This window comes from Paenibacillus sp. AK121 (assembly GCF_019042715.1).
In the GTDB taxonomy this organism is placed as follows: Bacteria; Bacillota; Bacilli; order Paenibacillales; family Paenibacillaceae; genus Paenibacillus; species Paenibacillus polymyxa_C.
The window spans coordinates 230,686-346,028 of the sequence record NZ_JAHPJM010000003.1 but is presented as its reverse complement, the minus strand read 5'-3'; the positions used below and the strand labels follow the sequence as shown (position 1 = coordinate 346,028).

The 115,343-nt window shown below is 42.9% G+C and carries 126 protein-coding genes, 2 pseudogenes, 1 riboswitch and 1 other annotated feature (2 of these 130 only partly in view); of the genes and pseudogenes, 116 read left to right on the top strand and 12 right to left on the bottom strand.

Features of this window, described 5'->3' with window-relative positions:
* From accC to KSP24_RS07880, 19 genes are all read left to right on the top strand, one after another.
* Positions 1-529: the final stretch of an acetyl-CoA carboxylase biotin carboxylase subunit gene (gene accC / locus KSP24_RS07970; RefSeq protein WP_013371779.1), read on the top strand. The gene continues 815 nt to the left of window position 1, outside the view; only the last 529 of its 1,344 coding nucleotides appear in the window; its start codon lies beyond the left edge, outside the window; its stop codon occupies positions 527-529.
* Between the two features lie 125 nt (positions 530-654).
* Complete coding sequence (locus KSP24_RS07965; protein ID WP_013310820.1) at positions 655-1,068, top strand: Asp23/Gls24 family envelope stress response protein; 414 nt, start codon at positions 655-657, stop codon at positions 1,066-1,068.
* A 73-nt stretch (positions 1,069-1,141) separates the two neighbouring features.
* Positions 1,142-1,681 carry an alkaline shock response membrane anchor protein AmaP gene (gene amaP, locus KSP24_RS07960; RefSeq protein WP_040103448.1) on the top strand — a complete coding sequence of 180 codons (540 nt, stop codon included), beginning with the start codon at positions 1,142-1,144 and terminating at the stop codon, positions 1,679-1,681.
* A gap of 15 nt (positions 1,682-1,696) precedes the next feature.
* Positions 1,697-1,930, top strand: coding sequence for a DUF2273 domain-containing protein (locus KSP24_RS07955; protein WP_013371777.1), 234 nt, complete (start codon positions 1,697-1,699; stop codon positions 1,928-1,930).
* A 136-nt stretch (positions 1,931-2,066) separates the two neighbouring features.
* Positions 2,067-2,516, top strand: coding sequence for a transcription antitermination factor NusB (nusB, locus tag KSP24_RS07950; protein ID WP_013371776.1), 450 nt, complete (start codon positions 2,067-2,069; stop codon positions 2,514-2,516).
* Positions 2,517-2,553: 37 nt separating this feature from the next.
* Positions 2,554-3,411, top strand: coding sequence for a bifunctional methylenetetrahydrofolate dehydrogenase/methenyltetrahydrofolate cyclohydrolase FolD (gene folD, locus KSP24_RS07945; RefSeq protein WP_013371775.1), 858 nt, complete (start codon positions 2,554-2,556; stop codon positions 3,409-3,411).
* A gap of 66 nt (positions 3,412-3,477) precedes the next feature.
* The gene (gene xseA, locus KSP24_RS07940; RefSeq protein ID WP_043886124.1) at positions 3,478-4,791 is read left to right on the top strand and encodes an exodeoxyribonuclease VII large subunit; all 1,314 of its coding nucleotides are present in this window, start codon (positions 3,478-3,480) and stop codon (positions 4,789-4,791) included.
* On the top strand, positions 4,781-5,041 hold the full coding sequence (gene xseB, locus KSP24_RS07935) for an exodeoxyribonuclease VII small subunit (RefSeq protein ID WP_013371773.1): 261 nt from the start codon (positions 4,781-4,783) through the stop codon (positions 5,039-5,041). The genes xseA and xseB overlap by 11 nt, the downstream gene beginning before the upstream one ends.
* Positions 5,013-5,936 carry a polyprenyl synthetase family protein gene (locus KSP24_RS07930; protein ID WP_014599993.1) on the top strand — a complete coding sequence of 308 codons (924 nt, stop codon included), beginning with the start codon at positions 5,013-5,015 and terminating at the stop codon, positions 5,934-5,936. The genes xseB and KSP24_RS07930 overlap by 29 nt, the downstream gene beginning before the upstream one ends.
* Before the next feature lie 107 nt (positions 5,937-6,043).
* Positions 6,044-7,942, top strand: coding sequence for a 1-deoxy-D-xylulose-5-phosphate synthase (gene dxs / locus KSP24_RS07925; RefSeq protein ID WP_013371771.1), 1,899 nt, complete (start codon positions 6,044-6,046; stop codon positions 7,940-7,942).
* Between the two features lie 75 nt (positions 7,943-8,017).
* Positions 8,018-8,869 (top strand): TlyA family RNA methyltransferase, encoded by an 852-nt coding sequence (locus tag KSP24_RS07920; RefSeq protein WP_025675614.1) that lies wholly within the window; start codon positions 8,018-8,020, stop codon positions 8,867-8,869.
* Positions 8,870-9,103: 234 nt separating this feature from the next.
* Positions 9,104-9,580, top strand: coding sequence for a hypothetical protein (locus KSP24_RS07915; protein WP_058711534.1), 477 nt, complete (start codon positions 9,104-9,106; stop codon positions 9,578-9,580).
* Between the two features lie 16 nt (positions 9,581-9,596).
* Positions 9,597-10,046 carry a transcriptional regulator AhrC/ArgR gene (gene ahrC, locus KSP24_RS07910; RefSeq protein ID WP_013371768.1) on the top strand — a complete coding sequence of 150 codons (450 nt, stop codon included), beginning with the start codon at positions 9,597-9,599 and terminating at the stop codon, positions 10,044-10,046.
* Between the two features lie 56 nt (positions 10,047-10,102).
* Entirely contained in the window at positions 10,103-11,821 is a 1,719-nt protein-coding gene (recN, locus tag KSP24_RS07905; RefSeq protein WP_058711533.1) for a DNA repair protein RecN, read from the top strand.
* Positions 11,822-11,944: 123 nt separating this feature from the next.
* Positions 11,945-13,105 (top strand): SpoIVB peptidase, encoded by a 1,161-nt coding sequence (spoIVB, locus tag KSP24_RS07900; RefSeq protein ID WP_216974864.1) that lies wholly within the window; start codon positions 11,945-11,947, stop codon positions 13,103-13,105.
* Between the two features lie 216 nt (positions 13,106-13,321).
* Complete coding sequence (gene spo0A / locus KSP24_RS07895) at positions 13,322-14,125, top strand: sporulation transcription factor Spo0A (protein WP_013371763.1); 804 nt, start codon at positions 13,322-13,324, stop codon at positions 14,123-14,125.
* A 170-nt stretch (positions 14,126-14,295) separates the two neighbouring features.
* A complete protein-coding gene (locus KSP24_RS07890; protein WP_216974863.1) occupies positions 14,296-15,273 on the top strand; it encodes a tyrosine-type recombinase/integrase in 978 nt (325 codons plus the stop codon).
* A gap of 141 nt (positions 15,274-15,414) precedes the next feature.
* Complete coding sequence (locus tag KSP24_RS07885; RefSeq protein ID WP_064962917.1) at positions 15,415-15,618, top strand: hypothetical protein; 204 nt, start codon at positions 15,415-15,417, stop codon at positions 15,616-15,618.
* Between the two features lie 435 nt (positions 15,619-16,053).
* Positions 16,054-16,446 carry a hypothetical protein gene (locus KSP24_RS07880; protein ID WP_064962918.1) on the top strand — a complete coding sequence of 131 codons (393 nt, stop codon included), beginning with the start codon at positions 16,054-16,056 and terminating at the stop codon, positions 16,444-16,446.
* A 548-nt stretch (positions 16,447-16,994) separates the two neighbouring features.
* Here KSP24_RS07880 and KSP24_RS07875 read toward each other — a convergent pair.
* Together KSP24_RS07875 and KSP24_RS07870 are read right to left on the bottom strand one after the other, a co-directional pair.
* Positions 16,995-17,477 carry a hypothetical protein gene (locus KSP24_RS07875; protein ID WP_216974862.1) on the bottom strand — a complete coding sequence of 161 codons (483 nt, stop codon included), beginning with the start codon at positions 17,475-17,477 and terminating at the stop codon, positions 16,995-16,997.
* Positions 17,478-17,643: 166 nt separating this feature from the next.
* Positions 17,644-17,862 carry a helix-turn-helix domain-containing protein gene (locus KSP24_RS07870; protein WP_216974861.1) on the bottom strand — a complete coding sequence of 73 codons (219 nt, stop codon included), beginning with the start codon at positions 17,860-17,862 and terminating at the stop codon, positions 17,644-17,646.
* Positions 17,863-18,010: 148 nt separating this feature from the next.
* On the opposite strand from KSP24_RS07870, the gene KSP24_RS07865 reads away from it, so the two are divergent.
* The 17 genes and pseudogenes from KSP24_RS07865 (at position 18,011) to KSP24_RS07785 (ending at position 27,678) form a co-directional block, all read left to right on the top strand.
* A complete protein-coding gene (locus KSP24_RS07865; protein ID WP_216974860.1) occupies positions 18,011-18,661 on the top strand; it encodes a hypothetical protein in 651 nt (216 codons plus the stop codon).
* 45 nt (positions 18,662-18,706) lie between these two features.
* Positions 18,707-19,171, top strand: a complete 465-nt coding sequence (locus tag KSP24_RS07860; RefSeq protein ID WP_216974859.1) for a hypothetical protein — start codon at positions 18,707-18,709, stop codon at positions 19,169-19,171.
* A 104-nt stretch (positions 19,172-19,275) separates the two neighbouring features.
* Complete coding sequence (locus KSP24_RS07855; protein ID WP_216974858.1) at positions 19,276-19,560, top strand: hypothetical protein; 285 nt, start codon at positions 19,276-19,278, stop codon at positions 19,558-19,560.
* Between the two features lie 427 nt (positions 19,561-19,987).
* Positions 19,988-20,242 carry a hypothetical protein gene (locus KSP24_RS07850; RefSeq protein ID WP_216974857.1) on the top strand — a complete coding sequence of 85 codons (255 nt, stop codon included), beginning with the start codon at positions 19,988-19,990 and terminating at the stop codon, positions 20,240-20,242.
* 268 nt (positions 20,243-20,510) lie between these two features.
* Complete coding sequence (locus tag KSP24_RS07845; RefSeq protein WP_216974856.1) at positions 20,511-20,735, top strand: hypothetical protein; 225 nt, start codon at positions 20,511-20,513, stop codon at positions 20,733-20,735.
* Positions 20,736-20,821: 86 nt separating this feature from the next.
* The gene (locus KSP24_RS07840) at positions 20,822-21,190 is read left to right on the top strand and encodes a hypothetical protein (RefSeq protein ID WP_216974855.1); all 369 of its coding nucleotides are present in this window, start codon (positions 20,822-20,824) and stop codon (positions 21,188-21,190) included.
* A 128-nt stretch (positions 21,191-21,318) separates the two neighbouring features.
* The gene (locus tag KSP24_RS07835) at positions 21,319-21,792 is read left to right on the top strand and encodes a hypothetical protein (RefSeq protein ID WP_216974854.1); all 474 of its coding nucleotides are present in this window, start codon (positions 21,319-21,321) and stop codon (positions 21,790-21,792) included.
* Positions 21,793-21,943: 151 nt separating this feature from the next.
* Complete coding sequence (locus tag KSP24_RS07830; RefSeq protein WP_216974853.1) at positions 21,944-22,906, top strand: DUF4062 domain-containing protein; 963 nt, start codon at positions 21,944-21,946, stop codon at positions 22,904-22,906.
* 309 nt (positions 22,907-23,215) lie between these two features.
* Positions 23,216-23,440 (top strand): hypothetical protein, encoded by a 225-nt coding sequence (locus KSP24_RS07825; RefSeq protein WP_216974852.1) that lies wholly within the window; start codon positions 23,216-23,218, stop codon positions 23,438-23,440.
* A gap of 120 nt (positions 23,441-23,560) precedes the next feature.
* A complete protein-coding gene (locus KSP24_RS07820) occupies positions 23,561-24,175 on the top strand; it encodes a copper amine oxidase N-terminal domain-containing protein (protein WP_216974851.1) in 615 nt (204 codons plus the stop codon).
* Between the two features lie 625 nt (positions 24,176-24,800).
* Positions 24,801-24,968: a hypothetical protein gene (locus KSP24_RS07815; RefSeq protein WP_155613662.1), complete on the top strand. Its 168-nt coding sequence runs from the start codon at positions 24,801-24,803 to the stop codon at positions 24,966-24,968.
* A 38-nt stretch (positions 24,969-25,006) separates the two neighbouring features.
* A complete protein-coding gene (locus tag KSP24_RS07810) occupies positions 25,007-25,198 on the top strand; it encodes a hypothetical protein (protein WP_040101748.1) in 192 nt (63 codons plus the stop codon).
* 197 nt (positions 25,199-25,395) lie between these two features.
* Complete coding sequence (locus tag KSP24_RS07805; protein WP_254207669.1) at positions 25,396-25,860, top strand: hypothetical protein; 465 nt, start codon at positions 25,396-25,398, stop codon at positions 25,858-25,860.
* A 359-nt stretch (positions 25,861-26,219) separates the two neighbouring features.
* Positions 26,220-26,752, top strand: a pseudogene (locus KSP24_RS07800) (3'-5' exonuclease).
* 38 nt (positions 26,753-26,790) lie between these two features.
* Positions 26,791-27,060, top strand: coding sequence for a hypothetical protein (locus KSP24_RS07795; protein WP_216974850.1), 270 nt, complete (start codon positions 26,791-26,793; stop codon positions 27,058-27,060).
* A gap of 39 nt (positions 27,061-27,099) precedes the next feature.
* Positions 27,100-27,282: a hypothetical protein gene (locus KSP24_RS07790; protein WP_216974849.1), complete on the top strand. Its 183-nt coding sequence runs from the start codon at positions 27,100-27,102 to the stop codon at positions 27,280-27,282.
* A 144-nt stretch (positions 27,283-27,426) separates the two neighbouring features.
* On the top strand, positions 27,427-27,678 hold the full coding sequence (locus tag KSP24_RS07785) for a helix-turn-helix domain-containing protein (RefSeq protein ID WP_216974848.1): 252 nt from the start codon (positions 27,427-27,429) through the stop codon (positions 27,676-27,678).
* Positions 27,679-28,148: 470 nt separating this feature from the next.
* On the opposite strand, the gene KSP24_RS07780 is transcribed toward KSP24_RS07785, so the two are convergent.
* Complete coding sequence (locus KSP24_RS07780) at positions 28,149-29,804, bottom strand: recombinase family protein (protein WP_216974847.1); 1,656 nt, start codon at positions 29,802-29,804, stop codon at positions 28,149-28,151.
* Positions 29,805-29,821: 17 nt separating this feature from the next.
* Positions 29,822-29,977: a hypothetical protein gene (locus tag KSP24_RS07775; protein WP_216974846.1), complete on the bottom strand. Its 156-nt coding sequence runs from the start codon at positions 29,975-29,977 to the stop codon at positions 29,822-29,824.
* Positions 29,978-30,255: 278 nt separating this feature from the next.
* Here KSP24_RS07775 and KSP24_RS07770 point away from each other — a divergent pair, with 278 nt between their 5' ends.
* The 21 genes and pseudogenes from KSP24_RS07770 to KSP24_RS07675 all read left to right on the top strand — a co-directional run bounded on the left by KSP24_RS07770 (position 30,256) and on the right by KSP24_RS07675 (position 51,802).
* Positions 30,256-30,873, top strand: coding sequence for a recombinase family protein (locus tag KSP24_RS07770; RefSeq protein WP_216974845.1), 618 nt, complete (start codon positions 30,256-30,258; stop codon positions 30,871-30,873).
* 553 nt (positions 30,874-31,426) lie between these two features.
* On the top strand, positions 31,427-32,845 hold the full coding sequence (locus KSP24_RS07765) for a transcriptional regulator (protein WP_216974844.1): 1,419 nt from the start codon (positions 31,427-31,429) through the stop codon (positions 32,843-32,845).
* A gap of 393 nt (positions 32,846-33,238) precedes the next feature.
* Positions 33,239-34,375 carry a hypothetical protein gene (locus tag KSP24_RS07760; RefSeq protein WP_102163305.1) on the top strand — a complete coding sequence of 379 codons (1,137 nt, stop codon included), beginning with the start codon at positions 33,239-33,241 and terminating at the stop codon, positions 34,373-34,375.
* A 52-nt stretch (positions 34,376-34,427) separates the two neighbouring features.
* Positions 34,428-34,982 (top strand): hypothetical protein, encoded by a 555-nt coding sequence (locus KSP24_RS07755; protein ID WP_216974843.1) that lies wholly within the window; start codon positions 34,428-34,430, stop codon positions 34,980-34,982.
* Positions 34,983-35,474: 492 nt separating this feature from the next.
* Positions 35,475-36,818, top strand: coding sequence for a WXG100 family type VII secretion target (locus KSP24_RS07750; protein ID WP_216974842.1), 1,344 nt, complete (start codon positions 35,475-35,477; stop codon positions 36,816-36,818).
* Positions 36,818-37,306, top strand: a complete 489-nt coding sequence (locus KSP24_RS07745) for a hypothetical protein (RefSeq protein ID WP_216974841.1) — start codon at positions 36,818-36,820, stop codon at positions 37,304-37,306. Before KSP24_RS07750 ends, KSP24_RS07745 begins: the two co-directional genes overlap by 1 nt.
* A 596-nt stretch (positions 37,307-37,902) precedes the next feature.
* Complete coding sequence (locus tag KSP24_RS25605; protein WP_367949301.1) at positions 37,903-38,124, top strand: DUF5659 domain-containing protein; 222 nt, start codon at positions 37,903-37,905, stop codon at positions 38,122-38,124.
* A gap of 76 nt (positions 38,125-38,200) precedes the next feature.
* Entirely contained in the window at positions 38,201-40,057 is a 1,857-nt protein-coding gene (locus KSP24_RS07740) for a hypothetical protein (RefSeq protein ID WP_216974840.1), read from the top strand.
* 589 nt (positions 40,058-40,646) lie between these two features.
* The gene (locus tag KSP24_RS07735; protein ID WP_216974839.1) at positions 40,647-40,853 is read left to right on the top strand and encodes a hypothetical protein; all 207 of its coding nucleotides are present in this window, start codon (positions 40,647-40,649) and stop codon (positions 40,851-40,853) included.
* 14 nt (positions 40,854-40,867) lie between these two features.
* Positions 40,868-41,746, top strand: coding sequence for a Gabija anti-defense Gad2 family protein (locus KSP24_RS07730; protein WP_216974838.1), 879 nt, complete (start codon positions 40,868-40,870; stop codon positions 41,744-41,746).
* 174 nt (positions 41,747-41,920) lie between these two features.
* Positions 41,921-42,157: a hypothetical protein gene (locus tag KSP24_RS07725; protein WP_216974837.1), complete on the top strand. Its 237-nt coding sequence runs from the start codon at positions 41,921-41,923 to the stop codon at positions 42,155-42,157.
* Positions 42,158-42,159: 2 nt separating this feature from the next.
* On the top strand, positions 42,160-42,603 hold the full coding sequence (locus KSP24_RS07720) for a DUF1617 family protein (protein ID WP_216974836.1): 444 nt from the start codon (positions 42,160-42,162) through the stop codon (positions 42,601-42,603).
* 46 nt (positions 42,604-42,649) lie between these two features.
* Positions 42,650-43,657: a hypothetical protein gene (locus KSP24_RS07715; RefSeq protein ID WP_064962942.1), complete on the top strand. Its 1,008-nt coding sequence runs from the start codon at positions 42,650-42,652 to the stop codon at positions 43,655-43,657.
* Positions 43,658-43,741: 84 nt separating this feature from the next.
* The gene (locus KSP24_RS07710) at positions 43,742-44,482 is read left to right on the top strand and encodes a stalk domain-containing protein (protein ID WP_216974835.1); all 741 of its coding nucleotides are present in this window, start codon (positions 43,742-43,744) and stop codon (positions 44,480-44,482) included.
* Positions 44,483-44,982: 500 nt separating this feature from the next.
* Entirely contained in the window at positions 44,983-45,171 is a 189-nt protein-coding gene (locus tag KSP24_RS07705; protein WP_064962945.1) for a hypothetical protein, read from the top strand.
* Between the two features lie 356 nt (positions 45,172-45,527).
* Positions 45,528-45,674: pseudogene (locus KSP24_RS07700) on the top strand (sporulation initiation factor Spo0A C-terminal domain-containing protein); the annotation flags it as partial.
* Positions 45,675-46,282: 608 nt separating this feature from the next.
* Positions 46,283-47,362 (top strand): hypothetical protein, encoded by a 1,080-nt coding sequence (locus KSP24_RS07695; protein WP_216974834.1) that lies wholly within the window; start codon positions 46,283-46,285, stop codon positions 47,360-47,362.
* 303 nt (positions 47,363-47,665) lie between these two features.
* Positions 47,666-48,415: a class I SAM-dependent methyltransferase gene (locus tag KSP24_RS07690; protein ID WP_025675619.1), complete on the top strand. Its 750-nt coding sequence runs from the start codon at positions 47,666-47,668 to the stop codon at positions 48,413-48,415.
* Positions 48,416-48,662: 247 nt separating this feature from the next.
* Complete coding sequence (locus KSP24_RS07685; protein WP_014599991.1) at positions 48,663-50,363, top strand: methyl-accepting chemotaxis protein; 1,701 nt, start codon at positions 48,663-48,665, stop codon at positions 50,361-50,363.
* A 169-nt stretch (positions 50,364-50,532) separates the two neighbouring features.
* The gene (locus KSP24_RS07680) at positions 50,533-51,036 is read left to right on the top strand and encodes a hypothetical protein (RefSeq protein ID WP_216974833.1); all 504 of its coding nucleotides are present in this window, start codon (positions 50,533-50,535) and stop codon (positions 51,034-51,036) included.
* A gap of 358 nt (positions 51,037-51,394) precedes the next feature.
* On the top strand, positions 51,395-51,802 hold the full coding sequence (locus KSP24_RS07675) for a hypothetical protein (protein WP_216974832.1): 408 nt from the start codon (positions 51,395-51,397) through the stop codon (positions 51,800-51,802).
* Between the two features lie 113 nt (positions 51,803-51,915).
* On the opposite strand, the gene KSP24_RS07670 is transcribed toward KSP24_RS07675, so the two are convergent.
* Positions 51,916-52,692, bottom strand: a complete 777-nt coding sequence (locus KSP24_RS07670) for a sporulation protein (RefSeq protein WP_017427508.1) — start codon at positions 52,690-52,692, stop codon at positions 51,916-51,918.
* 165 nt (positions 52,693-52,857) lie between these two features.
* The gene (locus KSP24_RS07665) at positions 52,858-53,454 is read right to left on the bottom strand and encodes a thymidine kinase (RefSeq protein WP_170973174.1); all 597 of its coding nucleotides are present in this window, start codon (positions 53,452-53,454) and stop codon (positions 52,858-52,860) included.
* A 207-nt stretch (positions 53,455-53,661) separates the two neighbouring features.
* Here KSP24_RS07665 and KSP24_RS07660 point away from each other — a divergent pair, with 207 nt between their 5' ends.
* The 6 genes from KSP24_RS07660 to lipB all read left to right on the top strand — a co-directional run bounded on the left by KSP24_RS07660 (position 53,662) and on the right by lipB (position 59,824).
* The gene (locus tag KSP24_RS07660) at positions 53,662-53,895 is read left to right on the top strand and encodes a hypothetical protein (RefSeq protein WP_014599988.1); all 234 of its coding nucleotides are present in this window, start codon (positions 53,662-53,664) and stop codon (positions 53,893-53,895) included.
* A gap of 124 nt (positions 53,896-54,019) precedes the next feature.
* Positions 54,020-55,441 carry a dihydrolipoyl dehydrogenase gene (lpdA, locus tag KSP24_RS07655; RefSeq protein WP_013371752.1) on the top strand — a complete coding sequence of 474 codons (1,422 nt, stop codon included), beginning with the start codon at positions 54,020-54,022 and terminating at the stop codon, positions 55,439-55,441.
* A gap of 140 nt (positions 55,442-55,581) precedes the next feature.
* Positions 55,582-56,610 (top strand): thiamine pyrophosphate-dependent dehydrogenase E1 component subunit alpha, encoded by a 1,029-nt coding sequence (locus tag KSP24_RS07650; RefSeq protein WP_216974831.1) that lies wholly within the window; start codon positions 55,582-55,584, stop codon positions 56,608-56,610.
* Between the two features lie 2 nt (positions 56,611-56,612).
* A complete protein-coding gene (locus KSP24_RS07645) occupies positions 56,613-57,599 on the top strand; it encodes an alpha-ketoacid dehydrogenase subunit beta (protein WP_013310796.1) in 987 nt (328 codons plus the stop codon).
* 89 nt (positions 57,600-57,688) lie between these two features.
* Positions 57,689-59,080 (top strand): dihydrolipoamide acetyltransferase family protein, encoded by a 1,392-nt coding sequence (locus KSP24_RS07640; RefSeq protein ID WP_013371749.1) that lies wholly within the window; start codon positions 57,689-57,691, stop codon positions 59,078-59,080.
* A 45-nt stretch (positions 59,081-59,125) separates the two neighbouring features.
* Positions 59,126-59,824 carry a lipoyl(octanoyl) transferase LipB gene (gene lipB / locus KSP24_RS07635; protein ID WP_013371748.1) on the top strand — a complete coding sequence of 233 codons (699 nt, stop codon included), beginning with the start codon at positions 59,126-59,128 and terminating at the stop codon, positions 59,822-59,824.
* 118 nt (positions 59,825-59,942) lie between these two features.
* Here lipB and prli42 read toward each other — a convergent pair whose 3' ends face one another.
* A complete protein-coding gene (gene prli42, locus KSP24_RS07630) occupies positions 59,943-60,047 on the bottom strand; it encodes a stressosome-associated protein Prli42 (RefSeq protein ID WP_016822268.1) in 105 nt (34 codons plus the stop codon).
* A gap of 85 nt (positions 60,048-60,132) precedes the next feature.
* Here prli42 and KSP24_RS07625 point away from each other — a divergent pair, with 85 nt between their 5' ends.
* Positions 60,133-61,266: a tripeptidase T gene (locus KSP24_RS07625; RefSeq protein WP_058829754.1), complete on the top strand. Its 1,134-nt coding sequence runs from the start codon at positions 60,133-60,135 to the stop codon at positions 61,264-61,266.
* A 69-nt stretch (positions 61,267-61,335) separates the two neighbouring features.
* On the opposite strand, the gene mciZ is transcribed toward KSP24_RS07625, so the two are convergent.
* On the bottom strand, positions 61,336-61,479 hold the full coding sequence (gene mciZ, locus KSP24_RS07620; protein WP_216974830.1) for a Z-ring formation inhibitor MciZ: 144 nt from the start codon (positions 61,477-61,479) through the stop codon (positions 61,336-61,338).
* Between the two features lie 133 nt (positions 61,480-61,612).
* On the opposite strand from mciZ, the gene KSP24_RS07615 reads away from it, so the two are divergent.
* The 7 genes from KSP24_RS07615 (at position 61,613) to KSP24_RS07585 (ending at position 67,234) form a co-directional block, all read left to right on the top strand.
* The gene (locus KSP24_RS07615; RefSeq protein WP_254207668.1) at positions 61,613-62,224 is read left to right on the top strand and encodes an NUDIX domain-containing protein; all 612 of its coding nucleotides are present in this window, start codon (positions 61,613-61,615) and stop codon (positions 62,222-62,224) included.
* Positions 62,225-62,228: 4 nt separating this feature from the next.
* Complete coding sequence (locus tag KSP24_RS07610) at positions 62,229-63,425, top strand: endonuclease Q family protein (RefSeq protein WP_013371744.1); 1,197 nt, start codon at positions 62,229-62,231, stop codon at positions 63,423-63,425.
* Positions 63,426-63,627: 202 nt separating this feature from the next.
* Positions 63,628-64,281: a stage II sporulation protein M gene (gene spoIIM, locus KSP24_RS07605; RefSeq protein ID WP_216974829.1), complete on the top strand. Its 654-nt coding sequence runs from the start codon at positions 63,628-63,630 to the stop codon at positions 64,279-64,281.
* A gap of 101 nt (positions 64,282-64,382) precedes the next feature.
* Complete coding sequence (gene fur / locus KSP24_RS07600; protein WP_013371742.1) at positions 64,383-64,880, top strand: ferric iron uptake transcriptional regulator; 498 nt, start codon at positions 64,383-64,385, stop codon at positions 64,878-64,880.
* Between the two features lie 164 nt (positions 64,881-65,044).
* The gene (locus tag KSP24_RS07595) at positions 65,045-65,287 is read left to right on the top strand and encodes a YqzK family protein (protein ID WP_013371741.1); all 243 of its coding nucleotides are present in this window, start codon (positions 65,045-65,047) and stop codon (positions 65,285-65,287) included.
* Positions 65,288-65,392: 105 nt separating this feature from the next.
* Positions 65,393-66,337: a site-specific tyrosine recombinase XerD gene (xerD, locus tag KSP24_RS07590; RefSeq protein WP_216974828.1), complete on the top strand. Its 945-nt coding sequence runs from the start codon at positions 65,393-65,395 to the stop codon at positions 66,335-66,337.
* A 72-nt stretch (positions 66,338-66,409) separates the two neighbouring features.
* A complete protein-coding gene (locus KSP24_RS07585) occupies positions 66,410-67,234 on the top strand; it encodes a purine-nucleoside phosphorylase (RefSeq protein ID WP_025675629.1) in 825 nt (274 codons plus the stop codon).
* Between the two features lie 122 nt (positions 67,235-67,356).
* Here the strand turns inward: KSP24_RS07585 and KSP24_RS07580 are convergent, their stop codons facing one another.
* Complete coding sequence (locus KSP24_RS07580) at positions 67,357-68,568, bottom strand: O-antigen ligase family protein (protein ID WP_216974827.1); 1,212 nt, start codon at positions 68,566-68,568, stop codon at positions 67,357-67,359.
* 201 nt (positions 68,569-68,769) lie between these two features.
* On the opposite strand from KSP24_RS07580, the gene KSP24_RS07575 reads away from it, so the two are divergent.
* From KSP24_RS07575 to ytfJ, 20 genes are all read left to right on the top strand, one after another.
* The gene (locus KSP24_RS07575; RefSeq protein ID WP_058711117.1) at positions 68,770-70,410 is read left to right on the top strand and encodes a glycosyl hydrolase family 28-related protein; all 1,641 of its coding nucleotides are present in this window, start codon (positions 68,770-68,772) and stop codon (positions 70,408-70,410) included.
* A gap of 221 nt (positions 70,411-70,631) precedes the next feature.
* The gene (locus KSP24_RS07570) at positions 70,632-71,825 is read left to right on the top strand and encodes a D-alanyl-D-alanine carboxypeptidase family protein (RefSeq protein WP_013371735.1); all 1,194 of its coding nucleotides are present in this window, start codon (positions 70,632-70,634) and stop codon (positions 71,823-71,825) included.
* 96 nt (positions 71,826-71,921) lie between these two features.
* A complete protein-coding gene (gene spoIIAA, locus KSP24_RS07565; protein WP_013310782.1) occupies positions 71,922-72,275 on the top strand; it encodes an anti-sigma F factor antagonist in 354 nt (117 codons plus the stop codon).
* A complete protein-coding gene (gene spoIIAB / locus KSP24_RS07560) occupies positions 72,272-72,727 on the top strand; it encodes an anti-sigma F factor (RefSeq protein ID WP_013310781.1) in 456 nt (151 codons plus the stop codon). Before spoIIAA ends, spoIIAB begins: the two co-directional genes overlap by 4 nt.
* A gap of 11 nt (positions 72,728-72,738) precedes the next feature.
* Complete coding sequence (sigF, locus tag KSP24_RS07555; RefSeq protein ID WP_064962957.1) at positions 72,739-73,494, top strand: RNA polymerase sporulation sigma factor SigF; 756 nt, start codon at positions 72,739-72,741, stop codon at positions 73,492-73,494.
* 174 nt (positions 73,495-73,668) lie between these two features.
* The gene (locus KSP24_RS07550) at positions 73,669-74,310 is read left to right on the top strand and encodes a stage V sporulation protein AA (protein ID WP_013371733.1); all 642 of its coding nucleotides are present in this window, start codon (positions 73,669-73,671) and stop codon (positions 74,308-74,310) included.
* Positions 74,307-74,729 carry a stage V sporulation protein AB gene (locus tag KSP24_RS07545; RefSeq protein WP_013371732.1) on the top strand — a complete coding sequence of 141 codons (423 nt, stop codon included), beginning with the start codon at positions 74,307-74,309 and terminating at the stop codon, positions 74,727-74,729. The genes KSP24_RS07550 and KSP24_RS07545 overlap by 4 nt, the downstream gene beginning before the upstream one ends.
* A 26-nt stretch (positions 74,730-74,755) precedes the next feature.
* Positions 74,756-76,450, top strand: a complete 1,695-nt coding sequence (locus tag KSP24_RS07540) for a spore germination protein (RefSeq protein WP_216974826.1) — start codon at positions 74,756-74,758, stop codon at positions 76,448-76,450.
* 110 nt (positions 76,451-76,560) lie between these two features.
* Complete coding sequence (gene lysA / locus KSP24_RS07535) at positions 76,561-77,928, top strand: diaminopimelate decarboxylase (RefSeq protein ID WP_013371730.1); 1,368 nt, start codon at positions 76,561-76,563, stop codon at positions 77,926-77,928.
* A gap of 162 nt (positions 77,929-78,090) precedes the next feature.
* Positions 78,091-78,525 (top strand): peptidylprolyl isomerase, encoded by a 435-nt coding sequence (locus KSP24_RS07530; RefSeq protein WP_013310775.1) that lies wholly within the window; start codon positions 78,091-78,093, stop codon positions 78,523-78,525.
* A gap of 255 nt (positions 78,526-78,780) precedes the next feature.
* A complete protein-coding gene (locus tag KSP24_RS07525) occupies positions 78,781-79,794 on the top strand; it encodes a 2-oxoacid:acceptor oxidoreductase family protein (RefSeq protein ID WP_013371729.1) in 1,014 nt (337 codons plus the stop codon).
* On the top strand, positions 79,794-82,082 hold the full coding sequence (locus KSP24_RS07520) for a thiamine pyrophosphate-dependent enzyme (protein WP_216974825.1): 2,289 nt from the start codon (positions 79,794-79,796) through the stop codon (positions 82,080-82,082). Before KSP24_RS07525 ends, KSP24_RS07520 begins: the two co-directional genes overlap by 1 nt.
* A gap of 220 nt (positions 82,083-82,302) precedes the next feature.
* Positions 82,303-82,770 (top strand): IDEAL domain-containing protein, encoded by a 468-nt coding sequence (locus tag KSP24_RS07515; protein ID WP_058829742.1) that lies wholly within the window; start codon positions 82,303-82,305, stop codon positions 82,768-82,770.
* A 68-nt stretch (positions 82,771-82,838) separates the two neighbouring features.
* Positions 82,839-83,011: riboswitch (FMN riboswitch) on the top strand.
* A 330-nt stretch (positions 83,012-83,341) separates the two neighbouring features.
* Entirely contained in the window at positions 83,342-84,007 is a 666-nt protein-coding gene (ribE, locus tag KSP24_RS07510) for a riboflavin synthase (protein ID WP_013371726.1), read from the top strand.
* Between the two features lie 74 nt (positions 84,008-84,081).
* Positions 84,082-84,765: a 3,4-dihydroxy-2-butanone-4-phosphate synthase gene (gene ribB / locus KSP24_RS07505; RefSeq protein WP_302054342.1), complete on the top strand. Its 684-nt coding sequence runs from the start codon at positions 84,082-84,084 to the stop codon at positions 84,763-84,765.
* A gap of 30 nt (positions 84,766-84,795) precedes the next feature.
* Positions 84,796-85,260, top strand: coding sequence for a 6,7-dimethyl-8-ribityllumazine synthase (gene ribH / locus KSP24_RS07500; protein ID WP_013371724.1), 465 nt, complete (start codon positions 84,796-84,798; stop codon positions 85,258-85,260).
* Between the two features lie 173 nt (positions 85,261-85,433).
* Entirely contained in the window at positions 85,434-86,228 is a 795-nt protein-coding gene (locus tag KSP24_RS07495; protein WP_040103467.1) for a segregation and condensation protein A, read from the top strand.
* Complete coding sequence (gene scpB / locus KSP24_RS07490; RefSeq protein ID WP_216974824.1) at positions 86,197-86,805, top strand: SMC-Scp complex subunit ScpB; 609 nt, start codon at positions 86,197-86,199, stop codon at positions 86,803-86,805. Before KSP24_RS07495 ends, scpB begins: the two co-directional genes overlap by 32 nt.
* A gap of 142 nt (positions 86,806-86,947) precedes the next feature.
* Positions 86,948-87,661: a DUF2953 domain-containing protein gene (locus tag KSP24_RS07485; protein ID WP_216974823.1), complete on the top strand. Its 714-nt coding sequence runs from the start codon at positions 86,948-86,950 to the stop codon at positions 87,659-87,661.
* A 99-nt stretch (positions 87,662-87,760) separates the two neighbouring features.
* Complete coding sequence (gene ytfJ / locus KSP24_RS07480) at positions 87,761-88,252, top strand: GerW family sporulation protein (RefSeq protein WP_216974822.1); 492 nt, start codon at positions 87,761-87,763, stop codon at positions 88,250-88,252.
* 91 nt (positions 88,253-88,343) lie between these two features.
* On the opposite strand, the gene KSP24_RS07475 is transcribed toward ytfJ, so the two are convergent.
* Complete coding sequence (locus KSP24_RS07475; RefSeq protein WP_216974821.1) at positions 88,344-89,066, bottom strand: protein-glutamine gamma-glutamyltransferase; 723 nt, start codon at positions 89,064-89,066, stop codon at positions 88,344-88,346.
* A 210-nt stretch (positions 89,067-89,276) separates the two neighbouring features.
* Here KSP24_RS07475 and KSP24_RS07470 point away from each other — a divergent pair, with 210 nt between their 5' ends.
* The 6 genes from KSP24_RS07470 (at position 89,277) to KSP24_RS07445 (ending at position 95,003) form a co-directional block, all read left to right on the top strand.
* Positions 89,277-90,539, top strand: a complete 1,263-nt coding sequence (locus KSP24_RS07470) for a D-alanyl-D-alanine carboxypeptidase family protein (protein ID WP_064962964.1) — start codon at positions 89,277-89,279, stop codon at positions 90,537-90,539.
* A 63-nt stretch (positions 90,540-90,602) separates the two neighbouring features.
* The gene (locus tag KSP24_RS07465; RefSeq protein ID WP_025675641.1) at positions 90,603-91,346 is read left to right on the top strand and encodes a nucleoside recognition domain-containing protein; all 744 of its coding nucleotides are present in this window, start codon (positions 90,603-90,605) and stop codon (positions 91,344-91,346) included.
* Between the two features lie 7 nt (positions 91,347-91,353).
* Positions 91,354-91,884, top strand: coding sequence for a spore maturation protein (locus KSP24_RS07460; RefSeq protein WP_302054341.1), 531 nt, complete (start codon positions 91,354-91,356; stop codon positions 91,882-91,884).
* Positions 91,885-91,962: 78 nt separating this feature from the next.
* Positions 91,963-92,721, top strand: coding sequence for a pseudouridine synthase (locus KSP24_RS07455; protein WP_013371714.1), 759 nt, complete (start codon positions 91,963-91,965; stop codon positions 92,719-92,721).
* A gap of 109 nt (positions 92,722-92,830) precedes the next feature.
* Positions 92,831-93,547: a response regulator transcription factor gene (locus tag KSP24_RS07450; protein ID WP_013371713.1), complete on the top strand. Its 717-nt coding sequence runs from the start codon at positions 92,831-92,833 to the stop codon at positions 93,545-93,547.
* Between the two features lies 1 nt (position 93,548).
* Positions 93,549-95,003, top strand: coding sequence for a HAMP domain-containing sensor histidine kinase (locus KSP24_RS07445; RefSeq protein ID WP_058711107.1), 1,455 nt, complete (start codon positions 93,549-93,551; stop codon positions 95,001-95,003).
* 204 nt (positions 95,004-95,207) lie between these two features.
* Here the strand turns inward: KSP24_RS07445 and serA are convergent, their stop codons facing one another.
* Entirely contained in the window at positions 95,208-96,800 is a 1,593-nt protein-coding gene (gene serA / locus KSP24_RS07440) for a phosphoglycerate dehydrogenase (RefSeq protein WP_216974820.1), read from the bottom strand.
* A 261-nt stretch (positions 96,801-97,061) separates the two neighbouring features.
* Positions 97,062-97,312, bottom strand: a binding site (T-box leader).
* Between the two features lie 186 nt (positions 97,313-97,498).
* Between serA and KSP24_RS07435 the strand changes: the two genes are divergently transcribed.
* Positions 97,499-98,086: a type II CAAX endopeptidase family protein gene (locus KSP24_RS07435; protein ID WP_013371710.1), complete on the top strand. Its 588-nt coding sequence runs from the start codon at positions 97,499-97,501 to the stop codon at positions 98,084-98,086.
* Positions 98,083-98,424: a hypothetical protein gene (locus KSP24_RS07430; protein ID WP_058711104.1), complete on the top strand. Its 342-nt coding sequence runs from the start codon at positions 98,083-98,085 to the stop codon at positions 98,422-98,424. The genes KSP24_RS07435 and KSP24_RS07430 overlap by 4 nt, the downstream gene beginning before the upstream one ends.
* Positions 98,425-98,582: 158 nt before the next feature.
* Here the strand turns inward: KSP24_RS07430 and KSP24_RS07425 are convergent, their stop codons facing one another.
* Positions 98,583-99,509 (bottom strand): polysaccharide deacetylase family protein, encoded by a 927-nt coding sequence (locus KSP24_RS07425; protein WP_216974819.1) that lies wholly within the window; start codon positions 99,507-99,509, stop codon positions 98,583-98,585.
* A 93-nt stretch (positions 99,510-99,602) separates the two neighbouring features.
* Between KSP24_RS07425 and KSP24_RS07420 the strand changes: the two genes are divergently transcribed.
* The 17 genes from KSP24_RS07420 to KSP24_RS07340 all read left to right on the top strand — a co-directional run.
* The gene (locus tag KSP24_RS07420; protein ID WP_064962968.1) at positions 99,603-99,980 is read left to right on the top strand and encodes a hypothetical protein; all 378 of its coding nucleotides are present in this window, start codon (positions 99,603-99,605) and stop codon (positions 99,978-99,980) included.
* 196 nt (positions 99,981-100,176) lie between these two features.
* Positions 100,177-100,791: a genetic competence negative regulator gene (locus KSP24_RS07415; RefSeq protein WP_013371706.1), complete on the top strand. Its 615-nt coding sequence runs from the start codon at positions 100,177-100,179 to the stop codon at positions 100,789-100,791.
* 84 nt (positions 100,792-100,875) lie between these two features.
* A complete protein-coding gene (gene prsW, locus KSP24_RS07410) occupies positions 100,876-101,571 on the top strand; it encodes a glutamic-type intramembrane protease PrsW (RefSeq protein WP_013371705.1) in 696 nt (231 codons plus the stop codon).
* 263 nt (positions 101,572-101,834) lie between these two features.
* On the top strand, positions 101,835-103,220 hold the full coding sequence (gene ypeB / locus KSP24_RS07405; RefSeq protein WP_013371703.1) for a germination protein YpeB: 1,386 nt from the start codon (positions 101,835-101,837) through the stop codon (positions 103,218-103,220).
* Between the two features lie 165 nt (positions 103,221-103,385).
* Positions 103,386-104,045, top strand: coding sequence for a flagellar brake protein (locus KSP24_RS07400; RefSeq protein WP_216974818.1), 660 nt, complete (start codon positions 103,386-103,388; stop codon positions 104,043-104,045).
* Positions 104,046-104,175: 130 nt separating this feature from the next.
* Positions 104,176-104,883, top strand: coding sequence for a (d)CMP kinase (cmk, locus tag KSP24_RS07395; protein WP_025675646.1), 708 nt, complete (start codon positions 104,176-104,178; stop codon positions 104,881-104,883).
* Positions 104,880-105,473, top strand: coding sequence for a lysophospholipid acyltransferase family protein (locus KSP24_RS07390; RefSeq protein WP_165082337.1), 594 nt, complete (start codon positions 104,880-104,882; stop codon positions 105,471-105,473). The genes cmk and KSP24_RS07390 overlap by 4 nt, the downstream gene beginning before the upstream one ends.
* Before the next feature lie 118 nt (positions 105,474-105,591).
* On the top strand, positions 105,592-106,818 hold the full coding sequence (gene rpsA / locus KSP24_RS07385) for a 30S ribosomal protein S1 (RefSeq protein ID WP_013371699.1): 1,227 nt from the start codon (positions 105,592-105,594) through the stop codon (positions 106,816-106,818).
* A gap of 147 nt (positions 106,819-106,965) precedes the next feature.
* Positions 106,966-108,288 (top strand): ribosome biogenesis GTPase Der, encoded by a 1,323-nt coding sequence (gene der / locus KSP24_RS07380; protein ID WP_013371698.1) that lies wholly within the window; start codon positions 106,966-106,968, stop codon positions 108,286-108,288.
* A gap of 11 nt (positions 108,289-108,299) precedes the next feature.
* Complete coding sequence (plsY, locus tag KSP24_RS07375; RefSeq protein ID WP_013371697.1) at positions 108,300-108,908, top strand: glycerol-3-phosphate 1-O-acyltransferase PlsY; 609 nt, start codon at positions 108,300-108,302, stop codon at positions 108,906-108,908.
* A complete protein-coding gene (locus KSP24_RS07370; RefSeq protein WP_013371696.1) occupies positions 108,901-109,941 on the top strand; it encodes an NAD(P)H-dependent glycerol-3-phosphate dehydrogenase in 1,041 nt (346 codons plus the stop codon). Before plsY ends, KSP24_RS07370 begins: the two co-directional genes overlap by 8 nt.
* A gap of 166 nt (positions 109,942-110,107) precedes the next feature.
* Positions 110,108-110,383, top strand: coding sequence for a stage VI sporulation protein F (locus tag KSP24_RS07365; protein WP_064962974.1), 276 nt, complete (start codon positions 110,108-110,110; stop codon positions 110,381-110,383).
* A gap of 177 nt (positions 110,384-110,560) precedes the next feature.
* Positions 110,561-111,211 (top strand): hypothetical protein, encoded by a 651-nt coding sequence (locus tag KSP24_RS07360; protein ID WP_216974817.1) that lies wholly within the window; start codon positions 110,561-110,563, stop codon positions 111,209-111,211.
* A gap of 42 nt (positions 111,212-111,253) precedes the next feature.
* Positions 111,254-111,604 carry a 2Fe-2S iron-sulfur cluster-binding protein gene (locus KSP24_RS07355; RefSeq protein ID WP_013371691.1) on the top strand — a complete coding sequence of 117 codons (351 nt, stop codon included), beginning with the start codon at positions 111,254-111,256 and terminating at the stop codon, positions 111,602-111,604.
* A gap of 423 nt (positions 111,605-112,027) precedes the next feature.
* Positions 112,028-113,506, top strand: a complete 1,479-nt coding sequence (gene spoIVA / locus KSP24_RS07350; RefSeq protein ID WP_013371689.1) for a stage IV sporulation protein A — start codon at positions 112,028-112,030, stop codon at positions 113,504-113,506.
* 215 nt (positions 113,507-113,721) lie between these two features.
* Entirely contained in the window at positions 113,722-114,837 is a 1,116-nt protein-coding gene (locus KSP24_RS07345; protein ID WP_025675650.1) for a sugar ABC transporter substrate-binding protein, read from the top strand.
* Between the two features lie 71 nt (positions 114,838-114,908).
* A protein-coding gene (locus tag KSP24_RS07340) for a sugar ABC transporter ATP-binding protein (protein WP_216974816.1) crosses the window boundary here: on the top strand, positions 114,909-115,343 show its start. It continues 1,083 nt past the right edge of the window; the window shows 435 of its 1,518 coding nt (coding positions 1-435); it begins with the start codon at positions 114,909-114,911; its stop codon lies beyond the right edge, outside the window.

Here is a 115,343-nt window from a genome sequence, read left to right as displayed (position 1 = left end):
AGGTACGCTTGAATTTTTGCTTGGCCCGGACAATAAATTCTATTTCATGGAAATGAACACACGTATTCAGGTAGAACATCCAGTAACAGAAATGATTACCGGTGTAGACCTGATTAAAGAAATGATTTCGGTCGCTGAAGGGCATCCGCTTTCCTTTACTCAGGAAGAAGTCACGATTAATGGCTGGGCAATAGAATGCCGCATTAACGCTGAGGACCCGGATCGTAATTTTATGCCTGCACCGGGTAAAATCGGATTTTATCTGCCTCCAGGCGGTCCTGGAGTACGGGTAGACAGCGCTGCTTATCCAGGTTATAGCATTCCTCCTTATTATGACTCTATGATTGCCAAGCTGATTGTATGGGCGCCTACACGGCAGGAGGCGATTGCCAAAATGAAGCGGGCTTTAGCTGAGTTTGCTATTGAGGGCATACCCACAACGATTTCTTTTCACCAGCGCTTGCTAGAGCATCCGACCTTTATTGAAGGCGATTTTGATATTAAATTTTTGGAGGAAAACGAAGTTTAATCGGTATATTTCCTCAGTTTGTCATAATGAACGCCAAATGATATAGTATGGATAATAAGTGAGCATGTCTGCTTTGATATCCAAAGCTGGAATGAAACTTATTTTGACCGAAAGGTGTTGAAGGTATGAGCACAGTGCCAACCGAATTCGAACGTACAGAAATTGGGGAAATTCAAATTGCCCCGGAAGTTATTGAAGTCATTGCCGGACTGGCTACCGTTGAAGTACCAGGTGTAGCGGGAATGAGTGGCGGATTTGCTGGCGGATTTGCCGAACTGCTAGGCCGCAAAAATTTATCTAAAGGTGTAAAAGTGGAAGTCGGACAGCGTGAAGCTGCTGTAGACGTCTCCGTCATTATTGAGTATGGTAACCGTCTGCCTGAGGTGGCTGCTGCTATTCAGCATAATGTTAAGCGTTCCATTGAAAACATGACAGGTCTTAACGTGGTAGAAGTGAACGTGCAAATTCATGATGTTCAATTCAAAAATGCTGAAAAAGTAGAAGAGCCGGAAGTGCTGGGCGCCGGACGGGTTAAATAGAGCGATACTTTGTACAAACCCCCGACCCTTATGGGTCGAGGGTTTACTCTAATTTAAGGAGGCTGTGCGTTTCGTGGCTAAAGTTATGGACAGACTTCTGCTGTTTTTGTACAGCTTAAGTATCGGAATTATTTCCATTCTCGCCATCCTCCTCCTGAGCGGGGCCATTCCGTATGTTTTAAGCATTGAGGATGAGCGAGTGGTGTGGTTTACCAGCTTGATTATTGCAGGAGTTCTGTTGTTATTGAGTCTTCGGTTTTTTTATATCTCTATTCGACGGAACCAAACCGTACAGCATTCTATTGATCAGCGAACCGAATATGGAGACATTCAGATTTCGGTGGATACCATCGAAAACCTGTGCCTCAAAGCGGCTTCCCGATTTCGCGGGATGCAGGATCTGAAAGCACGCGTTCGTGTGTTGGAATCGGGACTTGATATTACGATTCGGGCGATTGTTGACGGGGAAAGCTCCATTCCGGTGTTAACCTCCGAGGTACAAAAGGGGGTACACGACCATGTGGAAGAAATTACAGGAATTCCAGTATCCAATGTGTCGGTGTACATCGCTAATGTTTCTCAGTCACCAAGCTTTAAGAGTCGTGTGGAATAGAGGTGATTTTCCCTGATGCCCTGGAAAGAAATATGGGGAAGTTACAAGGGCCGGATCATGGGGATCACGGCCGGTATTTTTTTCGGTTTTATTTATTTGTGGGCAGGCTTTTGGAATATGTTGTTCTTTGCATTGATGGTGTTCATCGGATATACGCTAGGAAGACGTAGCGATTCAGCGCTTGGTTCATTCCTCCCTTGGAAAGAATGGAGCGAATGGTTGTCGCAACGTTGGCGTCCTTTTAAATGAACCCTGTGATACGTGTTCTCCAAAATACAGCTGTAGCTTATTTGCGCCCAACGGTTTTGGAGGATGCGTTCACAGGTTTTTTTGTGGAAATTGGTTAGAATGAAAAATAGATATAGGCAAGCGTAGGAGGCAGGGCATGAAAAGACGTCTGGCGAGGGAATTAGCGGTACAGAGTATGTACCATATGGAAATGAATGAAGTGGATGCGGCGGCAGCTGTAGACATGCTGCTTCAGGAAGCGGCTGAGGAAAACGAAGCCGAAGTTGTGATTAAAAACGCGGAAGTGTTAAGAGCATATGTTTTGGAGCATGTGCGTGGCACATGGGAGCACAAGGAAGCTATTGACGGGCTGTTGGCGGATTACCTGAAAGGCTGGCAGATCAGCCGACTTTCACGTGTGGATCGTCAAATTTTGAGGCTTGCGGTATATGAAATGATTTTCCGCGAGGATGTTCCAGCCAAGGTAGCAGTCAATGAAGCCATTGAATTGTCGAAGCACTTTGGAACCGAGGAATCGGGTAAATTTGTTAATGGTGTGCTGGGACGAGTTATACAAGAGCTGGAGCAATTGAAAGCACGTTTTTAATTAGAGACTACTGAATCAGGTTGGGGAGTGGTTAAACATGTCAGCACCGATCATTGATGGTAAACAAATCTCTCAGGATATCCGGGCAAGCATTCAGCAAGAGGTCATTCGTTTGAAAGAACACAGCTTTCAACCCGGACTGGCTGTTGTACTGGTAGGCGAAGATCCTGCTTCTCAGGTGTATGTTAAAAATAAGGAAAAGGCGTGTCATGATCTCGGCTATTACTCTGAGGTTCATCGACTGGCGGCAGATACTTCGCAAGAAGCATTACTGAAACTGGTGGATAAGCTGAATCATCAAAGTAATATCCATGGGATATTGGTGCAACTGCCATTGCCAAAGCATATTCAGGAAAAAGCTGTCATTGACGCGATTGCAGTGGAGAAAGATGTTGACGGATTTCATCCGGTAAACGTAGGAAACCTGGTCATCGGCGATGATAGCCTACTGCCTTGTACTCCCGCTGGAGTCATTGAGTTAATCAAGCGTGCTGGAGTAGAGATAGCTGGTAAACATGCAGTTGTTATTGGTCGCAGTAATATCGTGGGCAAGCCAGTCTCTTTATTGCTGCAGCGTGAAAATGCTACGGTTACGATGTGTCACTCTCGTACAGCGAATATGGCCGAGCTCAGCAGACAAGCGGATATTTTGGTCGTTGCCATCGGTAAAGCCAATTTTATTGATGCTTCGTTCGTAAAACCAGGTGCAGTAGTTATCGATGTGGGAATGAATCGTCTGGAGAACGGAAAGCTGGCGGGTGACGTTGATTTTGAGAGCGTAAAGCAAGTGTCCGGTCCGATTACGCCTGTTCCCGGCGGAGTAGGCCCAATGACGATTACAATGCTGATGCAAAATACGCTCGTAGCGGCCAAGCGGTCGTACGGTTTGGCATAAAGGCAGCTACCTGTGGCTGAACAACAACGTATTTATTCTATAAAGGACCTGAATCGTTATATCCGGATGAAACTGGAATCCGATCAGGTGCTGTCTGATGTATGGATACGCGGGGAGATTTCTAACTTTACGCATCATTCGAGTGGTCACATGTACTTTACGCTCAAGGATGAGGGGAGCCGGATACGTTCGATTATGTTTGCGACCCATAATAGACGGCTCCCTTTCGTACCAAAAGAAGGTACGCGTGTTATCGCCCGGGGAAACGTATCCGTGTATGAACGGGATGGACAATATCAATTTTATGCGACGCAAATGCAGCCTGACGGTATAGGCAGCCTTTATTTGGCTTATGAACAACTCAAACAAAAGCTTGATGCAGAAGGGCTGTTTGATACCGCTCGCAAACGGAATCTGCCCGCTCACCCGGCAACCATCGGTGTAATTACGTCACCGACCGGAGCGGCTGTGCGTGATATTATCACCACACTTCAACGCCGATACCCGCAGGCTGGAATCGTGTTGTATCCTGTTCTTGTGCAAGGAAAGGGTGCTGCCCCCTCGATCGTTAAGGCAATTGAAGCCATGAATCGTATGCAGGAGGTTCAGGTGATGATCGTCGGACGGGGCGGTGGCTCCTTAGAAGAACTGTGGGCATTTAATGAGGAAGCGGTTGCGCGTGCCATTTACGCATCGGTCATTCCTGTCATTTCGGCTGTTGGACACGAAACGGATTTTACCATTGCCGATTTTGTGGCTGACTTACGCGCAGCGACGCCGACCGCAGCAGCTGAGCTGGCTGTGCCTCACCAGGGAGAGCTTCGGGATCAGCTGCTCCAGCGGGAGCAACGGTTGCGCAACGCCCTTAGGCAGCGGCTGGAAGCCAGTCGTGAACGCTTGCTGAGGCTTCGGCGTTCGCCAGTGCTGCTGCATCCACGCCGCTACATGCTCCAGCATGCAGAGCGGATGGATATGCTGCATCAGCGTCTGATCCGCGCAGCAGCTAACCGTTCACGCTTAAACGCAGAGAAAAATGCTCGTATGCGTCAGGTACTAGAGCGGTTTAATCCGCGCGAACAAATTCGTTCGGCGCGCAAGCAGACGGATATGGCACAACGTCAGCTGGAGTCTGCGATGCGTGCGATCACAAAAACGGGACGGCAGCAGCTGCATACCGGAATTCGTCAGCTGGATGCGCTGAGTCCGCTCAAAGTCATGGCCCGAGGCTACAGCTTGGTATACGATGAGCAGGAGAAACGGCTGATCAAGTCGCTCAAAGATGTACAACCGGGAGATTCCATCAAGATAAAAGTGAGTGACGGGCAGTTAGACTGTCAAGTATGGGGAATGAAGGAGGACGCGAAGCACGGTGGCGAATGAAGCGGAATTGAATTTTGAAGCGGCCATGGCCGCTCTAGAAGAAATTGTCGGACAACTGGAGCATGGGGACGTTCCTCTGGAGCAAGCCATTGATTTGTTCCAGCGGGGGATGAAGCTGTCTCAGCTTTGCAGCCAGAAGCTGGAACAGGTCGAACGTAAAATTGAAATGATTGTGGAAGAGGATGGAGATTTGCGCAAGAAGCCTTTCGGTGGCGGATTGGATGAAAACGGCGGTGAAGGGCTTGAATAGACTGTCGTTCAAGGAATATTTGGCTGTGACGGCAGATGCAGTTTCGTCTGCATTGACCGAGCAGTTTCCGGCGCATTGGGACATTCCAGATGTCCTTCGAGAATCTATGAACTATTCACTGACCGCAGGCGGAAAACGGCTGCGGCCTCTGCTTGTGATCGCCGCTGCGGAAGCATTTGGTGGAAGCAGGGAAGCGGCGTTGCCAGTAGCATGTGCGGTAGAAATGGTACATACGTATTCCCTCATTCACGACGATTTGCCGGCGATGGATGATGATGATTATCGGCGAGGAAAGCTGACGAATCATAAGGTATACGGCGAGGCGGTTGCTGTTCTTGCGGGCGATGCTTTGCTGACCCATGCGTTTTATTGCATCGTGCAGGCAGGTCGTCTTCACGGTGTTTCTTCCGATGCGCTATTGTCCATAGTTGAGGATTTATCCGAAATGAGCGGCGCCAGAGGTATGGTAGGTGGACAGGTCGCAGATATGTCAGGCGAGCAGGGAATGACGGGGATCAAGGAACTGGAATATATCCACCTTCATAAAACGGCTGATTTGATCATTTTCTCACTCTTGGCAGGTGGACGGATTGCTGGGGCAGACAAGAGTCAACTAGAGGCGCTTCGCTGTTTTGGACGAGATCTGGGCCTGGCCTTTCAAATTCAGGACGATATATTGGATCTCGTAGGCGATGAAAGCAAAATGGGAAAAAAAACGCAGAGTGATGTTGAACAAGAGAAGGTTACCTATCCGTATTTCATCGGTGTGGACGCATCTCTGCGACAAGTGGAGGAACTCACAGTGTCTGCCAAAAAAGTGATTGCAGAAGGTGGCATTCCCGATTCTTCGCGTTTGCTGGAGATAGCGGATTACCTGATGAAGCGTGATCATTAGTAGCATTAGAACTGGTTTGACTTGTCTGCGTTTAAGCACAGTCCAAAAGTGTGATATAATACTTGTTAACTTTACACACAAACTTGAAGGAAAGCGGGGAGATATGCGTGCTGCTTCCACACATAAAGCAACCAGGCGATCTGAAATCACTGTCGGTTGAGGAGTTGGCTTCTCTAGCCGAGGAAATCAGGAGCTTTTTGATTGAGAAGCTGTCCGTGACTGGGGGGCATCTGGCATCGAATCTGGGAGTGGTTGAGCTCACGATCGCCCTGCATTATTGCTATAACAGTCCAAAGGACAAGATGATTTATGACGTTGGGCACCAAGCCTACGTGCACAAAATATTGACAGGGCGAATGGATCGTTTTGATACACTTCGTCAGCGTGATGGACTTTGTGGTTTTGTAAAAAGAAGCGAGAGCGAGCATGATGTTTGGGAAGCTGGACACAGCAGCACTTCCCTTTCGGCTGCAATGGGGATGGCCTTGGCACGAGATTTAAAGGGCGAGGACAATAAAGTTATTGCAATGATCGGGGACGGAGCATTGACTGGGGGCATGGCCTTCGAAGCATTAAACCATATTGGTCATGAACGTAAAAATTTAATGGTCATTCTGAATGATAATGAAATGTCCATCGCCCCGAATGTAGGGGCCATGCATAATTATTTGAGCAAAATTCGCTCGGACCGTCACTATTTGCGGGCAAAGGATGAGCTGGAAGTTTTGCTGAAAAAAATACCCGCTATAGGCGGTAAACTTGCCAAATCGGCTGGCCGTGTCAAGGACAGTCTTAAATATATGATGGTGCCAGGTGTGCTGTTTGAGGAGCTGGGATTTACGTATCTTGGTCCGGTCGATGGACATGATTTGTCCAAGCTAATTGAGACTTTTCAGCAGGCTGATAACGTTACTGGCCCCGTATTAGTGCATGTCGTAACCACCAAGGGTAAAGGCTATAAACCTGCGGAGGCCGATTCGCACAAGTGGCACGGCATCAGTCCATACAAAATTGAATCAGGTCAGGTACTCAAAGCCGTGGGCAATCCGATGTATACAGAAATTTTCGGTAGAACGCTGATTGAGCTGGCTGAACAGGATGAGCGGATCATTGCGGTCACCCCTGCAATGCCTGGTGGATCAGGGCTAGTACCGTTTAGTAAAGAGTTTCCTACACGTATGATTGACGTCGGTATCGCTGAGCAGCATGCTGCAACCATGTGTGCAGCGTTAGCAATGGAAGGGATGAAGCCGGTATTTGCGGTGTATTCCACTTTTATGCAGCGTGCATATGACCAAATTGTGCACGATATTTGTCGTCATAATGCCAACGTGATGTTCGCGATTGATCGTGCTGGTTTTGTTGGTGCTGATGGTGAAACTCACCATGGCGTGTTTGATGTAGCATTCCTGCGTCATATCCCGAATCTGGTGCTTATGATGCCAAAGGATGAAAATGAGCTGCGCCATATGATGAAAACAGCACTTGACTACGAAGACGGTCCAATTGCTTATCGTTACCCACGTGTTAACGTGGTTGGTGTGCCATTGGATAATGAATTGCGGGCTATTCCCATCGGCAGTTGGGAGTTTCTGCGTAAAGGTGAGGGCTTCGCTGTAATCGCTTCAGGACCAATGCTCCAAGTGGCGACAGAGGCTGCGGAGGCGATGAAACGTGAGGGTATGCAAGTGGGCGTTGTGAATGCACGCTTCCTCAAGCCTTTGGATGAGGAGATGTTGCGTGAACTGGCCCGCCAGCATACGAAGCTGATCGTATTGGAAGAAGCTTCTGAAGCGGGAAGTTTGGGTAGCGCTGTACTGGAATTTTACGCTAAAGAAGAAATACAAGATGCACAGGTGCGCTTAATGGGGATTCCCGATCTGTTTGTGGAGCACGGCTCCATCAAAGAGCAGCGCGCTGAAGTGGGACTTACCGTTGAAGCTGTGTGCTTAAAGCTGCGTAAGTGGTCTGCTGAGCCAGCATATGGCATGGGGCAATCTGTATAGGGTAACTTAAAGTAAACAACATGATATTATAAAAAGTATGACAAGAGCAGCCTGGCTGCCTAAAGGGAGATTAACATGTCTGTTCCGAAGGAACGCATTGATGTATTGCTTGTAGAACAAGGTTTTTTTGAAAGCCGTGAAAAAGCTAAAGCCGCAATCATGGCAGGTCTAGTGTTGGCGGACAGCGAACGGATCGAGAAAGCGGGAATGAAAGTACCACGTTCCAGCGAGCTTAAAGTTAAAGGGTCGGTGCATCCGTATGTAAGCCGTGGAGGGTTGAAGCTCGAAAAGGCCATCCGTCAATTCGAGCTGGACATGAAGGGCAGGACGATGCTGGATATCGGTTCGTCAACCGGAGGCTTTACGGATTGTGCGCTTCAGCATGGAGTTGAGTACGTGTATGCCATTGATGTGGGGTATAATCAGCTGGATTGGTCACTTCGTAATGATGAACGTGTATGCGTTATGGAGAAAACAAATTTCAGATATATGACACCTGCAGATTTGGGCGGTCCTGTGCCTAATTTCGCAAGTATTGATGTTTCTTTTATTTCGTTACGAATTATTTTGCCACCGTTGCTTGCACTGCTGCATCAACCTGCTGATATTGTAGCTCTAATTAAGCCTCAATTCGAAGCTGGACGCGAAAAGGTTGGGAAATCTGGCGTGGTTCGAGATCCTGCTACGCATAAAGAAGTGCTGCAGACCATCTTGATGTTTGCACATGAGCTTGGACTTTCATTGCAAGGCTTGGCCTATTCCCCCATAACAGGTGGCGAAGGAAATATTGAATTTTTAGCGCATTGGCGTTTGAATGGGCTTCCGGCGGCAGAATCGCAGCTGGAGAAAATGGATTTCAGTCCACTGATTGAACAAACTGTTCAGGAAGCAGGTCAGACTTTTAATAATGGCCCATCGCGTAAGTGACATTCAGGGGTTCTCCATGAGTTCTGTGAACTTAAGAGAACCTCTTTTTGGTGTGAGGGATTGATTGTAGAACTCACGTTCGCCTATAATGAGATGTATAATTGCAGATATGTATTTTCATTCACACAGATGTGATGAACCCAATTGAATATCCGGTCGCAGGTACAGCGTACCTGTATGAGGAAAAGGGATTTTATATCTTGTCCTAGAATATGTCCATGAGGTGATCGGTTCATGGACACGCGATACGATACGGTTATCATCACTGTGATCGGGGTGATATTAGGGATATGGGCTTTATATAGCCTGCGTGCCTGGTTAAAAGAGCCGGGACCGCTTGTGCTAAAAACGATACCAATTAACGAGGAATTGAACGAAGGACCTGCTGTGGACCAACTAGAAGAAGCAGGGTATGAAGTGGTGGGCGGGAAAATGAAAATACCGCTTGCTTTTAAAGTGAATGGACATACCGTGTATAGCCGTTTGTTTATTGATTACGTAGCTGTACGTAACGGTTCGACATATATGGTCAAAACGTCACGCCGCAAGAAACCGATGGAGTGGAACGGTCCTGATTTACGGGACAGGCTTATGCCTTATTTGCTGCTCTATCCGGGCTGTGCGGGGGTATTGTACGTTGATACGGACGAGAAAAGTATTCGCCTTATTACATTAGTGGAAGACCTCGAAGAAGAGGAATATGAAGGTTAATCCATAGGAGGATTATATGAAGGGTCAACGACATATTAAAATCAGGGAAATTATTTCACAACATGAGATTGAAACGCAGGATGATTTAGTTGAAGCATTACGTGAGGCTGGTTTCCAGGTCACGCAGGCAACTGTATCCCGGGATATCAAAGAACTGCTGCTCATAAAGGTTCCAATGGACGACGGCAGATATAAATATTCGATGCCTTCAGACCAGCGCTACAATCCGACGCAGAAACTGAAACGTACATTGGTTGACAACTTTTTGCATATTGACTACACAACCAATCTGATTGTGATGAAGTGCCTGCCAGGAACAGCTAACTCGATTGCTGCTTTATTAGATAATATTGAATGGTCTGAGGTCATGGGTACGATCAGCGGGGATGACACCATTTTGATTATCTGCCGATCGGAAGAAAATAGCGAAACTATCGTGAATCGTCTTATGGGCTACATTTCCTAATTATAAAGTACGCATATTAGGCGTTTTAATTTGTACATCATAGAGGTGAAAGAACGATGCTGGTCACTTTGTCTATACGGAATTTGGCAGTCGTAGAAGCTGTCGATGTTCATTTTTATAAAGGATTTCATGTATTGAGCGGAGAAACTGGTGCTGGTAAATCCATTATTATCGACGCACTTGGGCTGATTGCGGGCGGCAGGGGATCTGCTGACCTAGTGCGTTACGGTTGTGATAAAGCTGAAATGGAAGCCTTGTTTGAATTGCCGGTCAAACATCCCGTTTGGAATACGTTGGAGGAACAAGGGATTAAGGCTAATCCAGAAGAGCATTTGCTGATTCGTCGAGAACTTACAGTTCAGGGGAAAAGCTCATCTCGAATTAACGGTCAGATGGTTAATTTAACGATGCTGCGTGAGGTAGGTGAGCAACTCGTTAATATCCACGGGCAGCATGAGCATCAAAGCTTGCTGCGTGCGGATCGCCATCTTGCGCTGCTGGATACGTTCGGTGACTCGGTCATTGGTCCAGTCAAAGCGCTTTACCGGGAGCGCTACAATGCTTTTGTCAAAGCGGAAAAAGAAGTAAGAGAATTGCAAAGCTCCAGTCAAAAGGCTTATCAGCTATTGGACATGTATCGCTTCCAATTGGAAGAGATCGCTGCGGCGGAGTTAAAATTGGGTGAAGATGAATTATTGGCAGAGGAACGGGTCAAGCTATCCCATAGTGAGAAAATGATGGATGGAGTATCAGGAGCATACGAGCTGTTAAGTGGCAGAGGTGGTCTGGATACGGTCAATAACGTGTTGTCCAGATTAAATGATGTTCAGAGCTACGACAGTAAAAGCCTTCAGCCCATTGCGGAGCAGATTCAATCTGCTTTCTATCAGTTGGAGGATGCAGCGTTTCAATTACGCTCTTATCGTGAGGATATTGAATTTAATCCGGGCAAGCTGCATGAGGTGGAGCAACGTTTGAATCAAATTACCGGATTACAGCGAAAATATGGTGATAGTATAGAGCAGATTTTGGAATACTATAGCCGTATTGAGCAGGAAACCGATCTGTTGGAAAATAAAGATGAGCGGCTGGAGCAACTCATTGCAAAGCGGGATGAGTTGCTTTCGGATTTGCTGGAGATTGCTGAAGAGCTTACAGAAGCACGTGAAATTTGTGCTGAAGAGCTTGCAGAGCAAGTAGAACAGGAATTAAAAGATCTTCAAATGGAAAGAACGTCACTCAAGGTGCGTATTGATCCAATTGAGGATCCACGTGGATATGAATATAAAGGTCTAAAGGTACGACCTACCAAGCAAGGGATAGATAATGCGGAATTTCTGATTTCGCCCAATCCAGGTGAGCCACTTCGCCCACTCGGTAAAATTGCTTCTGGTGGTGAGTTATCACGTATCATGTTGGCAATGAAAAGTATTTTTGCGCGTCATGATCAAATTCCGGTGCTCATTTTTGACGAGGTGGATACCGGGGTAAGTGGTCGTGCAGCTCAGTCCATAGCCGAGAAGCTTTATCGTTTGTCTTCCGTATGTCAGGTGTTTTCCATTACTCATTTGCCGCAGGTGGCGTGTATGGCAGATCATCAGTACCTGATTGAGAAAAATGTTCATGACGGACGGACCATGACTCAAATTGAGGGACTAACGGAGGAAGGTCGTGTTAAGGAATTGGCGCGGATGCTGGGCGGGGTAGAAATTACCGAAAAAACATTGCATCACGCACAGGAAATGCTGAATTTGGCGGAAGGAAAGAAAGCCTGAAAAGAGCGGCTGGCGTAATGATTAACAGTTATAAAAGCCTGGGGGCAAGGTTACCTTATAGGTACGCAATTGGCGACCACCTTTACTCGTCAAGCGAAAGAAGCAAAGGGAGCGTGACAGCCATTGAATTTTTACTCCAGGATCAAATTGCTCGGTCTTTTGCTTGTTTTTCTTATGTGTTCTCTCGGTAACGCTCATCATGTGCAAGCAGCGCTGCCTCTACAAGCTTCTTTGGATTTGTTCGGCACTAAAAGCATGCAAACAACCCAAGAAAGCGTGGTCCCCGATTTGAAAGTATACCCAGGGGGGCAGACGATCGGGGTCAAAGTAAAATCTTCAGGAGTGCTTGTCGTAGGTCACCATATCATTCAGGAAAGCAATGATCGTAAGGTGTCACCTGGTGAGAATGCTGGTATTCGCCTAGGGGACCGGATTACACACATGAACGGCAAACCCCTCAATAGTCTCGCCAGGGTAGCTGAAGCCGTGGACGAGGCAGGTAAAAACAAAAAGCCGCTGAACATCACGCTTTGTCGAGGTGAGCAGACGATTTCCACCAAGTTAACCCCAGCATATGATCAAGATGATAAAGCGTGGCGGCTTGGGTTGTATATTAGAGACTCGGCTGCAGGCGTAGGTACATTAACGTTTTATGCACCGGACCAGGGGGTTTACGGGGCTTTGGGTCATGTAATTACCGATATGAATACTCAAACTCCCATTGTTGTGGGTAGTGGAGAGATTGTGCAATCCAATGTGACGTCAATTGCGAAGAGCCAGAGTGGGGAACCCGGAGAAAAACGTGCTCATTTTCTCAAAGATCATCGGATCTTAGGAAATATTGAACGAAATACGAGCTTCGGAATATTTGGGAAAATGTCAGATGAGCCGCAGAATGGATTGTATTCGGCGCCCATTCCGGTGGGACTTGCGAATGAAGTAAAAGAAGGACCGGCAGAAATATTGACTGTATTGGAAGGTCAACAAATTCAGCGTTTTCAGGCAGAAATTGTACACATTTCTCAGCAGGATAAACCGGCAACCAAAGGGCTTGTGATTCGGGTTGTAGATCCTAAGCTATTAGATAAGACCGGCGGAATCGTGCAAGGAATGAGTGGGAGTCCGATTATCCAAAATGGTAAGCTGATCGGAGCTGTAACACATGTATTCGTTAATGATCCTAAATCAGGTTACGGATGTTTTATCGAATGGATGTTGCGTGATGCAGGAATCATGCATAATAAATTGAGCTTGAAGTCATCCTCTAATCTTAAGGCGAGCTAGTGGCCTTAAGATTTTTTTGTCGAAAAGCAGGGGAATAACTCAGAATTGCAAGATAAAAATTCAATTATAATTGAATTAATAAAAAAAATAAATAAAAATAATTTTCGACAGAAGGAATTCATAATTCGATGTCGAAATCATATACTCCGACAAGAAATATTTATTTAATGCAAACAGATGTCCCAATGGAATAACACTCAATAAGGAGGAAGTACATTGCAAAAAATTGAGGTATTGTTGGCTGATGACAACCGGGAATTTACGAATTTGCTTGCTGAATATATTTCCGATCAGGAGGATATGGAAGTTACAGGAATCGCCTTCAACGGTGAAGAAGTACTCCAACGCATCGCAGAATCCCGCAACATACCTGATGTACTTATTTTAGATATTATTATGCCTCATCTGGATGGTCTCGGTGTATTGGAGCGTTTAAGAGAAATGAACCTGACTCCACAACCGAAAATCATTATGCTGACTGCATTCGGTCAAGAAAATATTACACAGAGGGCCGTTCAACTCGGGGCATCTTATTATATTTTGAAGCCGTTTGACATGGAAGTGCTTGCTAACCGTATACGCCAATTGGTAGGACCGCAATTAGTCAGCAATAGCCCGGTAACCGTTTCATCCATGCGGTCCAACGTTGTGCCTATGGGTAAGACGAAAAACCTGGATGCCAGCATCACGGCTATCATCCATGAGATTGGCGTACCAGCTCACATCAAGGGCTATCAATATCTACGCGAAGCCATTACGATGGTGTACAATAATATCGAAATATTGGGAGCCATCACCAAAACCCTATATCCCGCAATTGCCGAAAAGTTCAAAACGACGGCATCTCGCGTAGAACGCGCCATTCGCCATGCCATCGAGGTAGCATGGACCCGTGGAAATATCGACAGCATCTCCCACCTGTTCGGTTACACTATCAATATCAGCAAGTCCAAACCAACCAACTCAGAATTTATAGCGATGGTCGCAGACAAGCTGCGGATTGAGAATAAGGTGTCCTGAAACTCTGATGAGCAGGCGTGGTAAGGCTTGAGCCTGAAGGTGAAACCAACCAATTCTTCATTTTGCTCTGAAGGTTTGGCAGTGAAAACCAATAATATATTTACGAGTATATGTATGAATCCATCAATTGATTGGTCAAGTAATTTGGCAAATCAGGAGGTGGATTTTTTATGTTTTCGGAGATTACATTCCAAATTGAGAATTTTATGCTGTATTGTACAAGCCGTAATCTTGCAAAAAGAACATTAGCCAGCTACGAGCAAACACTAAAATTATTTGCAGTGTATCTGGAACGAGAACATCAGACTACAGATTTTAAAGAGGTGGGAAGCGGACATATCCGAATGTACGTAAAGTATGTGCAAGATAGGGGGAAATACTCGGTTGTTTCGAGAGAGGAATCAAGAAACTCAAATCATCCTGAGTTAAGAGGTGATTATAATAAGCCTGTATCAGCAACGACAATTGCGAATTATGTTCGGAATATCAAAGTGTTTTTTAATTGGTTGCATACTATTGAGAGGGAGATACAAAAAAATCCAGTTGGACAAATAGCACTTCCAAAAGTTGAGAGAAAGCAAAAGCACACATTAAGTGAATCGGAGATTGTTTTGATTTTACGACAATTCGATACTACAAAATTCCATGGTTATCGCAATTGGATGATCTTCCGTCTGCTACTCGATACTGGAATGCGAATTAATGAATGTGTAAATTTGGAACCGAAACACATTGACTTTAATAAACGAGCAATCCTTATAGTCAAACCCAAAAATAAGCAGCAAAGATTCGTTTACTTTTCATCAAAATTGAGTATAGAGCTGAAAAATTGGCTGAAACATCGTGATCGCTATAAAGAGTCGCATTGGTTATTTCCCACAACCAAGGGTACGCAGTTGGATGTACGAAACTATGAATATGCGCTAAGACAAGCTGGTAAGACTATCGGGTTAAATGTACATCCTCATCAGTTAAGGAATAATTATGCGAAGTACTATATTTTGGCAGGTGGTGATTGGTTTACTTTGAGTCGTATCTTAGGTCATGCTTCTGTGGAGACTACGCAAAAAGCATACCTCGACTTCACTGATGATGAGGTGAGGGGAAAAGCTCAACTCCATAGTCCACTGAATACACTTAAAATTTAACAAGAGTGGAGAAGTAGGAAGAGAATTTTAACAATATCGCCGCCAAATATGAGGAACTCGTCTTAATAGAGGAATAACTACTCAAACAAGCAAAAGTATGTGAGGACATGATAGGACACTGCATACGGGATGCTGTAACCAGTGGACAGGTCGCAATGGTATAGTATTCTTCTTAACAATGGATTTGGAAAGTTTATTCTAGAGAAAAAAACTGCAACTATGAATTATGAAATGAGTTTAAAAGATTACGAATATCAGCAGGAGAGGATAGTAAACAAGATAAGCTCAAAAGAGAGCGTTAAGCCAACACAGATTAAAGTTACGGGGATTTTGAGACTTCCCTGATTATAACGTGAATAACAGCCTTAAAACAAATGCGAGAGCTTATAACAGATATATATGTTCAATGTACAACGTATTGATACCAGTTCATCAGCTATACATTAACAATAGTTGAAATTGAAAGGTAATAAGATATCCTTCTAAAGGAGTACGATAGGGTAAATTTGCTGTCACCGAGCACTCGTTAAGTAAAAAAAATACATTTATCATTTTTGTTTACAGTAATTCCCAATTTAACTGAATAATAATAAGAAAGAACCTGTTTCCCCTAAAGAAAATATTATATATTATTCTTGCAAGATACAAACGTTGGAGGAGGAGTAAACGGTTTAATTTATACACAATGCTATCGAGAAGTTTAGAGAATCTATTGTAAAAATTATTAGATTAATTGGTAATTTTGATTCTGAATTTTATTTCTTAAAGGAGATGTTAAATGTGAGAAAATTTCAGAAAATATCATTCTCTACTTTTGCTTCTTTGATGATGATCTTAACACCTATACAGGCCGCTTTTGCTGACGAAGCCGTTACTAATAATCCCCCTCCAGCACAGGAACTTCAGGACATTGGAAATATTGAATTGCAAGGAATAGAATGGGGAACTATCGGAGATTCAACAAAGGATATATATATGACTGGAGATATCAAGATTGTGGTTAATGCTTCTTCTATTCAAAGTTTTCCAGTTTATGCTGTCGACCCAAATGGTGGCGAAAAATTTTTAGGACAAATAAAGGGTAAAGAATATATAAAAACACAACTATATGGTTACTACAAAATTTACGTAGGTGGAAATAAAAACGATGGATCATTCTACGTTTATTATTAAAAATCGTTGATTTTCTTCACCATGAGAATACCGATAATCGTAATTTAAAGAGACTAGTCAGAAGAGAATAAGCTCCTGACTAGTCCTATTTTAATTGCTTAAACAGACCCTCAAAATATGTGTCCTATGATTCGATTTCAAATTTGGCAGAAGTACATACCGCAGCAGACGTTCGTATTCACCCAGGTGTAGGCTCAACGGAGTCGTTAATGTGTTGGCTGGAATTTTATTCCTGAAAAATAGACGAGCCTTTAAATCTAGCATTTTTATGTGAATATTTAAATAAAGCACCAATTTTACTATCCAGTTGCCCCCATATTGACGGTGACTGGATTTTTCGTATCCAAATCGTGCGACAGCGGATGGTTAAAACTTGTCGTCAATTATGAGTTTTTATTAATCTGTATATTATTATTAATTCAAATTTTAAAACTAAAGAAGGTCATTAATTTGGATAGGTGAATAGTTAAAGTTGCAATAATCATCCTAAATGCATTGGATATGAGTGAAAGCTCAGGGAGGAATGAGATCCTCCCTATTCTATCTATCTATGGATTTATTGTACCATCAGGATTAAGTGGATAAACCATTCCACTCGTGTATTCAGGCAACTCATAGTATTCTCTTGATGTTTCAAGCATTTCAGCAAAAGAAGGTTCCCAGACAGTTCTTGCTTTTCTTCTCATTCTCACATAGAGTCTGACAAAACGTTCAGTGGTTATTTTCTCATGTCTTCTTTTAAAGGGATTCCAAACCTTATGATATACACTCCAATAAGCATCTCCAGCAGATACTTCAAATTGACCACTTCCAAATATTTTCCCCTTGTTTTGTAAGGCTTGTGTAAGCAAATCCTTCCCTACTTTAGCAGCTAAATCTTCGAGTTCTTGACCTAAATATGCTGCCGCGCATCCGAAATAGATACAAGCTGCTAATTTAGCTGCTTCGCCCATTCCGTATGATTTTGACCACAAGACTATATCCCAACCAGTTTCTACTTCTCTTTTCATGTCTTGAAATGTACTTGGCATTTTTCAATGCTCCACCTTTCCAAAATATGATCTAGGCATAAGCACTATATGCAAAGTTAAAGTAATGGTGTTTGCCCAAACGGTGTCCACGACAAATAAAGCCTAGTCAGGATCATCTAGGGTCTTTGCTGTGTCTATGTAGTAATAAATTTAGTGTGCTGTAGATTTATTCTTCTGTTTCCTCGAACTGCATCAAAACAGATATGTCTTTAATGTTTAAGGCATTTGCTATTTTCTCAAGGTTATTAATATTTAGTTCCTGAAATTTGTTATTGCACAAATTAGATATCTTTGATTGTGGAACTCCTGAAATATCTTCAAGTTTCTTTTGCGTAATTCCTTGCTCTTTAAGAATTTCTTTTAACTTAATTTTAAACTTTAACATTCAAATATCCTCCATAAATGAATTGACATTATCACGACAACGTGATAATTTAAATATACCGACATCGTGATATTTATACCTGATATCACAGTATTTTTTAAGTGCTTTTATCACCATTTTATCAATTTCACAAGGAGGAAGATACCCAATGTCCAAAAAAGTTAATGAGATAACCATTGTAGACATTGTGCGAATGAAACCAGTCTGGGAACGAGAAGAGGAAGCCAGCAAAAAAGAATTGCACTATTACCACATTACTGATGCACAAAATCGAAAATGGCAGACTATCGGCCTGAATTTCTCAGACGCTATCCAAGTGTTTGAGCATGGTAATGACGACAATTGGACTCGTATTATCGAACCAGCACCGTACAATCCTGACTTGTCCATCAATGACCTAATTAATACGCTTAATATCAGTCCTGAAGCTTGGCGTATTCGTAATGACATGCAAATCATATTGAACACAGTTGAACGCCGTAATGAGTATGTAAATCGTATTGTCAATGTGAATCGTGAAAGTAGATTTCTTTTGCTACACCAAATGAAAAATGAATATTTACAACACGATCAGTTATCAGATGAACAGTTCATACAGATGTATGCTGTAAATCCTGTTGAAGCTCTGTCAGTGTATTTTTTACAGTCTATTGATATCATCGCATATTGGGAATGGGCTACCGCTAACGGTACTGCTGAGAGGGCTATACAGTACAAACGTGAGGAACCTTTGTTACCGTTTATTCAGGCTATCGAACGTGCTGAGGATGAAGCGAGAGGGATTGTTTCAGGTTTCTAATATGTCACGTGTCACAACTGTATCCTAAAAGGAGAAGATACATATATGACAATCGCACTGAACAACCAAGAGGTAGTCAATTTGACTGCTACGGAAATTCCGTACCACTCTGATCTAACAATTGAAAAGCTTTGCTACTTCCTCGAAATCTCACCTAAAGCAACGATCATTATCGACTTGATGAAATTTCATCTCAAAACGATTGATCGATTAAATGAGTTTGTTGAACGGCTAATGTTTGAAACTAGCGGTAGCGTACCTGAATTGTCATTGCTCGCTAAGATGAGAAAAGAAGACATTGATTCCTACAGCTATACCGACAAAGCAACTTTTGTTTACGATTATTATCGCGATAAACAGACTGCACTAGAAAGGTTGTTTCAGGAACCAATGAAGGCGTTCAAGATTAGACGTTTTAAAACGGACAACCCTGAGCTTATCTATGATGCTTATTTTAATTGCGGCAAATATTCTTCATCGCTAACTGTGGCATTCCATCTAATTCAATAATACATAGCAGGGCAGGTCAAACTACATACTTCACTCATCATAGGTAATTATCTGTCCTGTTAAATCACATAACAACTAATTAATAACATTCGTGAGGTGTCGTTATGGATAATAATTTGCATCAATCACTATATGGAAAATTCATAAAAGAACACAATGGAGCGACTATGTTACTTGTCTACATGTTCCAAGTTGCCAGCAGATACGAAGGAAAAAGGTTTAATCCACTCGTTGATGTAATAGACAAGAACAAGCCCATAAACAGTCCTGAACTTAATTTGCTTGAAAGTAGAATTTCCGAGTCATTTAAACTTGTCGTTAAACATGCATTGGTTGACTTAGAGATTGAAAAGAAACAGAAGGAAATTGAAGAACTACAATCAATGTAAAATTACTATTTCATCATAACATCGTACTGTAACAGGCTGCATTCTACTGGAATAAGCACTGTAGCGTGACACTACATTCTATAAAATCAAGGAGCGATGACCTATGTATAAATGTGGACGACTCATAAGGGGTAAACTTTTCTTACAGACTTGGGATGGTCAATTAATCAGTTTGAAAGTGCTGGCTCAAGCCAACAGGTAGGCGTATGAAAAAAGGAAGCTGAAACAAGAAGAAATGTGCATATAGGTTGGGGGATGCTAAATTGTTACCCTTTGAATATGATACTAAGCGCCTAGTAATAGGCGTTTTTTTTATTTATTGATTACTAGTGAAGAAACGTGAAAAATATGAGATTAAGAGTAGATATATACTATATATAGATGTATTATTGAATTGTTGATCAATATATAGTCGTATTTTGAGAGGGTGAATATCATTAGAGAAAAAGGAATCGCTTTAGGGGCATTGTTTATGGTGTACCCAATTATTTGCCTGGTGCTTTATATAGCTTGGATTAATACACCTGAAAAACAAGAGTTTTTAGGATCTGAATTTGATAACTCCATGACTAAAGGTTTAATGGGATGGATTTATGAGCATTTTGTGAGTGCTCCTACAATCGTAATTTGTGTACTAGCTAGCATATTGTTATTTTATTTTGTGAGTAGAAGAAGTTATTAATCATTTTACAATCAAGGGAACGTTGATTAACGAAAGCAGCATGAGGATATTATACCTACATAGAAGATCAACACCTATTGGAGTCATTCATAATTTCTTGTAAGCATCCTCATCGCTCTTATTTCATTTTATTGATCAACTTTTTTTAGGCGTAACACTAATGAATAAGAGTGATGAGAGTATGTTTAAATTAAAATTCAGCTATTTCAATTACCAGCAATGGCCTTAAATAAGGAAGGTACATGAGAAATGAAGGAGAAATTATAAGATGAAATTATATGAGGAAATACTTAACTCAGATAGTGAATTAGTTGAAGCATTAAAATATGCAGCAGAAACAGAGGGAGTAGTGAAAAGTATTGGATATAAGCGACCAGACCAATATAAGAAATTAGAGAGAATGGGTTGCGTAATATTTCAACGGACTGGATCTGGATATGGTATAGTTCATTTAACAACAGAAGGAAGAGAGTATCTTGAGCAATTATCTTAATCATGTCTTTCTGGCAGAGAGTTAGGGATAATAAATCTAATCCATAGTAAACGATGGTTTGAAAAAAATAGGAAGCGGGGATTAAAATGAATAATGACTTTCGTCCTGACCACTATACGGTTAAATTTATAGGGGGAGCAGATAATCAGGATTCAATAGATACAATGATAGAGCCTTCGATATATGGATTGTATAAAAATTCTAAAAATGGTGGGGAATACTCGATAGTCCATGTTGACAAAGACAAAAGACAAGCGTATGCTGTTCGCTGGTCAGAGGAAGATCCTTTTTGGAAATCATTTGAACTTTGGGGAAAGGTAAAAGAAATGTTTGAATTTATTCCGAACACTTTTTCTAAAAAAGAATTTGAAGATGAGATTAGAATCAAAATAAGTGATGCAAGGGTGTTATTTAAACAAATTGAAACCCTATTGGATAATAATGAGGATAATTAAAGCAGAGAAAAGAGACACTTGTATAAGATTGGAGAAGATACGAAATGAGACAGATGACAAAAACTCTTCTCTCTCTTACAAAGTGTCTCTTTATTGTGTATCGCTAATAATTGGAGATGATAGGCCATATGAATCTAAACCAGCATCACACAATGACCTACACGCTAAACAGTGGAATCAAAGGAACTGTCAATCTATCCACCAAACAAATACAGGACTGGATAGAATCTTATCGTGTAGGCAGTAAGTATGTGACTACAGTAGGTAAAGAACATTTTGGATTAAATCCTGAGCTTGTAGCAGACTTCAAGGTACATAATGAATTTTCTGAGCAAAGGGAATATGTAGCAGCTATACAACCTATAGCAGCAAGTAAGGCCAGTGAACAATTAGCAGATGCATACAGCCAGCAGAAGGTATTGATTCAGGTAGAATGTAAATGTGGTGCTTCTTATATAGAAGTGTCAGCGTATAAAAGGAACAAATGGGGCTGTAAAGAGTGTGGGGATATTGTGTTTCTGGATAGCAAGAAGGGTATGGTTGATACAATGAAGGGTAAAGCTTGGTATATGACCAACAGGTACTTTGTTGAGAGAGGCTGAAGATTTAACATAGCGTTAAACTCAGTGGTCAATTATTTTCGCATAATGACAAAAGTCTGATTTTATTTTCAATTAAATAGGAATATTGTACGGGTTTGGCGACTTCTGTAGTATAATAGGTAATATTATACATGAGGGAGTCGTTTTGTTTATGAAGAAGAAACTTCAAGTTTTTATATCCTCAACTTACATAGATATGATTGAAGAACGACAGGCAGCAGTAACAGCGGTTTTAAATGCAGGGCATATTCCTGCTGGGATGGAGTTGTTTAAGTCAGGAGATCAGAGCCAAAAAGAGACAATCAAGCGGTGGATTGATGAATCCGATGTATATATGTTGATTTTAGGTGGGCGTTATGGCAGCATAGATCCCGAAAGCGGAAAAAGTTATACACATTGGGAATATGACTACGCAGGAGAGCAAGGGAAGAGAAGATTTGCTATTGTTATTACAGAGAAAAAATTAATGGACAAGGCCAGAGAAAATCCCAATTTTCTTGAAAGAGAACAATATAGTAAGTATCAAGCGTTTAAAATACTCGCTCTTAGCAACATCTCAAAATTTTATGAAGACTTAAAAGATATTAGGTTAAGTGTAATGGAGACGTTAAAAGATTATGAGGAAGATAAGAATTTAATCGGTTGGGTTAGGGCAGATACGGTGAAAAACCAAACGAAGCTAATAGAAGAGAATAAAAAATTAATAAAAGAAAACAGTAAATTAAAAGAGAACTTAGAAAAATCAAAGTATCGTTTGAAAACAAATGAAATGATAAACGGATATGATTATAAGCAACTTAATGATACTCTTTCTAAAATTACAGTTAGATTACCAGACAATTATTTTAAGGAGGAACAAGAACGACAACTAACACTACTAGATTGTTTTATTATATTTGCGAGTAAACTAAATTTTGGGATAGAGAACAATGTGCATTCAGAGGAATTTGAGATGTTTTTGTTCTATGATGTTATTCCAAAGTTATATACTTTTGGTTTAATGGAAAAGGTAAAAGTTGCTGGGGTCAAATATCAAAGATATCAAACTTCCAAAGAAGGACTTAAATTTCAAGCTCTATATCATATAGAGCGACAAAAAATAAAGGACTTATAAAAGATTAATTTGACCAAGATCGCTTAGGCGGTCTTTTTTGTTTGCTATGTGACAGATAAAAGCTGGTCTAATAGGTAAAGGGAGTAGAGAAACAAATAGGGGATAGGAAACAGATCGTAGCTACTTAACGTACGAGGAAGAAACTCAAACAGCATGTTGTATATTTGGTCAGGTAAATGTGAAAATTCCACCTCAAATGATATACAACTAAGCTCCTAGTAATTAGGTGTTTTTTATTATCTTATAATTATATAATTGATTACAAAATATATTTATTATAAATCAGAATTTATAGAAGGAGCTGAATTAATGAATAGAAGAGCGACTGGAGTCTCATTTTGTTTTATAGCAACTATATTGTATGTTTCTAGATACTTTATTGTAACAAATGGTGTAGTAAACTATGCTGATTCACCATTGGATATAGCATTGAATAGGTTAAAAGGACATGATGTTCTACTTGTGTTAAGTATTATATCTTTAATCATAGGAGTTATTTATATCATTGTAGGAGAAGTAAAAAAGGAGAAGTAAACAGGTATAGCTCTTTATCATTTGTTGGATTTATTTAAGTATGAAACAAAATTCTTCCTTATTATTGGTACATTGTGCTAATATACTAGGTATATAATACCAAAAGGGGATTGTGGAAGAGTGAAAAATAAAGTATTAGCTAGTTCATTTGCCTTAGTGTTGATTCTTTCCAGTGCTACAGCATATGCTCATCCGGGTAGAACTGATTCAAATGGTGGACATTATTGTCGTACTAACTGTGCTAAGTGGGGACTCCAAGACGGGGAATATCATTATCATAATGGTGGAGGATCTTCTTCAAGTAGTTCCTCATCTTCGAGTTTGAGTAAATCGACTCCTAAAAAGAGCACTGCAAAGCCTAAAGCAGCGAAGACAACTTATAAAGAATCTGGATTAAGAGTTTACGTGAACGGAAATAAATTAAGCTTTAGTAGTGAGCCATTGATTTATCAGAATACAAACTTGGTTCCTCTTCGTGAGATTGCTGAAGGCTTGGGTGCTACCCTGAACTATGATGATAATAGTGGTACCATTGGTGTAACTAAAGGAAATAGCAAAATGACACTTACCATTGGAAGCAAAATAGTGTTTTACAATGGATCATCTGAAACAGTGAGCGCAGCACCTAAAGTAATAAAGGGAGTTACCTATGTTCCTGCTCAGGTTTTTGCTAGGGGATTAGGTGCAGGAATTGAATTAGACAGCATTAATAACTCTCTGAAAATAACATATTAGAGCCATGTAAATGAGCTAGAGAATTTTTGACTACCATCAATATACCAATTAAAGTATCACAGGTTTTAGAAAAGTTACATAAAATCTGTGATGCTTTTCTGTTATATATTGGTTACTAGATGAATTTTGTATTGACTGTCATTATGTTACTGGTAATTGTACTATTGAAGGTCACAAATCAAAGACTCACGTATGGTTAGAGTATGAAGGATATAAAATTGACATTACGGCGGATCAATTTAGAGATTTATTTAGAATAACTGAAGAGATTGTGGTCAGTACAAATCATGAATTGTATAAATATTTTGAAGTAAAAGAAACAAGGAAAATATCTGAGCACTTCCCTAATGAATTAAGGGCGGCTTATATTTTGATAAGAGATTTAATCTATAACTAAATTAATCTTACACAGGATAAGGTGAATTCATGAATAAGCAAGCGTTCAAAGGGTTTGCTCTAATTTGTATCGTTGCTTTACTCATACATAAGTGGCTATTTGTAACGTTTTTATTTGGTGGTATAGTTTTCTATGTTATTGGCAAAATCGACTTTTATCAAATGAAGGATGCCTATAAGTCAAAAAAGAAAAGGTAAAACGAATCTTTTAAGGGAAGTGATATTTTTCTTGAAGAGTAATGTTTTTGAAGGAATTGTAGATGTGTTTTTAGTTAATGGAGAACCCGCATACGCAGACGTTGATAATCGAGAGCAAGGTTGCTCTTTGAATGAGTATCTGCTCTTAGTTTTAGCAGGTAAAAGAGTGCGAATCACAGTTGAAAGATTAGAAGACTGAATGAAATGTGAGTTTTATTGAGAAGGGATGAAAATTAGATGAAAACAGAAATTATTATTGGGCATGAGGTAGATTATGAGTTTTTCAATGATGAAGATAGAGAAATGGATGAAGTAGATATTGAACATGTGAGCAAATTGCTTGCGGCAGGATATACGCAAGGTGAACTGAAACAGTATGATTCAGAAGAAGATAAGGAATATAGCGGTTGGTGGGACAAGGCAAACTAAGTAAAATATGACTTTTACAAGAGAGGATGAGTGCAATAAGTGATCTATATTACAGGAGACATTCATGGAACAGTAAGCGTAAACAAGCGTCTCAACACGAGAAACTTCCCACAACAAAAACAATTGACTAAAAAAGATTATGTTATCATCGTGGGAGATTTTGGCCTAATTTGGGACGGTAGTAAGGAAGATCAGTATTGTTAGACAAAACAAAGTCATTCACAACACTATTTATCGACGGGAACCATGAGAACCACGACATGCTAGATGAGTATCCAGTTGAAGTTTGGAATGGCGGGAAAGTACATAAGATTAACAAGAGTATTATTCATTTAATGCGTGGACAGGTGTTCAATATTGAGAGTATGAAGTTCTTTACGTTTGGTGGAGCTGCGTCACACGACAAAGAGTATCGTAAGGAAGGTAAGTCGTGGTGGAAACGTGAAATGCCATCAGAAGAGGAATACAAAGAAGGATTGAAGAATTTGAAAAAGCATGATTGGAAAGTTGATTACATACTGACTCACACGTGTTCAACCCCAGCATTAGAGTACATTACGCAGCGTTGTGGCATTCACATGGATTTAGATAAAATGCATCCTTATTTTTATGATATAGAGAAAAAAGTAGATTATAAACAATGGTATGCATTTTCATCATGACTTTGAGTTACCAAAGGATCAGAGGTTGTTGTATACGGATATAGTAGAAATTACGTTATGAAACTGATTTATATATATGTTCGATTGTATAATAAATTACATATTAGAAAAGAGGGGGATTTATGAATCGGAAATTCTTTTTCATGGCTTTGGTAAGAGGTATTTTCGGGTATTTTCCTTGTGGATTGGGAGTTGCAATATTAGCAATGGCTTTTAGCATAAACAGTCTAAGAGGTTATTTTATTGGAGGAACATCCTTCCTTATTGGGATATTGCTACTTTACTTCACAAGACGCTATAAATCATCAGACTGGTTACTATAGATAAAACAAATACTTTGCGTGAGAAAGGATTAAGAAATGAACTACATAATTTTTGATCTAGAAGCTACTTGTTGGGAAAATGACCGCAAAAGACAAAACGAAATTATTGAGATCGGAGCCGTAAAACTCAATGATAGGCTGAAGACTGTAAGTGAATTCCAATTTTTGTCAAGCCTGTATTAAGCCCACAGCTTTCTGATTTTTGTAAGCGGCTTACCTCCATCTCTCAGGCGGATGTGGATGCTGCAATGTATTATCCGCAGGCAATCCGTCAATTTCGAGAGTGGATAGGCAATGAACCTCATGTCCTCTGCTCCTGGGGGTTCTATGATAAGAACCAGTTGCAGAAGGATTGTGCACTACATCAAATCGCATGTGAATGGACGGATAACCATATCAGTCTCAAGCATCAGCATGGGAGGATGATTGGTAGGGAGCGAGGCGTAGGCATGGAAAGAGCTTTGACTATGCTTAAACTGCCATTGGAGGGAACCCATCACAGAGGGATTGATGACGCTAAGAATATTGCTAAGATTTTTGTGAAGATTTATGATCAATTGAGATTCTGATAAATCGTACATTTTACTTCAAGAAAGAGGTTGGCTAGATGAAATATAAAAAGGCAACAAAAAGTTTTATTCAAACGCGGTATTACTATGAAGTAGTAGTAAGTCTCCATGTCGAAAATAACGATGAAGAAGACATTACTCGTGACCTAATCATTACTTCAGAAGAAAAAATGACAATTGATGATTTACTTCAAGAAGCAGCTAACTCTATTAATGAAATGGTTGATGAAAAAAGGGATTTCTATCAGTATAATCTAGTGCAAGTTACTGGGTTGACTGTAGTAGGTGCATATGACCGAAATTTATAATACGATCAAATTTTCCTTTTACAGAAATGAGGTGTAGTCTTGACCACAACTTTGTCCGTGAAGGTAAAGAAAGATGGAAGCATTGAATTGCTGGATTTATTTGATTCACTTTCACTAGAACTGATAAGCAGAATCCCCGGCCTTTTGAAAGCAAATCCATTATTTGACGACAAGAGAAAGGATGCATTTATTGATCAAGGAAATAAACGAACTAATTTATAACAAGAAACTGGACGAACAATTCTCGCTGGCAAAAGACAGTTCCTTGGAATTTAAGATGATGCTTACTGATATAGTTGAAAAGTTGATTCGTTATGAGAACAGATGAAATCTTTCCTTTATTCAAATATGAAAGTTGGACATTAAATGGCTAATGATTTTAATGCTCAAGGTTTTTATGTAGTCGTAGGTGGAAATATTGAGAAGTATCGTAAACTTCAAAACGATAGCTTACAATCACTGGCTGAAAAGATAGGAGTAACCAAGAAAACTGTTCATCGATATGAGAGAGCGGAAATAAGAATTAGTATTGAGAAATTAATACAGGTAGCCTCGATACTGAATACGACAGTTGAGGAACTAACAAGTGGAATCTTAAAGTATGATGATACAAAATAAAAGTTTACTTTCTTAAAAGCCTTTGGGGCATTTTGTCCTAGAGATGACATACATATATGAATTGAGTTAGACTATTAGAGTGAAAGAACATGAAAATAACATCAATAACACTTCCACTACGTGATTCTTGTTACGATTCACGATTTGATTGAGGTAAGATACAAAACATAGATAAATAAAGGAATTTTAAATTTAAATTTTGAATAAATCAATTGCTAAAAAATTAAAAAATCCCTTGATTCATTAGCTTTTTAGCGAATTTCCTTCCGATTAGTACGATTGAAGCTACGATTCTAACAATTTATACAAAGAATCCTTTATTTATCTATGTTTTCACTACTTCTTCAATACAGCACGATGTAAATATATACAGACACAATTTTGAACCATGAGATTTAAGAAATGCATATGGAATATGGGGATTTTGAATATATGATCAATTTTGACGATTGAGATTCTGAATACGTATTTTAAACGTATAGCCTGAAAATTTTTTCTTTGTTCATATCAATTATTCCATCCGTGATATTCTTAGAAGCTTTCATATGCAGATCTATTTTATTGTCATTTAATACAACTTTATTTAAAAAAACTCTAGCTATTTTGCGTCTGTTTTCCATACTTATTATGTTTTTATTCATAATATATTGATACTTTTTGAGTGTATCTTGAATAAGATTCACATCATTTTTGTTGTGAAGAGTTGCTGATAATTTATGCTCAATCGTATGCAAATCCTTTTTTATATCATGTACCTGCATATCTACGGCTGACACTTTATCTTCTAAGTCCTTCATTGTTTTAATTATTCCAGCCGCATACATCTCAGTGTATCGTTCACGAGATGATTCTTTTTCTTGTAAGGTTTTTTCCAATTTCTTTTTCTGGTTAATCAATTCATCAGAGTTTGAGTTTTCTGATTGCTGTTTAATTATACGTTCAAAAAATTCTGTTGGTTCAGATATAATATTTTTAACGTACTCCCAAACAATTCTATCTACGTAATCAACTCTCCAATTACGTCCTTTGCAAATTGGATTGGATTCACCAGTTCCCACTTCATAAGACTTCTTTGTTTTATGTTGACATACGTAATACTTCAGCAATCTATTTTTAGTTTTCGTAGTCACACCTGATGATACTGCTGCCCCACATCTGCCACAGCGACAAATTCCTTGTAACAGGTAATCTTCTGTGGGTCTTCCGGGTTTGTTCTTATTTAGTTCATCAAGTCTCTTCTGAATTCTATGGTATGTCTCCATATCAATGTAAACAGGTACAGATATTCGTCTCCATTCTTCTCTTGGTTGTGGAACTTGTTTCTTTGTTCCATCAGTATTACGGATTACTTTGGTTTTGCCAAAATAATAATTGCCTGTGTAGGTTTCATTTTTAAATATTCTACTTATCGTAACTTGATACCATCTGTCTTTTTTAGGAGCTGGCACGTTACGCAAAGATAATTCTTCGGCTATCCTAGAACAGCTATAATCTTTATGTAAAAGCATATCAACCATCTTCAAATAAATTTCTTTTTCTACAGGATTCTCAACTAGTGTGTCCAATTCAGTATCATAGGTATACCCATAAATTCTGTTTAAACCCGGTATTTGACCATTTTTAACCTTTGTAATTCTGCCACGCTTAGTATCTGCTAATATCTTTGCTTTGTTATATTCCGCAATAGAACCTTGAATATTGAAGTTTAACATTGATTCTGGACTCGATTTGTCAAAATCAAACTCGACAAACCAGAAATCTTTACCAAGACCCCATATACGATTAGACAGTTGTGTTTGTAAATGAAGAAAGCGACTCATTCTGTTAGGATGTAGAAAAATAACGTGATCACCAATCCCATACTCCAACAAGAATAAAACATAATTAATCATCGGGCGATTAGGATTGTCTCCACTTTCACCATCTTCTATTAGAACAACTACTTCATCTTCGGTAATGCCTTTTTGTTTGGCTAAGTCTAAACATCTTTCAACCTGAGATTCTATTGAATAGTTGTCAACTTGTCCGTCTGTTGATACACGAGCATAAATAAGAGCCTTGATCTTAGCGAGCAGGGCTTCAAGCTCAGCTTTATTAAATTTTTCTGATCCTGCAAGAGTTAACATCTATATATCCTCCGATACTAATTAATTTCTAATGGAATTAAAAGAGAATATTCTTGAAGAATTAATTCAATCCACTGGATAATTTCTTTTTCGATTGTTTCAGCAGGTATTGTACTTTCTTCATCTGCGTAACGGGTATCAACATAAAAATTATTTTTTCTGCTATATTTCATTGTGTAGTGTCACCATCCTTATCGTATGTTAATATTTTTTAATCATATGAGTTCATGTTTCTCCTTTTATATATCTTATATACCTGATAGAAATAGAAAGGTATTTCTATAATTTCATTGGGTTAAAAGCTATTCTACTGTGTCATATAGTATGCTTTTAGACATATTAGAAAGATACCTGTTTAAGTGTGACAAAAAGTGGTATAATGAATTTAGTCGCATGACATGAAATGTGTATACTTTTTGGCACAACATTGGTATAAGGGAGTGTAAATGTATTGAAACTAGCCTATGGTAGAGTATCTGCTAAGGATCAAAATCCAGAGCGACAACTAGTAAAGTTTCGAGAATTGAAAATTGATGAAAGATATATTTTTGTGGACAAGTTAAGTGGTAAGAATTTTAACCGACCTCGCTATCAGGCAATGCGGTTAATGATTCGTGAGGGTGATTTAATTTACATAGATGCACTGGACAGACTAGGCCGAGATTATGATGGTATTATAGACGAATGGAAATACATCACACGGGAAGTTGGAGCAGACATTATATGTTTGGATAATGAAATTTTATTTGATAGTCGCAAGTTCAAAACAATGGGTGACTTAGGTAAACTCCTAGAGGATCAATTCCTAAGTATGCTTGCATACGTTGCTGCACAGGAAAGGTTAAAAAATAAACAAAGACAGAGTGAAGGGATAGAGGTAGCCAAAGCAGCAGGGGTGAAATTTGGTCGTCCTAAGCAGGAGATCACAGATGAATTTGCTCATGTATATGACAAATGGAAATCTGGAGCAATCAAGGCTGTGGAGGCAATGAAAGAACTAGGTATGAAAAACAGAACGTTTTATCGTAGAGTTAAAGAATATGAGCAACAGCAACAACAATTAGGATAAGATATTGTTCATGTGTATGAAACCTAGTTGATTATGTCTAGGTTTCTTTGTCATGTTCATTCTGCTCAATATTTGGAGGTCAAATATTACATAGTGGGGGGTGTTTTACATCATAAACGTCTATTTAATTTCCAGAATTGCCCCTAGCACATCCACTTTTACACTCAAGTTATTTTTTGACTGGATATCATCCTAAATATCATTAAGGTTGCTTCTATGCTATACATCCAATCTAAGCTCAAATCATAGATTAATTACAAGGGAATACGTACATGACTATTCAATAGAGTAACTTTGTATTGGATGAGTTGTATTCTGATTTTCCCAATAAACTATACATCAATATGAGGACGATACTTTTAATTATAAAATCCTCGAAAACTATCCCAAAAGGTATCTAAAATACATATATGAAAGGTATGTGATTTTATGCCAAAAGATGGTACAATTAAAAGCAATAAAACAAATGTATTTTACTACTTGTTTCACAACTACATAATAATTTTAACTATGCATCGTATTTGTTAGTCTACGTTGAAAGGGTGGTTTATCGATGAAAATTACACCCACGATTAGAGCAGAATTGGAACAATTTCTACAACAAGAAAGCTTAACATTATCGCAATTTGGACAAATCGCAGGGATGAATAGGGGAATAATAAGTAGCATTGTAACAGGTAATAAGTCAATGTCTGTTAACCAGCTTGACTTAATCACTGAGGCTATGGGTTTACCAGAAGGTCACTATTATGATTTATTTATAGAAAACTACATCATCGACCATCCTCCGAATATGAGGAGAATCGAGCCCTTTTTGTTTCGCTGTGCGGAGTTGGACAAGTTGGATGCAATCCGTCGAGTGGTGGGAGCCATCATGGACAATCTGCTGTATTCACCCAAGCTATTTGAAATTGCAGAAGAATTATTGTCGCTGGGGCGACATGAGGCTGCATTGCTGCTTTATGAGGGAGTAGCTGAAGCGGAAAGATATCAACATTCTGAACGCTTGGCAGTCTGCCAATATCGCATATTTACGATTCAAGTTGGAGACGATCAAAGTCGTAACATCAGGGCGGCAGCGGTATTTGAAGCTTTTGTCGAACGCCTAGATGAAATAGACCAACTTGACGCATTAAAGGATTTGGCAAACGTGTACAGGTCTTTGCGTAAATGGGACAAGGTAGACGAAATGGCAAGGCAAATGAGAGCTAAAGCGGAAATACAATATGCACTGAAACATCAACAGAACAGCCGAGCACAGAGCGAATCAAGTTATAAGCTAAGTCGTCCCCTGTTTGTATACATTACTTATGCCGATTTGCTGCGCGCGAATGTATGTGAAGAGCTGGGTGATTATGAGGGGGCTTTACATTATACAAATGCTTATTCCAATTTAGATTGGGTTAGAGAGACCGATGAGGATGCTCTGCATTGGATGAAACTGTATTTACACTGGTCAAAAGCTAATATACTTGCAAATAAGCTTTTATCTGGTGATGTGAGTGTGCTTCATGAATATATAAACTTTATTGATGACTCATCAGATACGATTCAAGAAGATAGGGTCACTCAACTACTTAACATTATGACAGCAGCTAACCGTTATAAGCTAGATGTAAATGATATACTAAAACGATTTGAAACTGAGATTGCGTCTTTATCTCAGCGACTATCATCAGATGACATGTATACCCAGCAAGTGTTACCAGATTATTCGGCATTGTGTGGATATGAATTGGCTTATTATTATTTAAATCATGGGATGCATTATGATGGCTTTAATCATTTGTTTTGTGCAATGGTAAAAGCGCATATACTAAATAATGAGACATATTTTATAAATTGTATGGGGTTGTTTGTGCGTTTCAAAGCCCATGCGGTATCTGAAACCAAAACAGAGTTTTACAATCTCATTGAAAAGGTGTGGTTAAACAATGTTGAAAAAAGTGGTAATGCTGATCGTTGCGAGTAGTTTTTTGTTTACCTTAGCTGTACCTATTTATCTGGACAGTCATAATGGGGGATTTCAAATCTTTGCACAACATGGAGGTTCTTAAATACGAATTAGGTTAAAGTTCGTTAAAACTGCACTCCTGAAATAGGTCTAATTATGAACACGGTGAAATTTAATCATTCTTAATATGGATACAATGGTAAACAGGGTAGTACACTAATATAATCAGTTTAGAAAGAGGTTAGATGGAATTGTCCGTCTAGCCTTTTTGTTTTGTAAATGTGACAATGAATTGTTCGCGGTTTTTTAAAATTATTATAAAAATTCCTTTTTCTATAAAAAAATATTGTAAAAGAATGTATAACATTGTATATTATATCCTGTGTTTATCAAACATTGGGAGGTTTTTAGATGAAAAAGCATTTAGCAATTGCGGGGCTAGCCTTAATAATTGGTATGGCTCCTCTCACCTCAGTAAAAGCAGAAGGTAGTGCTGTACCGTTGGATAAGGAAATCGTCAAACAACAAATTGACAAGGATCGTATTGATCAAGTGAAGTTCCATCTTAATGAGCTTGCACACCTGAACAAGACAGATGGGAGTGACTACTTAAGCGAGTTCGGTATTGAAGTGAATAAAAAAAGCATTTCTGCATCTGAGTCTACATACAATAATGAATCAGTAAAAGATGAGTTTGAAAACTTATTGGACAATGCCTATATTTATACAATGGATGACAATGGATTTGTTTATGACAAAAATGGAGAAGTTGTAAATAAAGTAGACATAAACGAACAAGAATTTGATAATTCAGATAGCATTTCTTTACAAGCATATGTTGATCCCACTATCGGTGGTTCTGACACTGGTGCTTTTGCTAGACAAGTTACATCTACTGGTTATAAGGGTATCCGGACTTCGTTCGTTCTCCCGTCATCTCCTGCTATAAACACTCCTAATAGTGTATCTGGGTATTTGTATAATGGTATTGATGTACTTTCTTCTTTGTATCCTGATGGTTACAAAATTGAAGGAGGGGTTCAATATAGTCAGGCGAAAAATGATTATCAGGCTATCATTCGTCCAAAGGGGCTTACTCAGAATCCAATTCCAGATGGCTATTCTAGTGCCGCACCAAGATACAAAGCAGGTACTTCTATAATTAGTAATATTTTATATGATACAACTACCTCGAAATTCAAATATTTTGTGAATGGTACTAATGTAAACGGTGTGAACCAATACATTCTTTTTACTTATGGTAAGTCCTTAAGTAATTCTGAAATTTCTAATCTAGCTGTCAAAAGAGTCACTGCTCTAGCAAAGAATGATTATTCAGGTGGGAATATTGGTAAGGTAACTGTAAACTATAGTAGTACCGAGGTAACGAGACTTGATGGGACAACTACGCAAATGACACAAGGCATGCTTAGCTCTCATAATTTTGGGGGCAAGATTCATGGGACTAGTGATACTCCAAGTGGGGCTGTAAGTAAATCAGGTAGCGTATCTTCACAAACTGTATCCGTAAATACTGTAGGATTCTAAAGCGCAACTTTTTCACACTAGTTACCGTTTGGATTTATAAGGAGGAGTTGAAATGAGGAAAACATTTGTAACCATGCTTTCATTGTGTCTGATCTTAGTGTTATCGACCACTAGTTACGCAGCAAACAGTAAACAATCGCTTGAAAAAAATGCTAGTAAAATTTATAGTTCATCTTTAAAGAAGACTTTTTTAGTCATCTCTCGTGACAAAAAGAAGAAAGAGTACAATTACAATTCTGGATACATTCCTGTTAAAGATTTATTTCGTGATTATGTTGATTCTATTACGTGGGATGGTAAAAAGAAGATTGTAGTAATTAAAAATCAAGGCTCAGAATTAATCTTGAATGCTTCTGGAGGAATGATTAGATCTGCTGATAATCAAGTTGTAGCTCCTTCAGAATGGATTCGATTATCCAATGGTTCTATTCAGATAAAATCTTCTGTTGTTGCCTATATTTTTGACCGTGAGGGAGATGCTTATAAAGACTCAGAAAGAGAGGAATGGAAAGACAAACTATCATTTTTAAATATTAAAGAAACGGTTGGTTTACCTGATGTCAAAAGTGATGGTTTATTTGTGAATGTAGTTTACAACAATAAATAATCTTAATTGGGTGTGGTTGCTTCTTAAAAACTGCACCTCTTTTTTATTTGTGAACCCTATGAAACTTACTAAATGTATTGTTGAGTTGGAAAGAATTTATGGAGTGAGGGATGGGAGCGCCAATCTAGAAGGGAGTAACCAGTATACAAATGGAATTGGTGAGTCAAATAATTTTACTCACAAAAAAACGCAGACTGATATAGCTCAAGAACTTAATATCACGAAGCAGCAGTTACATAACTACAAAAAACTTCTCACTCTTATTCCTGAATTGCAAGATACGGTTCCAGAACGAAGTTTAAGGTTAATAGTGCTACGTTGATAAATGTATCTTATAACAAAGGATTATAATACTTTAGACATAGTAAATCTGTTTAGCTCAGTTCAAAGGTCACATGGATTAAAAGGAAATAACAGGATAGTAGATGGATTTCCCTAAATCACCCCTTCTGATAAGATTATTTCCATCAAAATTAAAGTGGGCGTGGTAGAATGGGGAGAATATTAGTTCCACCTGACAAACTGATGGAAGTTGCTGATCAGTTCTTACACGGAAAGCATGAATTGGAACGTATGCTGAATCATTTGAGTGGACGAATTGATTTTGTGCAACAAGGCTGGTCTGGAGCCACCCAAGAGAGATTTTTTCAGGAATTTCAGGTTTCTCGACAATCCATGAGTGTGACGCTTGAACGACTATCTATGGTTGCACAAGAACTCATCTTTATTTCAAAAAGTTTTACACAGGTAGATGGAGAGAAAGTGGTGCTGGATGTGCCGTGGCTTGGAACCCCTGTTAAAACGGCGTACACAGGTGAAGGTTGGTTACATAAAATCTTTGAACAGATTGGACAAGCTGAGATCACCAAGTCTGAAGCTCAATTGGAAGCCAGCAAACTTCAAGGAGAAATCCTTTGGGATACTGCACAGGGAGCAAAAGGAGCTATTCAGGGGAATTTGACATTGGGGATATGGCCTGATAAAGAACGGAATTATGATCATCCCATGGCAGCTAAAGTAGGTGAAATTCTCGGAAATGTAGCTACAACATTGCAGGGAGCTGGTGAGGTAGTAGCTGGAATAGGTGGAGAAGGACTATCAGTTGCTATTTCATCTACAGGCGTAGGGAGTATAATCGGGGTACCCGGATTAATTGGATCGGCAGCTTTGGCGTCGCATGGAGCTACAACTGCGGTTAAGAGTGCAAAAGGAGTAGGAGAAAGCTCAGCAGAATTGTGGCAGATGGCGAAAGGAGAAGGTGGAGGCTCATCAAAATCTACTCCTTCTTCGGGAGCTAAGGCAGAAAAGGCTCCACATGTCATCGAGGGAACTCACAATAATAATATGGGTAGTCTAATTAAGGAAGGAAATAAGACGAAATATACAAACCCTGCTGGCAATGAATTGACATGGGTTGATCAACATCCCAAAAATATTAATCGGGACATTGAAAACTTTATGAATAGCTCAGATGTAGGAAAGGCAACCGAAGCAAAAGTAGCTAGCTTTTTAAAAGAAGAAAGGGAAGTCACTGGTTTTGGACAAAAAATATTAAAGAAAGATGGTCAATTGGCAGGTGATTTAGATGTAGTTACTAAAAATGAATTAATTGAGGTTAAGGCTTCAATCAAAGCAGTTAAAGAAGGACAACTGGAGAAAATGACTATTACGACTGATAAGTTTTATTTTAATCCAGAACAGAAAAAAGTTATACTTTATATTGATAAGCCTTTGGGTAATCTATCTCCAAGTAATACAGAAAAATTAGATAATATCAAGAAGCTAGGAGTAACTGTTGTGAATTCCTTGGAGGAATTAAGAAAGGTGGTTAAGTGATGGGGAGTTCAGCTTTTATTTTAATGGAACGGGAAAAATATACTCCTGAGAAATTACTAGGAGATGCAATCGTAGCTGCCTTTCATGCAGATGCTGGATTATATTTTGATAATGATAAAAAATATAAAAATGAACAGTTTTTTTCAACAACTCTAAATATATCTTATAACCCACTGGGTGCTGAAAACAACCAGCAGTTTATATTCTATATTGACGGAATTGATAATTACGAAATTAATTATGAACATGATGAGGATATTAGTGGATTAGATTCAAGCTTGTCTTTGTATCAAGTAGGATGTATTGAAGATGTTTATGGTGTTGAAGAACTGATTTTTCGATTTATATATGAATATCTCAAGCTAAATCCTACTGACTATTTTTGGATTCCTGATTACGATTGGGTCTACAGTTGGGAAGATATGCAGAAGTTCAAATCTCTGCCCTATGATCCAAACTGGTGCTATAAAAATCCTACATCAGTATAATTCACAACGATTATTGAATATCTAGAAGCTTGCTCCTTAAACATAGGAAGTAAGCTTCTTTTATTTGTAGTTATCCAATCTGAATAAAGGGGGATGATATTTGCATACACTTTGCTCCCAACCGTGATAAATTGTTGTGCTTGGGTGGGGATCAGAGCGCGATTAAAATGGTGATCAGCATTTTTCCTTCATTATATGTACTATTTTGTAGCAATAAAATTTATAGTCAAAAAGTATATCAATAGAGTATATAAGAAAGGCTTGCATTTAATGGGATATATGCTATACTAAAATAGTAACAGAGAAATGAATCGATAAAATAAATTGAAAGGAGACGTAAATTTGAAACGAAGGTGAAACCACTTCAAAGGAAATGAAGTTAAATAGCTGAAAATACATAAGCTTTACCACGAATACAAACAAAAAAAGTAGATTCAAACACACCAAATAGATAGAATGTATACTAGATTAGATAGATTGAATTAAAGTAGTTTTAGGATTGGCAAACTTAATATTGTTTTATCTGCTCTATCGAAATGGATTGTTAAGTTTATTTGTTGTGCGATCTTTGAAAATTAGATATCAAAAGGACGGGAGTGGTCAATATTTCTAATGGGACAACTGTCATTCATTCGCGCAAACTATCTCTTTATCTTCAATTAAAGGGATTTATGTTAGTTGCGATTGGTGATGATTTGAAGAGTGAGAGGAATGTTTATTTGTTTTGCTCTAGTGAACGCTTACAACAGGCAATGGCAGATTATAAAACCGATCATGAGTTTCATGAGTTTGCCAGCAGAATGCCAGTAAGGGGCTAAACCAATACATTCCAATCATTCTATTCCAACATTTGATGACGTTTACGGCGAGAAGTATACAAATAAAATTTCAAATATGAAACGTAGGGTATTAGAAGGGAAAACTGACCCGAATACGTTTGTAGTTATTGATTTAGAGGCTTCACTCGGTAAGTCGGTGGAAACAAATAGGATTTTAAAGGAATACATAGAGTCTTATCAGTTTACAGGCATCAATTACGGGTATTCATATAGAAAGTTTTTGTTGGTGAAGCGGTTTGCTAAGGACGTTGAAGATTCTGCTGAGTACATAGGTGAAAATGTAGACAAGTTATACCGAGGATTTGGAGACAGAAGCGTACGAATTACAGGCAAAGATCAGCGTGTTATTGGGATTACCTCTGACAATTGGAATTATTATAGGCAGAATCTTGAGGTTGTACGTGACTCGGATGTTCTCATTATTACGCATTCACGCTATAAAATGCTGTGTGAAGACGATGAACTAAGGCTGTGGTTCACGGAGGGCAGACATACACAAATTATTGATGAACGTATCGACTTCGATATTGTCAGTTTCAGTAGATCGGAGTATGATGCAATATTGTCTGTTTTACCGCATACTCTTCATCCCTTGTTGTATGATGCCACGAAAGGCTTGCTTGATCAGATAAAAGAATGTGAGCGAATGAAGACAACTGAAGGGAAAAAGCTCTCAAGCAGAGGAATAATAAGGTGTCATCCCAAAATAGATAGCTTGGAGTCTGTCTATGAGTTGTGTAATGTCATAAACAAAAACAAGGAAGAGATTATCCGTAACAAGGGTTTAGCGGCCTATAATAATCTCAAAGTCATTGTACAAAAACTAGAATTATTTTATAAAAGCACATGCTTCTACAATTACCATTCACTCAGTACATATAACAGAAATCACAGACTGTTTTGCTTAGCCAACAACGTAATACTGGACGCTAACGGACAGATAGACCATTTATATAATGTGAAAAATGGAAATATCAAATTTGTTTTGGATAAGCAGTCCAAGATTATAGACCATTCAGGCTCAACGATAACGCACATTACATTCAATACCAGCAAAACAAGCATTCATAAGAAGCTGAACACTGAAACTAATCAAAATGAATACTTTGAGAAAATATCGAATTTTATCAAACGTAACTATAAGTTTGGAAAGCGCTATCTGATTATTTTACAAAAGGAGTTCGTATTATCTGATAACGATGGTGAAGGTGACTTTATACACCAGCTCAAACAAGCTGGATTCACCGACATTGCCATAGGGGATGAATATAATGGCGAAGCTATATCGGTTAATTGGTACGGGAATCTGATAGGTAAGAACAAATGGCGCGACTTCGATTGCTGTTGCTTGCTTGGTACGCCTAATTCCCGTTTTGAGTCCCACGTCATACATTTATGCCAGTATACAGATAAGCATGATTGGAGAATTGGATTAGGTGTTGTTAAGAACGGGAAAACTAAATCTTTCAAAAATCCTGACCTAGAGAAAATCAGGCAACATACCATCATTGCAGAGATGTACCAGACAGTGAAGCGAGTACAGCGTAATCCTAAGCCCAAAGCAGAAATATACATAGTGACAAACGAAGAAAAGGTTTTTAGCGGAGTAGTCAAACAATTGAAGGGTGTTAAGATAGCTAAACCAATCCAATTAACCGTAGATGATTTTGTCAGCAGACATGAGTCACACGGTGCTTCGGGATCATCAAATGAAGTTACACTGACAGAGAGAATTGTGGATTGGTTACTTAGTCAGCCACCGGGAACATACCTAAAAAGGGACATAGCCAAGCAATTCAATATTAAAACTAAACACTTTACAAGGTACTTTAACAAAGATTTGATTCTCGTCCAAACGTACATAAGAGCAAAACAGATTCGGATTGAATATCGTTCCATCATCAGGCTGTAATCTTTAAACTATTTCAGCAACAGAAGGATTTAAAGAAGAACGTTTCAAACTTTGTCTCTCCTCATACGAGGATATACTAATTAAAGATATTTTTCGATCTCCCTATATATAATATATAGAAAAATGGGGAGATTGATGAAAAACTCAATGTTTATCTATGTTTTTTGCACATTTATTTTTATGAGTTATAGTCAAAAACATGCCCTATTCGGCTATTTTTCAATCAAACTTTTGATTACAATGGGGAGATTGACGAGTTGTGTTAATCGGTTTAATTGGAGCATAGTTTATCTGAACGTTGGATTTGGATAAGGTTTAAAATAAACAAATGAGCAACATAGCGTATGCTGTGGAGCAAATGTTGGAACACGACCCGATAAGGGGAGTTTTCCAATCGTACGTTGCAGAAGTAGCAAATAGATTGATTGAATTATAAGATTAGACATATATCTAATTAAAGTGTAAATGCACAGAAAATAAAAAAGTGTAACGCACCTTAACGATTTGCAGCCTTTGCCATAAACTTAAAGTAGGAGCCGTAAAAATAGCTCAGAATTACACCAATACATATACGAGGAGAAAATATTAAATGGACAGAAAAATTGCACACAATCTTATGACTTCTAGTACACCAATGGGCAGAGCATACAGAGACTATATCATGATGGGCTTGACTGACGAACAGGTTTCTAAAATTTTAGGGATTGATGATACCAGTACCAACTTGGTACGGGAACAAATAGCTAAAAATACACAAGGAGAGAATGAAGAATTGAATAGTAAATATGATTGCTGACTGTCGGAAAAAATATGAAAGAAGAGCGTATTGAACTTGGGATGTCTCAACAAAGTGTTGGTTACAAATTGGGCTGTTCAGATAAAAAAGTGAGACATTTCGAGCAGGGAAAAGAGATTAAAGACAGGGATTTATTCTATAAACAGTATAAGCAGATTCTGAATGACAGTTATGATGTCCATCTGTCAGAGCCAGAAAAAGAGATTGAAGACAATCAATATGAACAAGCAAAGCGAACCCTTAAAGAACTATTGCCAAACCATCTACGAACTCGATTCGATACATACGCTTTTATTGCTGGAGGATGCATTCACAGTATTTACAATGGGGAAGAGCCGAACGATTATGATTTTTTTCTGACCAACAAGAAGTATGCACACACATTGAAGGAGTATTTTAATAGCATTGAGGGCTTGGAAGAGAAGAGTAGTGCTAAAAAGGGGACATATAAAGGACTACCATTAATCATAACAGACAACGCTATTACAATCGGGAAATATCAAATCATTACCCAGTGGGTCGGGAACATTCATGATGTGGTTTCAGAATTCGATTTCAAACACAATATGTTCTACTACTATAACGGAGAGATTGGAACATTGAGTGATTTCAAATATCTAGATGAGAAGAAGTTAGTTTATAACAATGAACGTGGACGCAATATTGGACATACTTTTATTCGCACAATCAAATTTGTAGAACGTGGATGGACGATTTCACATAAAGAGCTTTCAAAACTGTTGATTAAACTAAATGATGTTGGTCTAAGTGACAAAGAGATTCTGAGCTTTAATAACAGCATTACAAAGAATGAAGAATCAGATACATATAGCGATATTAGTAGCAATACCGACGTAAGTATTGAATGTGAAGACGACGAGAATTACGAATAATAGATACATAGAATTTGAACGTGATTGAATAAAAGGCAGGCTATGAAGGGAGGTGGTTGTATTGCTGTTCTAGCGTGAGCTGTGAGTAGGATCGGTGGACAAGGTACGCAAAATTTTGCGGAGCTTAATACAGGAATAAAATAAACTCTTAAATAAGAGAGGAAAGATAGGATTATGAAATTAGGGGTGCTTTTCAATTTTAAAAGTGGAGAGAAATACAAGGCTAATGGCACTTTGAATTATAACAATACTCAAGCAGAGCAGGACAAGTTGTTGGAGTGGCTGAACGGCTTTGCAATTGGAATGAGAAGTAACTCGGAAATTGATGTCATGTTGGATGATGAGCAGGTAACAAAACGATATTCTGACCTGTATTCTGTGGAGTTTATTTTAGAAGGCGAGGTGCATTAAATTTGAAGATTCAGAATCAACAGCTTGAATGGCTGGTACAATTTTGCTTGAAATTTGAAATGAATGCTAAGGGGAGTCGTCAGCGTTCTAAGTTTATAAAGATTCTTCAGGAGAAGATAGAAGAGTATCGGAAGCATCGACAGGAGTTAATTGAACTGTACGCTTCAAAGGATGAGAATAGGAACCCGTTAATAATTCTTGATAATGGGGAACGTTGTTATGACGTAAAAGATAAGAATGGCTATATGAAAGAATTTATAGAGTTGCAATTGGAATATAATTACATAAATGAGACTGAAGAAAATATTGAGATGCTCAAAGTAGTAGGTGAAACATACCTAAATCATGAAGACATGTTTTTGGGCATTGAGGGCGATTTTTATCACTATATTTGCATAGAGTTCGAGGAATTTTTCGATAAGCAAGTCAAAGAAATTAGCAAGTAACATATACCAGTAGATCTGACATTACATAAAAAGGTGGATAAAAATTATGAGTTTGTGTGTAGCAGCTTCATTTGAGAGAGAGCACTATTTGGCAGTCGATACGGCGGTTTCATTTCATAAAAATGGTCTTGTTTATCGTAACGTAGATGGGTTTTCGGAGAAGATAAAGATAATTGATGGAGAAGCCTATTTTTTTAGCGGAGATATTGAATTGTGTCTAATGCTTCAGGTTTCTTTTATGGAACAGAAGAACAGAAGTTTCGCTAAGTTAACTGAGATAGCAAAAGACTTGTTTGATAAATACGCTGATCCCGGCGATAAACTAGCTTTCTCTAAATATGGCTTTGATAAAGATGGAAAGGCTACGATGCAATTTAACAATAGCGAATTAGGATTCAAACCTCAGCCAATGTATTATGGGAGTTCGAACATTCAGTTTACCACCTATGGATCAAAAATGAGGCAAGCAGGGAGTCATATTGACCTCAAAACTACGTATATCACTCCTGATTTCTTCATTCCTATTTACGAAGCTGTAGCAGATGAAGGCATTGGACGATCAATCTACATGTATCATATTAAGTTCGATGAACACGGACGCACAGAGGAAATTCCTGTTGCTGACCCTGTAGATATTCGTAAGGCAAGTATGAAAAAGGCTAGAAATCATTCAACATTTATTGGTGATGGTGAAGACGCAATCCCTGTTACGATTATGGGTGAGGGAGATGGCATGAAAAAATTTGATTCATCCAATGCCTTTGATCCAGCTATGATTGGCGAACCGATGAGTAGCAAAGGATTTCTGGTTAAGCCCAAGGGAAGCTACAGCATGATGTACTTCTCATCCAACACTGGTTTTGAGCGAAGTGTTACGCTAAACGATCAAGACATTACTGTATTTGCTGATAGGGGTGCTATAACGTTAAAGGGAAAAGCATTTAATTTTATAACTCAAGGAGGTTCGTTATTCCAGATGGAAGAGAACGGAGACATCAACATCAAAACAAAAGGCAAAATCACCTTCAACGGTACTCGCTACGACTTCATGTAACCTATAGTTTCCCCTTATCCTCTCCGATATATATTGTAAGTATGTGTAAAATCATATACTAATCGAATAATTGGAGGATATACAATGAAGAAGCGAATTCCAACGTTCCTCGCTGGTGCAATATTTGGTGTTGCAGTGGCAGTTAGTGGCGTAGCAGGAGCAAGTACATATTTAAAAGCAACATTGACACCTACAAAAATTGTGGTCAATGGACAAGAAGCTAAGTTAAACGATAGTCCTGTCAATGTGAATGGTAAAGCATATTTACCTCTTAGAGATACAGCAAGTGCAATGGGCTATAATGTAGCAAGCGCTAGTGGCGGTAAAATTGAGTTGGTTAAAAGCAATGGAACGGTTTCTACTACTCCCTCCTCTACCCCATCTGCTACAACAACTACAAAAAGTGAGCCAGCAACATCAGATGTTAAGCAAGGAGGTAAAACCTTCAACGTGGATCAATACACAAAAGGAGATAAACTGGATAGCGAGAAGATTGCAGCAGCCATTGCTAATGGCGAGCTGACGATTAATTCACAGGATGCTAATGGAGATAGCATTTTGCACTGGGTAATTCGTAAGAATGATTATGCAACATATTTAGTGATCAAGAAAAATGCGTTGAACGTGAATATTTTGAATAATAAGAAACAGAGTCCGTTGCATGAGGCAGCTTTACAAAATAGTAACTTTTATATTGGAGAACTGGAATCGCTTCATGCCAATCCTAAATTGATGGACATTGAAGGGAAGAAGCCAATTGAACATATTCGAGTAAATTCTTCCAACTATATTTCTCTGGAAGTATACATGATGAAAACAAATTGAATTGATTTGAGCGTCCATTGTTATTGGGCGCTCTATCCTTCTCCTAATAGAAGGGAATAGCTTATAAAATCAACATTTTACATGGAGGCAGATAATTGAGTAGACAGACAACTCTGCAAGGACCTTATAAACGAATATGCTATTGTAGCAGGTCTATGAGTACAGATGGAATACATATAGAGGGGGACACATTTCAATGAAGTACTGTAAAAAATGTAATATTGAACATGAGGAAAACCTTATGTATTGTGGTTAATAATTTCGTTCCACAAGATACGAATAATAAAGCATTTAAACCTTTGACAGTGTTAATCTTGACTTATGTTGTACTGATTTGTGCTACACTGATCTATTTTATTAATACAAGTTACTTCACACCAGAAGCGAAGGCAAATACTGTTGTGAATAACTATTTAGAAGCAATTATGAATGGTGATATGACAGGTGATTATAAAAAAGCCTAATGTTGATGATTTTATAAATGTTTTGGATTACAAATTTTGCGTGTGGTGGATAAGTGGGAAGAACCTAATGGGTTAATTGTAGATGAAGATATGTACAAAATGTATCACGAAAAGGAATTTAAATCTTTTAGGGAATGGAAAGAGAGCCTGAAACGTCAATTTATTGATTTGACTGTAGTTTCAGAGAGTGAAACAGGATATGGTAATGAAATCAGCAACAGATAAGCATTACAAAATTGAATTGCTTTATGATGTTAACGCAACAAACGGACTGGGACAATCAATTTATAAATAAGGTAAGTTTTTTTGTTGAGGAAGACGTCTTTGATAATTATAAGATAATTTTGGTGCATGATAAAATTTTCAATTTTAGATCATAATATTTGTTTATTTTACTGCCTTCGGGCAGTTTTTTTATGGGGGTATGCTACATTCATAAATTGATTTTTTATAATTGCTATGATATGGTTAAGACTGTAAAACAAATTAGCCACTAAATTACTTGACCATAAACCAACCAATTGATAAAAATTGATTGTATATAACTTATGAATATATTATTTTAAATCACCTCAAAAACCATCGAGGTAGCATGGACCCGTGGAAATATCGACAGCATCTCCCACCTGTTCGGTTACACTATCAATATCAGCAAGTCCAAACCAACCAACTCAGAATTTATAGCGATGGTCGCAGACAAGCTGCGGATTGAGAATAAGGTGTCCTGAAACTCTGATGAGACGCGAAAAAATGAACATGAGTAGAACGCAAATTCTCAATAATTTATCGATCGTTGCGCCGGAGATTCCGATGAAGCTCTTCGCAATTGAGTTGGATTTTACGCTTTACACGCATATCAATAGGTATTTTTGCTGAAACTAATACTAAATAAGTAAAAATTATTTGAATAACGCTTATCTCTTCGGAGGTGGGCGTTATTTTTTTGCAAGATGTCGCAAATTTGCAAATCCATCAAATTAGGGTAACTCACCGATAGAGGCCCCTATACTAGGATTCATCGTATGAACGTTCAAAGAGCAATTAAGAGATGCAAGGTTGAATTATACCAAGCATTTAATGAATAAGGTTATGGAGAGACTACGAGCGAGGTAATTGCGGAGAGTTCATTTTATAGTAGGAATATCATTACAAGATCGAACAGATGTAATCTTGCAATTGCAATGGACTCTACGAATCATGCTGTCGTTATACGTTCACCGGTCTATCTCCTTATGCGCATCAGAGTGCAAATCTGCCAATGTTATTATATTATTGACTTTACTTCCCATTAAAATGTAAGGTATTAACATACACTATTACTAGGGAAGGTTGTTAGATGATGCGGGTGAAAATTTCAATAATTTTGTTAGTGATTGTTTGGTTTTTCACTACCGGCATTTCTGATCTACAAGCTAAACTGGATAGAGGAATAAAAAACACGGTTACATCTAATATGTTTGGTGCCAGTGGAAACGGGACTGATCAGACAAAAGCTATCCAGTCTGCACTTGACTACCTCGAGAGAGTGGGGGGAGGTAAGCTTATCCTTGGCAAAGGTACGTATCTCCTAAGTATCGCTAAGAGTATTCACAGTAAGGCATGTATTGTCATACCCGCCGGAGTGATTATAGAAGGCTCTGGTATGGGTGTCACCATCATCAAACGGATTAGTAGTGAACGGAAGCAAAACGGCGTATTGCTCGTTAATAAAGGCTACGACACAAAGGGGGGATATAAAGCAGCTGGCAATATCGTGTTACGAAATTTCACGATTACAGACGGTGATGTTACCTCCAAGCCGAGGACTTACGGGGACTTGATTGCGTTGGGACATGCGAATAATGTACTTATTGAGCGTGTCCAATCGTTAAATCATGATCAACATTTCGTAGACATTTGCGGTTCGAGAAATATAACCGTGAGAGATTCTATCAGTAATAATCTTCAAGGCACCTATGGGACGGCCACAATCCAAGTTGATCGAGCTAAAAACCTAGGAATATGGGGGTTGCTACTTGACGGAACTAATCCAAAAAATATAACTATAGAGAATAACAAAATCAACTCAATGTCCGAACTGGTGTTACAACTTGGGCATGATCAATCTATTGCAGGAGATATACGTGTAGTAAAAAATGCAATAAATTGCTTGAATAAAGCTAGAGCACAAATAGCAATCGGTAAGGACGAAGATACATCAATATTGACTGCAAACATTAAAGACAATCAAATAAAACTCAATAATGCAAATAGTGTAGGGGTTAATCTGGTGGCCAATACAGCCAACAGACTAGAAAATATCTCAATAGCTGGCAATACTATCACAGGTAAGATGCGGTCAGCGACTATTGTAGGCAATTCTGTCGCATCTGCGGGTTTTGAGGACATTTTGTATTCACATTACGTTGAGGTGTAACACATGAGTTTTCTACGCAGGTTGCTATAGACTTTTTTAATAAATCTTTATAATTTTATGTTAAACTTGTCTCTATATGGGTTACTGTGGCATGTCTGATTAGAAATATAATTAAAGCAAACTTTCAAATGAGGTGAATGGATGTCTTTCCGTATTGTTCGAAGTATTTAGTTTCCGGGCTGGAAAAAAACGCGTACCAGCTATCAAGGGGGGAGTCTGCCTCATTGACTACAAAACTAAAATTTCGAATGATCTCGGTCTGCTATTCTGTAGTTTTTATTATCTTTTTGAAGGTGGATAAAAATGAATTCAATTGAATATAAAGAGTTTTATGATAAGGTTGGAAAAATCAACGGATGGGATTTTAGTAATGTGAAATGTATTTCTGAAGGAGTAAAATGGGACTTCTATAATGAAGTGTCGAAGACGTGCGAGAAGTCGGACATATTGCTTGATATCGGCACGGGTGGCGGGGAAGCTATTTTGTCAATAGCGGCTTCTGCATTACTTTTAGTCGGAATTGACCAATCTGCTGGAATGATTGATACGGCAAGAAAAAATTCTACTGAAGCAGACATAGCGAATGTTCGTTTTCTACAGATGGATGCTGAAAATCTGAATTTTCCCAAGGAATTCTTTAATGTAATCTCTTCTCGACATTCGTGTTTCTCTGCAAAAGAAATAGCTAAGGTGTTAGTTAAGGGTGGTATATTTTTAACACAGCAAGTGAGCGAAAATGACAAATTAAACATTAAAGAAGCGTTTGGAAGAGGGCAGGCATTGGGTACTAAGAAAGACTCGTTGAAAACTCAATGTATTACAGATCTCAATGAAGCGGGCTTTAACGATATTCAGTCATTTGAATTTAATGCAACCGAATACTATCAGACTCCTGCAGACTTAGTTTTTCTTTTGAAACACACTCCCATTATTCCTGACTTTGGACAAAAACAAATGGATTTTGAAATACTCCAACAATTCATTCTGGACAACCAAACTCCAAAAGGAATTAGGACAAATGCAGAACGATTTATGATTATAGCTAGGAAGTAAAACATAAAGAGATACCCGCTTTGGGGTATCTCTTTTTTACTTGCAATGCTTTAACGGATGAATTGGATGGACGAAAAATAATACTCTCACGCGGTTTATAAAATAAGCGTCAATCATTATAAAACGATCACGAAGAGAAATTTTCCTTTTGTAAACAGTTCTGAAATTCTCTTTAATTTTGATATAAACAATGTGTCGATTCTTGTCGATATAATATCTATTATAAAGAGAACTAAGGAGCGAATATATGAAATTTAACATTCGAACAAAATTGTTATTGGGTTTCCTTGCGGTAATAATCCTGTTAGTTGTGATTAGTACAGTATCGATCTCGCGAATGAAAAAGTTAGGCGATACTTCAATGGAAATTGATAGCCATTGGATGCCAAGTGTGACCATCCTCGGAACACTAAATGGTGATATATCTGATGTAGAGCGGCTCTCATTAAACATTATTGTAGAACGTGACCCGGAGGAAATGGAGAAGGTTCAGGCCGAATATGATAAGGTTTTAAAGAAAGTTGAAGAAGACCGAAAAACATACGAAAAATTAATTGCTACTCCTAAGGAACGTGAAATGTATGAACAATTCTCCAAAACTTATACGGAGTATTTGACTAAGTTACCAGAAATGATTGCAGCAGGGAGAGCTAATGATTACACTCAATCAAGCATCCTTCACCAAGAATCCTATAAGTTATGGTATAGTTCAAACGATATGATCAGTCAGCTCATTAAGTTGAATGCAGATGGATCAAAACTGATTACGAAAGAAGCTGTTGACAACTTTATTTCAGGCAGACAATTAGTTATCGTTTTGAGTATTGCAGCCGTTATACTAGCATTGATCATGGCGATCATTATAGCCCAAATTATTTCTAAGCCCATTTTGCGCATCAGTCGTGCTGCTGAAAGCATTGCGTCCGGTGACCTTACTGGGGAAGCCATTGTCGTGAAAGGCAAGGATGAGATTAGTATTTTGGCCCATTCTTTTAATACGATGGTTGCAAATCTTCGTCAACTGATTCAGTCTGTAAGTAGTACGACCGAGCTGGTAACCACTTCCTCGGAGGAATTGACGGCCAGCGCAGAGCAAAATAGCCAAGCAACTGCGCAAATCACCGAAACAGTGCAAGAAGTTGCTACAGGGACAGGTGACCAGGTGGATATGGTGACCAAATCGTCCCAGGCTATTGAGGAAATGTCCATCGGTGTAGAACAAATTGCAATCCGTGCGCAAAATGTTTTTGCATCAGCTCAGGATGCGGCTCACAAATCAGCTGAAGGTAATCAGATGATCCAGCAGGCTGTTGTCCAAATGAATAGTGTGAATGACTCTATGAATAGCTTGGCTGATCTTATGGCTGGATTGGGAGAGCGTTCAGATGAAATCGGGAAGATTATTGATGTCATCACCAATATTTCAAGTCAGACCAATCTTCTTGCCCTGAACGCGGCCATTGAAGCAGCCCGCGCAGGAGATCACGGTAGCGGATTTGCTGTAGTTGCAGGTGAAGTGCGTAAGTTGGCTGAACAATCGGCTCATTCTGCTCAACAAATTACGGAGCTGGTGGGATTGATACAAAAGGATACCTCGCATGCTATTGAGGCGGTAGCGTCCAATGGGCGAGATGTCATGACAGGTCGGGAAGTCGTACAAAATGCGGGTGCATCCTTTGAGCTTATTCAGGAAACCGTTAATAAAGTGGCCAGTGAAATTGAAGAGGTCTCTGCTGGATCGGAGCAAATGTCTGCAAGTACCGATGAGATTGTTGGCTTTGTTAGACAAATTTCAGCGATTGCTGAAGAGGCTGCAGCTGGGACGCAGCACGTATCTGCCGCGACTCAAGAGCAATTGGCATCGATGGAGGAAATTGCTTCCTCTGCAAGAAACCTGTCCAAAATGGCAGAAGACCTACAAGGACAAATTGGTAAATTTAAAGTATAAATCGTATACCGGTTCTATATTTCAGGGGAAAAGCCGCTCTATTGTGAGCGGCTTTTTCTATTCATTTTTTAATAAATATATTTGCGATTAAAAGATGGAGATATGCGGAGCCTGTAATTGGAAAGATATGATACAATGGTGGGAAATTCTTTTGGGTTGGAGTGATATCATGGACAATAAAACTGAACTTAAAGCAAGCGACCTGCGTCAGTTAGCGATAGACAAAATCATAGCTACACCATTTTTGAATGATTTTAAATATCTGAAAAGCAGAAAAGTTTTGAAAAAAGAAAACAAGGAATTTATATTTGAAATTTGTTTCGGCGCGACCAAATATAGTGCATTAAAAGTTTACATTACCGTGGAATCCAAAAGTATAAAAAAGAAGTATAGTACAGGGGCTTGTTTTCACAGTGAGTTGATCGCTCTAACCAAGAAATATACGGGCAACAGGGATTACCTTGTGTCCACAGAAGTAGAAAGAGAACGAGTGATCCAAGAGATTGTGGCAGATATCTACACTTTCGCGTTGCCTTTTTTCAAGCGATTTGAAGATGTAGAAACCCTAGCAGAACAAGTACATAAGTCAGGCTTTTTACCGCATCGCAAACGTTTTGATAAATTTAATCCGTTGACGAAAAGATTCATTGATTTTTATTATCAAGGGGAGTAATGTAGCCATCTGGGACATTTTTGTCCTCACCTTTGGAAAGTAGATAAGCATTATGATAAGGAGAACGATGTCCATGAAGTGGATATTACCGTTTTTCAAAAGAATCATGTACAATTTGTAAAAAGGGTCAATGTACTCCTCGGCATAACAAGATTTACCTAACATGATCAATGTCTCGTTAAGAGGCGAGTCGGATGTTGCCCTGGAGGGTAGATTTCTACATGGGTAGCAATCGAATGAACAACACAGAGGCTGTATACACGGATATATACAATCATATGTTATAGGCAAAAGTCATCGCATTGAACGGGCTGTGGTATGGATGCAAAAGATTTTAAAGCAAAGAGGGGATGAGAGCATGTGGAATAGTCTGACTTGGGTGATCGTCGGCGTGTTGTTGGTGGCGTTGGGTTGGATTGTTATGGCATGGCGTGGACGTAGCGGCAATCAACAACAAGCGGATGAACATCGGGGCAGTAATGTTGTTGAATTTCGCCCTCGTAAGCCCGCCCGACAATCCCGCACTGGCAATGAAATGAAGTCTAAAGTGTCTTCGGGTACACGCGCGAATACAAAAGCGGCAGATATTCAGACCCAAGCTGGATTTGGACTGTTTGACTCCATTCAGAGCACGAGTAAACAAAAATGCTCCTTTTGTAAAAAAGAAGAAAAATTAACCTTTTATGCCGATGATAATGGTTCGCTGTATGGGGTATGTAAAGAGTGTAAGCATAAGGCGGAAAGACAGGATATGCTGCCACTTTAGTCTATACAGACTATGGAGAACCATCATCAAATAATTCTTATAATTAATAAAAACTCCCAACCGTATGTAAGTAAATTGGTTAGGAGTTTTTTTGTTAGTGTTTTACTACATTGTTAGCGAATTTGCCTGTCAATCAATTCCTCTAGCGCATCAGCTATATGATCTGGTCCATAGGATAGTTCTTCCCGGCTTAAGCTCAACCAGGCATGACGCTCATCCATATCAAAGGCATTTTCCAGCCAACCGGACAAGCCTCTGCCTCTACGATCTACTTCTACAAGCACATGGACACCCTCGGGTTCCAACTGCATAATCAGCTCTAGCTCCTCGATATCCCGTGCATACTCCGAGCCAGGCGTAAACTCAAACTCCTGCACGAATGGAACACCGCGTCCAAGCTTGGGGTGACGTTCACAGGTGGAGGAACGGAATCGGAAGCCTAACAGGTGAACCGCCTCAAACACCGTACTCATATAAGGATGTGGCTCGATTTTGAGTGAATCACGATCGGTCGGGTCCAAAGCCATGCCAATGTCCAATGCTGTTTCCAGCCAGACAGGCTGTTTGGCATGAGTAACAGGAGTTTCCAAAGGCAACCTAAAGGAAAAAGGAGTTTCAAGCTCCTGTCCTTGCTTTAGATGAAAGCCATCAGATACCTTGATCCGCGCAATGCAGCAGGTGGTGACGGTTTTTTTATCATCGTGCTCTACGATATATTCAGTCTTGAGTTCAATATCAATTTTACCGATTTCCTGATCAATTTTACCGCCTTTGATACGTATGATGCCACTAAGTTCTTCTCCAGGCACATATACAGTCTGATCCACCAACGTATCGACTTTGGCTGAACCGATTCCTGCACTTGCTAAGATCTTGTTAAAGAAACTCATCATTCCGTCCCCCCGATAATCTTATGGTTATTATGCACAAAAAAATAAAAACTTGTACAGCTTAACGGATATACGGGGAAATAGCTTGAACCGTTCCAAAAAAATGCAAGAAAAAAGTAATGGAAAACAAGTGGGCGTATGGAGTTTGCCGCCCCATGTAGCTTACTATTCGCAGTTCACTTTATGAGGAGGTATAAAGCAATTACGACAACGAGGCTCATAAGCCTCAGAGTCACCGATCATCACGATAGGTCCTACAGTGGAAGGTTTTCCATTGACCATACGCTGCGTAAATACTGCTTCCGAGCTGCCGCATACAGCGCAGAAGGAAGTCAGTTTCTCGATGTCATCTGCCATAGCGAGCAGACCACCGACATAGCCGAACTCCTTGCCTCGGTAATCCAGATTTAGCCCATCGGCAATGACATGCTTTCCGCAATAAGCTAACTCTTGTATGAGCGACATAATATGCCGACTGAAAAACTGGACTTCGTCAAAGGCAACCACATCGGCATCTTTCGTTTCTTGCAAAATACGCTGAACGAGCTCATCCGTGAGTTTTCTTGGAATAGAGATAGCGGGCAGCCGATATCCGATTCGGCTTACAATTTCATCCTCCGCATAACGGTTGTCTTCAGCTGGTTTGTAAGCGACCACCTTGCGATGCCCGTATTGGATTAGTTTCTGACAACGGCGAATCAATTCGCCGGATTTTTCGCTGAACATGGGGCCTGTTATAATCGTAATTCGTCCTGTAGGCAAAGCGAATTCCCCTCTCTTAACATGTACATAACGCTGTAAATCTTCATCTCCGAAAGAAAACGCCATTATAGATTACCATAACGAGCCACATACAGACTAGAGAAAATATATTGTTTTTCGACATGTTTTTGTATGTCTATTCCTAAATCGTAAATGTGGTCGTCATTGCTCTGCCGCCGCGGGCATGATATGGTGAAGCGTAGTGGAATGAAGGGAAGAGTGGAAGGCATGGACGAAAAAAACACGGATTATAGTGCCAAAAAAAGAGTATTACTGGAACAAGGACTGATTAGCCGGCAAGCTCTGGAGCTAATCATTGAGTTGGAGACAGAGCTTGATTTTCTGAGCAAGCAAAATGAATCGTTTCGCAAGGCGTTGCGAGCCAAATCAGCACAAAGTCCAAGAATGGCTACCAAATTACGAGATGCACTGTATGAATGATATGGAGAGATATCTAGATTAGGTAGATGATGATTTGCAGCCTATGCCTAAACGCTAAATTTTGTACAGTGAAATAAAGAGAGTACAATAAGCTATATATAATCAATGTTAATGGAGGAGAAACATGACTATACATTGTGATGTCGCTATTTTGGGTGGAGGAACCGGAGGGTATGTAGCAGCAATTCGCGCAGCCCAACTCGGCAAGGAAGTGGTGATCATCGAAAAGGACAAGCTCGGCGGAACCTGTCTGCACCGTGGTTGTATTCCGAGCAAGGCTTTGCTGCGCAGTGCGGAAGTATATGCAACGATTAAAGAAAGTGCGCAATATGGTATTGAGACATCGGGAGCACAGCTTGTATTTCCCAAGGTTCAGGAACGTAAGGAAGCCGTTGTGGAGCAGCTACACCAGGGCGTTCAATTTTTGATGCGGAAAAATAAAATTACGGTGCTGAGCGGTAAGGGACGCGTGATTGGACCGTCTATATTTTCTCCTAAAAGCGGTGCAGTGGCTGTGGAACTAGAAGATGGTGAGATGGAGACGATTGTTCCGGCACACCTCATTATTGCAACAGGATCACGTCCGCGTGTGCTGCCTGGACTGGAGCCAGATGGCGAATTTATTCTGAGCAGTGACGAAGCATTGACTATGGAGAACCTGCCAGCATCCCTGATTATCGTGGGTGGTGGGGTCATTGGCGTGGAATGGGCTTCCATGCTAAATGATTTTGGCGTGGAGGTTACGGTGGTTGAGGCCGCGAATCGACTTATTCCTACGGAGGACGAGGACGTTTCGCGTGAAATGCAGCGCTTGTTAACCAAGCGTGGTGTCAAGGTGCTGACGGGGGCACAAGTGTTGGCTGAAACCTACGGCAAGGATGAGGAAGGCGTACAGATTGACGTGCAAAAAGGTGAAGAAACCGAAACCCTCAGTGTTTCCAAACTGCTCATTTCTGTAGGTCGTCAGGCGAATGTGGAAAATATCGGGCTGGAAAATACGGATATCCGCGTGGAGCGTGGCTTTATCTCGGTTAATGAGCATTTGCAGACAAATGAGCCACATATCTACGCCATCGGGGATTGCATCGGCGGCTTACAACTGGCCCATGCCGCGAGTCATGAAGGCTTGCAGGCAGTTCATCATTTGGCGGGCGAAGAGTTTCACAGCGTACCCAACTATATGATTCCGCGGTGTATTTACACACGTCCTGAAGCCGCAAGCGTCGGCTTGACGGAGCAGGAAGCCCGTGAACGTGGGCACCAGGTGAAAACAGGGAAGTTCCCTTTCCAAGCTATCGGAAAATCGTTAGTATACGGTAGTCGAGACGGCTTCGTGAAAGTGGTGGCGGACCAGCAAACCAATGATATTCTCGGTGTACATATGATTGGTACGCATGTAACGGATCTGATCAGCGAGGCCGCTCTTGCGCAATTGCTGGATGCTACGCCGTGGGAAGTCGGACAGCTTATTCATCCACATCCAACGTTGTCGGAGATTTTGGGAGAAGCGATGCTGGCAGTCGATGGACAAGCGATAGGCATATAAACGTTTCAAATAAATCGGTACTTTTCTTTTTGGGGCGAAAAGGATTATAATGGGGTTAGTCAGAGTTTAGTACCAGGTTTTAAGACAAGATGGTACTAGGTGCTGAAAGTAGGATGTTTGACATTTAAGGAGGTGCCTCAATGAGTTCTAAAGGCGCTGTAGACGCTGGCTTCAGACATGAGCAGCTGGGACTTACTCACGGACAAGTAATTGATATGTACAGATATATGTTGCTCGCAAGAAGATTTGACGAGCGCAACATGCTCCTGCAACGGGCAGGGAAAATTAATTTCCACGTTTCCGGCATTGGACAGGAAGCGGCACAAGTAGGTGCAGCTTTCGCTCTGGACCGGGAAAAGGACTATTTCCTTCCCTATTACCGGGATTACGGATTCGTGCTTGCAGTCGGCATGACGCCGCGCGAATTGATGCTGTCGGCATTTGCCAAGGCAGATGACCCTAATAGTGGAGGGCGCCAGATGCCAGGGCATTTTGGTAGTAAACGGCTGCGTATTGTAACAGGCTCCAGCCCAGTGACGACACAGGTTCCACATGCAGTGGGTGTTGCGTTGGCCGCCAAGATGCAGAAAAAAGATTTTGTATCGTTTGTTACGTTTGGGGAAGGCTCCAGTAATCAGGGGGATTTTCACGAAGGCTGTAACTTTGCAGGTGTACAGAAGCTGCCAGTCATCATTATGTGTGAGAACAATCAATATGCAATATCGGTTCCGATTCATAAGCAGTTGGCAGGCAAGGTAAGCGACCGGGCATTGGGTTACGGATTCCCTGGTATTCGTGTCGATGGTAATGATGCGCTAGCCGTATATGCCGCGGTGAAGGAAGCACGTGAACGTGCTGTCCGCGGTGAAGGTCCTACGCTAATCGAAGCGATGATGTACCGTCTGTCCCCTCACTCCACCTCGGATAATGATCTGGCTTACCGGACCAAGGAGGAAGTGGATGAAAACTGGGCCAAGGACGGCGTAGCCCGCATGAAGAGTTACTTGATTGAATGCGGCATTTGGGACGAGGCCAAAGATGCAGATCTGTCGGCCGAACTGCTGCTCGAAGTCAAGGAAGCCATTGAATATGCAGACAATGCGCCTTTTCCAAAGCCTGAAGATACGCTGCTGCATGTGTATGCTGATAGCGAGGGGGAGGGTCGGTAACGATGGCGATTATGGAATATATTGATGCGATACGTCTTGCTATGAAAGAAGAAATGGAGCAGGATGAAACGGTTTTTGTATTAGGTGAGGACGTCGGCGTAAAAGGCGGTGTTTTTACAACGACTAAGGGGCTCATGGACCAATTCGGTGAGCAACGTGTCATGGATACTCCATTGGCAGAGTCGGCGATTGCAGGTGTTGCAATTGGTGCGGCAATGTACGGAATGAAGCCGATTGCCGAAATGCAATATTCGGACTTCATGCTTCCGGCGACGAATCAGATTATTAGTGAAGCGGCTAAAATCCGCTACCGCTCTAACAACGATTGGAATTGCCCTGTGGTGATCCGCGCCCCCATCGGTGGCGGTATTTTTGGTGGTTTATATCATTCTCAGTGTCCAGAATCTATCTTTTTTGGTACACCGGGTTTAAAAATTGTTGCTCCATTTACACCTTATGATGCCAAAGGATTGTTGAAAGCAGCCATTCGTGACCCTGATCCAGTGCTGTTTTTTGAAAATAAAAAATCCTACAAGCTGATTAAGGGTGAAGTGCCTGAGGATGATTATATCGTTCCAATTGGCAAGGCTAATCTGCTACGTGAGGGTGACGATATTACGGTCATCGGATATAGCCAGCCGTTGCATTTTGTTATGCAGGCAGCTGAGGAATTGGAGAAGGAAGAGGGCATTACCGCACATGTTGTGGATTTGCGCACACTCCAGCCTTTGGATCGCGAAGCCATTATTGAGGCTGCACGACATACAGGTAAGGTTTTAATCGTTCATGAGGACAACAAAACGGGCGGTATCGGTGCCGAAGTATCGGCTATTATTAATGAAGAGTGTCTGTTCGAACTGGATGCACCGATTGAGCGTCTGTGCGCTCCTGATGTGCCAGCCATGCCGATCAGTCCACCGATGGAGAAGTTTTATATGTTAAACAAGGATAAAGTGAAGGAAGCCATGCGTCGTCTCGCAATGTATTAATATAGAGCAGATTCGGGCGAAAGCATTCCAAAAGTGTAGTGGGGCAGCGATAAAACGCGCCCTTCTATGATGTTAAGGAGTTGAAAAAAATGTCAGACCAAACACAATGGAACGACGTGACCATGCCGCAATTGGCTGAATCGCTCGTATCAGCGACAATCGCCAAATGGCTGAAACAACCTGGTGATCCAGTAGAGCAATTCGAGCCAATTTGCGAGGTCATTACAGATAAAGTGAACGCAGAAATTCCTTCCACATTGGATGGGATTATGGGTGACCTGTTGGCAGAGGAAGGTCAGACGGTAGCGGTAGGCGAGTTGATTTGCCGTATCCAGACGAAGTCGGCTGCACCTACAGCATCAACAGGAGGGACACCTGCGGCACCAGCATCTCAAAGCAACGTGCAAGCACAATCCCAGCAGAGTGTTGGATCGGATCAGTCCATGCGCGGACGTTTTTCTCCAGCGGTCCAAACACTGGCTGCTGAGCACAATGTAGACCTAAGCAGAGTGCCAGGCACAGGCATGGGGGGAAGAATTACCCGCAAAGACGTGTTGAATTTTGTGCAGCAGGGCGGCTCTGCTCCAACTGGAGTGACTGGTCAGACGAGTGGAACCACGCAAGGACAAGGATCTCCTTTTACAGGACTCCAGCAGTCTGCCGTTCAGCATAGTGCACCAGTTCAAAATATGGACCCTGCGATTCCGGTGCGCAACAGCGGCATTCATTTAACGGAAGCTCCAAAAGTTCCTATGATCGAAGTTGAGGGTGGCAACAATAACAGATCCGAGTATTTTATTGATGTTACACCCATTCGTAGTGCAATTGCCCGCAATATGCGGCAAAGTGTTTCGGAAATTCCTCATGCCTGGACGACGATTGAAGTGGATGTGACCAATCTGGTGATGCTCCGCAACAAGATCAAAAACGAGTTCAAACAAAAAGAAGGCATCAATATTACGTATCTTGCTTTTCTCATGAAAGCAGTCGTGAATGCAATCAAGGAATATCCAATCATGAATTCGGTATGGGCAGTGGATAAAATTATCATCAAAAGAGACATCAATATTTCGTTGGCCGTAGGTACAGAGGACTCCGTTCTTACTCCTGTTATTAAAAAGGCCGATCAGAAAAATATTGCTGGCTTAGCTCGTGAAATTGACGATTTGGCACGTAAAACTCGCGAAGGTACACTCAAACTGGACGACATGCAGGGTGGAACGTTCACCGTCAACAACACAGGTTCCTTTGGTTCAATTTTATCTTATCCGGTGATTAACTATCCGCAGGCTGCAATTCTTACCTTTGAATCCATTGTCAAAAGACCAGTGGTTATTGATGATATGATTGCGGTGCGCTCAATGGCTAATCTGTGTCTGTCGCTGGATCATCGTATTTTAGATGGAGTGATTTGCGGACGATTCCTGCAACGGGTTAAAGAAAATCTAGAAGGCTACACCTTGGATACGAAGCTGTACTAATCATCCGAACAGTTAGGTAAATGGACGGAGAGGAAGTGACAGGCCGTGAATAGACGACCGCTTGATGTAACCTATACGAATAGGATGGAATATGCCCATGCTTGGGATGTCCAGAAGGAGATTGTGGGAAAGCTGGATGCGGGGGAGGCGAGAGAAACGCTTATGCTTCTCCAGCATCCACCAACCTACACCATTGGTTCCCAGAGGCATCCTGAGCATTTGCTCCTTACACCAGAGCAGCTGAAAGAGAAGGGAATCAGCGTCTTTCAGATTGATCGTGGGGGAGATATTACATATCATGGACCAGGGCAACTTGTCGGATATCCCCTACTTGTGCTTGGCAACCGAGAGGCGTTAAATCTGCACGGATACCTTCGAAGTCTGGAAGAAGTGATCATTCAGTTGCTGGCATCTTATGGGATTGAAGGGAGCCGTAAGCCTGAATATACGGGGGTATGGATCGGGAATCTTAAAATTGCGGCCATTGGTGTCAAATTTAACAAATGTAAGCACCGCCGGGGCTTCGTAACCAGCCATGGCTTTGCCTTTAACATCAAGTCAGGAATACAGCATGAGGGCTTTGAAGGCATTGTTCCGTGCGGAATTCAGGAATACGGTGTGACATCATTAGAGGACTGTACACAGCAGTCTTTTTCGGTGGAACAGATTGCGAAGGAAATTGTACCGTACTTTGAACAGCAATTTTCATTTGCTGCGCAATGGCAAACGCATTCCTTCCAATAAAGGTCAGGCGGGCAATTGTGTAATTAACACGGGAGCCCGCCTCTTTGCTTGTGCAGCAGCTCGTCCACACATAGCTTCAACGGATCTTGAAGTAGTTCAACCTTGAGCGGTATAGCTATTATAGTGGCATAATAAACGGCTCAATCACCATGAACAGTGTAGAACCAATCATAGCTGCGAGCATAACGTAGACGAAAAAACGAACCCATTTTTTGTTAGACATGTGTAACTCCTTTAGGATAGGTTTAAGTCATAGATAAGAACATCTATCCGTATTGTAACGTAATCGGGAAAGAGAGGAAAGTTTAATGACAGTAGAGATAGTAAAAGACCGAATCGTACAGGAATTTATGGAACTCGTACAGGTGGATAGTGAAACGAAGCATGAACAGGAAATATCACGTGTTCTGAAAGAAAAGTTTAATGCACTAGGACTGGAAGTCGTAGAAGATGATTCTCGCGAAAGAACGGGACATGGTTCGGGCAATTTGATTGTTACCTGGAAAGCGGAAGGTGTGGAGCAAGCACCCAAAATATTTTTCACCTGTCACATGGATACCGTGACTCCAGGCAAAGGAATCAAACCGCAGTTGGGTGAGGATGGCTGGATTCGCAGTGATGGTTCAACAATTCTGGGTGCGGACGACAAGGCTGGGATTGCTGCTTTGTTCGAGGCGATTCGTGTCGTGCGCGAGCAGAACATACCCCATGGTCAAATTCAGTTCGTGATTACGGCTGGCGAGGAATCTGGTTTAATGGGTGCACGGGCGATGAAGCCGGAAGTCCTGGATTCTGACTTCGGATACGCTTTGGATTCGAACGGTGAAGTCGGTTCTATTTGTATAGCTGCTCCCACACAGGCACGTATTGAAATGAGAATTACTGGAAAGTCCGCTCATGCGGGGGTCAATCCTGAAGATGGCATTAGTGCCATTCAAGTCGCTTCTAAAGCAATTTCTAAAATGAAATTGGGACGCATTGATAAGGAGACGACCGCTAACATCGGCAGTTTCGAAGGCGGCGGCGCAACGAATGTGGTCTGCGATTTTGTATTGATCCGTGCGGAGGCTCGTAGTATTGTACAGGAAAAGGTTAATCATCAGATTCAGCATATGCGTGAAGCACTCGAAACCACTACGCGTGAATTTGGTGCCCAAGGAGAGTTCCGCAGTGAAGTCATCTATCCAGCATTCAGCTTTACGGAGCATGATGAAGTTGTACAGGTTGCACAGCGTGCCATTCAAGGACTGGGAATGGCAACATCAACCTTCCATTCCGGTGGCGGCTCAGATGCCAATGTATTCAACGGGCTTGGTATTCCAACGGTGAATTTGGCGGTAGGCTACCAGAACATCCACACCACAGAGGAAAAGATCAAGGCCGATGATCTAGTGAAGGTTGCTGAAGTAGTCGTAGCTCTGATCCAAGAAACTACAAAGTAAGACTTACTTCTTACATTTACAATATACCGAAAAAGGGTTCAGGCTAAAGACAGGAACGGTTTTCCTCCTTTAGATCTGAACCTTTTTTGGAACAGTTAGCGAAGCAATAGTGGCTGTAAGTCCGTATTCCTTTTGCCATTGACGCAGGAGGGCTTGTATCTGCCAGGCTTTGCCAACAATATGAAGGGTGGTTTCAGTTCGGTAACTTTTCATGTTCTGAAATCTCCTTATAGCAGAAGTTTTGATATACTATCCCCAGCATATGTCCCAAGTGGACAAGTTAGACTAATGTTGGAGATAATTAATAATGAAAGAAAGATAGAAGACGAAGGAGGCAACATGTCTGATGAACGACCAAACGAACGAACAAGTGAACAATCCAACAAACAATACACTTCGCAAGCCTTATTCCAATCCTGCGCTGGAGGAAAAGACCGTGTCCACACAGCCTATTTTTGAAGGAAAGGTCATTACGGTACAGGTAGACACGGTAGAGCTTCCCGACGGTTCCACTGGAAAGCGTGAAATCGTAAAGCATCCAGGTGCGGTGGCAGTTTTGGCTCTGCATCAAGGGAAAATGCTGGTGGTGGATCAGTACAGACAAGCTATGGGGCGATGTGAGGTTGAAATCCCCGCAGGCAAGCTGGAGCAAGGTGAAGACCCGATGGAAGCAGCGGGACGTGAATTAAGAGAAGAAACAGGCTATACAGCCAAATCGTTGAAGCTGCTGCACTCTTTTTATACATCTCCTGGCTTTGCGGATGAAATCATACATCTATATGTGGCTGAAGACCTGGAGCGAGGTAAGATGGAACCGGATGAGGATGAATTTTTGGAGCTATTTGAGGTGACCCTGGAAGAAGCACACACGCTTATTCGTGAAGGACGCATTAGTGATGCCAAAACGATTCTGGCCGTCTATGCATGGCAACTTCGCCAACAAACAGGGAGCTTCTAAGCGGATGGATACAAATATAATAGAACTTAACAACTACTTTGCAGACTTGCATATTCATATTGGCAGAACGGAGAAAGGAGCTCCAGTCAAAATTAGTGGTAGCCGTGATCTAACGTTTGCCAATATAGCCAAGGAAGCCTCCGGTCGCAAAGGGATTGGGCTTATCGGGATTATTGACTGCCATGCGCCTAATGTACAGGAAGATATTCGTAGCTATTTGCATACAGGTGAAATGGAAGAAATCAGCGGTGGTGGCATCGCATACAGGGATACAGTGATTCTACTTGGCACGGAGCTGGAAATACGGGCTGAAGGTCATCCCGAAGCACACGTACTGGCTTATTTTCCTGATCTGGCGGCGATGGAGGATTTTACCCAATGGCTGAGTAAGCATATGAAAAATGTCAATCTCAGCTCACAACGGATCTACGCACCGCCACGTGAGTTGCAGCAGCAAATTTACGGTCGTGGAGGCATTATGGTGCCTGCGCATGTGTTTACTCCGCATAAGGGCATTTACGGCAGTTCTGCAGCCCGTATGGAGGAACTGCTGGATATGGAGCTCATTAGCGGGGTGGAACTGGGGCTGAGCGCAGATTCATCTATGGCTGGTTTGATTTCGGAGCTGGATCGTTTCAGCTTTCTCACGAATTCAGATGCCCATTCACTTGGGAAAATTGGACGAGAGTACAACAAATTATCATTGGCGAAGCCGAGTTTTGATGAATTCAGGATGGCTTTGGAGCGGCGTGAAGGACGACGAGTGTGTGCCAACTACGGTTTGAATCCCAAACTTGGAAAATACCATCGCTCTTACTGTCAAAGCTGCGGTACGATTATTGATGAGCAGCAGATGGCGGACGAACGTTGCCCTAACTGTGGGCATACCAAGCTGGTGCGGGGTGTGCTCGATCGAATCTGGAGCATTGCCGATCGTGAACAGCCTGTAATTCCCTCCCATCGTCCTCCTTACATTTACCAGATTCCGCTGGAATTTATTCCAGGCTTGGGTAAAGCCAAGCTGAACCAGCTGTTAGCAGCCTTCGGAACAGAAATGAATATTTTACATGAGGTTACGCAAGAGGAACTGTCAGAGGTCGTCGGTAAAGTGTTGGCAGAGCAGATTGTGCTTTCACGCGAAGGACGCCTGGCGCTGGTATCCGGTGGTGGTGGAACATACGGAAAAATAGCGAAGTCCTAGTAAAGTGTCCTAGTCAAGTCTTGTCTCCCTAAAAAGGCATATCAGCGTCTGCTTGTTCATAACCATAAAATATCTCTGCCGTTGGCTTGGCGCATCATTCGTGATGTTAGATTTGCAGCGAAAGCTGCCCCATTTCTAGCCATCAGCCGTCGGATTACGGTTGTTTTTTGGACAAACAAGCAGATGAAAGGGGCAGGACCCGATGCAATGGTTTCGTCATACGTTAAAGGATCAGATGCCGTATTATGTTTTCTTGGCTGTACTGTTTCTAGTGGGAGTTGTTTTTGGCGCACTCATGGTAAATGCACTCTCCCTGGAACAGTTACAGGATTTGTCCCGTTACCTGAAGGATTTTTTTGTGACGGTCAATCAAAACAAGCAGGGCTTTGCTGATTCGCAGGCGGCCTCGACCTTTTGGGACAGCGTATCACTACATCTTAAATGGGTGGGCCTCATCTGGGTATGCGGGCTTTCGGTCATCGGACTCCCAGGTATTCTTGTATTGAATTTTCTCAAGGGTGTGCTGATCGGATTTTCTGTAGGTTATATGGTAGGGCAATATTCGTGGAAAGGACTATTATTTTCATTGGTTTCCGTTGCTCCACATAACCTGCTCGTGATTCCGGTACTGCTCGTCTGTAGTGTGGCTGCGATGACTTTTTCCATTCATATGATCAAAACTAAAATACTTGCTACTCGGCCATCAGACGGGATGTTGCGTCCGTTGCTTTCTTACGCAGGATTGACTGCTGTGATGATGGTGCTGCTTATCGGCAGCGCATCCTTTGAAACCTGGGTCACCCCGGTTATGATGCAATGGGTCACTCCTATGCTGACGGCTTCCGTGACATCTTGATCTCATTTCAAAATGTTTGACTTTATTTGTATAGACCCCCTATAATAATAGGAGTGAAAAAAAGTGCAGTAGGCAGTAGCTTTGCAGGGGGAGGGAGACACATGGAAGCACGGATCGAAAAAATTAAGCAGCAGCTGCAATCCCAGGGCTACAAACTAACGCCTCAGCGGGAAGCCACCGTCAGAGTTTTACTTGAGAACGAAGATGATCATCTGAGTGCGGAAGATGTATTTATGCTCGTCAAAGAAAAAGCTCCCGAAATCGGTCTGGCAACCGTATACCGTACCCTAGAACTGCTAAGTGAACTGCATGTCGTGGAGAAAATTAATTTTGGCGATGGCGTTGCGCGTTATGACTTACGCGGCGATACAGCCAAACATCACCACCACCATTTGATATGTGTGCAGTGCGGCAGTGTAGATGAAATACTGGAAGATTGGCTTGGACCGTTAGAGGAGCGTTTGGAACGGGAATATAATTTTACTGTAGTGGATCATCGTTTGGACTTCCACGGTATTTGTTATCGTTGTAAGGCGAAGAACGATACAACTGCCCAGAAATCCTCGGGCAAAACCAAGAAAAACAAATCCCAGGATTAATAAGCTGACACCCAAGCTCTCACCGACGAAGACGCGTTCGGGGGAGCTTTTTTGGTTCGGAATTTACTGTGTAGGACCAAGTGGTATAAAACAGAATAGCTTGTCATACCCTTCCATAGAGAGCCCTACATAGGGACTATATTTTGGGAAGGCGGCTGATCCACATGGTACTATCATTACGGAGAGGACTACAATGGCTGCGCTTGCTGATATTGTTCGGGGTGTTGGCATGTATGTTCTTTTATAGCCTCAGGCTGTTTACAGATTGGATAACACCTGTAGATCATTACCGAATACCGGAAGGACATGCAGTTAAGGTATTTGGCGGACAAACAGTGAATGAAGGGTCCGAGCAACGAATCGGAGTGTTGGAACGTTTACGTTTCTTTTATTGGTATGGTGAGTAGTCTATGTAATCTTCACGATGAGATGATGATATGAAGGCCGCACACGAAGAAGCAGGCGCAACAACTTGAATCGCTGTATGCAGGACAAGGAGACTTTTGGAACTCATGAAAATGTATATTCAACCTTTCGTTCAATATATGGAAGAGGAAAAAGGTTTGTCGCGCAGCACATTGGAAGCGTATCAGCGGGACGTACAGCAGTTTGTCGAATTCGCAGAAAGCTGTGGCCTTGAGCAGCCGGACAATGTACAGCGGTCACATCTGGTGCTGTATTTGGGGCATCTGAAGGAACAGGGAAAAGCCGCGGCGACAATTTCACGTAGCGTCGCCTCGATACGCTCCTTTTTTCATTTTCTCATTCGGGAGGGAATCGCAATCCATGACCCGTCCGTTCTGGTGGAACTGCCCAAGGCCACTAAAAAAAAGCCCTCGGTGTTAACACAGGATGAAATAGAGCGTTTACTGGCAGCGCCGGATGTGAGTGCCCCGCAGGGGGGGCGAGATAAGGCCATGCTAGAGTTGTTGTATGCGACCGGCATCCGCGTATCAGAGCTGATTGCTCTGAATGTGTGTGATGTGCGCATCGATTTGCGCTTTGTGCACTGTGGCGGTGAGGCGGGCAAGGAGCGTGTTGTACCGATCAGTCGTGAGGCATCACAGTGGGCACAAGCTTACTTGGACGAGCAGCGTCCAGCGTTGCTGCGACCCGGGCAGGGTGAAGAGGCTCAGACAGAGCAGGAAGCCTTGTTCTTGAATGTATCAGGTCAGCGGCTCAGTAGACAGGGCTTCTGGAAAATAATTAAGAAGTACGCTCAGGAAGCAGGCATAAGCAAGGATATCACGCCCCATACGCTGCGACACTCCTTTGCGGTACATATGCTGGAGGGCGGAGCGGACTTACGCTCTGTACAGGAAATGCTGGGTCATGCAGATCTATCAACGACGCAGGTATATGCACAGACCGCTAGACGGAACATGAAGGAAGTATATGAAATGCATCACCCGCACGGCGGCAACCGCACTTCTCATGATAGCAAGGATCAAACGTAACGTCGCTTTGCTATTATAGAAAATGTGATAATGACTATAACTTTACGATTGTACAAGTCAGGAGAGATATTTATGTCAACAGCCAACCAAGCTACAATTCAGGAAGCAGCAGACTATATCCGTGCCAAGAGCGGAATAACTCCAGAGATTGGTCTTATTCTGGGATCGGGCCTCGGTATTTTGGCAGATTTGATTCAAGATGGAGTTAGTATTCCCTATCAGGATATTCCCCATTTTCCCGTATCAACGGTAGAAGGCCACGAGGGGGAGTTACTGTTAGGCACTATTGAAGGTCGCGCTGTCGTCATGATGAAGGGGCGCTTTCATATGTATGAGGGCTATGGCCCGCAACTGACGGCTTTTCCTGTTCGGGTAATGAAGCAGCTCGGGATTCAAAGCCTGCTCGTGACAAATGCGGCAGGTGGTGTAAACACTTCCTACAAAGCGGGCGATCTGATGGTCATCTCGGATCATTTGAATCTGACCGGACAAAATCCGCTGATTGGACCGAACGATGCTGCTCTGGGTGTTCGCTTCCCAGACATGTCAGAGGCATACAGCCGCCGCTTGCGTGAAATTGCCAAACAAACAGCTACCCAACAAGGCTTCAGCCTGCAGGAAGGTGTATATGCCGGATTGCTGGGACCCAACTATGAGACACCTGCTGAAATCGTTATGCTGCGTACACTGGGGGCAGATGCAGTAGGGATGTCGACCGTGTCTGAGGTTATCGTAGCTCGTCATGCGGGGATTGAGGTTTTGGGCTTCTCCTGTATTACCAATATGGCTGCAGGCATTCTGGACCAGCCTTTGTCTCATGGTGAAGTGATGGAGACGGCAGAGAAGGTACGTGAACAATTTCTGAAATTGGTACTGGCGATTATTCCACAAATGTAGATTAAGTATAATTTTCAATTCGAAACGGTGGTTATATTCAAAGAACCCCATATCCGAGCGCCTTTTGATGGCGTGGGATACGGGGTTCTTTTACATACCGCGGTTGAGCTGAGTAAGATTGCCTAGTGAAGAGGGCGTGTGCTCCATGCAGCTGTATTCGCTTTTTCTGCTACAGTTAGTCTATGTCGCTCTTGCACCTTGATCACAATGACCATGAATATAATCCAGTAGATGGATAATGAGTTCAGAAAACGGCTATCCGTTATATTGTTTAACACGATGAACAGGAAAAAGACGGCTGCCGTCAGCCAAGTATACATATCTGTTTTGCCGATTCTGAATTTAAATAAGGTAGTTACGACGAGTATAACCGTTGCCAGTAGTCCTATAAGACCCACATCGATCCACAGATCTCGAAAGCCGCTATGGCTGCTGGTCAGATCAAAGCGGATGCCGTTCGCATAAATGCTGGGCCGGGCTGCCCAGAAGGAGCCATAACCATGGCCGAACCAGTAGTGGCTCTGAATAGCACCATCAATTCCCTGCCAGATTTCCGTTCTTCCGGTTAAGGTTGTTGTTTTTCCGAATTCCGAGGCAATCGCATCTCCATAAGTAAAGGTAAGTGCCAAACCCAAAAGAACAAGTAAGCAGGAACAGCTAACAAAGAACCCCCGCAACGCGATGCTTCGAATTCTTTTGAATAGTAATATAAACAAAATAAATACGAACAGTGAAGATGTCAGCACCAATGAGGTGGTAGATTGGCATTCGATGAGTAATAAGGCATTGAGTAAGATGAAGCCAATATGTAAAGCTTTGCGTGTGCCCCTGAAAAAATAAATGACATGTGAAACAAAACTTAACAGAGAGAGGGTTCCAAGTGTATTTTTATGACCGGAGATTCCCTTCCACAGTCCAGTATGTTCTACACCGCCATGAATGGCAAAGGAAGGAACGAGTACAACGGCGAGTAGATTGAGTACGCTCAGGATACTTAATGTAACGACTAAGAGGCGTATGCAGCCCTGTGTTGTATAATGGGTGACCAGATAAAGTCCAAAGGTAGAGAAGGCAATAAATTTGAGAACCATGAGCAGGGAAGAGGTCTGCTCTTGTTCAGCCCATATGCAGGAGGCGGCGATGTACATCATGAGTAAAGTCAGCAACGGATTATCAGCTAGGGTTGCGATTAATGACTTGAGTGAAGGCAGAAGCATGGTGTAGCTGAACAACAAGATAAGCAGGGAAATCGTGATCACTCTGGGAGACAAACCCTGACAGGCAAAGGGGATCGAGAAAGCCAGTAAACCGGCTACTGTGAGTATGTGTTTCACGGTTTCACCGCCTAGATACGTTATGTATCTATAATATACAAAATGTATCTTCTTGTACAATCATATAAAATATTTATTTTCATTTTTCGCGATCCTAGAGCAAGCCTTATTGTGCATATACTCAGTCCATGCTAAGAAAATGAAGAATTCTTCGGCATAGTCTGAAAGTATTTTCACGTTTTTAACAATGGGGGTGTTTGGGTGGCAGATTTTACAGACCGATTGAAGTTGAATTTGAGCGGTACGGGCAAAGAGTTAACGCCTCAGCAGTTAAATGACAATTTTAAAGCCATTGAAAAAGAATTCATGGAACGCAGTGTAAACGTAAGCTGGTTTGGAGCTGCTGGTGATGGTATTCAGGACGACACGGCATCTTTGCAAGAATTGATTAACAAGACCCCCGATTACTCCATTCTTCACATCCCCAGCGGCCGATACAAAATAACATCTACCCTTCAGATTCGGAAGCAGGGTATGCGCATTTTTGGGATTCATAAGGGCAGATACCGACAGGGTAAGGGAGTTACATCGATTGAATATTATGGCAAGGGCCCTTGTTTCCAAATTGGAGACGAAAGTCTGCCATCGTTTAGTGGCTTTCAAAATGTGCAGTTCCATGACTTATCGATCCGGTACGAAGGGACCGACAGAGCTACCTTAAATAATCCGTTTTCGCAGTCAGTGAAGCGCGGGTATTATGGCAAAGGTACTACGGGCATTCAGGATTGGAAGGGCGGCGGCGTTGTCCTGGATAACGTGTTGATTGAGCATTTTGAAACGGCTTTTTGGGGCTATGAAAGTGATGTGAACTTATTTAAATGCACGGAGATAAATTACAATAAAATAGGGATTCACTTGCAGAACAGAAGTTCACAGTTTACAAGCATTGCGCTTTTTACGCTCGGAAACGATACGGCGCTGGACCTGAATAGTTCTAACGGGGCGAGATTCATGGCTAGCCAGCACATTAAGGATGGGAGCCCCAGTGATATTCCCATTCTAATAAATGATTTTATGAATGCAGAATTTATAGGCTGCTGGTTTGAGGGACTAAGCAGAGAACACAAGGTGACAGTACCTTCTTTTATTCAAATTGGTGCTACGAAAGAAACCAAAAATGTTGCCTTGCGCGACTCTATTTTGGCGATAGCAGACAAATACGATGACACCCAATCAGTGTGCAATTATTTTGTGGATGTGGTCATTGGCAAAAAAGTTTTGGTGGACGAGGTGGGCGGATATCCCCGTAATCTAAAACAGCTTATTTGTTTCTCTGGTAGCTCCTCCACACAGCAGGTGACACTTCGCTCACATTTGGATTTTAGCTATAGCAATCATCGTTATGACGAAAATAATGGGACAGGGCAAGCGTTGTTGCTCGTAGAGAAATATTCGAATAACGGTATTGAACATTTGAATGAAACCTTTGTCAAAGCCTACCTTGGTTCAAGGCAAAATATCCCTGCAGGTAGCTGGCAGAAAGTAAGGTTCAATCAAATCAATCATGATGAGTTGACCGAATTCGATGGTTCGAATAGTCGGTGGCGAGCCAAACGAGCTGGGAAATACAGAATACAAGTATACGTTTCGACCGATCCCCAAGTAGATGGTAACCGGACACGGCTGGCACTTCACCTGAATGATGAGCAGCTTGCCGGAAGTTCTGCTTATGCATATCTCGATGACAGGGTGATTGGCGGGCTGAACTATGGTGCATTGAGTGGAGCAATGGAACTTAGACTTGAAGCGAATTCTTTTATTGATATACGGGTGTTTAGTCAAAATGCAGTGGATATTTTACCGGGTGGAGGTATTACATACCTCACCGTTAGCCGGATTTGAACGATTTTTATAGATCCTGTTACAGACGATACATGTTGTGTCATTTATAGATTGGAAAATAGCACCATGCTGGCTCAGCTTGGTGCTATTTGATGTTTTTATCCATATGGAATATTTTTCTTTCAATCTGACGACAATGGTTAGCAGCACGCGAATAGACCGGAGAGATCAGTAAATGGACTCCGGTGCTTTACGCCAATATGTTGAGGAGGGGACCGATTGTGAAGAAAAAAGTGGTGGCGTTCATCCTGGCTTGTCTGGTAGCCTTGACTGCCGTCCCTGTCGGCGGTTGGGCCGAAGAAAGCAGACCTGAAAGCAAAACCAAAGTAGGATCAGCAGCTGAGCTGGCTCCCGAGGCTCTTTCGGCGATCTTGATGGATGCAGATACAGGCACAGTCATCTATGAAAAAAATAGTCGTGAAAAGCTTCCTCCAGCAAGCATCACTAAGATCATGACGATGCTGCTAACAATGGAGGCCATTCATGATGGCAAGCTCAAGCTGACCGATAAAGTACGGGCCAGTGAGTATGCGTCTTCAATGGGAGGCTCGCAAATTTTCTTGGAGCCGGGAGAAGAAATGACGGTCGATGAGATGCTGAAGGGAATTGCGATGGCTTCGGGCAACGACGCCTCTGTAGCGATGGCGGAGAAAATTGCAGGGTCTGAACAGGCTTTTGTCGAGATGATGAATGCCAAGGTGCAGCAGCTCGGACTCAAAGATACGCATTTTGCCAATTGCAACGGTTTACCCGTAGAAAATCACTATTCCTCTGCGCATGATATTGCGGTTATGAGCCGGGAACTGTTGAAATATCCACAAATTACGAAATATACGGGAGCGTATCAGGACTATTTGCGCAAATCCTCGGTCAAGCCCTTTTGGCTGGTGAATACGAATAAGCTTGTTCGCTTCTATACCGGAGCAGACGGTCTGAAAACGGGCTATACGTCAGAAGCAAAGTTCTGCCTTTCCGCTACGGCGAAGCGTGATGGCTTACGTGTCGTAGCTGTCGTACTCGGTGAGCCGAACACGAAGATACGCAACAATGAGGTTTCTTCCATGTTCGACTACGCATTTTCTCAATATACAATGAAATCCATATATAAACCAGGTGAAAAGCTGGGCAGTGTAAAAGTTGAAAAAGGTGTATTACCAGAGCTGGAAATTCAGGCTGACCGTTCTTACAGTGTGCTGGTGAAAAAAGGCGGCAACAAACAAACACTGCGTCACGAGCTGCAACTGACTCCAAGCCTTAAAGCTCCTGTCCGGGTGGGTGACCCTGTTGGTAAGCTGGTCGTCTATCAGGATGGACAACGCCTTAAGGAGTTTAATATCACTTCGCCTGTGGCGATCGAGAAGGCCGGCTGGTGGAAATTGTTTAAACGTACCATGTCAAACCTATTTTCTTTGTAGATTTTACGGGGTTTTCTTCTAGTTTTGTCGGAGGGCAGGAATCGTCTGCGACTACGTAGAAATCCTTGTCCAAGACCGGGAGGAGAGTGAGCAAGCATGAACCTGCAAATTGAAATGGAGCATCACCGGGGAGTACTTATTGTAAGGCTGTCTGGTGAACTTGATCACCATACGTCGGATATGGTCCGTATGCAAATGGATGAGGCGATTCAGCGCCGGCAATGCGAGCATATCGTGCTCAGCCTGAAGAATCTTCAGTTTATGGATAGTTCCGGCCTTGGCGTTATCTTGGGACGATACAAACTGATCAAGCAAAAGGGCGGGAAAATGGCAGTCTGTGATGTCAATCCGCCGGTACATCGATTGCTGGATATGTCAGGCTTATTTAAAATCATGCCCATCTATGACAACGAGGGAAATGCGCTCACGGAATTGGAGGTTGTGTCATGAGAGAAGGCACGGGGAACAATTTCATGAGCTTGCAGTTTGCCGCCAAATCGGAAAATGAAGCATTTGCCCGCGTGGCTGTGGCAGCCTTTATTTCCAGGCTTGATCCCACGATGGATGAGCTTAGCGATTTGAAGACCGTCGTGTCTGAAGCGGTGACAAACAGTATTATTCATGGCTATGACAGCGATCCGTCAGGTGTTGTAACGATTAAAGTTGGGATTGAAGCGGACGTGATCACGTTAGTCGTTGAGGATGCAGGACGGGGAATTGAGGATCTGGAGCTGGCCAAGCAGCCTCTCTATACGTCCAAGCCTGAATTGGAACGCTCCGGCATGGGCTTTACGATTATGGAAAATTTTATGGATGAGTTCGAAGCAGTCAGTGAGCCGGGCGGAGGCACGTCGGTCCGGATGAAGAAAAGGATTGAATCCAAGAAAGCTTTATATAATTAGGAGTTGATCCTATGGAAGCAGGAGGAAAAAAAACTTCGCACAGCTATTTGGAGGATGCAGAGGTCAAGCGGCTTATTGCACTGAGTCAATCTGGTGATAATGATGCTCGTGAGACACTGGTCAATAGTAATATCCGGCTCGTCTGGTCTGTCGTGCAGCGCTTTATGAACCGGGGGTATGAACCTGACGATCTTTTTCAAATTGGTTGCATCGGATTGTTAAAATCGGTGGATAAATTCGATCTCAGCTACGAAGTCAAATTTTCAACATATGCGGTACCTATGATTATCGGTGAAATTCAACGGTTCCTTCGAGATGACGGTACACTCAAGGTTAGCCGTTCCTTGAAGGAAACAGCCAATAAGGTCCGCAAAATGAAGGACGAGCTATCCAAACGGCTCAATCGCCTGCCTACAGTCAAGGAGGTTGCTGATGAGCTGGGAGTGACACCGGAGGATGTTGTTTTTGCGCAGGAGGCGAATAAGCCTCCTACCTCGATTCACGAAACGGTGTTTGAAAATGACGGGGACCCGATTACACTTATGGATCAGATTGCCGACGAATCACAGGAAAGATGGTTCGACAAGCTGGCGCTGAATGAGGCCATTGACGGATTATCTGAGCGGGAGCGATTGATTGTGTACTTGCGTTATTATCGGGATCAGACTCAATCAGAGGTTGCAAGTCGTCTTGGTATTTCTCAGGTGCAGGTATCACGATTGGAAAAAAAGATTTTACAACTAATCCGCGATCAGATTGCCCAATAATAAAGGGCAGGATTTTAGTAAAACTTTATGCTTACGCATTTTAAAGGGTATTCCAAAGCCATTTTAATGGCCAGGAGTACTCTTTTTTGCGTGCAACAAAAGACAATACACAGAATAGGTTTGCTTGCTTCACTCCATACTAATCGGTAATTACGAGGATAAGGAGGGAATCGGATGAATCATAGTCCGGCTCCTATTGTCTACTTGCGGCTCCGCAGCCGTGTGCGTATGATCCAAGGGCAGGATTTACATTTGGGCGATGTAGCCCATCTGCTGACGGAGCCCGAATGGGAAAAGGATCTGCTTGAACTTGTTCTCAAGCGGCCGCAGAAGCAGGACGGTAACCTGATACTGGTGGACATGCTACAGATCATATCAAAAATTAGAGATCATATTCCGGGAGTTGTAGTTGAATCTCTCGGGAAACCACATGTACTTGTGGAACTCGTGGAGAGACCCCGTAAGCCATCCAAAATACTGTTCGTGTTGGTATGGTTGCTCCTGTTTTTTGGCTCTGCGCTGACGATTATGAACTTTCATGCTGACGTTAGCATGATGGAGGTGCAGGTTCGGATTGTAGAAATGATTACGGGACAAAAGGATGAGCACCCGTACTTGTTCCAAATTGCTTACTCGATCGGCATCGGCTTTGGTATGATCGTATTTTTTAATCACTTGTTCAAGAAAAAATGGAATGAGGAGCCGACGCCACTGGAGGTGGAAATGTATCTGTATCAGGAAAATGTGGATCAGTATGTTGTGGCAGAGGAGTATGAAAAGATGGCTCGTTTGCAGCCAAAGGATAAGAAACCATGATATTTGTACAGGCTGCACTTCAGATTATTTTGGGTATCGCTGGGGGGCTGGCGGTAGGTAGCGGCGTGATTGCTTTTTTTATTGTGCTGGATATTATGCCGCGATTAGCACAACTCACCCGGACGTATAAAAAATCACGTGCATACGAAAAGGCGATGATTTTAGGTTCAGTGGTGGGAACCGTGGCCGATTTTTGGAACATCTGCTTGCCATTACCGGGCATATTTACATGGATACCTGGTTTGTTTTGCGGGGTGTTTATTGGCTTGCTCGCCGCGGCTCTAACAGAGGTGCTGAATCTCCTGCCCATACTGGCCAAGCGACTCCATATGACTGTATACATGTTCGGTCTGTTAATGGCAATGGTGCTTGGCAAGGTAACGGGTTCCTTATTTGATTGGTTTGTATACAACCGTTAATAGTGAAAGAGAAGGGGGCAAGAAGTATGGATCACAGAACGGATCAGGATCAGCAGGAGCATTATCATGGAGACGGAGCAATTGGAAGGGAAAATCATACTGACGGGGAAAGTTTGGGCTCCTGGAAGCAAAAGCAGGGGCAGGAAGCCGCCCGTCTTAAGCACAAAAAAGAAAGCGAGCGTTCTGATAATGTAGAGGAATCCATTCGTTATTGGCAGATTGAGGATGATATTTCGCCAAAGATGAAGGAAAATCGTGAAACCCTTAAGATGGTATTGGGTTTGGGAGAAACCTTTGATGTTGTATTTAGGGAAATGACAACAGGTGGCCGCCATATCGGGTATTTGTTCTTGAATACCTTTGCCAAGGATCAGATCATGCTTGAGGTGCTAAAGCGGCTCACCTATCTGACGCCGGATGACATGACTTCAGCTGGACTTCAAACGTATTTCGAAAATTTTATTCCACATATACAGGTGGAGAAGACGGATAAGATGTCCGTTGTCATAAACAAGGTACTGACGGGAATGAGTGCTCTCTTCATGGAAGGCGAGCGTTTTGCTGTTATTCTGGATACTCGTAATTACCCTGTACGGAGCCCAGAAGAACCTTCCTTGGAGAGAGTTGTGCGCGGTGCACGTGATGGTTTTACTGAAACGATGCTTACAAATGTAGGTTTAGTGCGTCGGCGTTTGCGAGACCCCGGACTTAAATTCGAGGCCATGCAGGTCGGACGCCGAACTCGAACAGATGTATGCTTGGGCTACATTGATGATATTGTGGATAAGGTTATGGTGGATACGGTACGAGACAAAATTAAAAATGTTAATCTGGATGGTATTCCACTGGCTGATAAGCAATTAGAGGAGACGATTATCAATAAAGGTTGGAATCCATATCCATTAGTACGATATTCAGAGCGACCAGATGTTGTGGCTTCGCATATTATGGAAGGAAGGCTCGTAATTTTCGTTGATACCTCACCCAGCGTAATGATTTTGCCTACCACTTTTTTTGACCTGTGCCAGCATGCAGAAGAGAATCGGCAAACCGCTTTTATGGGTAGCTATTTACGCTGGGTACGTTTTATAGGCATATTCGCCTCGATGTTTCTGCTTCCGATGTGGCTGCTAATGGTTATCAATCCCGAATTAAAACCGGCGTTTCTCGATTTTATCGGCCCTCAAAAGGAAGCGCATTTTCCGCTAATTGCCCAGTTTATCATTGTGGAACTAGGGGTCGATCTTATGCGAATGGCAGCTGTGCATACTCCGACACCATTGGCTTCCGCCATGGGGTTGATTGCAGCGATTCTGGTTGGTGATATAGCGGTTAAGACGGGGCTGTTCGTAAATGAAGTCGTATTGTACATGGCTGTTGCTGCCATAGGAATGTTCGCAACACCAAGCTATGAGCTGGGGCTCGCGAATAGACTGATTCGACTATTCCTGCTGATTGCTGTTGCTATTTTTCACGTACCAGGCTTTGTCGTGGGCACGACACTGATCATTTTGATGCTGACGCTGCATCGGTCATATAATTCTTCGTATTTGTGGCCGTTTATTCCTTTTAATGCCAAGGCGTTAGCTTCCATCTTGTTCCGTATGCCTGTACTTGATGCGCCTAACCGCCCGTCATTTAATAAAACGAGGGACAATACGCGTATGCCCCATACGGATGCCAACACAGATTCGAACTCAGGCAATGGACAGGAGCATTAATGTAAATGATCTGCATAAAAATCCATTGTTCTTGATGTTTTTTTTGCTATACTGGTGTAAACATTCGATGGAATATGACTAGCTTGTTCCAGAAAGAGAGGCGCCAGAACATGTATTTGCATGGAAGCAGTAAAATTAACAGCAATGGACATTTGGAGATTGGCGGATGTGATACCACGCTTTTGAAAGAGCGTTTTGGCACGCCGCTATATATTGTAGACGAACAGTTAGTCCGCCGGCGCTGCCGGGAATTTATAGAAGCATTTCGTGAGACCGGTTTAAAGTTTCAAGTGGCTTATGCAAGCAAAGCATTTTGTGTTATGGCAATGTGCGCTTTAGCTGCTGAAGAAGGGATGTCGCTCGACGTTGTTTCCAGCGGAGAGCTGTTCACAGCGCTGCAAGCAGGATTCCCGGCAGAACGAATCCATTTTCATGGCAATAACAAGACGCCGGAAGAAATTGAAATGGCGTTAGAGGCGCAAATTGGCTGCTTTGTCGTTGATAGCAAGATGGAATTGCATTTGTTACAGGCTCTCGCCTCTGAAAAAGGACAACAGGTCAATATTTTACTGCGGGTTACGCCGGGGGTTGAGGCGCATACGCATGAATATATGGCCACAGGTCAAGAAGATTCAAAATTTGGTTTTGACATTGCGAATGGCACAGCCCGTCAAGCGGTGGAACAGGCTATCAAGCTGGATCATCTTAATCTGCTGGGAGTACATTCTCATATCGGCTCGCAAATCTTCGAAGTCAATGGCTTCCAAATGGCTGCCGAGCGGGTCGCAGTTTTTTGCAGGGAGATTAAAGAACAGCTTCAGTATTCCTTCAAGGTGATTAATCTCGGTGGGGGATTTGGTATCCGTTACACAGAGGAGGACACACCGCTGAAACTATCCACCTATGTACAGGCTATCGGCGAAGCGGTGAAAACTCATTTTTCAGGGCTTTACGATGAACTTCCAGAAATTTGGATTGAGCCGGGACGCAGTATTGTAGGTGATTCAGGTACAACCTTGTATACGGTAGGAAGCATCAAGGATATTCCGCAGGTTCGTAAATACGTTTCTGTAGACGGCGGAATGACAGATAATCCACGTCCTGCACTGTATCAGGCCAAGTATGAAGCAATGCTGGCTAATCGAGCGCAAGATGCGAACGAAGAGACAGTGTCCATTGCAGGCAAATGCTGTGAAAGCGGCGATATGCTTATTTGGGATGTAGAACTGCCTCGCCCGAATAGCGGAGACTTGCTCGCTGTTGCCTCAACCGGAGCTTATAATTACTCCATGGCGAGCAATTATAACCGGATACGCCGACCAGCAGTTGTATTTGTCAACAACGGTGAGGCCGAGCTGGTAGTGCGTCGGGAAACCTACGAGGATATCGTTCGCAATGATGTTTTGCCACAGCGCTTGGTTCGTGATCAAGCCAGTTCAGTGGTTCAGCCCAATGCCAAGATTACGGTTTCGTCCTGATTGTGGAATTTAAAATTCAAGCAGGCCATTGCGTCGGTAATAATAGACCGGGGACAATGGCCCCTTTTTTTGGACAAGGCTTTGCTAAGCGCGCCAATTCATAGTAAACTGGAACTTGATGTTATTTAGTTCTCAAAACAGGTTGAAAAGGAGATACAAACAATGAAAAAAGGTAGAATAGATCTTGAAAACGGCGGTATCGTCGAAATTGACTTTTTCCCAGAAGAAGCTCCAAACACCGTTGCTAACTTTGAAAAGCTGGCAAACAGCGGTTACTACAATGGTTTGAGCTTCCACCGTGTCATCCCGGGCTTTGTTGCTCAAGGGGGTTGTCCGATCGGTAATGGTACTGGCGGTCCTGGCTACACCATTGACTGTGAAACAGCTACGAATACAACAAAGCATGCCAAAGGCGTTCTGTCCATGGCTCATGCAGGTCGCAACACAGGTGGCAGTCAATTCTTTATTTGCTACGCTCCACAGCCGCATTTAGATGGAGTACATACTGTATTTGGTAAAGTAACCAAAGGTATGGAATTCATTGATGCTGTAAAACAAGGCGACAAAATGAAAGAGGTTAAAGTATTTGACGTGTAATTTACCATTACATGCATGATTTGAATTCCTTTAAATAGCGTTGCACCTAAGCCGTTCTGTCTTTGGACAGGGCGGCTTTTGTTGTCTTTTGTTTGACGGTTTGCTGATTTTTACAATCACGTAGGTATTACAGTGCGTAAGATCACATTCGAAAAGTAAGTGTTGTGATAGCCTTTTCATAAGAATGCATTTTCCATTTATTTTATATGAGTATTCAAGCTCAGTAAGAGTTGGAAAAGAAGGGGGCTTATCACATTGTCTATTTTAACGCGCACAAATCGACTCGGATTTTTTGAAATCCGGCTGGAATCCATTGGTGGACTCGGCGCAAATCTGGCTGGCAAAATGTTGGCCGAAACCGGGGTACTTGGTCTGGGACTGAATGCTTCAAATTTCTCATCCTACGGTTCGGAAAAGAAGGGATCTCCAGTTAAAAGCTTTGTTCGCTTCTGTGAGCCGGAGGTGGATATTCGCGATCACAGTCCGATCGAGCAACCGCATGTGGTAGGCATTTTCCATGAAACGTTATACAAAACGGTAAATGTAATCAGCGGCCTGCCAGCAGATGGGATTGTAGTGGTCAATTCCACACGTCCGGCAGAAGAAATACGGGCTGATTTGGGACTGGTATCCGGTACATTAGCAGTGGTGGATGCGATGGGCATCGCACTGGAAGAGCGGACCAAACTAAATACGTCCATGCTAGGTGCCTTGTTCCGTGTCTGTGATTTCCTGGACCCGGAAGCAATGAGATCGGTTATTCGCAGTACTTTTGAAAAGAAAAATCCACAATTAGTGGAACCTAATCTGCGTACGTTTAATCGTGGTTTTGAAGAAATGCAACTACATGTATATCCGGTTACTGCTGACGCGCAGGATCGGGTTTTTGAACGTCCGCAGCCTTTGCTAGGGTACGAAACTCAATTGCTGGGGGGCGTTATTGCAACTCAGGGCAACAGCATGACGAAAGATGTTAGTGGTTCACGTCAGGGTTATGTACCTGAGTATGAAGCTGATAAATGTACTCATTGTGCCAAGTGTGATTCGATTTGCCCGGATTACTGCTTTGTATGGGAAGAGCAAGCAGACAAACGCGGAAGAATGATGCCGTTTTTGCAAGGGATTGATTACCAGTATTGCAAAGGGTGTCTGAAGTGTGTAGATATTTGCCCGTCGGGGGCATTAAGCTCGCGTCGCGAACAATGGGGCTGGGCGGAGCAGAATCGCGTTGCCCACCAATTTCCAGTATATGAAGGAGGGCGTGCGTAATGGCAAAGCTGGAGGAAGAACTCAAACAGACGGGCGCCGCACAAGTGACAACATTCGAATCCGGTAATGAAATGGCAGCTACAGCGGCTGCGCAGATCAATTATCATATGATGGGATATTTCCCGATTACGCCATCGACTGAGGTAGCCCAGTATCTAGATCAAATGAAAACGCGTGGTCAGCATAATATTAAACTGGTTGCAGCAGATGGAGAACACGGATCGGCAGGGATTTGTTATGGAGCTGCGGCAGCAGGAGCGCGGGTTGTGAACGCTACCAGTTCGCAAGGTTTCCTGTACATGCTGGAGCAGTTGCCTGTTCAGTCGGGTACCCGTTTTCCTATGGTTATGAATCTGGTGACAAGAGCTGTCAGTGGTCCCTTGGATATTCGGGGGGATCATTCGGACCTGTATTATGGTTTGAATACAGGCTGGGTCATTTTGACGGCAAGTACGCCACAGGCTGTGTATGATATGAACATTATGGCCCTGAAAATTGCAGAGCATAGCGATGTACGATTGCCTGTAATGGTCGCATACGACGGTTTTTATACGTCCCATCAAAAACGTAAAGTGCAATATTTTGCCGATGCAGAGACCGTGCGCGATTTTGTAGGCCCCAACCCGAACCTAAATTATCCGAATATTACGGATTTTGATCATCCTGTCACTGTGGGTGCGCATATGAACGGCGATGACCTGACGAATAATCACGCTCAACTGTCCAAAGCGTTGAAGCTTTCAGAAGGAGTATATGAGCAGGTAGCAGCAGAATATGCCGCTTTATCCGGGCGGGAATATCCGATTTTGGACCTGTATCATATGGAAGATGCCGAGGTTGCGGTCTTCCTGCTGAACTCGGCGGCCGAATCGGCCAAGGATGTGGCGGATCAACTCCGCACGCGCGGCATTAAAGCCGGTGTGATTCGTCCGAATATCATCCGGCCATTTCCTGCTGCACAACTGCGAGAGGCATTGCGTCATGTCAAGGCGCTGCTGGTGGGTGAACGTGCAGATTCATACGGATCGGATGGCGGTAATTTGACGCACGAAATCAAGGCGGCGTTGCAGGAGGACCCGTTGAACCAAACCATCGTGTTAAGCCGTATCTTTGGCTTGGGTGGTAAGGACTTTTATGCGGAAGATGCAGAGGCCTTCTTCCAGCTTGCGATTCAGGCGGCAGAGGCTGGACGCGCGGAGAAGCCTTTTGATTATTACGGGGTTAATCCAGGCTCTCCAGACAAGGTGATGCCGCAAGTCATGCAGCCACCACGTGGCAATGCATACCGTACGGGGCTGATTCAGGTTACGCCGGACGAGGCGACTGGGAAGCTCAAAGTCAAGGTACCACCTCTGCGTTCGTTGACAACCAAACCACGCCGTCTTACACCAGGGCATGGGGCTTGTCCTGGTTGTGGAGCCTTGTCTGCGCTTGAGCTATTTTTTAAAGGAATTGAAGGCGATATTGTCGTACTATTCCAGACTGGCTGCGTTTATGTGGTGACGACAGGGTATCCATATACATCACACAAGCAACCGATGATCCACAATCTTTTTCAAAACGGGGCCGCTACCCTTTCAGGTGCGCTGGAAGCTTACATGGAGATGAAGCGACGTAATGAAATTAAGATATCTGATGATCCAACCTTTATCATGATCAGTGGTGACGGTGGGATGGATATCGGTATGGGTTCTGCAATTGGTGCGGCTCTGCGTAACCATAAACTGATTATGCTGGAATATGACAACGAGGGGTACATGAATACAGGTTCGCAGCAATCGTACTCCACTCCAATGGGGCATATGACCAGTACATCGGGTGTAGGGAAAATGCAAAAAGGGAAGCAAGGGCATCATAAGGATACCGTACAAATCATGGCCGCCTGTAACATCCCGTATGCTTTTACCGCAGCCGAAAGCCATCCGCAGGATATGCTGCGCAAAGCGGCCAAGGCTCAATGGTATGCCAACAACGTCGGTACGGCTTATGGTAAAATTCTGTGCGCTTGCCCGCTCAACTGGAAATCCGAAGACAGACTGGGTACTAGCATCGTAGGCGCCGCAGTTGAGTCTTGCTTCTTTCCTTTGTACGAAATCGAACAGGGAAGCACGACGATTACGTACAATCCGGAAGACAAGGGAAAACGGATTCCAGCCGCAGAATGGCTGAAATTAATGGGTAAAACGAAGCATCTTCTCAAAGAGGAAGCAACGCTGGCTACCTTTGAGCAGGAGATTGAGCGTCGCTGGACTATCCTGAAAAAGAAACATGAAATTTCGGAGTTATAGTTCTGTTTTTTTGTATAATAATCGTGTAACATTGTTAGCCGCTGTTTCGGCACCAGTTCGATTGAGATTCCTTGCGCTTGCTGCGCAAGGAATCTTTTTTTGCGTTTATGGGTTGAAGCATAAAAAAACAGGTAATGATTTCCGATATAGGAGTGGAGGCCTATAGAAGGCATGTTATAAAGTTTTCTTTTGAATTTTAAGATGCAATGAGGTGCAGGTAATGATTAAGCTGAATACAGTTGAAATAATTGAAATTATAAAGAAGCAAATCCCCAAGGTTATGAACATCACGCCAGTGGAACTCAAGTTTACGGATGATTTTGGACGGGCATCGCTGGCGGCAACAGAACACAAATTCACGCTGACGAACCAGCATTATTCTGCCAAGGTGATGGATTGTGTGTTAGAAACACAAGTGCGCCCTATTTTAATGTGTGAAATTATTTATTTTCTAAAATGCGAGTTTATTGATGGGCATGTGGATGTACGACTGGATTATGAAGCATGTTCTGAAGGAGAGCGAGGACCTGTTGCTTCGGCCGTTATTACCTTTGACCATGATACACAGCTTGGAGTCGACGAACTGGCCGATCTGATTGATCTGGCACTTCATATGAATGATAAAACCTGGTTTGAAGAACTCTCCAGCCAATATGTCAAAACCAAAGCAGGAGCTTCTATTAGATAACTTGCTTTTTTTTGAAGTCGGTGCTAATATACGTAACAAGTTTAATGTTAATTCAATTAAATAAGAGCAAGATCCTTCGGGGCGGGGCGAAATTCCCCACCGGCGGTGATGACATGTTTGTGAATCGCTTCTGCGAACTCAGCATGGCTTAGTCCGTGACCCGGATGCTGAACAATCAGCAGAAGGTGGACCTGGTGTAATTCCGGGACCGACAGTATAGTCTGGATGGGAGAAGGATACGAAGCGCATGTGTATGACGTGACATGTGCCAATTTTTAGCATACGTAAAAATGCGTACGGCTTATTTCGTTGTAGGACAGTATCGGACGACAGCTTTGATTAAGCTTTCTTTTTGATAACGTTCTGAGCGTAATTGCTGTACCTTCGATCATGCTTTCTTTTGGCAAACCTATGATTTCATGTCATTTTAAGACATACATGAACTGCGCTTGTATACTACATATGTGACTCTCATCACCCCCATGACGGATTGAATCCTGACTGGGGGTTATTTGCGCTTACAGCAGATGAATTAGGGATAAACTGAAATGTAGTGGAAAGGAGTGAAAGCATGTTTACCGGATTGGTCGAGGAAGTGGGTCGCATTCAAAGTATTTCTAAGAGCGGTGAAGCGATGGTGCTGGGGATTTCGGGTTCTGTGGTATTGGGCGATTTGAAAATCGGCGATAGTGTCTCGGTAAATGGGGTTTGCCTGACGGCAATACAGATTGGTACTAAAGATTTTAAGGTTGATGTGATGCCAGAGACTTTTCGCAGCAGTAATCTAAGGGAACTCAGATCCGGCAGCCGAGTCAACCTGGAGCGAGCGATGGCGGCGAATGGAAGGTTCGGAGGACATATCGTACAGGGACATGTGGACGGGACGGGTACAATTCGCGGAGTAACATCAGACCAGAATGCAGTTGTGTTCGAAGTTGAGCCTTCTGATCAAGCATTATTTAAATATGTTCTCCTCAAAGGGTCAATTACAATTGATGGTATCAGCCTCACAGTCGCGCAGCGTACGAGAGATAGCTTTGCCGTATCCATTATCCCCCACACCTTAGCTGAAACGGCCTTACAAGCCAAACGTGAGGGAGACACTGTGAATATTGAATGCGACATATTGGGCAAATATGTGGAGCAACTTTTACATTACAGAGGTTCAGTACCGATGGAGAGAGCAGATCAAGCTCCTCTTAGTTTGGACTATTTGGCGAAACACGGCTTTGCTTGATACAGCCTGATACAGAATGATAGAAAATTTGGTTCAGGAGCATTCGTGACATAAGACATAAGGAGGAGAGGGTTATGGATAGAGGCATCCAAATAAGTGCGACGACAAACATCATGGAGCAGGGCGAGTTGCACCATGACGAAGAGATTCGATTGGATTCCATCGAAGAAGCATTGGAGGATTTAAAGAACGGCAAAGTCGTTATTGTAGTGGATGATGAACAGCGGGAAAATGAAGGCGACTTTATCGCTTTGGCTGAGAAAGCATCGCCTGAGGTCATCAACTTCATGATTACAGAAGGTCGCGGGTTGGTCTGCGTGCCGATCACACAGCACAGAGCCGAGGCATTGGAATTGCATCCTATGGTAGAGCAAAACACAGATTTTCACGGTACCGCCTTTACGGTATCGGTAGATCATATGAAGACAACAACGGGGATTTCAGCGGCCGAGCGCTCTTTGACTGTTCGCGCCTTAGCCGAAGAAGCAATCACGGGCAGCGATTTCCGCAAACCTGGTCACATGTTCCCGCTAATTGCTCGCGATGGTGGGGTCTTGCAACGCGCCGGTCATACTGAAGCGGCTGTCGACCTGGCACGACTCAGCGGCTTCAAGCCGGCCGGGGTCATTTGCGAAATTATAAAAGAAGATGGCTCAATGGCCCGCTTGCCTGATTTGGCCGTGATCGCCAAGCGACATCAACTGAAGCTGATTAGCATTCAACATTTAATTGAATACCGTCGTCGTTTGTCATTGTAAAAAAATTCAAAAAAAGAGAGGTTGATAAGAATGGCACGTTTTCTGGAAGGTAATCTTGTATCAAGTGGTTTAAAGTATGGTATTGTGGTGGGCAGATTTAATGAGTTTATTACAAGCAAACTGTTAAGTGGTGCGCTTGACGCACTTCAACGACATGGTGCACAGGAAGATGAAATTGATGTAGCATGGGTGCCGGGTGCATTTGAAATCTCACTTATTGCACAAAAAATGGCTGCAAGCGGAAAATATGATGCCGTCATTACGCTTGGCACGGTTATCCGTGGCTCTACTTCACACTATGATATCGTCTGCAATGAAGTGGCCAAGGGTGTGGCGGCAAGCAGTCTGAAAACGGGTGTCCCTATTATTTTTGGTGTAGTGACTACGGAAAATATTGAGCAGGCTATTGAACGAGCAGGTACGAAGGCTGGTAATAAAGGTTGGGATTCTGCGCTGGCTGCGATTGAAATGGCCAATCTCGGTAAGCAGTTCTAATGATATAAATGGCTGAAAGAACGGCATAAACTGCAAAGTGGAAAAGGGATTGGATTGTTAAGCAAGGCGATGACGTATATACTACAGAAAGAGGGATTGATAACGTAGAGCATAAGTGCTAATGGGGAAAGGTATTGTTGAATGATGATTGGAGTAAGGCAGGGGGAAGCACATTGACAGTCGTAAATTACAAGCTGGAAACATTCGAGGGTCCGCTGGATCTACTGTTGCATCTGATTGATAAAGCCGAGATTGACATTCAGGATATCCCGATTAGCGATATTACTGATCAGTACATGGCTTTTTTGCACAGTATGCAGGAGCTGGAGCTGGACATTACAAGCGAGTTTCTAGTGATGGCGGCGACGCTCTTATCCATTAAGAGTAAATTGTTGCTTCCCAAGCCACCTGTGATGGAATATGACGATTTGGATTATTATGAAGAAGAGGACTATGATCCACGCGAGGAACTGGTTCGCAAGCTGGTGGAGTATCGCAAATACAAAGGGATTGCTCGCCACCTGAGTGAACGTGAGTGGGAACGGAGTCTGATTTATGGCAAGGAGCCGGAAGATTTGAGCGCATTCTTGCCAACCGAACCCGCGAATCCGGTGCATGGGCTGCATGCAAGTGATTTGGTCGCGGCCTTTCAGCGTGCATTGCGCAAAGCTGAACGACGTACGACGGTAACCCGTGTTCATCGGGACGAAATTTCAGTCAAGGACCGTATCCGGCAAGTTATCGGGGCGTTAGAGATGGTGGGGACTGGAGGACGGCTGCTGTTCTCCAAGCTGATGCATGAGGATATGTATCGGCATGAGGTGGTTGTAACCTTTTTGGCTATCCTTGAATTGATGAAAATGAAGCAAATCTTCTGTTATCAGGAGAAGCTTTTCGATGATATTGTAATGGAGTGGAGAGGGGATTTACGGGTTAATGGATTATCTGAAGCTGAAATCAATTATTGAGGGGCTGCTGTTTCTTGCGGGAGAGGAAGGGTTGTCCACCAAGCAGATCGCCGACATTGTAGAGCAGCAGCAAGAGCTGGTTGAAAAGTGTCTGGAGGATATGAAACAGGACATGGAGCAGGGAGGAAGAGGTCTGCAGCTTGTCCGTATTGCTGGTCATTATCAGCTTGCAACCTTATCCGAACATGCACCCTATTTTGAAAAGCTCGCCTACTCTCCGGCACGTGCCTCACTGTCTCAAGCTGCTTTGGAGACATTGGCTATTGTGGCCTATCGCCAGCCCATTACAAGAGTTGAAATCGAAGAAATTCGGGGTGTCAAATCCGAGCGGGCCATACATACACTGGTCATCAAGGAGCTCATTGAAGAGAAAGGTCGAGCTGAAGCCATCGGACGACCAATATTGTATGGAACGACGAAATCATTCTTGGATTATTTCGGTCTAGGCTCTCTCGAAGATCTACCGCAACCGGAGCAGTTCGAGGATTCAGACAATTTGGAAGAAGAGACACAGCTATTGTTCGAGCGTCTGGAGAGCAGCCAGCCTGCGGAGAACGATTCGGATCTGGAATCCTAAGTTCATAAAATTTAAAAGACAGCCAGTCCTTACGTTGTTGAGGGCTGGCTGTTTGGCATTTTAAGATGCATGATTTTCCGCTGAAGGGTCATACTATTTTTGCCATGATATTCTATAGCAAAAGGGTAGGGAGGACTCGCCAGTGTGGAAATGGATCAGTATCGCCATCATCATCGTTATATTCATCGTACTGGCTATTCTGCTCTCTCGTATTCGATTGAAGCTGGAAATTGCCAAGCATGACAATGATGATCGGGCGCATCTAGAGATCAGAATTCTATACGGGTTGGTCAAAATGGATTACGATATTCCAGCCATTCTCATAACAGGTTTGAAAAAAGGGCTTCTCTATCGGCTTGACCGCAATAAAAACATACATAAAACGGATGCTTCTGTGGATAGCGGAAATATTGATATCGAAAAAATCAAGCAATTTATACATGATATACGGGTTTTGCTCAAGGGAACACAATCTTTACAGCGATGGCTGCGACATACATTGGCCCATGTAACAGTGTCCAAAATGGAGTGGTCTACCAATATTAGTCTGGCTGACGCAGCTTATACAGCGACCTCAACTGGTATGTTATGGGGGCTAAAAACGACCTTGATCGGTTTTGCTTCCAGCATTGTGCGCATGGACTGTACCCCAAAGGTGTTTGTTGTGCCTTATTGGGTGGACCGACTACGTTTTACTACCATCTTGAACTGTGAAGCAAAAATATCGCTCGGTTATTTAATCTTTTCCATGCTCAGATTAGCTTTCCGCATATGGCGTGTTCCGGGAGGACCAGAGGCATGGAAGCGGGTTATTTCCAAAAATCCTGAGCATCAACAAGCCAGCAGTGAGGAATAAACAGTGTAGAGGATTGACATACATATTTCCCTGAACCTTTGCGCACAATAGCGAAAGAAAAGCAGTCTACGCTTGAGATAAGCAGAGGAGGAATAAAACATGTCAGATCATCCGATTCAAGGGCTCATGCAAACCGCGATGGAGAACATCAAGGCCATGGTGGACGTGAATACGATTGTGGGAGACGCGGTGGAAACACCCGATGGTTCCGTTATTTTGCCAATCAGTAAGGTAGGATTTGGGTTCGCAGCCGGGGGAAGTGATTTTAACGTAGATGAAGAGGCGCTCCATACTTCCTCAGCATCCGGTAATCATAGTGGGAAGGAAGTACATCCTTTTGGTGGCGGTAGCGGTGGTGGTGTATCTATTCAACCCATTGCCTTTCTAGTTGTTGGCAAACAGGGAGCACAAATCGTTCCGCTGGACAATCAAACGCATCTGTTTGAGAAAATCATCGACTCCACACCATACCTGATCGATAAGGTTCAGTCTATCTTCCAGAATTCAGGCAGCAACATGCAGACTCCACCTCCACAGGTACCTGCAAATGCTAATACTGACCAAAGTCAATCTGGACCGGCTTACTTGTAAAAGTTATTGAAATTAAAAGTGTGCTCTCAAGAAGGTATCCCCAAGCCGAGCGTGGCCTAGGAATACCTTCTTTTTAGTATGAACTCGGCCTCTATTCCTGAATATACTGCCTTCCACCAATGACAGCATGTATACAGTGACTGAATTCTTGGTAATAAAATGTATTCATTGATAGTTCATTTTTTCGGTTTTCTTCGGGTGCGAACTGGGATAGGTAAACGAAGTCAGGGTAGATCACTTCATTCGTCATATAAGCAGATACCGTGGCATCCGGGCGACGATGTCGATTAAGAGAATCAATAATACCTTGAGCCGGCAAGATGCCAATCCCATGGCCATAGAAAGAATCTTCCTTCAGTTTGACGACATTTTCTCCCTTCCATTCCAATGCATTGGACGACACATCTGGATTGTTAAAATACAGAATGTCCCCAGGAACCGCTTTATGGCTGCCTTGCTGTTGTATAAGCCTGAGATCACTGTCATAGTGCCAATCATACAACAGCATATCTGCAAAAATCTGATTAAACTCACTTTCTAGAATGGAATCCAGTACTCCTTTGTACAACACAATAACCATTGCTGTTGCACATTCAAAAGCGTATTGTTGACCGTTTATAAAGATATCTCTGATCCCTTGCGCCGGAGTGACACCTGCTTTGATCCGAAAACCGCCTTTTTCCGTTAACTCCCAAAATTGTGGGTTGCAACGCGCGGTAGCAAAAGTGGCGAAGGATACACCACTTTGATGCAATGCTTGTGCGGACTCTACAATCCGCGATCTTAAAATCATTTCAAACTGTAATCGCTGCATGTTGTAACCCCCCGATTCATATTTAACGTTTAGTAACTAATATTATATGTGTTCAGGAGTGCAAGTTGCTTGGTTAACATAGAAAGAAAGCAAAAGAGGAGCGGCTAATGACTGTCCTGTACAAGGAATTTTCTGTTATAAAGGTGGACATACTTTGAACAGCTTGGACATAGAATGGTACAAGACTTGCTCAAAACCGGAGGAATCCAAATGTTTAAAAAAAAACAACATATCCATGCGGACCACAGCCATTTTAAGAATAAGGCACGCGCATTTGTTTTACCGCTAGCGCTTATGCTTGTTTTGTCATTGCCGCTTACATTGCTGAGTCCACAGCCTGTTCTGGGAGCGGTGACAACAGAAGCAACACCACCCGCGTTAGGAACTCATGCACAGGCTGCTTCTTTAATTGATGTCACATCAGGACGGATCATATATTCAGCTGAAGGTGACCGGGAGCTCCGAATAGCTAGCCTAACCAAAATTATGACGGCGATTGTAGCCATTGAACATGGACGCTTGCAGGACCGAGTAAAAGTGAGTTCAACGGCGTATGCCAAAGAAGGCTCCTCGCTTTTTCTGCAAATGGGTGAACAAATGACGCTGGAAAATATGCTATACGGCTTAATGCTCCGTTCGGGTAATGATGCAGCTTCTGCCATTGCCGAGCATGTTGGGGGGACAGAGGAGGGATTTGTCCATTTAATGAATGACAAGGCGGTTCAGCTTGGGCTAAACCATACGCATTTTGCTAATCCTCATGGGCTGGATGCCGATGGACATTATTCCTCAGCCAACGATATGGCCCGGCTCACTGCTTATGCGCTGCATAACCCAACTTTTGCCCGTATCGTAAAAACAGAACTGAAGAAAGCACCGAACCCCAACGATTCCTGGGACTATTCATGGCATAATAAAAACAAAATGCTGCGGCTGTATGAGGGAGCTGACGGTGTAAAAACAGGCTTTACTAAAAAAGCGTTTCGTTGCCTGGTCAGCTCAGCTACGCGTGAGGGGCGCCAGCTCGCTGCTGTTACCTTGAATGACGGGGACGATTGGAATGACCATGCCCGTATGCTTGATTACGGCTTTCGATATTATCCTCTCATTCCGATTACGGACAAGCAGCAGCCTATTGATGGTTACCCCCTCTTGACAGGGGCGAGTTTTTCTTATCCTCTACATGATGGTGAGAAGACTCAATTGCACAAAAGACTGGTGTTGTTTAAAAATTCCGCTTCGGCGGATAGAGCTGACGTGTCTTTTGGTTTACGAGGACGGGTCGAATTTTTACTGGAAGGTAAATTGATCGGTTCTGTTCCTGTATATGAAAAAGGTAGTAAGCTGCCTACTCAAACTATTGTACATCCACAGCAGGAGGCTCCGACTGCACAAGTTCCTGCAAACCATACTCAGCCACGAGGTTGGACGAGCAAATGGAATGAAATTCTTAAAAATCTGTTCAGATCATAAGGCAAGTAGGCTTGATGCTATAAAGCTGCGGTGTCACATCATTGGGAAAAGGGGGAATCAGTCATGATTCATCTCATATGGGTGGCTTTGATTTGTATAGGATTTGTATTTGCAGCCGCACAGGGAAATATAGAGGTGGTGACGAAGGCGGCTTTTGACGGGGCAACTACGGGTGTTACAGTATGCTTTGGACTGATAAGTGTGCTGGTATTCTGGATGGGCATGATGAGGTTGGCTGAAGACGGTGGGCTCTTGCAGAAAATATCTAAGCTGCTTTCTCCTTTGGTCGCCTTTCTCTTTCCTGATGTTCCGCGTAATCATCCCGCTATGGGCTACATTTTGTCCAATATGAGCGCCAATCTGCTCGGACTGGGGAATGCAGCAACGCCCATGGGGATCAAAGCGATGCAAGAGTTACAAACGCTCAATCCTGATAAGCAAACCGCTACACCTGCCATGTGTACGCTGCTAGCGCTGAATACAGCCAGCATTACGCTTATTCCTACTACGTTGATCGCCATTCGACTAAATTTTCATTCCGCCCACCCGGCAGAAATCGTCGGAACGACACTGGTGGCGACCGCAATAGCCACCTTTGCTGCCATTGCGGCGGATCGTTGGTATCGTAGTCGAGAATTGCGCCGCCGTCCTCCAGCGAATCCGCCATCCCAGACCTCCTTGGCGCCACGTACCACGCAAGCACCAACATCTGTGGCTTCTTCACATGTACCGCCCATATCTTCACCTGCCGTGCCGCGAACGCGAATCACAGCTACCAAGGGCAGGGACACCACTTGGAAAGGATGAGGGAGGCATGCTGAATTTTATTAACCTCGTATCGACTTGGGCCATCCCGGTTATTCTTGCTTTTATTCCTTTATATGCATATGCCAAAAAGGTCCCTGTCTACGATTCTTTTGTAGATGGAGCCAAAGACGGCTTTTCTACCGCCATCAGCATTATTCCTCATCTTGTAGGCATGATGGTGGCGATTAGCATTTTTCGAGCATCCGGCGCTTTGGACTATGTAATATCCTGGGTAACCCCGTGGATTAAAAACTCGGGCGTACCTGGCGAGGTGCTGCCTTTAGGCTTGCTCCGTCCATTGACGGGCACTGGTTCACTTGCGTTCACGACGGATCTAATTCGCACTTATGGTCCCGATTCCATGATCGGTCGGATTGCTTCAACGATTCAGGGCAGCACAGATACGACGCTGTATGTATTAACTGTATATTTTGGTGCGGTAGGTATCCGCAATGGACGATATGCCTTGAAGGTGGGACTATTTTCAGATGTGGTTGGTTTTGTGGCGGCTATTGCCATTTGTTTGCTTGTATTTTGAATTTTGCATCGTTTTTTGAACGGGGGTTGTGATTTTGCTCATGGATGGGTATCATTAGCATGAGGTGAATTAGCGAACATGGAAAGATTGCAGAAAATATTGGCCCAAGCCGGTGTAGCTTCCAGACGTAAATGTGAGGAGCTTATTCAGGCGGGCAGTGTGGAAGTAAACGGGGTTACCGTAACTGAGCTGGGAACGAAAGCAGACCCTGATCAAGATATGATTACAGTAAAGGGACGCCCGATCAAAACTGAGAAAAAAATCTATTTGATGATGAACAAACCCAAAGGGGTCATTACAAGCGCTTCCGATCCGGAAGGTCGCAAAATTGTGTCTGACTATCTAAAAGGCGTCAAGGAACGCGTATATCCGGTCGGACGTCTTGATTACGACACCGAAGGGCTGCTGTTGCTTACCAATGACGGAGAGTTCGCCAATCTGCTCACCCATCCCAAGCATCATGTGCCGAAGACGTATGTGGCTACAGTCAAAGGCGTTCCGCACGGTACTGAGCTGGACAAGCTGAAAAAAGGAATCGTGCTGGAGGATGGCATTACTGCACCGGCCGAGGTAGAATATAAGGATGTAGATCCGGACGGTAAGGAATCTGTGATTCAGATTACCATTTATGAAGGCAGAAATCGCCAGGTAAGACGGATGTTTGAGGCCATTTCGCACCCAGTCATCAGACTCAAGCGGATTGCTTTTGGGGATCTATTGCTGCAAAACTTGAAGCGTGGTCTCACCAGACCCCTAACCAAGGACGAAATCAACCGTCTCATTCAACTTGCCAAATCAGACAACACGAAAAAGAAACGGACAGGACGGGGGTCATAACCCCGGCCTTTTTGGCGTAAAGAGACTATTGGATGAGAGTAAAGTTTGACCAAGCACGGGAAAATAGTAAAATAGAGAGAATGCTTTTTTTAGCGAAGGGGCTGGGAATATGTCAGAACAAAGCAACCGCATATTAATTGTAGATGATGAAGAACGCATTCGCCGCCTTCTGCGGATGTATCTAGAAAAAGAAGGATACGAGATTGAAGAAGCTGAGGATGGCGAGATTGCTCTCCAAAAAGCGACTGCAAGCGATTACAGTATTATTTTGCTCGATGTGATGCTTCCGGGTATGGACGGGATTGAAGTGTGTACACGGCTGCGCCAAACCAAATCTACACCTGTGATTATGCTAACAGCCAAAGGCGAGGAAGTGAACCGCGTGCAAGGCTTCGAAGTCGGAGCTGATGATTACGTGGTCAAGCCCTTCAGCCCGCGAGAGGTCATTTATCGGGTAAAGGCAATTTTACGACGGTCGTCGGAGACTGCTTTTTTAACGAAAGAGGCTGTGCCAAGCAATAGTATTGTTTTTCCAAATCTTATTATTGAGCATGATGCACACCGGGTAACTGCAGGCGGAATTGAAATCAGTCTAACGCCTAAAGAGTACGAGCTGTTGCATTATTTGGCGGTGTCGCCAGATAAAGTCTTCTCACGCGAAGAACTGCTGAAAGATGTTTGGAATTACGAATTTTTTGGTGATCTACGCACCGTGGACACGCATGTGAAACGGCTTCGTGAAAAGCTGAATAAGGTATCGCCAGAGGCAGCGGCTATGATTACGACCGTATGGGGCGTAGGTTATAAGCTGGAGGTTCCAAAATAACGTGAACTTCTGGAGATCGCTGGTAGGCAAGCTGTGGATCACCATCATTTGTCTTGTAGGTTCTGTGCTTATTTTTCTGGGGCTTTTTTTATTGCCGTACATCAACAGAAATTTTGCAGCACATGAATCGACGGAGATCAAGCATTTATTCACCTATACATGTATTGTCGGATTTTTATTGACGACCTTTTTTGCTCTATTTCTTTTTACTAAAATCACACAGCCTATGCAGCTGTTGATTCAGGCGGCGAATGCCATCCGTGAGGGAAGGTATGATACTCGGCTTTCGCTGGTGACCAGCGATGAAATTGGAGAGCTGGCGAAAACTTTTAACCATATGTCTACGGAACTGGAAGCGACGATCCGCAGTCTGAATGAGGAGAAAAACCACTTATCCAGTGTGCTGCGAAGTATGTCTGATGCCGTATTTACCTTCGACAGAAGTGGACAAATCATCTTGACGAATCCGCCTGCACAAAGTTTGCTGGATATTTGGGAAAAGCTGGAGTGGCAGGGGCGTGATCTGGAGGAATTCGGAGCTTCTGTGCCTGAGCCTTTGCTGCCTTTGTTCCATACGGTTATGGACAGAGGCGAGGATGTCGGAGACTACATCCATGTCAAGAAAGGCTCGTGGTCAGTGCAAATGGCGCCGCTGTATACAGATAACGCTATTCGTGGTGCAGTAGCTGTACTTAGAGATATTACGGAAGAAGTAAAACTTGAGAAGATGCGTAGCGATTTTGTAGCCAACGTATCCCATGAAATCCGTACACCCTTATCTATGATGCAGGGATACAGTGAGGCTTTGCTGGACGGCATGGCGGGTTCACCGGAAGAGTCTGAGGAGCTAGTACAGGTTATCCATGATGAATCATTGCGTATGGGAAGATTAGTCAAGGATCTGCTGGATCTGGCCCGAATGGAGGCAGGTCATACAGACATGTACCGTCAGGAAGTGGATGTGAATGAACTGATCGAGCGTGTTCACCGGAAATTTACGGTTCGTTCCAAGGAACGGGGACTGACACTCGATTATTATGAGTCAGATCAACACTTGCTGTTGCCTGAGGCAGATGAAGACCGACTGGAGCAGGTGTTGACCAATTTGCTGGATAATGCGTTCAGACATACACCCTCTGGGAAAAAAGTTACCATTGCGGCGGATCAAATTCGGGGAGAACGGAATGAGTTAATCCGCATTCGTATTAAAGATGAAGGTGTGGGCATTGCCAGTGAGGACCTACCTTATATTTTTGACCGCTTCTACAAGGCAGACAAGGCTAGAGTACGTGGTGAGGACAAAGGGACTGGGCTGGGGCTTGCCATTGTTAGAAACATCGTAGAGGCTCACGGAGGCTCTGTCTCAGCTGCTAGCGTACTGGGAGAAGGGACGGAATTTACTATTTTGCTGCCAATCTCCATCAAAACAAGACAGGGCTCTGTAACAAGCTTATAACGACGGCTCATATGTCCCAGTTTGCAGGCATCCTCGGAAGAGGGTGCTTTTTGTTGAAAAATCAACATTTATCTTGTTCAACGTGGAACATTCAGTTTCAAGATGGATGCTTCTATGTTAGATAAGGGTATAAGAAAAGGCGCCTCGGTAGCCGGGCGCCTCTCTTTATAAATAAAACCAAGGAAGTTTTCACACTGACTGGAACTAATCCAGCACTACTTCTTGGGCAGTATTCAGTTCTGGCAAGCCTACGAGTTGAATCAGTACGTCTTTAGGCACAGCTTTGTCAACGGTCAGGATCATGATAGCTTCACCGCCAACAATTTTACGACCTACTTGCATAGAAGCGATGTTGACGCTGTTCTCCCCAAGCAAGGTGCCGACACGGCCGATAATGCCGGGTTTATCATTGTGTGAGATGAGCAGGAAATGAGCCTCCGGTGCCACATCTACCGGGAACTGGTTCAATCGAACAATACGTTCACCATAGCCTGCGAGCAGGGTGCCGGAAACACGTTGTTCTTCGCCGCTTTGCGTTTTGAGCGTAACGGTGATCAGGTTGGTAAAGCCCTTGGTGGCAGGCGCCTGAGAGACGATGAGATGAACTTCACGTGTTTTGGCAAGATGCACAGAGTTTACGATGTTCACATCGCTGCCCAGATGACGGCTAAGTACGCCTTTCAAAATATAACGTGTGAGCGGCTGTGTATCCACAGAAGACAAATCGCCAGCGTAATCCACCTGGATTTCACGTACAGCCTGGTTGGTGATCTGAGCGGCAAAGCTGCCCAGCTTCTCTCCGAGTGAGAAATATGGCTGCAATTGCGTCATGACATTGGATGGTACTGGAGGCATGTTGACCGCATTTTTAAACGGCTCATCCCGTAAAATATGCAGCACCTGCTCAGACACGTCGATCGCCACGTTCTCCTGAGCTTCGACAGTCGATGCACCCAGATGTGGTGTAACGATAATTTTTGGATGGCTCAGGAACGGATGATCCTGTGCTGGTGGTTCCGACTCGAATACGTCAAAGGCTGCACCGGCAACGATATCTTCATCAATAGCTTCAACAAGTGCCATTTCATCGATAACTCCGCCTCGGGCACAGTTGATGATGCGCATTCCTTTCTTCATCACTTCAAACTGCGGGCGTGCGATCATATGCTTGGTTTCTGGTGTTAATGGCGTGTGTACGGTCATGAAATCTGCGTTGCGGATAATTTCGTCCACGCTGGCTAGCTTGATGCCCAGCTTCTCAGCGCGTTCTTCAGTCAGAAACGGATCATAACCGAGGATGCTCATGCCAAATGCTTTGGCGCGTTTAGCTACCTCACTGCCGATACGTCCCATGCCGAGGACTCCAAGTGTTTTGTTACGCAGTTCGACACCAAGGAATGTTTTACGATCCCATGTACCACCGATGGTTTTAGCGTAAGCCTGTGGAATATGGCGAGCCAGTGCCATCATCATGGCAAAAGTGTGCTCACATGTCGTAATGGTATTGCCGTCAGGAGCATTAATAACGATAATCCCGCGTTGTGTTGCTGCTTCAAGGTCGATGTTGTCCACTCCGACCCCGGCACGTCCGACAACCTTGAGGTTTTTACCTGCCGCCATGATGCGTTCGGTTACCCGGGTTTGGCTTCGGACGAGTAATGCGTCATAGTCACCAATAATTTGAACCAATTCATCCTCGCTGAGACCTGTGTTCTTGTCCACCGTGACATCGTCTGCATCCATCAGCTGCTGAATGCCCAGGTCACTGATTGGATCGGATACTAACACTTTAAACATTTGGTTTCCTCCTCAAAGTTAACTTCTTTTATGGACAGGATGTACTTCAAACTGAAATACATTCCATAAAGAACATGAAAAAACATGAAATGCTTCTAAAAAGTACAGGAGAGCGGTCGAAACACTAGTGTGATAACGCATTGACGCAGAAAAGGAATAAAATAGTATTTTGCACCAAACTGACAACCAAAGGCCTTATGCGGAGTCGCTTTATGGTTTTCGGGCATCAAAAAAACTCCCGAATCACATACTATCTCCATAGTAAGGGACGAGAGTTATCGTGGTACCACCCTAATTCGCAGCCATTTCGCAATGGACTGCCTTCAGCGGTCATATAATGACCGAAAGGATAACGGTTTTCTGCCGATTGCATCTAATGTCGGAAAATGATTCCCTAGACCTCGATGCAATAACTCAGGAGCGCTGAAAGTAGTTACTTCGCCACCGGCTTCCACCCAAGCACCGGTTCTCTGAGGACGAAATCAATACCTTTTCTCCATCATTGTTGTTGTCGCTAATAATTTTTTCATAATGTATCATGGCTTACATGGGCATGTCAATAGGACATGCGACATGTGTGGATAGACGACTAGATACATAGCTACAGAATGCGGAAAAATTAAGATTTAAGTCTTCTTGAATCCGCCCGACTTTTTGGCTATGATGCTAAAGAAGACTAAGCAGAGGACTAACTAACTATGAAAAAGCTTAAAGTGAAATGGAAAAGAGCGCAAATTCATCAATTGAACGACCGCTTGCTGCTTTACAATTTGTATCTAACTCAGGGTCTGACCCTGCTGATTGGCGCAATCTGGATTATATTTCAGAAAAGAAATGTGTTTGAACTGTTTGCATTGCCCAACACTGTACACGTCTTATGGTGGGGATTGGGACTGGCGGCCGCTATGCTATTAGTGGATCTGCTGCTATCTCGGATCATGCCTGAGGATGCCATGGATGACGGTGGTATTAATCAAATGCTGTTTCAAAATCGACCGGTTTGGCATATTATTTGTATAGCTGCTATCGTTTCCATCTGTGAGGAACTTTTGTTTAGAGGTGCGATTCAGTACAGCTTTGGTCCTTATTGGACAAGCATTTTGTTTGCGGTTATTCATATCCGATATTTACGGCATTGGATTCCCACGGGCTGGGTTTTCCTTAGCAGTTATGGATTGGGATATATATATGTGCAGACAGGCAGCCTGTGGGCACCAATCATTTGTCATTTTGTGATTGACCTTATATCTGGCTTAGCGTTACGTTTTCGGAGGTATGAAGAATGAATCAGGAACTTAGCAGAGTGCAGACCTATGGTAGCCGCCGAAATGGTCGCAAAGGCAAGGAGGAGGACAGGTCAAAGCCCAAACCGGTTCGCTCCCGTGCTTCACGGCCCATGCCAGAATTGGCTGACGTTGCCGCTGCACCAGAAGTTGCTGTGACAATGGAGGAAGACATTCCTGCCAGTGAGTACCGAACACGGACAGAAATGTTTCCGTCCCGCCGTATTCGGGTAAGTAAGTGGTTTTTAAATTTTTTGAGCACTCTTTTTGTGCTTATTACAGCAGCGTTACTATGGTGGGGAATTAAGGGTGCACCACCCATTAGTGAAATGCTGTGGTGATATAAAGGCATTGTGACAGCTTGTGTCTAGTACGTGCGTGCAACGTTACTCTAAAAAGGCCTCGATCTCCACAAGTTATGTGGAGATCGAGGCCTTTTTACATTATTTATTTTTACGTCATCTACATTTGACCATACGAGCATATGCACAAGTGACTATTAACTGGCAGGAATCTCAATGCTTTGTGGATCGACAAATTGATAACCCTTCTGCTCAAGGCGCGTCAATAGACTGTCCAGTGCCTCCGCTGTCCATGGCAGTTCATGCATCAAAATATTGCTGCCTGGATGAAGTTGTTCTGTTACGTTTTTGAGAAGTGTCTCCGTTTTATGAGGTTGATTTTTTTTCATCGTCCAGTCCAGAGAACCAACGGACCATGTCATATATAAGAGCCCATTTTCCTTCGCCACCTTGCGACCTACGTCTCCACCAGCACCATGAGGCGGACGAAAGAATACGGGTGCTTGGCCTGTAGTATCTTTAACGATTTTTTGTACCGTTTCAATCTGTTTTTTGACCTCAGCCTCAGACTTGTTCTTGAGAACGATGTGGTCCCAGCTATGGTTGCCAATGGGCTGTCCACGATCATGGATGAGCTTAAGCAACTCAGGATGTTCTTTTACACGATAACCGTTTACGAAGAAAATCGCCTTTGCCTTGTGCTTATCCAATGTATCTATGATTTTGTTAATCATGACGGCTTCCTTCGGACCATCATCAAAAGTCAGCAACACCACTTTTTTTTCGGCACCTTGTTGGTTAGGAATTACATTATAAGCTTTGTCCAAGTGATACATTTTGTTAGTGGTAACCGCAGTTGTCGAAACTGTAGTTCCGTTGCTCCCAACGGCGGTTTTGTCATTTTGTGTATTTGTTGTACTCACTGATTTTTGCTCATCACTGTCTACTTGCTTACTGCTTCCTTTTGGGGAAGATATACTGCTCTGATCTTTGGCACTGTTACTTGAATCAGAAGTTACTGAATCCTGATGGTTATTGGAATCCGCAGATTCCGGCTTCGTCGCAGTGCAAGCACTAAGCAGCAGACATGCTGTTAGCAAAATGACTGCTGTTTTTGTACCCATTAATTCATCTCACCTTCCTGTATTTATACCGTATGAGTTTGTCTCTGCTGACGAACACTATGCTTGATTCTACCACAAAGGGAGGTTCTAATTGTGAAAACATCTTCATTTTTCCTGGGAATCGTCTTGGGGGCTGTCGCAAGCTCTCTGATCTCTCGTAACCGCAATGGTTTGGGCTTATCCATGGACATGGGCGGAAAAAAAGGCGGAAATTTGGTGCAGAAAGCTCGTACAAAAATGATGGACGCCGCTTTTCCAGGCATGGGTGATATTGCGCTGAATACACAAGACACCCACAAGGATCATGATCATCGTTCACAAGCAAATAAAACCGTTCATAACGCCCAAACTGCCAAGAGCAAAGAAGAAAATATGAAGTTGATTAAAGAGTTTATAAGCACAAGTCCCGATGTTAAACGTGAGGTCGAGCAAATACTGAAAGAAACTCATACAGCCGTACCGGGATTGTAACCCGAAACCTCTATTCCGAATCATTTTGCGGCTTTTTTGTTAAAGCCGTTCAAATGATTCTTTTTTTTATCATTTTTATTCGTGCATTTACGATTATAAAATGATAACATGATTACATAGAACCATTTTCATCACAGGCATCATATTTGAATCATAATCTGCTAATAACACTCGGCTGCCAGGAGGAGGGTCCAGTATGAAAATAGAAAGATTAAGTCAGGACAAGATACGGATTTTCCTTACCTTTGACGATTTGAGCGAACGGGGTATCCAAAAGGATGATATGTGGCAAGAAATTCCAAGGGTTCATGAGCTGTTTACTGAAATGATGGATCAGGCATACAGCGAACTGGGCTTCGATGCCACGGGACCGTTAGCTGTTGAAGTCTTTGCGCTTCCTGCTCAGGGAATGGTTGTTATCGTCACTCGGGGAAAATACGATCACCAGCAGTACGGTTCGGGTCCCGATGAGGAGCTTCCAGAGGAAGTCTACGAAATGGAAGTCACAATGGAGCACAGTGATTCCATCGTTTACGCGTTTAGCGATTTCGAAGTACTCATAGAAGCGGCTCATATGCTCCGCAGCAACACTACGGAAGCAGGTAAGCTGTATCATTATAGAGGAAAATGGATTTTGCATTTGGAGCCAGAAGAAGTAGAAGAGTCCAAGCTAGCAGCCTTAATCGCGATTCTGGCAGAATTTGGAGAAGGTTCATCCGTAACACCAGCTATGCTGGAAGAGTATGGCAAGCTGGTCATTCCTGAACAGGCAGTTGCTGTCATTTGCACCCATTTTGACAGCCGTTCTTGATTTGGTTTAGAAAGTGATAATGAAGTTAATTTGTCGGCTCTGCGCTGAAAGCAGGGCCGACTCATTTTTATGGAGGGATGATCGGTGCTTCTGTTTTCTGTTTTAGCGGCAGCTACAGCGCCGGGTCTCGCCTTATTGATGTACTTTTACTTAAAGGATCGCTATGATTCGGAGCCCCTGCACATGGTTATTAAAGTATTTTTGCTCGGTTTTTTAGTGGTGCTTCCGGTCATGATTTTTCAACGTGGGCTGCTGATTTGGCTAGGAGATGACACTTTAATTCAGGTGTTCGGTATTTCCGCTGGAGTGGAAGAGTTTTTTAAATGGTTCCTGCTGTATCACATCATCTATAACCATACGGAGTTCGACGAGCCTTATGATGGGATATTGTATGCAGCTGCAGTCTCACTCGGGTTTGCCACAGTTGAAAATCTGCTATATGCCTGGGCGGGGCATGCTTCGATCAGCATGATGTTAATGAGATCATTGCTACCGGTATCCGGTCATGCGATGTTTGGCGTTATGATGGGCTACTATATGGGCAAAGCCAAGTTTTCGGTAGACCTGAAGAGTAAATATATGCTGCTTCTGTCATTAGTGCTTCCATGGTTTTGGCACGGAGTATATGATTTAATTTTAACGAAATTTTCACACGACTGGATCTGGTTTATCATTCCACTGATGGCATTTCTATGGTATGGAGGGATGGCAAAAATCAGTCGAGCGAATAATCGTTCTCCTTTTCGAATGTTAAAACGGGAAGAAAAGGTTAATATGTAACGAAATGGGACACACTGATCTGACAAACCTGTTAGAGAAAGAGGTGTCTTTTTTGCGTATAAAAGTAAGAATTCATTGTAAAAGATGCGGAGAACGCTTTGTGCTGAGAGGGCGAATGGAGCAAGGGCAGATTCAGACCGGCTTTAAACGCTGTATTTGCGATAACTGTGAGTTTATTGTTGAAGTCATGGAAAACCATGCATAAGAGAGCTTTCTTCTTGTCACACTATCGGTAGTGTATTTGAAGAAAGGAGACTCCCAATATGTATAAGCGACTTAGTGCCGTATTGTTCCCGGTGGTTACCCTGATTATGATAGGAGCATTTGTGTGGGGTTATCAACAAAGCCAGATGAGAAGAGAGGTGTCTTCTCAGGCAAATAGAATGTCGATTAAAGCGGAAAATCAATACCAGCGTGCATTTCACGATTTGTCGTTTCATATGGATCAGCTGCATTCCCAACTCGGTAACGCGGTTGCTGTCCATACTACTTCACATGCAATGCACCGCAAATGCTTGATGAACGTGTGGAGGATTGCAAGTGAAGCCCAAAACGAGGTTAATCAGTTGCCTCTCAATGTAATGCCTTTTAATCATGCTAAAGATTTGCTGTCCCATCTATCTGCATTCTCGTATCAAACCGCTGTTCGTGATCTGGATCACGAGCCTTTAAACGAGAAAGAAATTTCGAATCTGAAAACGTTATATAACAATTCCAAAGAAATTTCGAAAAACATGCATGAGGTGCAGCAAAAGGTCATTAGCAAAAACTTGCGTTGGATGGATGTCGATATGGCGGCAGGTTCTCAAACTGGACCGAAGGATAACACCATTATTGATGGCTTCAAAACCGTGGACAAAAAAGTAGAAAACTACAAAGAACTGGATTGGGGACCGTCTGTTGCGAGCATCTATGATAAGCGCTCAGTGAAAAAGTTGAGTCTCCCGGCGGTGGATGCTGGACAAATTAAGCGAAATGCCGCTGACTTTACAGGAAAACCAGAAAGTCAGATTCGTGTGAACGAAAATGGTAAAGGAACAGAGTGGGCGTCTTTTACGGCTACGTTGCTAAATAAGCAGCAGCCTGTGGCCACAATGGATTTTACGAAAAAGGGTGGCAAGCTCATTTCTTATCATGACATGAGATCAGTAGGTCCTAAAAAAGCAACTCGTAATGAAGCGGTTCGCTATGCAAGTGAGTATCTTGAACAAAAGGGCTACAAAGGAATGAAGCCCGTAGCATATGATGAAAGCGGGAATTTAGCTAACATTACATTTGCGAGCCAACAAGGGGATGTGATTATCTATCCAGAAAAAATCACAGTCAGATCAGGCTTAGATAACGGACAAGTGATTGGTTTTCAATGCAGCGATTATGTATATGAGCACAGTCACCTCCGTCGTATTCCTCAGGCAAAACTGAATTTAAATGAAGCGCGAGCGAAGTTGAATCCTGAGTTTCGCGAAACTTACCACCGCAAAGCACTAATTGAAAATGAACTGTCGAATGAAGTTCTGTGCTATGAATTTGGCGGTAAAATTAACGGTTCCATTTATCGAATTTACATTAACGCGAACACGGGAATGGAAGAAACGATTGAACAGGTAAAAGATTCAGATGAAGCACAAGTTACGGCAAGTAATGCCTAGTTGATTACACTGAAATGAATCTATAGTCACTCTAAGCCTCCTTTATTAAGGAGGTTTTTTGTGCTTTAGTCATGGTTCTAGCAAATATAATGCTTAATATAGGCACAAAGTCGTGGTATTATATACCTTAATTATAGTTTTGAATGGACAAGGATGGTGAATCGTTTGTTTCCAAAAATTAATGATGTGTTATACATACAAGTTGCCGGTACCGATCAGAAGGAGGAATCTTTTGAATATAAGTCGCGTATTGCGGAAGAGGACTCACAGAACTTTCTAATTGAAATTCCCATGTCACAAACAAGCGGACACTTGAAAAAGCTGTTTCTTGGGGAAGAACTGTCTATATTTTTTATGAGTGAGGGTGGAATTAAAAACTATTTTAATACCCACGTTACGGGCTTTAAAGATGACGTCCTCCGGATGGTTCGTATTCACAAGCCTGCTCCGGACAGCATCAGCAAAATTCAGCGTCGAAACTTTCTTAGGGTAAAGGCCAACTTGGAAATTGCGGTTAAGCATGGTGCAAACGAATCTAGATTTGTAGCAGAGACGCATGATGTGGGAGGTGGAGGCGTATCTTTTCAGACTCAGGGCTCACATCATCTTGAAGAAGGAGAATCATTGTCTTGCTGGGTTTTGGTTCCATATAAGAACGGCACTCAAGAGCATGTTCCGTTCCAATCTGAAATTGTACGCATTCAGCAGATGGAAAATGGCCGCAAACTCATTATGTTGAAATATGAGAAAATCGCTGATCAGGAGCGCCAAAAACTGATTAAATATTGTTTTGAAAGACAGTTAGAGTTTCGGGGGAAATCGTAATCATGCGAAGCTTTTCTTTTTTTAGTAAACCTGTCGCTTATTTTGCATCGCCTATAAATGTGTGGTATAATTTTCACGTCGCAGGCAATGCCTGCTTTTTTCTTGAGGTTAGGTTAGGAGGAATTCCCTGTTGGCAAGGCAACATGCATCTTTAATTAACAAAATAAATGTAGCCATTGATGGACCTGCTGGCGCAGGGAAAAGTACAGTGGCCCGCCTGGTGGCGAAAGCACTTTCCTATGTATATGTAGATACCGGAGCCATGTATCGAGCAGCAACGTGGTACATGATGTGCAAAGAAATTCCTGCAGAAAATGTACAAAAAGTGCTTCAACATGTACCTGAGCTGGTGATTGAATTAGTACCGGACCCCACAGGCCAAAAGGTTTATTGTAACGGGGAAGATGTAACCACTGTGATTCGTTCGATGGAAGTGACTAGCAATGTGTCACAGTATTCAAGTATTGCTGGTTTACGTACACGCTTGACCGAAAACCAGCGTGAAATGGCTGCGCGTAAGGGTGTCGTTATGGACGGACGCGATATTGGAACAACTGTGCTTCCCGATGCGGAAGTTAAAGTGTTCATGACCGCAAGTGTTCAGGAACGTGCCTCACGTCGTTTTAAAGAACTGAGCGAAACTGATGATATCACTCTGGAACAGCTTGAACGTGACATTGCGGCACGTGATAAGTTTGATGAGGAGAGGGAGGTATCCCCGCTTCGTTGCAGTGAGGACGCCATCGTGCTTGATACGACCCATATGGGCATTCAGGATGTCGTTGATACGATCGTATCTTATTGCTTAACGGAGAAGGATGGAGAGATCAGCCAATGATATATACTGTATGCGCCAGTATTTTGCGTCTCATTTACCGCGTTCTGTTTAGGCTTGAGGCGGTAGGCAGGGAAAATGTTCCTGCTGAGGGTGGAGTGCTGTTGTGTTCTAATCATATTAGTAATCTTGACCCTCCTACAGTTGGCATTTTGCTGAAGCGAAAGGTTCACTTTATGGCCAAAGCAGAGCTGTTTAATGTTCCTGTGCTGGGACCACTGATCGACAAACTGGGAGCTTTTCCAGTCAAACGTGGTGGTGTGAGTAAGGAATCCATTAAGCTGGCATTGAATATTTTGCGTGACGGTAAGGTTATGGGGATTTTTCCCGAAGGCTCCAGAGGAGCTGGGGGAATTGGTAAAAAGGGTGCTGCCAGTTTTGCACTGCGTAGTGGAGCGGCTGCCGTTCCGGTCGCCATTATTGGTGATTACAAGCTTTTCCGTAAAACGAAAGTGATATACGGTAAACCTGTTAATTTGGACGCTTACCAAAAGGGTGCCGATGTCGAAGGAGATCCTCTTGAACTGGCAACAGAAGCAATTATGTCACGTATTCGCACAATGAAGGAAACTGGTAAGCCTACGAATGATTGAAAGGCTTGCATGAATTGTGTCTAAGCTTGGAAAACTAGAGCAAAAATGTATTTTGTTTTGAACTCTGCTATGCGCAGGTTTAAATAAATGGTTTTTTTGAATTGAGGAGGGTATTGACATGTCGGAAGAAATTAAAAATCAAGAAGCTGCTGAAGCGGCAAATCAAGACGAGCTCGATCAAATCGTTTCCCTGAAAAAAGGTGACACCGTTAAGGGTACAATTGTGAAATTGGAAGATAACCAAGCGGTAGTAAGCATTGGATATAAATACGATGGAGTTATTCCAATTCGCGAATTGTCTTCTGGTCTGGATAATGCAGAAGAAGCAGTACAAGTAGGCCAAGAGGTTGAAGCTAGAATTATCAGCATCGACGACGGCAAGGAAAAACTTGTTCTGTCCAAACGTGCAATCGACAGTGAAAATGCTTGGGAAAAGTTGGAGCAACTGTTCGAAAGCAAAGAAGTATTTGAAGTTGTTGTGAATGATGTTGTTAAAGGCGGCATCGTAGTAGACGTGGGTCTGCGCGGATTCATCCCTGCATCCATGGTAGAACGCCATTTTGTTGAAGATTTCAGTGATTACAAAGGCCGCACATTGCGTGTTGTTGTAAAAGAACTGGATCGTGAAAACAACAAAGTGATCCTTTCCCAAAAAGACGTTCTGGAAGCAGAATTCGAAGCTAACAAGCTTAAAGTAATGGCTGAGCTGAAAGAAGGACAAGAAATCGTTGGTACGGTTCAACGTCTTACTCAGTTTGGTGCTTTCGTAGATGTTGGCGGAGTGGACGGTCTGGTTCACGTATCTGAAATTGCTTGGACTCATGTTGATAAGCCTTCTGACGCTGTTTCCGAAGGAGATCAAGTGAAAGTGAAAGTCTTGAAAGTAGATCCTGAAAAAGGAAAAATCAGCCTGAGCATGAAAGCTGCACAGCCTGGTCCTTGGGAATCGGCTGCTGGACAATTCAATAACAATGACATCGTAACTGGTGTTGTTAAACGTTTGGTTAACTTCGGTGCATTCGTTGAGATTGCTCCTGGTGTGGAAGGTTTGGTTCATATTTCTCAAATTTCCCACAAACACATTGGAACTCCACAAGAAGTTCTGGAAGAAGGACAAGAAGTTAAAGTTAAAATTCTTGAAATGAATCCTTCTGAAAAACGTGTTAGCCTGAGCATTAAAGAAACTGAGGAAGCTCCTGAAGCCGCTCCAAAAGCAGAAAGAGCACCACGTGCATCTCGCGCGCCTCGTGAGGAACTGAATAATCCTAACGTTTCCCTCAACAATTCCGGACTGAGCATTACGCTTGGCGAGCGTTTTGGCGATAAGCTGAACAAATTTAAATGAGTTTAAATCAATACATTTTATTATAAGCATAACGTACACCATCGGCGGACCCAGAGGGTTCGCCGATTGTTGTTACGTCACTATATCGCCAATAGGTATGTTTTTTGCTATGATGATAGCGGAAGAATTGACAGGAGGAGTGAATTTATGGCAAGACCCGTTGTGGCTATCGTTGGTCGTCCGAATGTGGGGAAGTCCACGATTTTTAATCGGATTATCGGGGATCGTTTGTCCATCGTGGAAGATAAACCGGGAATCACTCGTGACCGTATTTACGGTATATCGGAGTGGAATGGTAAATCCTTCAGTATTATTGACACCGGCGGCATTGAGATTGATGGTGAGGATGTTATCTTGAAGTCCATCCGTATGCAGGCCGAACTTGCAATAGAAGAAGCAGATGTTATTGTGTTCATGAGCGATGCAAAAGCAGGAATAACGCAAGCGGATGAAGAGGTAGCTCAAATGCTATATCGTTCGGGTAAACCGATCATCGTAGCAGTAAACAAGGTGGACAACCTCAGTCGCGCCGATCTGATCTATGAGTTTTATTCTTATGGATTTGGTGATCCAATTGCTGTTTCTGGTAGTCATGGCACAGGGATCGGTGATTTGTTGGATGCAATTACGTCCAATTTACCTGAGCTAGAAGAAGATCATTATGACGAAGACGTTATACGTGTCGCTTTGATCGGACGTCCGAATGTAGGTAAATCTTCACTCGTTAATGCCATTCTAGGTGAAGAACGGGTTATCGTCAGTGACATTGCAGGTACAACACGTGATGCAATTGACACGCCTTTTGAAAAAGACGGACAAAAGTATGTACTGATTGATACGGCAGGTATGCGCAAACGTGGTAAAGTATACGAAACGACAGAAAAATATAGTGTAATGCGTGCGATGCGTGCCATTGAGCGTGCAGATGTTGTACTGGTCGTTATTAACGGCGAGGAAGGCATCATTGAGCAGGATAAACACATTGCTGGCTATGCTTATGAAGCGGGTAAAGCCTCGTTGTTTGTCGTTAATAAATGGGATGTCGTAGATAAAGACGATAAAACGATGCACCAGTTTGAGACGAAAATCCGTGACCACTTTCTGTTCATGACCTATGCTCCGATTGTGTTCTTATCTGCAAAGACAAAGCAACGTCTGCAAAAGTTGCTTCCAGTTGTGCAGCATGTGGCACAGCAGCATGTCATGCGTATTCAGACACATCTGCTGAATGATGTCATTTCCGACGCGGTTGCCATCAATCCACCACCAACAGACAAGGGCCGTCGTCTGCGTATTAACTATGTGACTCAGGTTGCTGTTAAACCGCCTACGATGGTTGTATTCGTAAATGATCCAGAGATAATGCACTTCTCTTACGAGCGTTATCTGGAGAACAAAATTCGCGCCGCCTTTAATTTTGAAGGAACTCCAATTCGTATATTTACCCGGCGCAAGTCTGACGAAAGTTAGGAGCGAATAGGTTGATTTTACAGATCGTTGCCATCGTACTCAGTTACTTGCTTGGCTCTGTCAGCTTTAGTTTGCTGTATGGAAAATTAAAAGGAATCGACATTCGCCAGCATGGAAGCGGCAATGCCGGTGCGACGAATACGCTGCGCGTGCTTGGAAAAGGCCCAGCTATTCTGGTACTGCTGCTGGACGTACTTAAAGGGGTTATTGCGGTGCTGATAGGGCACTGGTTGGGTGGAGAATCATCCTGGTTACCGGGTTTGTGTGGCATTGCGGCGATTGCGGGCCATAACTGGCCGGTATATTTTCACTTTCGCGGAGGCAAAGGGATTGCGACTGCCATTGGTGTATTGGCATCGCTTGCCTTGCTCCCGGCATTATATGCCGGAATCATTGCGATACTTGCCATCGTAATAACGCGTTATGTATCCCTGGGATCGCTAATTTTTGTTATTTTGACCCCTTGGATATTACTCGTACTTGGTTATGCTTGGCCGTTATTTTGGACAGCTCTAATCATTTGCCTGTTCGCTGTGTGGAGACACCGTACTAATATAGTCAAGTTGGCACGGGGAAATGAGAATAAGCTTGGCTCCAAAGGAGGAGATCGTCTTGTCTGAGAAAATAGCTGTGCTGGTAGCAGGTAGTTGGGGAACAGCCCTAGCTTCCGTACTTGCGACCAATAACAACGATGTCTCTGTCTGGACGAGAAGCGAACAGCAAGCTGCTGAGATCAATGAGAAGCATACGAACGAGCATTATTTACCAGGCTCTATTTTGTCTGATCGCATTTCAGCTACAACGGATATGCAGACTGCGGTATCTGGAGCAAAAGCGGTGATCATCGTATCTCCTTCGTCTGCCGCTCGGCAGGTTGCACGTAGTTTGAAGGCTCATTTCACCAAGGATATGCTGGTAGTACATGCCATTAAGGGCTTTGAAACAGAGACACTCAAGCGTATGTCCACGGTGATCTCGGAAGAGCTGGAAATCGCGGAGGACGATATTGCCGTGCTATCAGGCCCGAGTCATGCGGAGGAAGTGGTGAAGAAATGTCCTACAACGGTTGTTGTAGCTTCTTCCAATGAGAAGGCAGCACAGGCTGCTCAGGGGCTGTTCATGAACTCCTATTTCCGCGTCTATACAAACCGGGATTTGCTCGGTGTCGAACTGTCCGGTGCTTTAAAAAACATTATCGCACTGGGTGCGGGGATGTCGGATGGACTTGGCTTCGGTGATAATGCTAAAGCGGCTTTGTTGACCCGTGGATTGGCTGAGATTACCCGTGCCGGAGTTGAGATGGGGGCTAATCCATTAACCTTTGCCGGACTTGCGGGTATAGGTGATTTAGTTGTGACGGCAACGAGTCGTCACAGCCGCAACTGGCGTGCAGGGTCATTATTGGGACAGGGCCAACAGCTTGATGCCGTACTGGAATCTATGGGTATGGTCGTAGAGGGAATTCGTACGACAAAAGCAGCATACGCTATCTCACAAAAATTAGGTGTTCAAATGCCTATTACAGAGGTGCTGTATGGAGTGTTGTTTGAAGGACGTGACGTCCGCAAAGCTGTTGAGGCATTAATGGGTCGCGATCCGAAAACCGAGATGGAAGTCATGCCGCTTCAAACTTGGGAGCAATGGCATTCATAAGAGTACAGAGGAGTTTCTAAAGTATAAAGGTTGTCTCATGAGTAGATTTTTCTACGATGAGATAGCCTTTTTTAGTTAGGCGTTTGGCATGTCTTTTGTATGCTTAATCACCTTTTGTCTCCGTCACTCATAGACTGAGTTGAGCAATGGCGGAGGAGGGGAGATTGTGAGTAAAAACTTTCCGAAAGATGCATTGAAGGCCATTAACAAAAAAGGCGGCAAAAACATATCCGAAAATGCAGTGAAAAAGCTGGCAGGCACGGTAAAGCCGGACACGCTTCAAAATGAAACACAGTTGCGTCAGCTTATAAAACAGGTGTCTGCGATGGCTAACATTCCGGTATCGGAAGATACAGTCAGGGATATTGTCGGAGCCGTCAAAAAGAGTGGAATGAATCCTTCCAATATGGAAGCGTTAATGAAAATGATGATGAAAAAATAAAACGCTGGCCGCACGATGGTTCGTTTTTTTTACCGTGAACTGGGAAGGTTCGCGGTTTTTTTATATTTTGAGGCAGGAAAGTACTATTCCAGTACACAAAATGTCGAACTGCCATGTCGAACATGTTATAATGATGCCCATCAGGAAACGGGAGGAAAGACAGCAAAGGAGGAAACGATGTTGAAGGAGGCAATATCATCAGTGTTAGTGGACAGGCTTCCTCATGATCTGGCAGTTGCGCTAGGTAGCTTGACTGAGAGCTGGTCAGCGGTGTCGGTTCCATGGATGCTGGGGGGGAGCTGTGCACTACTTGTGCAAGAAGTTGAATTGGATCGTCTGCCTCAGGACATTGATATTTATGCGGATATTCATGCAGCAAAGCTGTTACACGCGCACTCGCCGGGTGTGAGTATAGACCAACAGCAGGTTGATCGTAGCGGATCTTACGTTTCGTTGCTAAGCCACTATGAGCTGGAGGGATTTCCAGTCGAATTGGTGGGAGGATTTGAGGTTTTATGTGATGGAGCTTTATACCGCTTAGAGGTCGAGCGCCTACTCTGGTCGGCTGGGATACAGCTTGATCTGGAAAATACCTCATTGTGTTTGATGCCTCTCAGTCACGAATTGCTATTCAATCTGTTGCGAAATCGCCCCGACCGCTATCAAGCGATTGCAAATGTCATGAAGCGAGACCCGCAACGACACATAGGGATACTAAAACAGCTATTGGTCAGTAACATTTGGAATAAGGAGCAGTTGGGCAAGCTTGGAGAGCTTCTCCCTTGGCCAGAACTTCACTCCTTCATCCGAATGAGTAATGAAATATAAGTTGCGTGCGTATTAAGAGGAAAGGTGAATGGAGGACCGTTCATGAATGTGCAGATTACGTTCAAGCCGTCAGGCAGGTGCGTACAGGTCAGTCGGGGTACGTCATTGCTCCAGGCTGCTCGTAAAGCAGGTGTGTATATTCCCACACGTTGTGATGGAAAAGCAGCCTGTCTGATGTGTAAGGTAGAGATAGCACCGGAACGGGCTGAGCTTGCAGGTCGCCCTAATGATGCAGAGCAACGTAAGCTGGGACCTTTACTGAATGAAGGAATACGTTTATCCTGTCAGGCCCGTGCTCAGGGTGATATGGAGGTAACCATACCGGAGGATAGGCTCAAGGCAGCTATTAGACGGCAACTGGAGCGTCAGGGGCTGGATGACGAACTGTGGTAATATCGATTATATCAGTAGAACAAAAAACAAAGGATATTTCTCGACGGCTAGAAACGGTCTGAGAAATATCCTTTTTTTATTTAAGTCTAGCAATAAAGTCATGGGGAAATCTTGCTGTGCATATATTAAGTGAGTGGACCCAAACGTAAAATATCTTTGTGCATTGATCACTGTAACGTAATCTATTTTTAAAAAAACTAAACATATTTTACGGAGGGGATACATATGATGGTATCAGTCCAAATGCATGTACGAGTTTACGCCGTTTCGCCGATTCCATCAGTCTCCTGAATCTCGGCGGCGGACGACTTCCGGGCATTTTAAAGGCTGTTCTGCCGCATCTGGGATCAAGCAGTTGGTTGAACACGAAGCGGATGCTCTTTAAGCATTTTTCCTTCGGAGACTTTTGAGGAGGGGATTTCATTGGAGAAAGTGGACATTTTTAAAGACATTGCCGAACGCACCGGAGGAGACATCTATCTTGGGGTCGTCGGCGCAGTCCGAACAGGAAAATCAACGTTTATCAAGCGGTTTATGGAAACGATTGTACTGCCCAACATTACGAGTGAGGCGGACCGTGCCCGTGCCGTAGACGAGTTGCCGCAAAGTGCGGCAGGGAAGACGATCATGACGACGGAACCTAAATTCGTACCGAATAATGCCGTCCAGATCAAAGTAACGGAAGGACTGGACGTGAATGTACGTCTGGTTGACTGTGTAGGATACGCAGTAGAAGGTGCAAAAGGCTACGAGGATGAAAATGGTCCAAGAATGATCTCTACACCATGGTTTGAAGAACCCATTCCTTTTCAGGAAGCGGCAGAAATTGGTACACGTAAGGTTATTCAAGAACATTCGACACTCGGTGTGGTCGTCACTACAGACGGTACCATTGCTGAAATCCCGCGTAGCTCTTATGTAGAGTCGGAGGAACGCGTCATTGAAGAATTGAAGGAAGTTGGCAAGCCATTTGTTCTGGTTATCAACTCCACGCATCCACGCAGTGATGAAACACTTCAACTCCGCAGTGAACTGGCTGCCAAGTACGATATCCCAGTCATGACACTCAGCGCGGCAACCATGACGGAAGATGATGTTACGGGTGTACTTCGTGAAGTATTGTATGAATTCCCGGTGCATGAGGTGAATGTGAACCTGCCGAGCTGGGTTATGGTATTGAACGAAAATCACTGGCTGCGTAGCAACTATGAAAATTCCGTTCGTGATACGGTTAAAGATATTCGGCGCCTGCGTGATGTAGATCGAGTCGTCGGCCAGTTTATGGAGTATGAGTTCATCGACAGGGCCGGATTAAGCGGAATGAATATGGGGCAGGGCGTCGCGGAAATCGATTTGTATGCGCCTGATGAGCTGTATGACCAGATTTTGGTTGAAGTCGTCGGAGTAGAGATTCGCGGCAAGGATCATTTGCTGCAGATGATGCAGGATTTTGCTCACGCTAAACGGGAATATGACCGTTTTGCTGAGGCTCTGGAAATGGTCAAGACAACAGGATATGGTATTGCTGCTCCATCACTGGCTGAGATGGCACTGGACGAACCGCAGTTGATTCGACAGGGTACAAGATTTGGAGTGAGGCTTAAAGCGACAGCCCCTTCCATTCATATGATCCGTGTCGATGTGGAATCGGAATTTGCTCCGATTATCGGAACAGAGAAGCAGAGTGAGGAACTCGTGCGTTACCTGATGCAGGATTTTGAGAATGATCCAATCAAAATTTGGGAATCAGACATTTTCGGACGTTCGCTACATTCCATTGTGCGTGAAGGTATTCAAGGCAAGATTGCCATGATGCCGGACAATGCACGCTATAAGCTGCAGGAAACGCTGGGTCGCATTATCAATGAAGGTTCTGGTGGTCTTATTGCTATAATTCTTTAAGGCTAATCCATAACCAAAAATGTGTAAGTGAAATACCGTAGAGGGCTGCTGACTGCTCTTTGCGGTATTTTTTTATGCGATTTGTAGTTTTTTGCCATGAGAGATCGCGAATTTTTCTATATTTAATAAAACCTATTTACATACTTGGTTTAACGCGATATATTAAGTATCAAATTTGAAACATATTAATGGATGGAACGAGGGGGAAACAGATCATGTATATCCAAAAAGGGCTCCAAAAAAACAAGAAGCTAGGGCTGGGAGCCATTATGCTACTGGTGCTGATTCTGCTGGTCACAGCATGTGGCGCGCCTAAAACAGAGAGCGGCGCTCAAGGGACAAGCACTGCAGGAACGAATACAGGGGACGGAAAAACAGATAGTTCGAATCTAAAGGGTAAACGGGTTGCTTTGATCATGGAGTTTAACACAGGTACGTTTTCGCAGCAGTATGTTCAAGGTGTGGAAGATGAGGTTAAGAAATTTGGCGGTACGCTGACCAAGTTTGTTGCAAATAACGATAAGGCAAAAATGGCTTCCTTGCTAGATAGTGCGATTAACCAGCAATTTGATGTCATTTTGACTGATCACGGTGACGCATTGCTGGAGCCAGGACTTAAAAAAGCAATTTCCCGCAATATTCCGGTTATCGTGTTCGATGCTGCGGTCAATGTTCCGGGCGCGGTAGTGCTTTCACAGGATGATCAAAGCATGGCGGAACTGACGCTGGAGCAAATGAAAAAGGACATCGGTGGCAAAGGAAATATTGTGAAGGTATGGGTTGCAGGGTTTGCGCCAATGGAGCGCCGTCAGGTTGCTTATGATGCATTTTTGAAATCCAATCCAGATATTAAAGAGATTGCAACTTTTGGTTCGGCTCAGAATCCTGCTTTGGATACGCAAGCCAAAATGGAAGCTGTGCTAAAGCAATATCCTAAGGGCGAAATTACGGCAGTTTGGGCGGCTTGGGATGAATTTGCCAAAGGTGCAGCTCGGGCGATACAACAAGCTGGGCGTACGGAAATTAAAGTTTACGGGATTGATATGAGTGATGAAGATTTGCAAATGATTCAGGACCCGAAAAACCCGTGGGTGGCTTCAGCAGCCGTAGATCCAACAGATATTGGACGTGTACAAGTGCGCTATGCATACCAAAAGTTGCATGGGGATAACCCTGAGGAGAAAGTTGTGCTGAAGGCAGTATATGTGCAGCGCGAAGAGTTGCCAGATAAGCAAATTTCCACATCCGAGTTGTCTCAATATGTGAAAGGATGGGGCAAAAGTGAGCAGGGTTACAAGGATTGGATGAAGGAATATGAAACGTCCAAATAAATTGATTCATAACGCAAATGCAATGGCGCGCTTCGGCGCGCTTTTATCATAAGCGGGAGTGAGGGGGCACCATGAGTTCACCAGTATATACATTGGAGATGAAGAACATCAGCAAGCGGTTTGCTGGTGTAGATGCGCTGCGAGCTGTGGATTTTACGGTTCAGGGTGGCGAAATTCACGCTCTGCTCGGTGCCAACGGGGCAGGGAAAAGCACATTAATGAAAATCTTGTCCGGTGCGTATCGTTACGATCAGGGAGCGATCGTTGTGGATGGCAAGGAACTGATTATTAGTTCACCGTGGGAAGCCAAAAGAGCCGGAATTCACTGTGTGTATCAAGAAGTCGATTCAGCACTTGTGCCTCAGTTAACCGTCGCTGAAAACATTGTAATGGACGATTTGTCTGCACGTGATGGTCGGTGGTGGGTTGCACCAGCGTCCATGCGCAGACGAGCACGTGAGGCATTAGCGCGTCTGGAGGTTGATATAGATGTACGACGATACGTG

Bases quoted from the DNA above. Each gene is read 5' to 3' on its own strand.
- KSP24_RS07710 (WP_216974835.1), top strand. From the start codon at position 43,742: ATGAAGAAGCGAATTCCAACGTTCCTCGCTGGTGCAATATTTGGTGTT.
- KSP24_RS07685 (WP_014599991.1), top strand. From the start codon at position 48,663: ATGAAATTTAACATTCGAACAAAATTGTTATTGGGTTTCCTTGCGGTA.
- ribB (WP_302054342.1), top strand. From the start codon at position 84,082: ATGGATAGAGGCATCCAAATAAGTGCGACGACAAACATCATGGAGCAG.
- rpsA (WP_013371699.1), top strand. From the start codon at position 105,592: ATGTCGGAAGAAATTAAAAATCAAGAAGCTGCTGAAGCGGCAAATCAA.
- KSP24_RS07470 (WP_064962964.1), top strand. From the start codon at position 89,277: ATGTTTAAAAAAAAACAACATATCCATGCGGACCACAGCCATTTTAAG.
- KSP24_RS07965 (WP_013310820.1), top strand. From the start codon at position 655: ATGAGCACAGTGCCAACCGAATTCGAACGTACAGAAATTGGGGAAATT.
- KSP24_RS07530 (WP_013310775.1), top strand. From the start codon at position 78,091: ATGAAAAAAGGTAGAATAGATCTTGAAAACGGCGGTATCGTCGAAATT.
- KSP24_RS07825 (WP_216974852.1), top strand. From the start codon at position 23,216: ATGAATAGAAGAGCGACTGGAGTCTCATTTTGTTTTATAGCAACTATA.
- KSP24_RS07845 (WP_216974856.1), top strand. From the start codon at position 20,511: ATGAAATTATATGAGGAAATACTTAACTCAGATAGTGAATTAGTTGAA.
- KSP24_RS07645 (WP_013310796.1), top strand. From the start codon at position 56,613: ATGGCGATTATGGAATATATTGATGCGATACGTCTTGCTATGAAAGAA.
- KSP24_RS07660 (WP_014599988.1), top strand. From the start codon at position 53,662: ATGAAGGGAAGAGTGGAAGGCATGGACGAAAAAAACACGGATTATAGT.
- KSP24_RS07460 (WP_302054341.1), top strand. From the start codon at position 91,354: ATGCTGAATTTTATTAACCTCGTATCGACTTGGGCCATCCCGGTTATT.
- mciZ (WP_216974830.1), bottom strand. From the start codon at position 61,479: ATGAAAAGTTACCGAACTGAAACCACCCTTCATATTGTTGGCAAAGCC.
- ytfJ (WP_216974822.1), top strand. From the start codon at position 87,761: ATGTCAGATCATCCGATTCAAGGGCTCATGCAAACCGCGATGGAGAAC.
- folD (WP_013371775.1), top strand. From the start codon at position 2,554: ATGTCAGCACCGATCATTGATGGTAAACAAATCTCTCAGGATATCCGG.
- KSP24_RS07745 (WP_216974841.1), top strand. From the start codon at position 36,818: ATGGGGAGTTCAGCTTTTATTTTAATGGAACGGGAAAAATATACTCCT.
- KSP24_RS07360 (WP_216974817.1), top strand. From the start codon at position 110,561: ATGTTGAAGGAGGCAATATCATCAGTGTTAGTGGACAGGCTTCCTCAT.
- scpB (WP_216974824.1), top strand. From the start codon at position 86,197: ATGGATTATCTGAAGCTGAAATCAATTATTGAGGGGCTGCTGTTTCTT.
- KSP24_RS07860 (WP_216974859.1), top strand. From the start codon at position 18,707: ATGACAATCGCACTGAACAACCAAGAGGTAGTCAATTTGACTGCTACG.
- KSP24_RS07725 (WP_216974837.1), top strand. From the start codon at position 41,921: ATGAAATTAGGGGTGCTTTTCAATTTTAAAAGTGGAGAGAAATACAAG.
- KSP24_RS07640 (WP_013371749.1), top strand. From the start codon at position 57,689: ATGTCAGACCAAACACAATGGAACGACGTGACCATGCCGCAATTGGCT.
- KSP24_RS07355 (WP_013371691.1), top strand. From the start codon at position 111,254: ATGAATGTGCAGATTACGTTCAAGCCGTCAGGCAGGTGCGTACAGGTC.
- KSP24_RS07435 (WP_013371710.1), top strand. From the start codon at position 97,499: ATGAAAAAGCTTAAAGTGAAATGGAAAAGAGCGCAAATTCATCAATTG.
- KSP24_RS07810 (WP_040101748.1), top strand. From the start codon at position 25,007: ATGAAAACAGAAATTATTATTGGGCATGAGGTAGATTATGAGTTTTTC.
- KSP24_RS07930 (WP_014599993.1), top strand. From the start codon at position 5,013: ATGAAAACGGCGGTGAAGGGCTTGAATAGACTGTCGTTCAAGGAATAT.
- KSP24_RS07870 (WP_216974861.1), bottom strand. From the start codon at position 17,862: ATGTTAAAGTTTAAAATTAAGTTAAAAGAAATTCTTAAAGAGCAAGGA.
- KSP24_RS07865 (WP_216974860.1), top strand. From the start codon at position 18,011: ATGTCCAAAAAAGTTAATGAGATAACCATTGTAGACATTGTGCGAATG.
- ahrC (WP_013371768.1), top strand. From the start codon at position 9,597: ATGAAGGGTCAACGACATATTAAAATCAGGGAAATTATTTCACAACAT.
- spoIIAB (WP_013310781.1), top strand. From the start codon at position 72,272: ATGAGAGAAGGCACGGGGAACAATTTCATGAGCTTGCAGTTTGCCGCC.
- KSP24_RS07875 (WP_216974862.1), bottom strand. From the start codon at position 17,477: ATGCCAAGTACATTTCAAGACATGAAAAGAGAAGTAGAAACTGGTTGG.
- KSP24_RS07465 (WP_025675641.1), top strand. From the start codon at position 90,603: ATGATTCATCTCATATGGGTGGCTTTGATTTGTATAGGATTTGTATTT.
- KSP24_RS07920 (WP_025675614.1), top strand. From the start codon at position 8,018: ATGTCTGTTCCGAAGGAACGCATTGATGTATTGCTTGTAGAACAAGGT.
- KSP24_RS07455 (WP_013371714.1), top strand. From the start codon at position 91,963: ATGGAAAGATTGCAGAAAATATTGGCCCAAGCCGGTGTAGCTTCCAGA.
- nusB (WP_013371776.1), top strand. From the start codon at position 2,067: ATGAAAAGACGTCTGGCGAGGGAATTAGCGGTACAGAGTATGTACCAT.
- KSP24_RS07750 (WP_216974842.1), top strand. From the start codon at position 35,475: ATGGGGAGAATATTAGTTCCACCTGACAAACTGATGGAAGTTGCTGAT.
- KSP24_RS07450 (WP_013371713.1), top strand. From the start codon at position 92,831: ATGTCAGAACAAAGCAACCGCATATTAATTGTAGATGATGAAGAACGC.
- lpdA (WP_013371752.1), top strand. From the start codon at position 54,020: ATGACTATACATTGTGATGTCGCTATTTTGGGTGGAGGAACCGGAGGG.
- KSP24_RS07915 (WP_058711534.1), top strand. From the start codon at position 9,104: ATGGACACGCGATACGATACGGTTATCATCACTGTGATCGGGGTGATA.
- recN (WP_058711533.1), top strand. From the start codon at position 10,103: ATGCTGGTCACTTTGTCTATACGGAATTTGGCAGTCGTAGAAGCTGTC.
- KSP24_RS07515 (WP_058829742.1), top strand. From the start codon at position 82,303: ATGATTAAGCTGAATACAGTTGAAATAATTGAAATTATAAAGAAGCAA.
- KSP24_RS07520 (WP_216974825.1), top strand. From the start codon at position 79,794: ATGGCAAAGCTGGAGGAAGAACTCAAACAGACGGGCGCCGCACAAGTG.
- spoIIM (WP_216974829.1), top strand. From the start codon at position 63,628: ATGCAATGGTTTCGTCATACGTTAAAGGATCAGATGCCGTATTATGTT.
- ribE (WP_013371726.1), top strand. From the start codon at position 83,342: ATGTTTACCGGATTGGTCGAGGAAGTGGGTCGCATTCAAAGTATTTCT.
- KSP24_RS07785 (WP_216974848.1), top strand. From the start codon at position 27,427: ATGGCTAATGATTTTAATGCTCAAGGTTTTTATGTAGTCGTAGGTGGA.
- xseA (WP_043886124.1), top strand. From the start codon at position 3,478: ATGAAACTGGAATCCGATCAGGTGCTGTCTGATGTATGGATACGCGGG.
- KSP24_RS07730 (WP_216974838.1), top strand. From the start codon at position 40,868: ATGAAAGAAGAGCGTATTGAACTTGGGATGTCTCAACAAAGTGTTGGT.
- xerD (WP_216974828.1), top strand. From the start codon at position 65,393: ATGAAAATGTATATTCAACCTTTCGTTCAATATATGGAAGAGGAAAAA.
- KSP24_RS07675 (WP_216974832.1), top strand. From the start codon at position 51,395: ATGTGGAATAGTCTGACTTGGGTGATCGTCGGCGTGTTGTTGGTGGCG.
- KSP24_RS07715 (WP_064962942.1), top strand. From the start codon at position 42,650: ATGAGTTTGTGTGTAGCAGCTTCATTTGAGAGAGAGCACTATTTGGCA.
- KSP24_RS07755 (WP_216974843.1), top strand. From the start codon at position 34,428: ATGAGGAAAACATTTGTAACCATGCTTTCATTGTGTCTGATCTTAGTG.
- KSP24_RS07650 (WP_216974831.1), top strand. From the start codon at position 55,582: ATGAGTTCTAAAGGCGCTGTAGACGCTGGCTTCAGACATGAGCAGCTG.
- KSP24_RS07585 (WP_025675629.1), top strand. From the start codon at position 66,410: ATGTCAACAGCCAACCAAGCTACAATTCAGGAAGCAGCAGACTATATC.
- KSP24_RS07795 (WP_216974850.1), top strand. From the start codon at position 26,791: ATGAAATATAAAAAGGCAACAAAAAGTTTTATTCAAACGCGGTATTAC.
- KSP24_RS07545 (WP_013371732.1), top strand. From the start codon at position 74,307: ATGATATTTGTACAGGCTGCACTTCAGATTATTTTGGGTATCGCTGGG.
- KSP24_RS07345 (WP_025675650.1), top strand. From the start codon at position 113,722: ATGTATATCCAAAAAGGGCTCCAAAAAAACAAGAAGCTAGGGCTGGGA.
- KSP24_RS07775 (WP_216974846.1), bottom strand. From the start codon at position 29,977: ATGAAATATAGCAGAAAAAATAATTTTTATGTTGATACCCGTTACGCA.
- spoIIAA (WP_013310782.1), top strand. From the start codon at position 71,922: ATGAACCTGCAAATTGAAATGGAGCATCACCGGGGAGTACTTATTGTA.
- KSP24_RS07595 (WP_013371741.1), top strand. From the start codon at position 65,045: ATGGTACTATCATTACGGAGAGGACTACAATGGCTGCGCTTGCTGATA.
- KSP24_RS07390 (WP_165082337.1), top strand. From the start codon at position 104,880: ATGATATATACTGTATGCGCCAGTATTTTGCGTCTCATTTACCGCGTT.
- KSP24_RS07760 (WP_102163305.1), top strand. From the start codon at position 33,239: ATGAAAAAGCATTTAGCAATTGCGGGGCTAGCCTTAATAATTGGTATG.
- KSP24_RS07780 (WP_216974847.1), bottom strand. From the start codon at position 29,804: ATGTTAACTCTTGCAGGATCAGAAAAATTTAATAAAGCTGAGCTTGAA.
- KSP24_RS07610 (WP_013371744.1), top strand. From the start codon at position 62,229: ATGGATACAAATATAATAGAACTTAACAACTACTTTGCAGACTTGCAT.
- lysA (WP_013371730.1), top strand. From the start codon at position 76,561: ATGTATTTGCATGGAAGCAGTAAAATTAACAGCAATGGACATTTGGAG.
- KSP24_RS07625 (WP_058829754.1), top strand. From the start codon at position 60,133: ATGACAGTAGAGATAGTAAAAGACCGAATCGTACAGGAATTTATGGAA.
- sigF (WP_064962957.1), top strand. From the start codon at position 72,739: ATGGAAGCAGGAGGAAAAAAAACTTCGCACAGCTATTTGGAGGATGCA.
- ypeB (WP_013371703.1), top strand. From the start codon at position 101,835: ATGTATAAGCGACTTAGTGCCGTATTGTTCCCGGTGGTTACCCTGATT.
- KSP24_RS07830 (WP_216974853.1), top strand. From the start codon at position 21,944: ATGAAGAAGAAACTTCAAGTTTTTATATCCTCAACTTACATAGATATG.
- KSP24_RS07695 (WP_216974834.1), top strand. From the start codon at position 46,283: ATGATGCGGGTGAAAATTTCAATAATTTTGTTAGTGATTGTTTGGTTT.
- KSP24_RS07690 (WP_025675619.1), top strand. From the start codon at position 47,666: ATGAATTCAATTGAATATAAAGAGTTTTATGATAAGGTTGGAAAAATC.
- KSP24_RS07425 (WP_216974819.1), bottom strand. From the start codon at position 99,509: ATGGGTACAAAAACAGCAGTCATTTTGCTAACAGCATGTCTGCTGCTT.
- KSP24_RS07740 (WP_216974840.1), top strand. From the start codon at position 38,201: ATGAAACGTAGGGTATTAGAAGGGAAAACTGACCCGAATACGTTTGTA.
- KSP24_RS07415 (WP_013371706.1), top strand. From the start codon at position 100,177: ATGAAAATAGAAAGATTAAGTCAGGACAAGATACGGATTTTCCTTACC.
- KSP24_RS07615 (WP_254207668.1), top strand. From the start codon at position 61,613: ATGAACGACCAAACGAACGAACAAGTGAACAATCCAACAAACAATACA.
- KSP24_RS07765 (WP_216974844.1), top strand. From the start codon at position 31,427: ATGAAAATTACACCCACGATTAGAGCAGAATTGGAACAATTTCTACAA.
- KSP24_RS07475 (WP_216974821.1), bottom strand. From the start codon at position 89,066: ATGCAGCGATTACAGTTTGAAATGATTTTAAGATCGCGGATTGTAGAG.
- KSP24_RS07835 (WP_216974854.1), top strand. From the start codon at position 21,319: ATGAATCTAAACCAGCATCACACAATGACCTACACGCTAAACAGTGGA.
- KSP24_RS07540 (WP_216974826.1), top strand. From the start codon at position 74,756: ATGGATCACAGAACGGATCAGGATCAGCAGGAGCATTATCATGGAGAC.
- KSP24_RS07840 (WP_216974855.1), top strand. From the start codon at position 20,822: ATGAATAATGACTTTCGTCCTGACCACTATACGGTTAAATTTATAGGG.
- prli42 (WP_016822268.1), bottom strand. From the start codon at position 60,047: ATGTCTAACAAAAAATGGGTTCGTTTTTTCGTCTACGTTATGCTCGCA.
- serA (WP_216974820.1), bottom strand. From the start codon at position 96,800: ATGTTTAAAGTGTTAGTATCCGATCCAATCAGTGACCTGGGCATTCAG.
- ribH (WP_013371724.1), top strand. From the start codon at position 84,796: ATGGCACGTTTTCTGGAAGGTAATCTTGTATCAAGTGGTTTAAAGTAT.
- KSP24_RS07955 (WP_013371777.1), top strand. From the start codon at position 1,697: ATGCCCTGGAAAGAAATATGGGGAAGTTACAAGGGCCGGATCATGGGG.
- KSP24_RS07670 (WP_017427508.1), bottom strand. From the start codon at position 52,692: ATGAGTTTCTTTAACAAGATCTTAGCAAGTGCAGGAATCGGTTCAGCC.
- KSP24_RS07680 (WP_216974833.1), top strand. From the start codon at position 50,533: ATGGACAATAAAACTGAACTTAAAGCAAGCGACCTGCGTCAGTTAGCG.
- KSP24_RS07735 (WP_216974839.1), top strand. From the start codon at position 40,647: ATGGACAGAAAAATTGCACACAATCTTATGACTTCTAGTACACCAATG.
- KSP24_RS07855 (WP_216974858.1), top strand. From the start codon at position 19,276: ATGGATAATAATTTGCATCAATCACTATATGGAAAATTCATAAAAGAA.
- KSP24_RS07550 (WP_013371733.1), top strand. From the start codon at position 73,669: ATGAATCATAGTCCGGCTCCTATTGTCTACTTGCGGCTCCGCAGCCGT.
- der (WP_013371698.1), top strand. From the start codon at position 106,966: ATGGCAAGACCCGTTGTGGCTATCGTTGGTCGTCCGAATGTGGGGAAG.
- KSP24_RS07430 (WP_058711104.1), top strand. From the start codon at position 98,083: ATGAATCAGGAACTTAGCAGAGTGCAGACCTATGGTAGCCGCCGAAAT.
- KSP24_RS07890 (WP_216974863.1), top strand. From the start codon at position 14,296: ATGTTTTCGGAGATTACATTCCAAATTGAGAATTTTATGCTGTATTGT.
- fur (WP_013371742.1), top strand. From the start codon at position 64,383: ATGGAAGCACGGATCGAAAAAATTAAGCAGCAGCTGCAATCCCAGGGC.